At 72.9% G+C, this 111,947-nt stretch carries 111 protein-coding genes and 1 tRNA gene (2 of these 112 cut by a window edge); 71 read left to right on the top strand and 41 right to left on the bottom strand.

Going from position 1 to position 111,947, the window contains the following annotated elements; all coding sequences use genetic code 11:
• Positions 1-85, top strand: the end of a protein-coding gene (locus FB455_RS18595) for a hypothetical protein (protein WP_013477454.1). The gene continues 698 nt to the left of window position 1, outside the view; only the last 85 of its 783 coding nucleotides appear in the window; the start codon falls outside the window, past its left edge; its stop codon occupies positions 83-85.
• A gap of 4 nt (positions 86-89) precedes the next feature.
• Here FB455_RS18595 and FB455_RS18590 read toward each other — a convergent pair whose 3' ends face one another.
• Entirely contained in the window at positions 90-1,868 is a 1,779-nt protein-coding gene (locus tag FB455_RS18590) for a DUF6311 domain-containing protein (RefSeq protein WP_145754256.1), read from the bottom strand.
• Between the two features lie 208 nt (positions 1,869-2,076).
• On the opposite strand from FB455_RS18590, the gene FB455_RS18585 reads away from it, so the two are divergent.
• The gene (locus FB455_RS18585) at positions 2,077-2,781 is read left to right on the top strand and encodes a class I SAM-dependent methyltransferase (RefSeq protein WP_013289245.1); all 705 of its coding nucleotides are present in this window, start codon (positions 2,077-2,079) and stop codon (positions 2,779-2,781) included.
• A gap of 53 nt (positions 2,782-2,834) precedes the next feature.
• On the opposite strand, the gene FB455_RS18580 is transcribed toward FB455_RS18585, so the two are convergent.
• The 3 genes from FB455_RS18580 to FB455_RS18570 form a co-directional block, all read right to left on the bottom strand.
• Positions 2,835-3,368: a YbhB/YbcL family Raf kinase inhibitor-like protein gene (locus tag FB455_RS18580; RefSeq protein WP_013477456.1), complete on the bottom strand. Its 534-nt coding sequence runs from the start codon at positions 3,366-3,368 to the stop codon at positions 2,835-2,837.
• A 40-nt stretch (positions 3,369-3,408) separates the two neighbouring features.
• The gene (locus FB455_RS18575) at positions 3,409-4,098 is read right to left on the bottom strand and encodes a DNA alkylation repair protein (protein ID WP_145754254.1); all 690 of its coding nucleotides are present in this window, start codon (positions 4,096-4,098) and stop codon (positions 3,409-3,411) included.
• A gap of 247 nt (positions 4,099-4,345) precedes the next feature.
• Positions 4,346-4,435: transfer RNA gene (locus tag FB455_RS18570), tRNA-Ser, on the bottom strand.
• Positions 4,436-4,682: 247 nt separating this feature from the next.
• On the opposite strand from FB455_RS18570, the gene FB455_RS18565 reads away from it, so the two are divergent.
• The gene (locus tag FB455_RS18565; protein ID WP_357235832.1) at positions 4,683-4,931 is read left to right on the top strand and encodes a phosphotransferase; all 249 of its coding nucleotides are present in this window, start codon (positions 4,683-4,685) and stop codon (positions 4,929-4,931) included.
• A gap of 9 nt (positions 4,932-4,940) precedes the next feature.
• The gene (locus tag FB455_RS18560; RefSeq protein ID WP_091330564.1) at positions 4,941-5,915 is read left to right on the top strand and encodes an NAD(P)H-quinone oxidoreductase; all 975 of its coding nucleotides are present in this window, start codon (positions 4,941-4,943) and stop codon (positions 5,913-5,915) included.
• Positions 5,916-5,918: 3 nt separating this feature from the next.
• On the opposite strand, the gene soxR is transcribed toward FB455_RS18560, so the two are convergent.
• Positions 5,919-6,371: a redox-sensitive transcriptional activator SoxR gene (gene soxR, locus FB455_RS18555; protein ID WP_013289249.1), complete on the bottom strand. Its 453-nt coding sequence runs from the start codon at positions 6,369-6,371 to the stop codon at positions 5,919-5,921.
• A 46-nt stretch (positions 6,372-6,417) separates the two neighbouring features.
• On the opposite strand from soxR, the gene FB455_RS18550 reads away from it, so the two are divergent.
• Together FB455_RS18550 and FB455_RS18545 are read left to right on the top strand one after the other, a co-directional pair.
• Complete coding sequence (locus FB455_RS18550) at positions 6,418-7,101, top strand: transketolase (protein ID WP_013477459.1); 684 nt, start codon at positions 6,418-6,420, stop codon at positions 7,099-7,101.
• A gap of 14 nt (positions 7,102-7,115) precedes the next feature.
• On the top strand, positions 7,116-7,991 hold the full coding sequence (locus FB455_RS18545) for a transketolase family protein (RefSeq protein WP_170215099.1): 876 nt from the start codon (positions 7,116-7,118) through the stop codon (positions 7,989-7,991).
• A gap of 70 nt (positions 7,992-8,061) precedes the next feature.
• Here the strand turns inward: FB455_RS18545 and FB455_RS18540 are convergent, their stop codons facing one another.
• The 6 genes from FB455_RS18540 to FB455_RS18515 form a co-directional block, all read right to left on the bottom strand.
• Entirely contained in the window at positions 8,062-8,772 is a 711-nt protein-coding gene (locus tag FB455_RS18540) for a glycosyltransferase family 2 protein (RefSeq protein WP_013289252.1), read from the bottom strand.
• A 79-nt stretch (positions 8,773-8,851) separates the two neighbouring features.
• A complete protein-coding gene (locus tag FB455_RS18535; protein ID WP_013289253.1) occupies positions 8,852-9,439 on the bottom strand; it encodes a hypothetical protein in 588 nt (195 codons plus the stop codon).
• 58 nt (positions 9,440-9,497) lie between these two features.
• Positions 9,498-10,946 (bottom strand): sensor histidine kinase, encoded by a 1,449-nt coding sequence (locus tag FB455_RS18530; protein WP_145754252.1) that lies wholly within the window; start codon positions 10,944-10,946, stop codon positions 9,498-9,500.
• Positions 10,939-11,622 (bottom strand): response regulator transcription factor, encoded by a 684-nt coding sequence (locus tag FB455_RS18525; protein WP_030272639.1) that lies wholly within the window; start codon positions 11,620-11,622, stop codon positions 10,939-10,941. The genes FB455_RS18530 and FB455_RS18525 overlap by 8 nt, the downstream gene beginning before the upstream one ends.
• Before the next feature lie 68 nt (positions 11,623-11,690).
• A complete protein-coding gene (locus tag FB455_RS18520) occupies positions 11,691-12,203 on the bottom strand; it encodes a hypothetical protein (RefSeq protein WP_013289256.1) in 513 nt (170 codons plus the stop codon).
• A gap of 108 nt (positions 12,204-12,311) precedes the next feature.
• Positions 12,312-13,484, bottom strand: a complete 1,173-nt coding sequence (locus FB455_RS18515) for a thiolase family protein (RefSeq protein WP_013289257.1) — start codon at positions 13,482-13,484, stop codon at positions 12,312-12,314.
• Between the two features lie 99 nt (positions 13,485-13,583).
• Here FB455_RS18515 and FB455_RS18510 point away from each other — a divergent pair, with 99 nt between their 5' ends.
• Positions 13,584-14,015 (top strand): PH domain-containing protein, encoded by a 432-nt coding sequence (locus tag FB455_RS18510; RefSeq protein ID WP_186461602.1) that lies wholly within the window; start codon positions 13,584-13,586, stop codon positions 14,013-14,015.
• 3 nt (positions 14,016-14,018) lie between these two features.
• On the opposite strand, the gene FB455_RS18505 is transcribed toward FB455_RS18510, so the two are convergent.
• Together FB455_RS18505 and FB455_RS18500 are read right to left on the bottom strand one after the other, a co-directional pair.
• The gene (locus tag FB455_RS18505) at positions 14,019-14,960 is read right to left on the bottom strand and encodes a rhomboid family intramembrane serine protease (RefSeq protein ID WP_047890493.1); all 942 of its coding nucleotides are present in this window, start codon (positions 14,958-14,960) and stop codon (positions 14,019-14,021) included.
• Positions 14,961-14,985: 25 nt separating this feature from the next.
• Entirely contained in the window at positions 14,986-15,516 is a 531-nt protein-coding gene (locus FB455_RS18500; protein WP_013289260.1) for a peptidylprolyl isomerase, read from the bottom strand.
• 84 nt (positions 15,517-15,600) lie between these two features.
• On the opposite strand from FB455_RS18500, the gene FB455_RS18495 reads away from it, so the two are divergent.
• A complete protein-coding gene (locus tag FB455_RS18495) occupies positions 15,601-16,440 on the top strand; it encodes a hypothetical protein (protein WP_013289261.1) in 840 nt (279 codons plus the stop codon).
• A 72-nt stretch (positions 16,441-16,512) separates the two neighbouring features.
• On the opposite strand, the gene corA is transcribed toward FB455_RS18495, so the two are convergent.
• Positions 16,513-17,661, bottom strand: coding sequence for a magnesium/cobalt transporter CorA (gene corA, locus FB455_RS18490; protein WP_145754248.1), 1,149 nt, complete (start codon positions 17,659-17,661; stop codon positions 16,513-16,515).
• A 344-nt stretch (positions 17,662-18,005) separates the two neighbouring features.
• Positions 18,006-19,100 carry an aminotransferase-like domain-containing protein gene (locus FB455_RS18485; protein ID WP_013289263.1) on the bottom strand — a complete coding sequence of 365 codons (1,095 nt, stop codon included), beginning with the start codon at positions 19,098-19,100 and terminating at the stop codon, positions 18,006-18,008.
• Positions 19,101-19,298: 198 nt separating this feature from the next.
• Between FB455_RS18485 and FB455_RS18480 the strand changes: the two genes are divergently transcribed.
• Together FB455_RS18480 and FB455_RS18475 are read left to right on the top strand one after the other, a co-directional pair.
• Positions 19,299-20,177 (top strand): 3'(2'),5'-bisphosphate nucleotidase CysQ, encoded by an 879-nt coding sequence (locus FB455_RS18480; protein WP_013289264.1) that lies wholly within the window; start codon positions 19,299-19,301, stop codon positions 20,175-20,177.
• A gap of 101 nt (positions 20,178-20,278) precedes the next feature.
• Complete coding sequence (locus FB455_RS18475) at positions 20,279-21,934, top strand: glycoside hydrolase family 26 protein (RefSeq protein ID WP_013289265.1); 1,656 nt, start codon at positions 20,279-20,281, stop codon at positions 21,932-21,934.
• A 58-nt stretch (positions 21,935-21,992) separates the two neighbouring features.
• Here FB455_RS18475 and FB455_RS18470 read toward each other — a convergent pair whose 3' ends face one another.
• Genes FB455_RS18470 through FB455_RS18455 form a run of 4 tightly spaced genes read right to left on the bottom strand, consistent with a single transcriptional unit; the run spans position 21,993 to position 24,959 of the window.
• Positions 21,993-22,907, bottom strand: coding sequence for a glycosyltransferase family 2 protein (locus FB455_RS18470; protein ID WP_013289266.1), 915 nt, complete (start codon positions 22,905-22,907; stop codon positions 21,993-21,995).
• A complete protein-coding gene (locus FB455_RS18465) occupies positions 22,904-23,905 on the bottom strand; it encodes a sulfotransferase family protein (RefSeq protein WP_013477470.1) in 1,002 nt (333 codons plus the stop codon). Before FB455_RS18465 ends, FB455_RS18470 begins: the two co-directional genes overlap by 4 nt.
• Entirely contained in the window at positions 23,902-24,483 is a 582-nt protein-coding gene (locus FB455_RS18460; RefSeq protein WP_013289268.1) for a glycosyltransferase, read from the bottom strand. Before FB455_RS18460 ends, FB455_RS18465 begins: the two co-directional genes overlap by 4 nt.
• Positions 24,483-24,959 carry a glycosyltransferase family 28 protein gene (locus FB455_RS18455; protein WP_013289269.1) on the bottom strand — a complete coding sequence of 159 codons (477 nt, stop codon included), beginning with the start codon at positions 24,957-24,959 and terminating at the stop codon, positions 24,483-24,485. The genes FB455_RS18460 and FB455_RS18455 overlap by 1 nt, the downstream gene beginning before the upstream one ends.
• Before the next feature lie 500 nt (positions 24,960-25,459).
• Here FB455_RS18455 and FB455_RS18450 point away from each other — a divergent pair, with 500 nt between their 5' ends.
• From FB455_RS18450 to FB455_RS18410, 9 genes are all read left to right on the top strand, one after another.
• The gene (locus FB455_RS18450) at positions 25,460-27,304 is read left to right on the top strand and encodes a Wzz/FepE/Etk N-terminal domain-containing protein (protein ID WP_145754244.1); all 1,845 of its coding nucleotides are present in this window, start codon (positions 25,460-25,462) and stop codon (positions 27,302-27,304) included.
• The gene (locus tag FB455_RS18445) at positions 27,301-28,308 is read left to right on the top strand and encodes a DUF3048 domain-containing protein (protein ID WP_145754242.1); all 1,008 of its coding nucleotides are present in this window, start codon (positions 27,301-27,303) and stop codon (positions 28,306-28,308) included. The genes FB455_RS18450 and FB455_RS18445 overlap by 4 nt, the downstream gene beginning before the upstream one ends.
• Entirely contained in the window at positions 28,305-29,789 is a 1,485-nt protein-coding gene (locus FB455_RS18440) for an O-antigen ligase family protein (protein WP_013289272.1), read from the top strand. Before FB455_RS18445 ends, FB455_RS18440 begins: the two co-directional genes overlap by 4 nt.
• A complete protein-coding gene (locus FB455_RS18435; protein WP_013289273.1) occupies positions 29,789-30,994 on the top strand; it encodes a hypothetical protein in 1,206 nt (401 codons plus the stop codon). The genes FB455_RS18440 and FB455_RS18435 overlap by 1 nt, the downstream gene beginning before the upstream one ends.
• 17 nt (positions 30,995-31,011) lie before the next feature.
• Positions 31,012-31,875: a sulfotransferase family protein gene (locus FB455_RS18430; RefSeq protein ID WP_013289274.1), complete on the top strand. Its 864-nt coding sequence runs from the start codon at positions 31,012-31,014 to the stop codon at positions 31,873-31,875.
• A complete protein-coding gene (locus FB455_RS18425; RefSeq protein ID WP_013289275.1) occupies positions 31,842-33,455 on the top strand; it encodes an oligosaccharide flippase family protein in 1,614 nt (537 codons plus the stop codon). The genes FB455_RS18430 and FB455_RS18425 overlap by 34 nt, the downstream gene beginning before the upstream one ends.
• A 28-nt stretch (positions 33,456-33,483) precedes the next feature.
• Complete coding sequence (locus FB455_RS18420; protein WP_013289276.1) at positions 33,484-34,413, top strand: sulfotransferase family protein; 930 nt, start codon at positions 33,484-33,486, stop codon at positions 34,411-34,413.
• Positions 34,414-34,557: 144 nt separating this feature from the next.
• Positions 34,558-35,601, top strand: coding sequence for a glycoside hydrolase family 26 protein (locus tag FB455_RS18415; RefSeq protein ID WP_013289277.1), 1,044 nt, complete (start codon positions 34,558-34,560; stop codon positions 35,599-35,601).
• 188 nt (positions 35,602-35,789) lie between these two features.
• Positions 35,790-38,876 (top strand): malectin domain-containing carbohydrate-binding protein, encoded by a 3,087-nt coding sequence (locus tag FB455_RS18410; RefSeq protein ID WP_145754240.1) that lies wholly within the window; start codon positions 35,790-35,792, stop codon positions 38,874-38,876.
• Between the two features lie 98 nt (positions 38,877-38,974).
• Here the strand turns inward: FB455_RS18410 and FB455_RS18405 are convergent, their stop codons facing one another.
• On the bottom strand, positions 38,975-39,367 hold the full coding sequence (locus tag FB455_RS18405) for a CBS domain-containing protein (RefSeq protein ID WP_013289279.1): 393 nt from the start codon (positions 39,365-39,367) through the stop codon (positions 38,975-38,977).
• Between the two features lie 112 nt (positions 39,368-39,479).
• On the opposite strand from FB455_RS18405, the gene FB455_RS18400 reads away from it, so the two are divergent.
• From FB455_RS18400 to FB455_RS18385, 4 genes are all read left to right on the top strand, one after another.
• Complete coding sequence (locus tag FB455_RS18400; RefSeq protein ID WP_244879701.1) at positions 39,480-39,935, top strand: NUDIX domain-containing protein; 456 nt, start codon at positions 39,480-39,482, stop codon at positions 39,933-39,935.
• 70 nt (positions 39,936-40,005) lie between these two features.
• Positions 40,006-40,737, top strand: a complete 732-nt coding sequence (locus FB455_RS18395) for a phosphocholine cytidylyltransferase family protein (protein WP_013289281.1) — start codon at positions 40,006-40,008, stop codon at positions 40,735-40,737.
• Positions 40,725-41,792, top strand: coding sequence for an iron-containing alcohol dehydrogenase family protein (locus FB455_RS18390; protein ID WP_013289282.1), 1,068 nt, complete (start codon positions 40,725-40,727; stop codon positions 41,790-41,792). The genes FB455_RS18395 and FB455_RS18390 overlap by 13 nt, the downstream gene beginning before the upstream one ends.
• Positions 41,767-42,489 carry a CDP-alcohol phosphatidyltransferase family protein gene (locus tag FB455_RS18385; protein WP_013289283.1) on the top strand — a complete coding sequence of 241 codons (723 nt, stop codon included), beginning with the start codon at positions 41,767-41,769 and terminating at the stop codon, positions 42,487-42,489. Before FB455_RS18390 ends, FB455_RS18385 begins: the two co-directional genes overlap by 26 nt.
• 57 nt (positions 42,490-42,546) lie before the next feature.
• On the opposite strand, the gene FB455_RS18380 is transcribed toward FB455_RS18385, so the two are convergent.
• Positions 42,547-43,815, bottom strand: coding sequence for a glycosyltransferase family 4 protein (locus FB455_RS18380; protein ID WP_145754237.1), 1,269 nt, complete (start codon positions 43,813-43,815; stop codon positions 42,547-42,549).
• 136 nt (positions 43,816-43,951) lie between these two features.
• Here FB455_RS18380 and FB455_RS18375 point away from each other — a divergent pair, with 136 nt between their 5' ends.
• The 10 genes from FB455_RS18375 to FB455_RS18330 all read left to right on the top strand — a co-directional run bounded on the left by FB455_RS18375 (position 43,952) and on the right by FB455_RS18330 (position 54,660).
• The gene (locus FB455_RS18375) at positions 43,952-44,812 is read left to right on the top strand and encodes an Fpg/Nei family DNA glycosylase (protein WP_013289285.1); all 861 of its coding nucleotides are present in this window, start codon (positions 43,952-43,954) and stop codon (positions 44,810-44,812) included.
• 325 nt (positions 44,813-45,137) lie between these two features.
• Positions 45,138-46,643 (top strand): sugar transferase, encoded by a 1,506-nt coding sequence (locus FB455_RS18370; protein ID WP_013289286.1) that lies wholly within the window; start codon positions 45,138-45,140, stop codon positions 46,641-46,643.
• A 33-nt stretch (positions 46,644-46,676) separates the two neighbouring features.
• Positions 46,677-47,900 (top strand): histidine kinase, encoded by a 1,224-nt coding sequence (locus tag FB455_RS18365; RefSeq protein ID WP_114919144.1) that lies wholly within the window; start codon positions 46,677-46,679, stop codon positions 47,898-47,900.
• The gene (locus tag FB455_RS18360) at positions 47,897-48,664 is read left to right on the top strand and encodes a LytR/AlgR family response regulator transcription factor (protein WP_013289288.1); all 768 of its coding nucleotides are present in this window, start codon (positions 47,897-47,899) and stop codon (positions 48,662-48,664) included. Before FB455_RS18365 ends, FB455_RS18360 begins: the two co-directional genes overlap by 4 nt.
• A gap of 67 nt (positions 48,665-48,731) precedes the next feature.
• On the top strand, positions 48,732-49,394 hold the full coding sequence (locus tag FB455_RS18355) for a DUF5701 family protein (protein WP_486481547.1): 663 nt from the start codon (positions 48,732-48,734) through the stop codon (positions 49,392-49,394).
• Between the two features lie 262 nt (positions 49,395-49,656).
• A complete protein-coding gene (locus tag FB455_RS18350) occupies positions 49,657-50,007 on the top strand; it encodes a hypothetical protein (RefSeq protein WP_176739863.1) in 351 nt (116 codons plus the stop codon).
• Positions 50,007-51,647, top strand: a complete 1,641-nt coding sequence (locus FB455_RS18345) for a sodium/solute symporter (RefSeq protein WP_013289291.1) — start codon at positions 50,007-50,009, stop codon at positions 51,645-51,647. The genes FB455_RS18350 and FB455_RS18345 overlap by 1 nt, the downstream gene beginning before the upstream one ends.
• A 78-nt stretch (positions 51,648-51,725) precedes the next feature.
• On the top strand, positions 51,726-52,490 hold the full coding sequence (locus FB455_RS18340) for an ABC transporter ATP-binding protein (protein WP_013289292.1): 765 nt from the start codon (positions 51,726-51,728) through the stop codon (positions 52,488-52,490).
• Positions 52,475-54,169, top strand: a complete 1,695-nt coding sequence (locus FB455_RS18335) for an ABC transporter permease (RefSeq protein ID WP_145754229.1) — start codon at positions 52,475-52,477, stop codon at positions 54,167-54,169. The genes FB455_RS18340 and FB455_RS18335 overlap by 16 nt, the downstream gene beginning before the upstream one ends.
• Complete coding sequence (locus FB455_RS18330) at positions 54,169-54,660, top strand: SRPBCC family protein (protein ID WP_091330550.1); 492 nt, start codon at positions 54,169-54,171, stop codon at positions 54,658-54,660. The genes FB455_RS18335 and FB455_RS18330 overlap by 1 nt, the downstream gene beginning before the upstream one ends.
• Positions 54,661-54,681: 21 nt before the next feature.
• Here the strand turns inward: FB455_RS18330 and FB455_RS18325 are convergent, their stop codons facing one another.
• On the bottom strand, positions 54,682-54,939 hold the full coding sequence (locus FB455_RS18325; protein ID WP_145754226.1) for a hypothetical protein: 258 nt from the start codon (positions 54,937-54,939) through the stop codon (positions 54,682-54,684).
• Between FB455_RS18325 and FB455_RS18320 the strand changes: the two genes are divergently transcribed.
• The 12 genes from FB455_RS18320 to FB455_RS18265 all read left to right on the top strand — a co-directional run bounded on the left by FB455_RS18320 (position 54,938) and on the right by FB455_RS18265 (position 66,839).
• The gene (locus FB455_RS18320) at positions 54,938-55,525 is read left to right on the top strand and encodes a flavin reductase family protein (protein ID WP_327652528.1); all 588 of its coding nucleotides are present in this window, start codon (positions 54,938-54,940) and stop codon (positions 55,523-55,525) included. The genes FB455_RS18325 and FB455_RS18320 overlap by 2 nt on opposite strands.
• A gap of 240 nt (positions 55,526-55,765) precedes the next feature.
• On the top strand, positions 55,766-56,134 hold the full coding sequence (locus FB455_RS18315; RefSeq protein WP_013289297.1) for a DUF485 domain-containing protein: 369 nt from the start codon (positions 55,766-55,768) through the stop codon (positions 56,132-56,134).
• Positions 56,112-57,785 (top strand): solute symporter family protein, encoded by a 1,674-nt coding sequence (locus FB455_RS18310; protein WP_013477486.1) that lies wholly within the window; start codon positions 56,112-56,114, stop codon positions 57,783-57,785. Before FB455_RS18315 ends, FB455_RS18310 begins: the two co-directional genes overlap by 23 nt.
• A 67-nt stretch (positions 57,786-57,852) precedes the next feature.
• Entirely contained in the window at positions 57,853-58,830 is a 978-nt protein-coding gene (locus FB455_RS18305) for an NAD-dependent epimerase/dehydratase family protein (RefSeq protein WP_013289299.1), read from the top strand.
• A gap of 74 nt (positions 58,831-58,904) precedes the next feature.
• Complete coding sequence (locus FB455_RS18300) at positions 58,905-60,152, top strand: LCP family protein (RefSeq protein WP_013289300.1); 1,248 nt, start codon at positions 58,905-58,907, stop codon at positions 60,150-60,152.
• Positions 60,153-60,355: 203 nt separating this feature from the next.
• Positions 60,356-61,570 carry an LCP family protein gene (locus FB455_RS18295; RefSeq protein ID WP_013289301.1) on the top strand — a complete coding sequence of 405 codons (1,215 nt, stop codon included), beginning with the start codon at positions 60,356-60,358 and terminating at the stop codon, positions 61,568-61,570.
• A 239-nt stretch (positions 61,571-61,809) separates the two neighbouring features.
• Positions 61,810-62,685 carry an LCP family glycopolymer transferase gene (locus FB455_RS18290; RefSeq protein ID WP_145754220.1) on the top strand — a complete coding sequence of 292 codons (876 nt, stop codon included), beginning with the start codon at positions 61,810-61,812 and terminating at the stop codon, positions 62,683-62,685.
• 28 nt (positions 62,686-62,713) lie between these two features.
• Positions 62,714-63,049 carry a rhodanese-like domain-containing protein gene (locus FB455_RS18285; protein ID WP_013289303.1) on the top strand — a complete coding sequence of 112 codons (336 nt, stop codon included), beginning with the start codon at positions 62,714-62,716 and terminating at the stop codon, positions 63,047-63,049.
• Between the two features lie 15 nt (positions 63,050-63,064).
• Positions 63,065-63,856, top strand: coding sequence for a glycerophosphodiester phosphodiesterase family protein (locus tag FB455_RS18280; protein ID WP_145754217.1), 792 nt, complete (start codon positions 63,065-63,067; stop codon positions 63,854-63,856).
• Between the two features lie 76 nt (positions 63,857-63,932).
• Positions 63,933-65,387: a sensor histidine kinase gene (locus tag FB455_RS18275; RefSeq protein ID WP_030272676.1), complete on the top strand. Its 1,455-nt coding sequence runs from the start codon at positions 63,933-63,935 to the stop codon at positions 65,385-65,387.
• A 64-nt stretch (positions 65,388-65,451) separates the two neighbouring features.
• Positions 65,452-65,868: an ATP-binding protein gene (locus FB455_RS18270; protein ID WP_404803126.1), complete on the top strand. Its 417-nt coding sequence runs from the start codon at positions 65,452-65,454 to the stop codon at positions 65,866-65,868.
• An 86-nt stretch (positions 65,869-65,954) separates the two neighbouring features.
• Positions 65,955-66,839 (top strand): DUF5926 family protein, encoded by an 885-nt coding sequence (locus FB455_RS18265; protein ID WP_013477492.1) that lies wholly within the window; start codon positions 65,955-65,957, stop codon positions 66,837-66,839.
• Between the two features lie 10 nt (positions 66,840-66,849).
• Here the strand turns inward: FB455_RS18265 and FB455_RS18260 are convergent, their stop codons facing one another.
• A complete protein-coding gene (locus FB455_RS18260; RefSeq protein ID WP_013289308.1) occupies positions 66,850-68,064 on the bottom strand; it encodes an arginine deiminase in 1,215 nt (404 codons plus the stop codon).
• Positions 68,065-68,226: 162 nt separating this feature from the next.
• On the opposite strand from FB455_RS18260, the gene FB455_RS18255 reads away from it, so the two are divergent.
• The 4 genes from FB455_RS18255 to pheA all read left to right on the top strand — a co-directional run bounded on the left by FB455_RS18255 (position 68,227) and on the right by pheA (position 71,149).
• Positions 68,227-68,964, top strand: coding sequence for a hypothetical protein (locus FB455_RS18255; protein WP_013289309.1), 738 nt, complete (start codon positions 68,227-68,229; stop codon positions 68,962-68,964).
• Positions 68,965-69,107: 143 nt separating this feature from the next.
• Entirely contained in the window at positions 69,108-69,557 is a 450-nt protein-coding gene (locus FB455_RS18250; protein ID WP_013289310.1) for a hypothetical protein, read from the top strand.
• Positions 69,558-69,642: 85 nt separating this feature from the next.
• Positions 69,643-70,182, top strand: coding sequence for a hypothetical protein (locus tag FB455_RS18245; protein WP_013289311.1), 540 nt, complete (start codon positions 69,643-69,645; stop codon positions 70,180-70,182).
• A gap of 10 nt (positions 70,183-70,192) precedes the next feature.
• Positions 70,193-71,149, top strand: a complete 957-nt coding sequence (gene pheA, locus FB455_RS18240; protein ID WP_013289312.1) for a prephenate dehydratase — start codon at positions 70,193-70,195, stop codon at positions 71,147-71,149.
• Positions 71,150-71,191: 42 nt separating this feature from the next.
• On the opposite strand, the gene FB455_RS18235 is transcribed toward pheA, so the two are convergent.
• The 3 genes from FB455_RS18235 to FB455_RS18225 form a co-directional block, all read right to left on the bottom strand.
• Positions 71,192-71,911 (bottom strand): AIM24 family protein, encoded by a 720-nt coding sequence (locus FB455_RS18235; RefSeq protein ID WP_013289313.1) that lies wholly within the window; start codon positions 71,909-71,911, stop codon positions 71,192-71,194.
• Positions 71,912-72,006: 95 nt separating this feature from the next.
• Positions 72,007-72,351, bottom strand: coding sequence for a metallopeptidase family protein (locus FB455_RS18230; protein WP_026268384.1), 345 nt, complete (start codon positions 72,349-72,351; stop codon positions 72,007-72,009).
• Positions 72,352-72,440: 89 nt separating this feature from the next.
• The gene (locus FB455_RS18225; protein WP_013289315.1) at positions 72,441-72,869 is read right to left on the bottom strand and encodes an OsmC family protein; all 429 of its coding nucleotides are present in this window, start codon (positions 72,867-72,869) and stop codon (positions 72,441-72,443) included.
• 118 nt (positions 72,870-72,987) lie between these two features.
• On the opposite strand from FB455_RS18225, the gene FB455_RS18220 reads away from it, so the two are divergent.
• The 3 genes from FB455_RS18220 to FB455_RS18210 all read left to right on the top strand — a co-directional run bounded on the left by FB455_RS18220 (position 72,988) and on the right by FB455_RS18210 (position 75,523).
• Positions 72,988-73,722 carry a hypothetical protein gene (locus FB455_RS18220; RefSeq protein ID WP_013289316.1) on the top strand — a complete coding sequence of 245 codons (735 nt, stop codon included), beginning with the start codon at positions 72,988-72,990 and terminating at the stop codon, positions 73,720-73,722.
• 167 nt (positions 73,723-73,889) lie between these two features.
• Positions 73,890-74,711, top strand: a complete 822-nt coding sequence (locus tag FB455_RS18215) for an HAD family hydrolase (protein WP_013289317.1) — start codon at positions 73,890-73,892, stop codon at positions 74,709-74,711.
• On the top strand, positions 74,711-75,523 hold the full coding sequence (locus FB455_RS18210; protein ID WP_013289318.1) for an HAD family hydrolase: 813 nt from the start codon (positions 74,711-74,713) through the stop codon (positions 75,521-75,523). The genes FB455_RS18215 and FB455_RS18210 overlap by 1 nt, the downstream gene beginning before the upstream one ends.
• 35 nt (positions 75,524-75,558) lie before the next feature.
• Here FB455_RS18210 and FB455_RS18205 read toward each other — a convergent pair whose 3' ends face one another.
• Entirely contained in the window at positions 75,559-76,149 is a 591-nt protein-coding gene (locus FB455_RS18205) for a bacterial proteasome activator family protein (protein WP_013289319.1), read from the bottom strand.
• Between the two features lie 57 nt (positions 76,150-76,206).
• Here FB455_RS18205 and FB455_RS18200 point away from each other — a divergent pair, with 57 nt between their 5' ends.
• Both FB455_RS18200 and FB455_RS18195 read left to right on the top strand, forming a co-directional pair.
• Positions 76,207-77,034, top strand: a complete 828-nt coding sequence (locus tag FB455_RS18200) for an alpha/beta hydrolase family protein (RefSeq protein WP_013289320.1) — start codon at positions 76,207-76,209, stop codon at positions 77,032-77,034.
• Between the two features lie 49 nt (positions 77,035-77,083).
• Positions 77,084-78,304 (top strand): ABC transporter substrate-binding protein, encoded by a 1,221-nt coding sequence (locus FB455_RS18195; protein ID WP_013289321.1) that lies wholly within the window; start codon positions 77,084-77,086, stop codon positions 78,302-78,304.
• Positions 78,305-78,396: 92 nt separating this feature from the next.
• On the opposite strand, the gene ddaH is transcribed toward FB455_RS18195, so the two are convergent.
• A complete protein-coding gene (ddaH, locus tag FB455_RS18190) occupies positions 78,397-79,230 on the bottom strand; it encodes a dimethylargininase (protein ID WP_013289322.1) in 834 nt (277 codons plus the stop codon).
• Between the two features lie 59 nt (positions 79,231-79,289).
• Between ddaH and FB455_RS18185 the strand changes: the two genes are divergently transcribed.
• Both FB455_RS18185 and FB455_RS18180 read left to right on the top strand, forming a co-directional pair.
• Complete coding sequence (locus tag FB455_RS18185; RefSeq protein ID WP_013289323.1) at positions 79,290-79,748, top strand: Lrp/AsnC family transcriptional regulator; 459 nt, start codon at positions 79,290-79,292, stop codon at positions 79,746-79,748.
• Positions 79,749-79,803: 55 nt separating this feature from the next.
• The gene (locus tag FB455_RS18180; RefSeq protein ID WP_013289324.1) at positions 79,804-80,760 is read left to right on the top strand and encodes a zinc-binding dehydrogenase; all 957 of its coding nucleotides are present in this window, start codon (positions 79,804-79,806) and stop codon (positions 80,758-80,760) included.
• Between the two features lie 7 nt (positions 80,761-80,767).
• On the opposite strand, the gene FB455_RS18175 is transcribed toward FB455_RS18180, so the two are convergent.
• The 3 genes from FB455_RS18175 to mobA form a co-directional block, all read right to left on the bottom strand.
• Positions 80,768-81,871 carry a T3SS (YopN, CesT) and YbjN peptide-binding chaperone 1 gene (locus FB455_RS18175; protein ID WP_145754214.1) on the bottom strand — a complete coding sequence of 368 codons (1,104 nt, stop codon included), beginning with the start codon at positions 81,869-81,871 and terminating at the stop codon, positions 80,768-80,770.
• Positions 81,872-81,936: 65 nt separating this feature from the next.
• Complete coding sequence (locus FB455_RS18170; RefSeq protein WP_013289326.1) at positions 81,937-82,194, bottom strand: DUF6457 domain-containing protein; 258 nt, start codon at positions 82,192-82,194, stop codon at positions 81,937-81,939.
• Positions 82,191-82,910, bottom strand: coding sequence for a molybdenum cofactor guanylyltransferase (mobA, locus tag FB455_RS18165; protein WP_041799153.1), 720 nt, complete (start codon positions 82,908-82,910; stop codon positions 82,191-82,193). The genes FB455_RS18170 and mobA overlap by 4 nt, the downstream gene beginning before the upstream one ends.
• Before the next feature lie 252 nt (positions 82,911-83,162).
• On the opposite strand from mobA, the gene fdhD reads away from it, so the two are divergent.
• Positions 83,163-84,017: a formate dehydrogenase accessory sulfurtransferase FdhD gene (gene fdhD / locus FB455_RS18160; RefSeq protein WP_013289328.1), complete on the top strand. Its 855-nt coding sequence runs from the start codon at positions 83,163-83,165 to the stop codon at positions 84,015-84,017.
• A 65-nt stretch (positions 84,018-84,082) separates the two neighbouring features.
• Here the strand turns inward: fdhD and FB455_RS18155 are convergent, their stop codons facing one another.
• Complete coding sequence (locus tag FB455_RS18155; protein ID WP_013289329.1) at positions 84,083-85,285, bottom strand: DUF4192 domain-containing protein; 1,203 nt, start codon at positions 85,283-85,285, stop codon at positions 84,083-84,085.
• A gap of 152 nt (positions 85,286-85,437) precedes the next feature.
• On the opposite strand from FB455_RS18155, the gene FB455_RS18150 reads away from it, so the two are divergent.
• From FB455_RS18150 to FB455_RS18130, 5 genes are all read left to right on the top strand, one after another.
• On the top strand, positions 85,438-86,352 hold the full coding sequence (locus FB455_RS18150) for a fructosamine kinase family protein (protein ID WP_013289330.1): 915 nt from the start codon (positions 85,438-85,440) through the stop codon (positions 86,350-86,352).
• Entirely contained in the window at positions 86,349-87,362 is a 1,014-nt protein-coding gene (gene moaA / locus FB455_RS18145; protein ID WP_013289331.1) for a GTP 3',8-cyclase MoaA, read from the top strand. Before FB455_RS18150 ends, moaA begins: the two co-directional genes overlap by 4 nt.
• Positions 87,363-87,364: 2 nt before the next feature.
• Positions 87,365-87,610: a MoaD/ThiS family protein gene (locus FB455_RS18140; RefSeq protein ID WP_013289332.1), complete on the top strand. Its 246-nt coding sequence runs from the start codon at positions 87,365-87,367 to the stop codon at positions 87,608-87,610.
• A gap of 20 nt (positions 87,611-87,630) precedes the next feature.
• Positions 87,631-88,893, top strand: a complete 1,263-nt coding sequence (locus FB455_RS18135; RefSeq protein WP_374536746.1) for a metallophosphoesterase — start codon at positions 87,631-87,633, stop codon at positions 88,891-88,893.
• A gap of 94 nt (positions 88,894-88,987) precedes the next feature.
• Positions 88,988-92,173 carry a UvrD-helicase domain-containing protein gene (locus tag FB455_RS18130; RefSeq protein WP_013289334.1) on the top strand — a complete coding sequence of 1,062 codons (3,186 nt, stop codon included), beginning with the start codon at positions 88,988-88,990 and terminating at the stop codon, positions 92,171-92,173.
• 31 nt (positions 92,174-92,204) lie between these two features.
• Here FB455_RS18130 and FB455_RS18125 read toward each other — a convergent pair whose 3' ends face one another.
• Positions 92,205-92,840 (bottom strand): prepilin peptidase, encoded by a 636-nt coding sequence (locus FB455_RS18125; RefSeq protein ID WP_013289335.1) that lies wholly within the window; start codon positions 92,838-92,840, stop codon positions 92,205-92,207.
• Positions 92,841-92,851: 11 nt separating this feature from the next.
• On the bottom strand, positions 92,852-93,859 hold the full coding sequence (locus tag FB455_RS18120; protein ID WP_232236626.1) for an EamA family transporter: 1,008 nt from the start codon (positions 93,857-93,859) through the stop codon (positions 92,852-92,854).
• An 85-nt stretch (positions 93,860-93,944) separates the two neighbouring features.
• Here FB455_RS18120 and FB455_RS18115 point away from each other — a divergent pair, with 85 nt between their 5' ends.
• Together FB455_RS18115 and FB455_RS18110 are read left to right on the top strand one after the other, a co-directional pair.
• Positions 93,945-94,778 carry an LppU/SCO3897 family protein gene (locus FB455_RS18115; RefSeq protein WP_013289337.1) on the top strand — a complete coding sequence of 278 codons (834 nt, stop codon included), beginning with the start codon at positions 93,945-93,947 and terminating at the stop codon, positions 94,776-94,778.
• Between the two features lie 143 nt (positions 94,779-94,921).
• Positions 94,922-96,157, top strand: coding sequence for an ATP-binding protein (locus FB455_RS18110; RefSeq protein WP_030269512.1), 1,236 nt, complete (start codon positions 94,922-94,924; stop codon positions 96,155-96,157).
• Positions 96,158-96,214: 57 nt separating this feature from the next.
• Here the strand turns inward: FB455_RS18110 and FB455_RS18105 are convergent, their stop codons facing one another.
• Positions 96,215-96,760 carry a GNAT family N-acetyltransferase gene (locus FB455_RS18105; RefSeq protein WP_013289339.1) on the bottom strand — a complete coding sequence of 182 codons (546 nt, stop codon included), beginning with the start codon at positions 96,758-96,760 and terminating at the stop codon, positions 96,215-96,217.
• 135 nt (positions 96,761-96,895) lie between these two features.
• Between FB455_RS18105 and FB455_RS18100 the strand changes: the two genes are divergently transcribed.
• On the top strand, positions 96,896-97,441 hold the full coding sequence (locus tag FB455_RS18100) for a DoxX family protein (protein WP_013289340.1): 546 nt from the start codon (positions 96,896-96,898) through the stop codon (positions 97,439-97,441).
• A gap of 207 nt (positions 97,442-97,648) precedes the next feature.
• Positions 97,649-99,073: a glycosyltransferase 87 family protein gene (locus tag FB455_RS18095; protein ID WP_013289341.1), complete on the top strand. Its 1,425-nt coding sequence runs from the start codon at positions 97,649-97,651 to the stop codon at positions 99,071-99,073.
• Positions 99,074-99,077: 4 nt separating this feature from the next.
• Here the strand turns inward: FB455_RS18095 and FB455_RS18090 are convergent, their stop codons facing one another.
• From FB455_RS18090 to FB455_RS18070, 5 genes are all read right to left on the bottom strand, one after another.
• The gene (locus FB455_RS18090) at positions 99,078-99,503 is read right to left on the bottom strand and encodes a molybdenum cofactor biosynthesis protein MoaE (RefSeq protein ID WP_174361832.1); all 426 of its coding nucleotides are present in this window, start codon (positions 99,501-99,503) and stop codon (positions 99,078-99,080) included.
• Between the two features lie 35 nt (positions 99,504-99,538).
• Entirely contained in the window at positions 99,539-100,798 is a 1,260-nt protein-coding gene (locus FB455_RS18085) for a molybdopterin molybdotransferase MoeA (RefSeq protein WP_013289343.1), read from the bottom strand.
• A gap of 37 nt (positions 100,799-100,835) precedes the next feature.
• On the bottom strand, positions 100,836-101,306 hold the full coding sequence (locus FB455_RS18080; RefSeq protein WP_013289344.1) for a MogA/MoaB family molybdenum cofactor biosynthesis protein: 471 nt from the start codon (positions 101,304-101,306) through the stop codon (positions 100,836-100,838).
• On the bottom strand, positions 101,303-101,794 hold the full coding sequence (gene moaC / locus FB455_RS18075) for a cyclic pyranopterin monophosphate synthase MoaC (protein ID WP_013289345.1): 492 nt from the start codon (positions 101,792-101,794) through the stop codon (positions 101,303-101,305). The genes FB455_RS18080 and moaC overlap by 4 nt, the downstream gene beginning before the upstream one ends.
• A gap of 253 nt (positions 101,795-102,047) precedes the next feature.
• A complete protein-coding gene (locus FB455_RS18070; protein ID WP_486481546.1) occupies positions 102,048-105,008 on the bottom strand; it encodes an AfsR/SARP family transcriptional regulator in 2,961 nt (986 codons plus the stop codon).
• Positions 105,009-105,636: 628 nt separating this feature from the next.
• On the opposite strand from FB455_RS18070, the gene FB455_RS18065 reads away from it, so the two are divergent.
• From FB455_RS18065 to FB455_RS18045, 5 genes are all read left to right on the top strand, one after another.
• Entirely contained in the window at positions 105,637-108,165 is a 2,529-nt protein-coding gene (locus FB455_RS18065) for a putative bifunctional diguanylate cyclase/phosphodiesterase (protein WP_486481545.1), read from the top strand.
• 40 nt (positions 108,166-108,205) lie between these two features.
• Positions 108,206-109,549 (top strand): glycosyltransferase 87 family protein, encoded by a 1,344-nt coding sequence (locus FB455_RS18060; protein WP_145754208.1) that lies wholly within the window; start codon positions 108,206-108,208, stop codon positions 109,547-109,549.
• Entirely contained in the window at positions 109,546-110,178 is a 633-nt protein-coding gene (locus tag FB455_RS18055; RefSeq protein WP_145754206.1) for a phosphoribosyltransferase, read from the top strand. The genes FB455_RS18060 and FB455_RS18055 overlap by 4 nt, the downstream gene beginning before the upstream one ends.
• A 23-nt stretch (positions 110,179-110,201) precedes the next feature.
• Positions 110,202-110,594, top strand: coding sequence for a TFIIB-type zinc ribbon-containing protein (locus tag FB455_RS18050; protein ID WP_013289350.1), 393 nt, complete (start codon positions 110,202-110,204; stop codon positions 110,592-110,594).
• Between the two features lie 94 nt (positions 110,595-110,688).
• The gene (locus FB455_RS18045; protein ID WP_145754203.1) at positions 110,689-111,369 is read left to right on the top strand and encodes a maleylpyruvate isomerase N-terminal domain-containing protein; all 681 of its coding nucleotides are present in this window, start codon (positions 110,689-110,691) and stop codon (positions 111,367-111,369) included.
• 6 nt (positions 111,370-111,375) lie between these two features.
• Here FB455_RS18045 and FB455_RS18040 read toward each other — a convergent pair whose 3' ends face one another.
• Positions 111,376-111,947, bottom strand: the end of a protein-coding gene (locus tag FB455_RS18040; protein ID WP_486481544.1) for a replicative DNA helicase. It continues 3,616 nt past the right edge of the window; only the last 572 of its 4,188 coding nucleotides appear in the window; its start codon lies beyond the right edge, outside the window; the stop codon is at positions 111,376-111,378.

The raw sequence follows: 111,947 nt of genomic DNA, 5'->3' as shown, positions 1-111,947 counted from the left end.
GACTGTGCAGCGGCGCACCTGCTGCCTGGCGTTCACGCTGCCCCGGCCCAAGGTGTGCCAGGGCTGCTGCGTCCGCCAGGGCTGACCGCTCACTCGACCAGCGGCCGGACGTCCCACAACCACACCCCGCCGGTACGCCTCGGCGTGATCCCGCTCAGCTCCGTCATCGCCCGGCGCAGCGCGTCGGCCTGCGGCAGCCGGGGGTCGAGGATCACCGCGCCGGCCCGCCAGTAGCGCAGGTCGTCCACGGCGGCCACCCGGTCCTGCGGCGTGATCGGCGGGACCGCGTCGGTGCGCCGTACCGTCTCGAAGAACGTGCTGGTGGGACGCGGCGGCGCGGTGAAGAGGGCGATCCGGTCCCCGCCCGGGCGGGTGTCCGGATAGAGGAAGTAGCCGCGGGCCAGCGGCATGTCCAGCCGGGTCTCGGCGGACCAGCGCAGCGGGACCGCGTACGTGGTGTCGGGCAGCGGCAGCGTGACGATGCTCCGCCCGCCGGCGACGTAGGGACGCCAGGCGCCGGCGGTGACGAACGTCGGAGTCGGGTCGAGGCGCTTCGCGGGCAGCGGGGTGGGCAGGATCGGCAGCAGCGCCATGGCGAGCACTGTGACGGTGGCGAACCGGATCTGGTCGCGCGCGTCCGGGTGCCGTACGGCGAGCCGCCGGGCCCGGTCGGCACCGAACGCGAGCAGCACGCCGATGATCGGGGTGAGCGCGAGCGACCAGCGGGTGGGCACCACCGAGTGCAGGACCGGCAGGTTCTCCAGCGCGGCCCAGGGGCCGGGGATGCCGGTGTCCCGCCCGTCGTAGCGGATCTCCCGGCCGAGCGAGAAGAGCGCGAACACGAGCCCGACCGCTGCCAGCCCGAGCACCACGGCGTTGCGGCGCAGCCACCAGACCAGCGCGATCACCAGAATCACCAGCGGCCAGCCGAAGAACGCGTTCTCCTCGGTGGCGTTCTTCACGAGCGGTTCGCTGCCCCGGGCGTCGCCCGCCACCGACTCCCGTGACCAGGCCACGTACGCGGCGAGGTCGGTGGAGTAGCCCCGGATCAGCGTGGAGAGCCCGCTGTACGCGCCGGGGCCGAAGAACTGCACCCAGAGCGGGTACGCGAGCAGCGCCCCGGCGACCGCCGCTGCGACCCCGAGCCCGGCGGCGAACGGGCGGGCCGCCGAGCGCAGCGCGGGACGGCCGAGCGCCAGCGCGAGCACCACCACGCCGAGCCCGATGGCGGTCATCAGCAGGATCTCCAGGTTGAGGAACGCCTGCCAGACGATCACCAGGCCGAGCAGGACGCCGTTGCGCAGCCACCGGCCGGGTTCGGCCAGGCGCAGCGTCCGCCAGATGATCAGCGGCACCACGTACTGGCTGACGATGTTGGGGTGCGAGTTGGCGTGCGAGATCATCGCCGGCGCGAACGCGCAGAAGGCGGCACCCAGCCAGGCCGGACCGCGGGACTTCACGACAACTCGGGAGAGCAGGAAATACCAGGACACGCCGGTGGCGGCGAGCCCGAGAGTGAGGAAAATCAGAAAGGACCAGCGCGGGCCTGCCCAGAGCGTTATCGGGGTCAGCGGCAATGAAACGGATAATACGGACGTATTGGCCATGAGATTGACGACATCCGGCACATTCATCCGGTCCGAGGTGAACGGATAGGCGAAGTCAGTGACGACGCGAGCACCATGCGCCATCATCCATTCGAATTGCGCCTGATCTGTCCGATTGTCCCGGACGCCATTGCGCGGATCGACCCAGAGCCGGGCGGTGACCCAGAACGCGAGCAGCACGAAGCTGAGCACGGCGAGCGCGTCGATCCGCCTACCCTGCCCCGATTTGGCCACGCTCGCGCCGCTTTCCGGAGTAGTCATGACATTTCAGAGCGTAGTCAGGGTATGACGGGCACGTGCAATGTTCCGGGGAATCACGTACTATGTGCCGAGTTCGCCGACCGCCGAACAGGCACCCCTCCGGATCACAATTCGGCCCCCCTCCGTCCCCCGATTTCCCCCTCAGCCATCCAGATGGTTGACTCTGACGGTCCAGGCGCGGGTCAGTCATATCGTGAGGAATCGACGCATGGCAGAAATCACTGGGGATCAGCGCGTCCAGTCCGAGGTGCTCGAAGGCCTGGCGACGGCTGTCAACCACCGGCAGTGGTTCGTCGAGCTGGCGGTGCCCTACCTCGGTGACAACCCGATCGAGATCGGCAGCGGCCTCGGCGACTACGCCTCCGCCTGGGCCGCGTACGCACCCCGGATCACCGCCACCGAGGCCGACCCGGACCGGCTGATCCAGCTCAAGGAGCGGCTGTCCGACCACCCGGGCGTCGAGGTCCGGCAGATGCTGCTCCCGCACCACGAGCGCGGCGACTACAGCGCGGCCGTCTCCTACAACGTGCTGGAGCACATCGACGACCACGTGGGCGCGCTGCGCAGCATGCGGGACCTGGTCCGCCCCGGCGGCGCCGTGGTCATCATCGTGCCGGCGTTCCAGTTCGCCATGAGCCCCGCCGACATCGCCACCGGCCACGTCCGTCGCTACACGAAGAAGACGCTCGCCGCGGCGATGACCGAGGCGGGCCTCACCGTCGAGCGGATCCACTACGCCAACGCGCTCGGCCTGATCGGCTACTTCATGGCCACCAAGGTCTTCCGGCTGATGCCGAAGGAGGGCCCGATGGTGAAGGTCTACGACACCCTCGTGCTGCCAGTCACCAAGGCCGCCGAGCAGCGCGTCCGGCCGCCGTTCGGCCAGTCCGTCTTCGCCGTCGCCCGCGTGTAAGGAAGGGCCCCTTGTTAACAGACGTCTGTTAACAAGGGGCCCTTCCTTACACCTCACTCCTTGATCTGGTACGTCGGGCGGATGACCGCCCGGGCCAGGGTGTGGAAGGCCAGGTTGAAGCCGACGAAGGCCGGGCTGGCCCCGGCCGGAATGTCGAGGCGGTCCACGTCCACCGCGTGCACCGCGAACACGTACCGGTGCGGGCGGTCCCCGGCCGGCGGCGCCGCACCGCCGTAGCCGGTGTCGCCGTAGTCGTTGCGGACGCTGAACGCGCCACCCAGATCGGCCTCACGCACGCCGGTGGGCAGCTCGGTGACGGAGACCGGCACGTTCACCAGCACCCAGTGCCAGAAGCCGCTGCCGGTCGGGGCGTCCGGGTCGAAGCACGTGACCACGAAGCTCTTGGTCTCGGCCGGGAAGCCCGACCAGGACAGCTGGGGTGAGACGTTCTCGCCGCCGGTGCTGCCGTGCGCGTACCGCGCGTCCATCGGCTCGCCGTTGTGCACGTCGTCGCTGGTCAGGTCGAACGACGGCACCGTCGGCAGCAGCTCGTACGGGTCCGGGGCGATCGGTCGTTCCAGGGTCATCGAAACGGTCCTTCCGGGTACGCGAATGTCCTGCGCCCCTTCATACCCCGTTGTCCGCGCCACCGTGCTGTCGGCGCACCATCTCGTTGATCCAGACCGGCGCGTACGGCGACGTGCATCCCGGCGGCGTCGGATAGTCCTTGAGCACCCCGAGCCGCTCGCCGATCCCGATCGCGCGGTCCCGGTACGCAGGGTGCTCGATCCCGATCTGCGCCAGGCAGTGGTTCATCGCCCACTGGAGGCGCTCCGGCGCGCCCGCCATCTCCGCCTCGATCACGTCGAGCAGGCCGGCCAGGTCCAGCCCGTCCGGATTCCGCGCCACCCGCTCGGTGGTCAGCGCCCAGCCGGCGCTCGCCACCACCGGATCCCTGTCGGCCGGCCAGGCCAGGCGCAGTGGCTCGGCGTGCGGGCTCTTCTTCACCACGTAGTTCACGAGCCAGTCGTGCACCTTCGGCGTACGCGCCTCGCGCAGCATGGCGTCCAGCTCGTCCCGCCCGTACGCCTTCGGCCGGCAGATCAGCATCGCGAGCAGCCGGGCCGCGCTGTCGCCGGTCGCCCACAGCTCGCGGGCCAGCTCCTGCTGCGTCTTCAGCCGCTTCGCGACCGCCCGCAGCTTGCCCAGGTTGACCCCGTGATCGTCACCGTGGCGCTCGTTCACCGCACGGATCTTCGGATCGTCGAGCGCGGCCAGCTCGGCCGTCACCTCAGCCACAGTCGTCGTCTCCGCCACCAGGGCCTCCCGCCGTCGCCGCACTCCGCAGCCTACGACCGGCCCGACGCTCCCGCTGTTCCGCCGCCCCGCCGTTCCTCCTCGGCCGCCCTGCCGTGCCGTTCGCGGTTGCAGATCGACGGTCTGGTGCTCGGCGCCCCAGGAGAAGGGGCATCTCCTGTTATGACTTCTCCCCCCACGATGCCCCGCCAGCGGACAACGCCCGCCTTGGAGGATGGGCTGAGCTGCGTGAAGGGAGATCAGCTACTGGCGGAGGGTGTGGGATTCGAACCCACGAAGACATCGCTGCCTTACCGGTTTTCAAGACCAGCGCCATCGGCCACTAGGCGAACCCTCCCGGCACGCCCCCGAGGGGTGCGCGACCGGGGACCAGTCTGCCACGAACCCCGTACCGGGCAAGCCGCCGTCCCACCTCCCTTGCGCGAATGTGTGCGTGCGGGAGAGCCCGGCAGTGGTGCTGATCAGCGGAATCATGGCAGCCGGCAAGTCCACAGTGGCCGAATGGCTGGCGCGGCGACTGCCCCGTGCGGTGCACCTGCGCGGCGACGTGTTCCGCCGCATGATCGTCAGCGGACCTGCCGGCCATGATCGGCCGGATCCGGCACCGGCCGCTGGCCGTGGTGGTGCTCGCGCCGCGCCCCGAGGTGGTCGCCGCCCGCGAGCGGGACCGGTCGAAGAAGGGGTACGGCGACTGGCCGGTGGCGGACCTGGACGCCGGGCTCCGCGCCGACACCCCCCGGATCGGGCTCTGGCTGGACTCCTCCGGCCAGACCCCGGAGGAGACGGTGACGGAGATCCTCGCCCGCGCGTGGACCGACGGGCAGATCGGGTAAGACTGAGTCATGCGCGCAGTCACGATCACGGAACCCGGCGGACCCGAGGCGCTCGTCTGGACCCACGTGCCGGATCCGGAGCCCGGTCCCGGCGAGGTGATCGTGGAGGTGCGGGCGAGCGCTGTGAACCGGGCCGACCTGTTGCAGCGGCAGGGGCACTACCCGCCGCCGCCGGGCGCGTCCGCGTACCCCGGTCTGGAGTGTTCGGGGACGGTGCGTGCGCTCGGTCCCGGCGTGACCGGCTGGTCGGTGGGCCAGGAGGTCTGCGCGCTGCTCGCCGGCGGCGGCTACGCCGAGCAGGTCGCGGTGCCGGCCGGGCAGTTGCTGCCGGTGCCGGCCGGGGTGGACCTGGTCGACGCGGCTGCGCTGCCGGAGGTGGCGTGCACGGTCTGGTCGAACGTGGTGGACCTGGCCCGGCTGGCCGAGGGGGACACGCTGCTGGTGCACGGCGGCGGCAGCGGGATCGGGACGTTCGCGATCCAGCTCGGCGTGGCGCTCGGCGCGACTGTGGTGGTGACCGCCCGCCCGGCCAAGCACGACCGGCTGCGTGAGCTGGGCGCCGCGCACACGATCGACTACCGCGAGCAGGACTTCGTCGACGAGGTACGCCGGGTCACCGACGGCCGGGGCGCCGACGTGATCCTGGACATCATGGGCGCGTCCTACCTGCCCCGGAACGTGGCGGCGCTGGCGACCGGCGGACGGCTCGTGGTGATCGGCATGCAGGGCGGGCGCAAGGGCGAACTCGACCTGGGGATGCTGCTGGCGAAGCGGGCGGCGGTGCACGCGACCGCGCTACGGTCCCGCCCGGTGGGGGGGAAGGCGGCGATCGTCCGGGGCGTACGCGAGCAGGTGTGGCCCCTGGTGGAGGCGGGCCGGATCCGGCCCGTCGTGCACGCCCGGGTGGACATGGCCGACGCCGCCGCCGCGCACCGCCTGGTGGAGACCAACGACCACCTGGGCAAGGTGCTGCTGGTCCGGTGAGGGTCAGCCCTGGCCGGGGCGCGGGAGCATGAGGCGCGGGCCGGGGCCCTCGGCGGCGAGCGAGTCCTCCGGGTTGTAGAGCGTGCAGCGCTGCAAGGACAGGCAGCCGCAGCCGATGCAGCCGTCCAGGTCGTCGCGGAGCTTGCCGAGCAGCCGGATCCGCTCGTCCAGCCGGTCCCGCCAGGCGCGGGACAGCGCGGCCCAGTCGTCGGGCGTGGGGGTACGCCCCGACGGCAGCGAGTCGAGCGCCGCCCGGATCTCCTCCAGCGACACACCCACCTGCTGGGAGATCCGGATGAACGCGACCCGGCGCAGCTCGGTACGGGCGTAGCGGCGCTGGTTGCCGCCGGTGCGGGCGGCGTGGATCAGGCCGAGCCGCTCGTAGTAGCGCAGCGCCGAGGGCGCGACGCCACTGCGGTCGGCGAGCTGCCCGATGGTCAGTGTTGCTTCGTGCATCACACGGCCTTGAGTTGAAGTTCGCTTCAAGTCCGAGGCTATCGGTATGACGACGACCACCGCCACCGACCTGGGCGCGCTCCTGGACCGGGTACGCGCCGGCCGCGAGTTCGGCGCCAACGTGTACTCGACGCTCGACGTGCTCCAGGTGCTCTACGACCGGGTGCTCCGGATCACCCCGGCCACCGTTGCCGACCCGGACCGGGACCGCTTCCTGCTCTCCAAGGGCCACGCGGTCGCCGGGTACTACGCGCTTCTCGCCGCCCGCGGTTTCCTGCCGGCCGAGTGGCTGGACGACCAGGGCGGCCCGGCGAGCCGGCTCGGCGACCACCCGGACCGGACGCTGGTGCCGGGGGTCGAGATCGGTTCCGGTTCACTGGGCCACGGGCTCGGGCTGGGCGTGGGCACCGCGCTCGGGCTGCGGGCCCAGGGCCGCACCGGCCCCCGGGTGTACGTGCTGCTCGGCGACGCCGAACTGGACGAGGGCTCCAACCACGAGGCGATCGCGTACGCGGGCGCGACCGGGCTGGGCAACCTGACAGCGATCGTGCTGGACAACCGCTCGGCCACATACGGCTGGCCGGGCGGCGCGGCGAGCCGGTTCACGGTGAACGGGTGGAGCGCCGCCACAGTCGACGGGCGCGACCACGACGCCCTGCACGCCGCCCTCACCGGGCACGACGATCACCGGCCGCACGTCGTCGTCGCGGTCGTCACGGACGGGGAGTGAGCATGACCAGCACCATGCGGGACGCATTCGTCACCAGCACCGAGGAGGTGCTCGCCGATCCGCGGACGACAGTCGTGCTCGCCGACATCTCCGCCGCCGCGTTCGAGCCGGCCGCCGCCCGGTACCCGGACCGGGTGATCAACGTGGGCATCCGGGAACAGTTGATGATCGGGGTGGCCGGTGGGCTGGCGCTGACCGGGCAGCGGCCGGTCGTGCACAGCTACGCCCCGTTCCTCGTCGAGCGGGCGTACGAGCAGATCAAGCTGGACCTCGACCACCAGGACGTCGGCGCGGTGCTCGTCGGCATCGGCGGCTCGTACGACCGGGCGGCGGCGGGACGCACCCACCTCGGGCCGGCGGACGTGGCACTGCTGGACACGCTGGACGGCTGGACAGTGCACGTACCGGGGCACCCGGACGAGGTCCGGCCGCTGCTGCGCGACGTGGTGTGCGGGCAGGACTCGGCGTACCTGCGGTTGTCCGTCCGGACCAACGCGCAGGCGTACCCGCAGGCGGGTGACCTGCACGTGGTGCGCGACGCCGGGCCGGGCGCTCCGCTGCTCGTCGCGGTCGGTCCGGTGCTTGACGCGGCGGTGGCGGCGACGGCCGACCGGCCGGTCACTGTGGCCTACACCCACCGGCCGCGACCGTTCGACACGGCCGGGCTGCGGGCGCTCGCCGGGACCGAGGTGATCCTGGTCGAGCCGTACCTGGCGGGCACGTCGGCGCGGGTGGTGTCGGAGGCGCTGGCCGACCGGCCGCACCGGCTGCTCGCGCTCGGGGTGGGCCGCAAGGACCTGCGCCGCTACGGCAGCGCCGAGGACCACGAACGCTGGCACGGCCTGGACGCCGCCGGGCTGCGCCGCTCGGTCGACGCGTTCCTCACCTGAGCGGGCCGGACACGGCGGAACCCCGCGACCTCGGCTCGTGCCGGGCTCGCGGGGTTCCGTCGGTGCGGACTCAGTGCGCGGTGGCGGGACCGGCCGGGCGGCGGCGGGCGCGCTCGCGGGCCAGGATCCAGATCGCCTCGACGCCGTCCTTCCAGGTGATCTTCTTGCCCTCCTCGCGGCCCCGGGCGCGGTAGCTGATCGGCACCTCGTACGGGCGGATGCGGCGGCGCAGCAGCTTGCCGGTGACCTCCGCCTCCATGCCGAAGCCCCGGGAGCGGACCTGGAGCGAGCGGTACAGCTCCAGCGGCATCAGCTTGAAGCAGGTCTCCAGGTCGCCGATGTAGGAGTTGTAGAGCACGTTCGCGGCGAGCGTGACGCCCTTGTTGCCCATCACGTACCAGAAGCTGTACGAGCTGTGGCTCCCGAAGGTCCGATTGCCGTAGACGACAGTCGCCCGGCCGTCGAGCACCGGCTCCAGCAGGCGCGGGATGTCCTGCGGGTCGTACTCCAGGTCGGCGTCGAGGATGACCATGTACTCGCCCTCGGCACTGTCGACAGCCGTCTTGATGGCCGCGCCCTTACCGGCGTTGCGCTGGTGGGTGATCACCCGCAGTCGGGCGTCGTCCACGCGGCCGAGGATCTCACCGGTGCCGTCCCGGCTGCCGTCGTCCACGACGACGAGCTCGATCTCGCAGGGGTAGTCGACTGCCAATGCCTGCTTGAGGGCATCCGCGATACGTTCTTCCTCGTTGTAGACCGGCATGAGGATCGAGAGCTTCACGGAATCTCCACGGAGGCGATGGCAGGTCGGGGCATAGCGTAGCCTGGCACATTGCTCAGGTCACGACAGCCCAGGCACCCTATTCCTGGCGAAGTGGCACCACCACGAGCCGGGCCACGCTCTTGTCGCCGTCCTTCGCGCCGGCCACCCCGACCGTCGTACCGATCTTGATGTCGGTCGATCGGATCGTGGTCCGCCGCTCGACCACCCGCAGTTTCTCGCCGAACGTCCACGTCGCGGTGAAGCCGTCGGTGGACTTCACGGTCATCGACCTGCCGTCGATCGCGGTCACCTCGCCGCGCTGGACCGCGACGGTCTTCGTACCGCCGTCCCTGGTCCGCACCACCGCCTCGCCGTGCAGCGTGTTGCGCCGCAGCAGCACCCGGGCGCGGTGCCGCTTGTGCCCGTCCTTCGCCCGCTCGCCCTTGCCGTCCGGCCCGGCCTGCGGCGTGCCGGAGGGTGCCGGGGCGGCGACCGGATCCACGTCCAGTTCGTCGGCGTCGACGCCGAGCGCGGCGAGCGCCTGGCCGTCCACGCCCAGGGCGGCGCTCACCTCGACCGCGTCGTCCGGCGCCGCGCCGGGGCGGCTCACGCCGCACCCGGCGAGCCCGAGCGCCGCGGCGGCGAGCAGTGCGGTGGCGCCGGTGACGATTCGCTGACGTCTCATCTGTGGTCCTCTCCTCGCGGTGACGACCCGAGCGTTCCGCACCGACGCGAGGGGACGGTCAAGCCGATGTTCGAGCCGCGTAAGGATCCGCCGGCACCCGGACGGTGAAGGCGGCTCCGCCCTCCAGGGCGTGCCCCGCGGCGATGTCCCCGCCGAGCCGGCGGACCAGCCCGGCGGCGAGCGCCAGGCCCAGCCCGCTGCCCACCTTGCGCACCCCCCGGTACCGCTCGTGCAGCGCGCCCCGCTCGAACGCCACCCGCAGGTCGTCGTCGGTGAAGCCGGGTCCGCCGTCGCGGACCTCCAGCACCCCGCCGCCCGCCGGACCGTCCGTGCGGACCGCGAGCACGACCGGCGCCCCCGGAGGCACGACCCGCAGCGCGTTCTCCAGCAGCCCGTCCACCACCTGCCGGATCCGGCCCGGATCGGTGTACGCCGGCACCGGCACACCCGGCGTCTCCAGCCGGAACGGCACCCCGAGCGCCGCGCACCGGCCGGACCATGCGCGCTCCGCGTCGGCGGCGAGCCCGGCCAGGTCGACCGGCACCGGTTCCAGGGGGAAGTCGACCGCCTCCAACCGGGCCAGCGCCAGCAGGTCGCGGACCAGCCGGTCCAGGTGTTCGGCCTCGGCGAGCACGGTCCGGCCGGTCGCCGGCACGGCGTCGGCCTCGATCACGCCGTCGGCCAGCGCCTCGGCATAGCCGCGGATGGCGGTCAGCGGGGTCCGCAACTCGTGCGAGACGGAGAGCAGGAACTCGCGCTGCCGCCCCTCGCTCGTGGCGAGCGCGGCGGCCAGGCCGTTGAGCGCGTGCGCCAGGTCAGCCACCTCATCGGGCGGCTCGACCGGCACCCGGACCGCCCGGTCCCCGGCGCGCAGCCGGGCGGCGGCGGTGGCGGCGGTACGGATCGGCCGGGCCAGCCGGCGGGCGAGCAGCAGTCCGGCGGCCGCCCCGGCGGCGAGTCCGGCGAGCAGCGGCAGCCAGAGTCCGCGCAACACCTGCCGCCAGGGCGCGGCGCTCCGGGCCCGGGTCAGCACCACCCCGTCCCCGCCGGGCAGCGACCGCGCCTCGACCAGCCGGCGTTGCCCCTCGACGAGCCGGCGGCCGGAGACGTTCTCGCCGCCGGCCACCCGCGTCACCAGCGGCCGGGGCAGGCCCGGCCGGTCGGCCCGGCCGTCCCGGATCACGTACACGTCGATCTGCTGCTGGCGCAGTTGCCGGATGAGCCGGTCCCCGGCGCCGTCGCGCTGGCGTACCGGCCGCACCCGGAGCACGTCGGCGGCGAGCCGGGCCTGGGCGGCGAGCGCCTCCTGGTCCCGGCGTTCCGCGCCGCGTACCGCGAGGGGCACCGCGACGAGCGCGGTGACGAGCACCGACACCAGCGCCACCGCGCAGGTGGCGAGCACGGCGCGCGCGGTGAGCGTCCGCCCGGGGCGGCGGCCGCTGCGGGCCGGACCGGTGGGCGGCATCGCCACGGTGGGCGGCATCTGCACTGTGGGCTGCTCAGGCATCGGCGGCGTACCCGACGCCCCGATGGGTGCGGATCACGCTGTCCGGGCCGAGCTTGGCCCGCACCTGCGCCACGTGCACGTCGACGGTCCGGGTGCCGGCGTGCGCCGCGTACCCCCACACGCCCGCCAGCAGCTCCTCCCGTGTGAACACCCGGCCGGGACGCGCCATCAGGTGCGCGAGCAGGTCGAACTCGGTGGAGGTGAGCTGCACCGGCGCACCGCCGGCCGTCACGGTCCGCCGGGCCGGGTCGAGTGTGACGGCGCCGAGCGTGCGGGGCTGCTCGGCGGGCACGCCGGCGGTGCGGCGCAGCACCGCCCGCAGCCGGGCGAGCAGTTCGCGCGGGCTGAACGGCTTGGTGACGTAGTCGTCAGCGCCCAGTTCCAGCCCGACGACGCGGTCCACCTCGTCGTCGCGGGCGGTGAGGAAGATGACAGGCGTCCAGTCACCCGCCGCGCGCAGGCGGCGGCAGATCTCGGTGCCGGCCAGGCCGGGCAACGCGATGTCGAGCACGCAGGCCACCGGGCGCAGGCGCCGCGCGGCGGCCAGCCCGGCCTCGCCGTCACGTTCCAGGTGTACGCCGAACCCGTCCCGGGTCAGGTAGAGCCGGACCAGGTCGGCGATGGCCGGCTCGTCCTCCACCACGAGGACGAGCCCGGGCGGGGCGGCGGTGGTCACCGGCTCATGATGACCGACCCGCGACCGCCCGGCCGGTCAGGGAATGTTCGGATCAGGTAAGGAGGACGTCAGCGGGCCGGGGCGGGCCGCAGCACCGTCGGCCGGGCGCCCGCCGGCGACTCGCCGATGGTCGCCACCACCCGCTCGGCGGGCGTACGCAGGCGGGTCCGGAAGGCGTGGTTGAGCAACGCGTCGAGCTGCCACACCTGCTTCGGGTGGTGGGTACGCAGGACGAAACGCTCGCGTACCCCGTCGATCGCGGTGGCCGCCAGCTCCACGCTGTGCGCGCGGGCGTCGGGGCTCCACGTCACGTTGCTCAGCTCGCGCAGTTCGGTGTTGAGGTGCAGGCGCAGCCGGTGCAGCACCCGGGTCTGCCGGGTGACCACCAGCCGCCGGTGGGTGAGGAGCATCAGGTAGTCGCCGCCCACCGGGTCGTCCGGGCGGCTGCACCGGGTGACCAGGATGGTCGCGTCGCCGGAGCCGACGCATCGGCGGAACACCGGCATGTGCCGGGTGACGGTCTGGGTCGCCAGGCCGGTCTCGGCGGCGGCCGGAAGGAACGTTCGCGAGAACACGTCCATGCCCGGTCCAACGAGCCGATGACCAGGGGTGATATGGGTCACGCCCGATTTCTGGAACTTCCACACGTGCAAGTCGCACCAGCGGTGCGACACCGGCGGCCGGTCGGGTCAGAGCAGCTCGACGATCGTGGCGTTGGCCATGCCGCCGCCCTCGCACATGGTCTGGAGGCCGTAGCGGATGCCGTTGTCCCGCATGTGCTGGAGCATCGTGGTCATGATCCGCGCGCCGGACCCGCCGAGCGGGTGACCGAGCGCGATCGCCCCGCCCCGGGGGTTGAGCCGCTCCGGGTCCGCCTCGGTCTCGGCCAGCCACGCCAGCGGCACCGGGGCGAACGCCTCGTTCACCTCGTACACCCCGATCTCCTCGATGCCCAGCCCCGCGCGGCGCAGCGCCTTCGCGGTGGCCGGGATCGGCGCGGTGAGCATGGTGACCGGGTCGTCGGCGGCGACCACCGCGGTGTGCACCCGGGCCAGCGGGCGCAGGCCGTGCCGGCTGGCCCACTCGGCCGTGGTGACCGCGAGCGCGGCGGCGCCGTCGGAGATCTGCGACGCGGACCCGGCGGTGACCACGCCGTCCGCGCGGAACGGGGTGGCCAGCTCGCCGAGCTTCGCCAGCGAGGTGTCGCGGCGGATGCCCTCGTCGGCGGAGAACTTGCCGCCGTCGGCGAGCGCCACCGGCGCCAGCTCGGCCTCGAACGCGCCCGCGTCCTGCGCGGCGGCGGCCTTCTCGTGGCTGGCGAGCGCGAACTCGTCGAGCTGGGTACGCGAGAAGCGCCACCGCTGCGCGATCAGCTCGGCCCCGACGCCCTGGTTGAACGGCAGCGGGGAGTCCTCCGCGACGCCCTCGACGCCGCGGTAGCGCTCCAGGATCGCCGCGCTGAACGGCATGCCGCCGGCGACGCTGGAACCCATCGGCACCCGGGTCATCGACTCGACGCCACCGGCCACGACCAGGTCGGCCTGGCCGGAGAGGACCGTCGCGGCGGCGAAGTGCAGCGCCTGCTGGCTGGAGCCGCACTGGCGGTCGAGCGTGGTGCCCGGTACCGACTCCGGCCAGCCGGCGGCGAGCACGGCGTTGCGGGCCACGTTCCAGGACTGCTCGCCGACCTGCGACACACAGCCCCACACGACGTCGTCGACCTGGCCCGGGTCGATGCCGGTGCGCTCGGCGAGCGCGCGCAGCACGTGCGCCGAGAGGTCGACCGGGTGCACTCCGGCGAGGCTGCCCTTGCGCCGCCCGACCGGGGTCCGTACCGCGCCGACGATGACCGCGTCACTCATGTCTACTCCCCGGTAACCTCGCTTGCCCCGATCCTACGTGCTGATCCGACCGGTCGTCCTCCCCCGGCGTCCGGCAGGTGCGGCTGGCATGCTGGGCGGATGGATCCACAGTCGCCGCCGATCAGGCAGTGGCGGGTGCCGCGCGAGGTGCCGGTGCTCAAGGCGGTGGGCGCGCTCGCGCTCGTCGCCCTGGGGCTGGTGTTCGCCGGCGGTGACCCGGTCCGTCCGGCGCTCGCCGGACTGGCCGCCGCCGGTCTGCTCGCCTGGGCGCTGCGCGACGTGGTCGCGCCGGTCCGCCTCGCCGTCGACCCGGACGGGCTCACCGTGCTGCGGGGATTCGCCGGGAGGCGCCGGCTGCCGTGGGACGCCGTGGAGGCGATCCGCCTGGACCGGCGCAGCCGGCGCGGGATCACCGCCGAGACGCTGGAGATCGACGCCGGGGAGTCGCTGCACCTGTTCGGCCGCCGCGACCTGGACGCCCCGCTGGACGAGGTGGCCGCGGCACTGGACGAGGCCCGCCCCGCTCGCTGAGGCTCAGCCGAGCAGCGCGGCGGACCGGACGAGCGTCAGGCCGATCAGCGCGACCAGCACGATCGCGCAGCCCGCGACCTGGAACAGGGTGCGCCGCGACCGTGGGGCGTACGCCAGGACCAGCGCCACCAGCGCGCCGGCCACCAGACCGCCGAGGTGCCCGGCCACCGAGATGCTCGGCACGGTGAACGTGAAGATCAGGTTGATCACCAGGATCGGCACGATCGCCGAGGTGTCCCGGCCGAGCCGCCGCATGATCACGAAGACGGCGGCGAACAGGCCGAACACGGCGGTCGAGGCGCCGGCCGTGAACCGGTTCGGCTCGGTGAAGACGTACGCGGCGACGTTGCCGCCCAGCCCGGCGAGCAGGTAGAGCGCCAGGAAGCGCAGCGGCCCGAGCACCGCCTCCAGCGTCCGGCCGAGCACCCAGAGCGCCCACATGTTCAGCAGCAGGTGCAGCACGCCGTAGTGCAGGAACATGGCGGTGACCAGGCGGTACCACTCGCCGTCGGCCACCCCGCCGACGTGCCCGTCGGGGAAGCGCGCCAGGCCGAGCACCGCCCCCCACTCGGTGAGCGGCGTCCCGTTGCCCATCAGGCCGCCCAGGCCACCGCCGGCCACGGCGGTCCCGCTGCGGGCCGAGAGGATGGACAGCAGCATCATCACCACGTTCAGCGCGATCAGCGCCTTCGTGACGTTGCCCTGGCGGCCGGCGGCACCGCCACCGAAGGCGGTACGCGCCGGCCGCACGCTGCGGCGGCCCTCGGCGACGCACTCCGGGCACTGGTGGCCGACGGAGGCGTCCCGCATGCACTCGGTGCAGATCGGCCGGTCGCACCGGGTGCACCGGATGTAAGTCTCCCGGCCGGGGTGCCGGTAGCAGACCGGAGTGGTCGGCACCGGACCCCCGGTGGCGTCGCCTGGCTGGCCGGAGCGCTCAGTCATGCGAGCAAAGGTACCCGCGTGCCGCTCAGGACTGCTTGTGCTCGATCTCGACGCGCTCGATCACCACGTCCTGGATCGGCCGGTCGCTCGGGCCGGTCGGGGTGTTGGCGATCGAGTCGACCACCTTCGCGGACTGCTCGTCGGCCACCTGGCCGAAGATGGTGTGCCGGTTGTTCAGGTGTGGCGTGGGCGACACCGTGATGAAGAACTGCGAGCCGTTGGTGCCAGGCCCGGCGTTCGCCATCGCCAGCAGGTACGGCCGGTCGAAGCGCAGCTCGGGGTGGAACTCGTCGGCGAACTTGTAGCCCGGACCACCGCGGCCGGTGCCGGTCGGGTCGCCCATCTGAATCATGAAACCGCTGATCACGCGGTGCGAGACGGTGCCGTCGTAGTACGGCCCGCTGCCCGGCTGACCGGTACGCGGGTCGATGTACTCCCGGGTGCCCTCGGCCAGCTCCACGAAGTTGCGGACGGTCTTCGGTGCGTGGTTCGGGAAGAGCTCCAGCCGGATCGGGCCGGCGTTGGTGTGCAAGGTGGCGTAGACAGCCTCGGCCACGGGTACTCCTCACTCGTAGTTCAGTTCCTTGCGGATCCTCCCATGTGCCCGATCTGGCCATGCGGAGGCATTCGAAGGTGGAGGATGACGAAGGAACAACTCCCAGGAGGTGGGACCGTGTTTGGAATCGGGCGGCGAAAGACCCAGGGCCAGCTCGCGAGGGTCGAGCTGAACCAGGGCATCGGTCACCTGAGGCAGGCCGCCACGCACGCGGCGAAGGGGGCCGGCGCCACTGTCGGCCCGCGGGTCCAGGCAGCCCGGGTCGCCGTCGCGCCCACCGCGGTCCTGGTCCGGGACCGCGCGTCCAGCGGGTTCGCGTCGACCGCCGCGGCGCTCGCGCCGGTGCTGCTGGCCGTGCGCAACGCCCGGGTCGAGGCCGCAGGCAAGGCGTCGAGCGGCCGCAAGGTGATGGCCGCGAAGCAGTCCGCGATGACGAAGAAGGCGAAGAACATGAAGGCCGGAAAGAAGAAGCAGCGCAGGTCGCGGGGCATGACCGCGGGCCTGCTGGTGGCCGGCACCGTCGCCGGCCTGGCCGGTGCGATGGCCATGCGCCGTCGCCGCGAGCAGCAGGAGTGGGCCGAGTACGACCCGACCGGCACGCTCGGCGCGACGGGCACGCTCGGCACGACCGGTCACGACAAGCTGGAGCCGATGCGGGAGGACGTGGACACGATCGTGGTGGAGACCCCGGACGCGAGCGCGAAGGTGACGCAGGCCGGCCCGACCGGCGCCGGTTCCTCGGCGGTGGCCAAGGGCAGCAGCGCGTCGACCGCCACCTCCGGCAGCCAGCCGGTGATCCACCCGAACGACCAGGTCCCCTCCGTCGCCGAGGGCGCCCGGGACGCCTCCGGCCGCCCGGCCGACGACATCACCAAGGCCGTGCAGGCCGGCAAGAACGCCGCGAAGGCCGGCGGTCGCCGCTGACCTCGTGCCGTCGGATCAGCGCCGGCACGCGGGACACCCCGCGTGGCCGGCGCTTCCGCGTGTACGGGACGGCTACAGCCAGCCGTTGCGGCGGAACAGGCGGTACAGCGTGAAGGACGCCGCGAGCATCAGCGCCCAGACGCCCGGATAGCCGTACGTCCATTTCAGCTCGGGCATGTTGTCGAAGTTCATGCCGTAGATGCCGGCGATCGCCGTCCACACCGCACCGATCGCGGCCCAGGCGGCGATCTTGCGCATGTCGTTGTTCTGGTCGACGGTGACCTGGGCCAGCCGGGCCTGGAGGATCGAGTTGAGCAGGTCGTCGTAGGAGTTCACCTGCTCGACCGTGCGGCTGAGGTGGTCCTGCACGTCGCGGAAGTAGCGCCGCACCTCCTGCGGCACCGCGCGGTTGACCTGCGAGGTGAGCGTCATCAGCGGGCGCTGCAACGGCGCCACCGCCCGCTTGAACTCGACCAGCTCCCGCTTCATCTGGTAGATCCGCTGGATCCGCCCGCTGCTCTGCCGGTCGAAGACGTCCGCCTCCAGCACGTCGAGGTCGTCCTCCAGCCGGTCGGCCACCTCCAGGTAGAGGTCCACCACGCGGTCGGTGATCGCGTACGCGACCGCCCACGGGCCGTGCCGCAGCAGGTCCCGCTTCGCCTCCAGGTCGGCGCGCACCGGCGCCAGCCGGCAGGCGTCGCCGTGCCGCACGCTGATCACGAAGTGCGGCCCGATGAAGAGCATCACCTGACCGGTCTCCACCACCTCGGAGTTCTCGGTCAGCTCGGCGTGCTCGCAGTAGCGGGCGGTACGCAGCACCAGGAAGACGATCTCGCCGAAGTGTTCCAGCTTCGGGCGCTGCTGGGCCTTGACCGCGTCCTCCACCGCCAGCTCGTGCAGGCCGAAGGTGGCGGCGATCTCGGTCATCTCGGCCAGGTCCGGCTCGTGCAGACCGAGCCAGACGAAGCCGTCCCGCTCCTGCCGGGCGGCGGCCAGGGCCTCGGCGTACCGGGGGTGGCCGGGGCGGCGCTCGCCGTCGACGTACAGCCCGCAGTCGACGATGCCGCTGCGCTCCGGGCCGGTCGGCTGGGCCGTACGCGGGGAGCCGTCGGCGTTGAGGATGCGGGACATCGCGCGGACCGGGGCCGACCAGGCGCGGGGGCGCAGTGCCCGGCTGCCGTCGGTGCCGGCGGTTCGGTCGCGTGCCACCCGGTCCGTCATCTCTCGCCCCCTTCCCCTAGAGCTGCGGCTTGCAGGTTACGCCGACCGGCGGGAAGCGCAGCGCGGGCGCGGGTGCGGGGGACGGGCGGTTGCGACGGGCGTCACGCGGCGGCGCCGGGCGGGCCGGGCCGCGTCAGGGGGGTGAGGGGCGACACGGCCCACCCGGCACCCCTTGGGGGCGGGAGTGATGCTGGGCGTGCCGCCGGCCCGGCCGGTCGTCCGGCGTGCGGGCTGGTCACCGGCAGAAGGTGAGCGGCACTCGCAGCATTGTGGGGGTGCCGGCCGGTCCGGCGGGAGTGCCGAACCGGCCAGCGGGGCCTTTTTGTCAGAAACCCGACAGAAAATCAGCCGCGAACGGCGGCCATCGCCTCGGCGAGACGCCGCACACCCTCGTCGATCCGGTCCGCTGTGACCGCCGAGTACGCCAGGCGCAGCGCGTGCCGGCCGCCGTCGACCATGAAGTCGCTGCCCTTCACCACCGCCACGCCGCGCTCGGCGGCAGCCGGGGCGAGGCGGTCGACCTCGACGTCCTCGGGCAGCTCCACCCAGAGGAAGTAGCCGCCGTCCGGCTCCACGAACCGGGCCTCCGGGATGTGCCGGCGCAGCGACTCGGCCAGCACCGCCGACCGCTCACCGAGCGCCGAACGGACCGTCCGGATCGACTCCTCGATCGCGCCGGAGACGCAGAACTGGTGCACGATCGCCTGGGCCACCATGCCGGGCGAGATGTAGAGGTTGGTGGCCCGCTTCGCGATCGCCGCGATCAGCTCGGCCGGGCCGACCAGGTAGCCGACCCGTACGCCCGGGCAGACCGTCTTGGTGAAGCTGGAGGCGTGCACCACCACGCCCCGGGTGTCCATCGACAGCATCGAGGGCAGCGGCTCGCCCCGGAACCGGATGTCCGCGTACGGGTCGTCCTCGAAGATCGTGAAGTCGTACTCGGCGGCAAGGTCCAGCAGCTCACGGCGCTTCTCCAGGGAGAGGGTCACGCCGGCCGGGTTCTGGTAGTTGGGGATCACGTGCGCCAGCCGCGGCCGCACCCCGGACTCCAGCAGCTTGCGCAGCTCGGCGGTGTCCAGGCCGTCCGGCTGGATCGTCACGCCGTGCACCTCGCCGCCCATCTGCTTGAGGTTGAGCAGCGTGCGGTCGTACGTCGGACGCTCGACCACCACCGCGTCGCCCCGGCGGACCAGGTGGTCGAAGAGGAACGCGTCGGCCTGCAACGAGCCGTTGGTGATCAGCACCTGGTCGGCCTCGACACCGTGCTTCTCGGCGATCCACTTCCGCAAGGGCGGGTAGCCGACGGAGGTGCCGTACGCGGTGACCCCGGCGGGGTCGGCGTCGAAGGCGCGGACGGCGGCGGCCTTGAGCCCCTCGACATCGACGATGTCCAGCGAAGGCGCGCCACGGGCGAACGAGATCAGCTGCTCGGCGGTCATGCGCAGAGCCTAGGGCCTGGCCCGGCGGGTCCGACCGCGATACACGCGAAGTTCAACATGCGGGCGGCCGGCCGGACCACCGGTGCCTCCGGGGGATCCGAGACCGCCTCGCGACTGTCTACGATCCGACGGACGCTGGCGCCGGTCCGACCGGACGCCGAAGGATGACGGGTCGCGGCAGACCCGGGAGAACAAGGGATGGGGCTCGTGACCGAGGACGAGGCGGGACGGCTCGACGACCAGCGGTTCGCGCAGTGGCTGGCGACCGAGGCCGGCAGGGCGCTCACCGCGCTGCGGGACCGGCAGGGCTTCGCCGACCCGAAGGCGCTCAAGGACGCCGGCGACCGGGCGTCGCACGAGCTGATGACGGCGGCGCTGGCCCGGCTGCGGCCGGCCGACGCGGTGCTCTCCGAGGAGGAGGCCGACTCGCGCCGCGCGTGGGCGGACGGCGAGCGCGCGCCCCGGCACGAGGCGGACCGGGTCTGGATCATCGACCCGCTGGACGGCACGCGTGAGTTCTCCGAGGAGGGGCGGGACGACTGGGCGGTGCACGTGGCGCTCTGGCAGCGCTCCGCCGCCCCGGACGGCGCCCTGGTCGCCGGCGCGGTGGGCATGCCGGCCCGGACCACGGTGGACGGTACGCCGCTCGTGCTCGGCACCACCTGCCCGCAGCCGAAGGCGTCCGACGGGCCGATCCGGATCGCGGTGAGCCGCAGCCGCCCGCCGGCGTTCGTGGGCGAGCTGGTCGAGATGCTCGGCGCCACCGCCGTGCCGATGGGCTCGGCCGGTGTGAAGGTCTGCGCGGTGGTGACCGGCGAGGTCGACGCGTACGTCCACGCGGGCGGTCAGTACGAGTGGGACAGTGCCGCCCCGGTCGCCGTGGCGCTCGGTGCGGGCATGCACGCGTCCCGGATCGACGGTTCGCCGCTGCGCTACAACCGGGCCGACCCGCGGCTGCCCGATCTGCTGGTCTGCCGGCCCGAACTGGCCGACCAGTTGCTCGACGCGATCGCCCGGACCGGGGTCGAGATGCCCGCTTCGACCGTCACCGGTGACCAGGGTGAGGCGTTCGGCTGAGTGTCACGGTACGTACGGCCAGGTGGATGAGGGTTATCGTCGGGCAGGTATGCGTGGCGATCTGAGCCCCGACCACGGGCCGCCGACAGCCAGGGAGGGTCATGCCGGCCGACCGAGAGCCGCACAATGCCTTCGGGCAGCCGACCGGCCTGTGGCCGGGTCAGGACATTCCGCGTCAGGTGGGCGGCCCTTCGCTGCCCTGGCCGGAGGCCGAGAGCGCGCCACCGCCACCACCGGCCCGGCCGGGCGGTGACCTGCCCTGGCCCGAGCGTGACCGGCCCGACGCCGGTCACCACGACGGGCCCGGGCACGACCCGGCCGGCTGGGACGCCGCTCCCGGCACGACGAACGGCTGGGCGCCGCAGCAGGACGGCCCCTGGCCGCAGCACGGGCCGGCGGGCCACAACGACGCCGCCTGGCCGCAGGGTGAGCCGCACGACGACGCCTGGGCCACTCAGGCCGGTCCGGCGGACGGCCACACCGGCTGGGCGCCGCACGACGAGCCCGGCCGGGGACCGGCGGGCGACTTCGGGCCGGGCGGCCCGGCGGGCGAGGCGGGCTGGGGTGCGGGCACCACGGCGACCGCCACCCTGACCGGACCGCCCCCGGTGGACGTTCCGCACGGACCGGCCACCGGCGGGCCGGGCCGGCCGCCCGCGCCGCCGCTCGCCCCGGCCCCCGTGCCGTCGTCCGGCGGCTCCCGTCGTCGCTGGCGGGTCGCCCTCGCGGCGGCACTGGTCCTGGCCGTGGCCGGCAGCGGGGTCGCGGTGGCCACGCTGCGACCCGACGCGGCGGAACGGCAGGCCGGCGGGACGCCAGGCTCGGTCGGGCCGGCCACCTCGATGGGCCCCGGCACGCCCGGCACCCCGGGTGCGTCGCCGAGCGCCGACCAGGGTCTCGGCGGCAAGCCCTCGGCGCGTCCGTCGGCCTCCGCGGACGCCGGGCCGGCCTTCAGCGGTACGCGACTGACGCTGCCCGGCGCCTCGATCGGTGTGCAGAGCGGGGAGACGTTCGGCCAGGCGCTGGCCCGGTCCGACCAGACCTTCGGCAAGCTGCGGATGGCCCGGATCTTCTTCCCCGGCCTGCCGCCGGCGTGGTCCGGCAGCCGGGCCGACGTGGTGGACCGGACCGTCGTGGTGTCCTTCAAGGCGTCGCCGCAGGAAGTCAACACCGGCAAGTTCGACTCCCGCCTGACCTCCTGGTTCTCCTCGATCCCGCGCGAGCACAACGTCTACTGGTCGTACTTCCACGAGCCGGAGGACGACGTCGAGCGCGGCGCGTTCAGCACGACGGCGTACCGGACGGCGTGGAAGCGGATCGCCGGCCTGGCCGACCGGACGGGCAACCCGAAGCTGATCAACACGCTGATCCTGATGTGCTGGACGCTCGACTCGAAGTCCGGGCGCAGCTTCGACGCGTTCTACCCGGGTGGCGACGTGATCGAGGCGCTCGGCTGGGACTGCTACAACTGGGGCAAGAAGTGGAAGCGGTACGCCTCGCCGCAGGAGATCTACGGCCCCATGATCAGCAAGTCGAAGGCGCTGGGCAAGCCGTGGGGCGTCGCGGAGACCGGCAGCGACCTGGTGCCCGGTGACGGGGGCACCGGCCGGGCGGCCTGGATCCGGTCGATGACCAGCTTCCTCAACGGTCAGCGGCCGGAGTTCGTGGCGTACTACAACCAGACCGTCAGCCAGGGCGACTTCCGGCTGCTCGACCAGCCGAGCATCCAGGCGTGGAAGTCCTTCTGCACGGCCTGATCACAGCGGAACGGGAACGGGCGGGCGACCGAGGTCGCCCGCCCGTCTCGCGTACGGCTCAGATGCCCCGGCCGCGCTTGTGCAGCGTGCGCAGCACCCGGTCGGCCTGCACGGCCCGGCTCGCCACCGCCAGCGCCAGGTAGGCGCGCGGCTCCTTCGGGTTGCGGGCCAGCGTGCGCCGGGCCCAGCGGACCGCGTCGCGCCGGTTGCCCATCGCGGCCTGCGCGAAGGCGATCTGACCGGCCACCCGCGCCTCGCCGTGCGGCACCGTGGCGAACTCCGGGTAGCGGCGCAGCAGCCACTGCAACGCGGTCGAGATGGTCTCCCAGCGCTGCGCGAAGTAGGACCGCTTGTGCCACCGGACCAGCACGTACGGGCTCTCCACGTTCACCAGCGGGGCGTAGCGGGCGGCGCGGAGCAGGAATTCGTAGTCCTCCGCGTAGCTGCCCGGGATCTGCTCGTCCACCAGGCCGATCGCGTCGAGCAGCGCGGCCCGGCGGATCAGGAACGTGGACGGGTGCAGCTCGGTGAGCCGGTCGCGCAGCAGCGCCTCCAGCGAGATCCGGGCGCGGTCCAGCGAACGGTCCACCGTACGGTCGTCGTAGCTGACCCGGATACCGCAGCTCACCAGCGCGCCGTCCGGGTGCGCGTCGAGCGCCCCGAACTGGGCGGCCAGCTTGCCGGGCAGCCACTCGTCGTCGTCGTCGCAGAACGCCACCCAGTCGCCGGTGGCGGCCTCGATGCCGGTGTTGCGCGCGCCGGCCAGCCCTGCGGTACGGGTATTCGTGATCACCCGGATCCGGCGGTCACCCCGGTCGGTCTCCAGCGACCGGTCCGGCTCGGACTGGTCGTAGACGACGATCGCCTCGATCAGGCCCGGGTGGGCCTGGCTGAGGATGGCGTCGAGCGCCGCACGCAGCAGCTCCGGACGGTCCCGCGTCGGTACGACGACCGAGATGCTCGGCCCACTCATGCTCTCTCCACGGACTCGTCGGATCCCCGCTGGCCCAGATAGCCGTAGCGGACCCGCAGGGGAAGCGTGGCCAGGCTGACCACGGCACGGCTGCGGCGCGGCAGGCGGTCCCGCCACGCCTCGTCCCGGCGCACCGTCAACGGCCCGCCGCTGAACCGCAGCGGGTTGCCGGCGACGCTGTGCGCACGGAACGGCGCGGCCGGCTCGGGCGCCGCCCCGGTCTCGTCGGCTCCGGACAGGATGCGCAGCGCCGCCGGGTCGTCCGGCAGGCCGGCGAAGTCCCGCACCCGGCGTACGGTGCCGGCCGGGTCGGCGGTGAAGTCCTCGTAGCGCAGCCGCAGCACCTTCGCCCGGGAGGCGAGCAGGTGGAACGCGGCGTTCTGCGCGGTCCACAGCTTGCTCACCTCGAACGGCGAGAAGGTCGGCATGAAGTCCTCGCCGTCGACGACCTCGGGGCGGCGCACCTGCTTGCCCCACGAGTACGCCACCGCCCGGCTGTCCCGGACCAGGTGCAGTACCCGCAGGTCCAGCCCTTCGGCCCAGCGCAGGGCGAAGGCGAGCGAGGCGTGCTTGCTGGAGTCCACCACCACCCGGGCGCCGGTCACCGACAGCGCGGCCCGGTAGATCCGGGTGTACAGGTCGGCGTAGCGGCGCACGTCGGCCAGCTGCTCCGGCGGGAGCGCCTCCTTGGCGAGCCGGGGGATGTGCCGGGTCCGGTCGACGCGGTCCTTGAGCGCCAGCACGTCGTCCCGGTCGACAGCGGCCCAGCCGCCGAACGCCTGGTCGCCGACCTGCCGCCAGAACGGGCAGGCGGTGAACCGCTCACCGCAGCCGCACCGCTCGTCGGCGCCGAGCGCCCGCTCCCACAGGTGCACCACCTCGCCGACGGCACACACGTCGGCGCTCTGCGCCAGCAGCAGCTCCAGCAGCGTGGAGCCGCTGCGGCCGAGGCCGCCGACGAAGAGGACCCGCGGCGTCGCCGGATCCGGGGCGCTCATCCGCGACGCCCGACGGCTCGTTGTCGTACCCGCCGGGCCACCAGCTCGTCGATCACCGCGCCGACCCGGGCGACCGCCTCGGCGCGCGGGTCCGGGCGGTTCGGGTCGGCGGCCAGCACGAACCGGTTCGGGTCGGCCAGGCCCTCGTCGAGCGCGGCGAGCAGCTCGGCCTCGGACTCGCACAGCCGCACCATGCCGGCCGCGCCGAGACGGCGGGAGAACAGCTGCTGGTGGTTGTCGACGTGCTCGTCGTGCGACGGGTCGCGGGGCACCACGATCGGCAGGTGGCCGTTGCGGCGCGCCTCGGTGATGGTGGCCGGGCCGCCGTGGCTGACCACGAGCGTCGCCTCGGCCATCGCCCGCTGGAGTTCCTCGTGGCCGAGGAACGGGGTGGCCTCGGGCAGGGCCGGGGTGCGGCTGTGGCCGTACTGGAGGACCAGCCGGACCTCGGGCCGGGCCGCGTGCCAGCGCTCCAGCCAGCCGACCAGCCGGTCGAAGCGGTGCACGTCGGTGCCGACCACGACCAGCACGTACGGTGCCGCGGAACGCCGGTCCCGCTGCTGCGGAATGTGCGCCATCAGAGCAGATTCCCCACGACGGTGGCCTCCGGGTACATCCGGCGCTGCTCGTCCCACTGCACGAGCATCGCGGAGAGGAAGGGGCGGCAGAGCCGGGCGGTGAGCGTCGCGCTGTCGATCCGGTCGTACACCTCGATGTAGACCGTCGGGATCTTGCGCATCCGGGCCGCCACCACGAACGGCAGGGCGACCCCGGCGCCGGTGGTGACCACGGCGTCGACCTGGCGCCGGCGGATCACCTTCAGCGCGAGGAACGCGTTGCGTACCAGGTTCTTGACGTTGCGTGTGGTGGGGTGGTGCGCCCAGACCACGTCCTCACCGGCGAGCAGCGAGCGCGCGTCCGGGGTGTCGAAGGTTACCCATGCGCGGCGCCGATCCCGGTACCACGGTTCCAGGGCCAGGAGCTGGGCCAGGTGCCCGCCACTGGAACCCACCAGCAGGACCTGCCCCGAGTCCTCGGTTGACCCGCTCACCACAAAAGTCCTCCCGTACGCGGATGACGCGTCCGGATTTTTGTGAATGCCCCTCGGACGCGTCCTGACAACCTACTGGCGCGCCCATGGGCAACTGAAGGGGCCATTGGACGGATCCTGGCTCGCCGGTCGGCTCACCTCTCGATTCCCGTCACCGGGATGCCCACCGGCCGGCCACCGTCCAGGTCAGCCCGGTTCGCCCCGCGCCGCCGGGGCGGGCCACCGGAAGAAAGTGAGATGTGTCAGGATTCCGTCACCGCTCCGCACGAGAGCCGTCGGCGACGCCGGCTTATCCGGGGACAGGTCGGGCCCGACACCGGGAAACCCGCCGAATGGTCAGCGCCGATCGGCCATTTCTACGCGGGCTGCCCACACCCGGGCAGGCTTACCGGAACGTGAGCAGACTTTCCCTCGTCGTTCGGATCGGGGACACTCAAGGCCACGGTCAGGTCCAGCTGTGCCGTGGACTGCCCGGCTCGGTCGAAAGGGAGCGACAGACTCTGATGCCCTCACCCCGTTTGGCCGAGAGCGACGCCGACGGTCTTGCCCTGATGGCCTACCTGGGCTGGCTGCGCCGCCGCTGGTGGATCCTGCTGCTCGCCGCGGCCCTCGGTCTCGGTGGTGGGCTGGCGCTGAACCAGATCCAGGAGGCGCGCTACACCTCGACCACCTCGCTGCTGGTGCGCCCGCTCGGCTCGGGCGCGGAGAGCAACCCCAACGCCAAGGTCAACCTCGACACCGAGGCCCAGGTGGTCCGCTCGCTGGTGGTGGCCGAGCGGGCCAAGGCGCTGATGAAGGTCGACACCGGTGCCGACCAGCTGGTCAAGTCGGTGACCGTCAAGGTGCCGCCGAACAGCCAGATCCTCCAGGTGGCGTACGAGGCGAACAGCCCCGAGGGCGCCCAGTCGGGCTCGCACGCGTTCGCCCAGGCGTATCTGGACCTGCGCAAGGCCACCGCGCAGAAGGCGCTGGAGAACGAGACGACCGCGCTCAAGCAGCAGATCGCCGAGCTGCAGAAGCAGCTCAGTGCCGTCGCCGGGCGGATTGCGGCGTCGCCGTCGAACTCGCCCGAGCGGGAGCGGGCCGAGGCCGAACGGAGCCTTCTCACCAGCCAGATCACCGGCCTGAACAACCGGCTCAGCCCGCTGGTCTCGGCCGGCTCCGACCCCGGCGAGATCATCTCCGACGCCCGTCTCCCCGACTCGCCCAGCTCACCGAACCGCACGCTCAACCTCGCCAGCGGCATGGGCGCGGGCCTGCTGCTCGGCATCGTGCTGGCGCTGGTGCTGGACCGGCTCGACACCCGGATCCGGCGCGGTCGCGACATCTCCGACCGGGTCGGCCTGCCGCTGCTGCTGGAACTGCCGGTGCGCGCGCCCTCGCTGGCCGTCCTGCCGGCCACCCACCGGGTCTCCCGCGAGCTGGGCCGGCTGCGCAACGTGCTGCTGTCCGCCGTGCCCGAACCGGCGCAGGGCGGGCGCGGTCGCCAGTTGCTGATCTGCGACGCCTCGGCCGGCACCGCCGCCGGATTCGTCGCCGCCAACCTCGCCGCCGCGTACGCCCGTACCGGCCAGCAGGTCGCGCTGATCACCACCAAGCCCGACTCGACGGTGGGCGCCATCACCGGCGTGGCCGAGGGCCGGCACAACCTGGCCTCGGTACTGCGCCGCGACGTACCCCCGCTCAAGGCGCTCGCGCCGGTGCCGGGGCTGGGCCAGCTCCGGGTGCTGGTGCCGGGCGACCTGGACGCGGAGGTCGAGCTGCCGGTCGCCGGTCTGCTGGAGATCATGCACGAGCTGTCCGCGCGCTTCGACCACGTGATCATCGAGGCCGCGCAGCCCACGTTCGCCGTGGAGGCCCAGGCCCTGGGCCGGTACGTCGACGCCGTGATCATGGTGGCCGAGGCGGGCAAGACCCGCAGCGGTGAGATCACCGCCGCCCTGCAGCAGTTCGAGCAGGTGAACGCGCCGGTGATCGGTGCCGTGCTGGCCCCGCGCCTGCCCGCCCCGGTGGCCGGCGCCGCCCGGCCGGCGTCCTCGGGCGGTGCGAGCAGCACGTCGGGCACGCCGAGCACCCCGGTGGCACCGGCCAACCGGCCCAAGCCCCGGCCGAGCCCCGGCCCGTCCGCCGAGTCGACGATGGTGCTGCCGCGCATGCAGTCGTCCCGCCCCGCCCCGGCGAAGCCGGCACCGGGCAAGGCCACCCCACCGCCGAACCCCGGCAACCCAGGCAACCAGGGCATGCCGGGTAAGCCGGTGCCGCTCAACGGCACCGGCGGCACGTACCGCTCCCGGGGTGACGGCGACGGCCGCAGCTACGCGCTCGACTCCGGCGAGGACCTGGGGTGAACCGCCGGCAGATGCTCCGCGCCGCCATCGCCCCCGCCGTCGTCCTCGGCGTCGGGACCGGGTGCAGCGAGCCCGAGCCCAAGCCGGGCAAGGTCCAGGTGGTGGACCCGGGCGACGTCACCGCCTCGCCGTCATCGGCCAGTGCCTCGCCGACCCTGCCCACCGGCCCGCTGACCGGCGCGCCGGTGAGCACCCCGGCCGCCGCCACCCGCCGGGCGGTCGCTGTGCCGCTGCGGGTGAGCCCCGCGACCACCCCGGCCGGCCTGGACGCCGCCGACCTGGTCTACGCCGAGTTCGCCGAGTCCGACACGCTGCACCTGACCGCCGTGTTCCACTCCAAGGACGCCACCAAGATCGGCCCGGTCACCGAGATCCGGCCGGTCGACATCCGGTCGCTCGCGGTGCTGCGCCCGTTCGTCGGCTACGACGGCGGCCCCACCGGCTTCCTCACCCAGTTCGAGAACTCCGACCTCGACGGCGTGACGCCCGACGACGACAGCAAGGTCTTCTCCGGCGACTACACGTCGACCGCCGCGCTGCTCAAGGCCGCCCCGAAGGGCGGCCAGCCGCCCACCCCGCCGATCGACCACGCCGGCGAGGGCGACGCGCTCGCCGCCCGCGACCTCGCGCCGGCCACCGAACTCACCGTCACCGTCTCCGGCGGCCCGCCGATGGTCTGGCGGTACGACCAGGCCAAGTCCGTCTGGGTCGGCAAGGTCGGCAAGGTCACCGTGACCGCCGCCTCCGTCATCGTGCTGACGATGGAGTACCGCACGCTGGACGTCCGCAACCCGTCCCCGCGCTCGCTGCCCTCGGCGAACGTCTTCGGTGAGGGCGCGGTGCTGGCGGTGTCCGGGCCGAACAGCGCGAAGGGCCGGTGGCGCAAGCCCGGCCTGGGCATGGTCTGCACGCTCGCCGACACCGGCGGCGATCTCCTGCACCCCCAGCCCGGCAACGCGTGGGTGATCTACGCGCCGACCACCGCCAAGGTCACCGTGAAATGAGCACCGCCACCCCGCCCCGCACCGCGCGCGGGACGGTTCCGGTCGGAGCGGTGTCGCCGCCGGACGGGAACCGCCTGCGGCCGGTGACGGTACGGCCGGAGAGCTGGTCGTGGCGGCTGCCGACGGCGTGGCCGCTGATCTCGGTCTTCCTGCTGTACCCGCTGTGGTGGGTGCTCGGCGTGTCGAGCTTCGTCTTCGTCATCTTCGCGGTGCCGATGGTGGTGCAGATGCGCAAGCGGGGCCCGATCCGGGTGCCGCCCGGCTTCGGGATCTGGATGGTCCTGCTGCTCTGGGTGTTCCTGTCCGTGCTCACCCTCGACCTCACCGCGCCGAACACGCTGCCACCCGGCGGCAGCGGCAAGTACATCGGCTGGGGCATCCGGCTCGCCAACTACGTCGCCATGACCGTGACGATGCTCTACGTCTACAACCTGCGGGAGCGGGAGCTGTCCCAGCGCCGGATGGTCCGCCTGTTCGGGTTCATGGGCGTGGTCGTGGTGCTCGGCGGCTGGATCGGCTCGCTCTTCCCGAACCTCACGTTCGTCGCGCCGCTGCGATTCGTCCTGCCCCAGTCGATCGCCGGTCACCCGTACGTCACCTCGCTCATGGAGATCAAGTTCGCCCAGGTGCAGCAGGTGATCGAGGGGGAGGCCAGCTCGCCCCGCCCGTCCGCGCCGTTCACCTACACGAACTCGTGGGGCCAGAACACCGCGATCCTGCTGGTCTGGCTGATCGTCGGCTGGGTCGTGCTGGGCAAGCCGATGCGCCGTACCGCGGGCGTGGCGATCGCCCTGGCCGCGATCTTCCCGATCGTCTACTCGCTGAACCGGGGCCTCTGGATCGGTCTCGGCATCGCCGCCGCCTACGTCGCGCTGCGGCTCGCGCTGCGCGGCCGGATGGTGGTGCTCGGCGGGCTCGCCCTGGCGGTCGGGCTGATCGGGGTGCTGATCGTCGCCACACCGCTCGGCCGCACCTTCGACGAACGCCTCCAGAACGGCCACAGCGACGACATCCGGACCACGCTGTCCCAGGGCGCGGTCGCCGCGGCCAACCACTCGCCGATCCTCGGGTACGGCGGCAACCGGGCGCTGATCGGCAGCAACCGGTCCATCGCCATCGGCAAGTCCGAGGACTGCAAGCAGTGCGGCAACCGGGAACTGGGCAGCAACGGCCAGGTCTGGGCGCTGCTCGTCGGGCAGGGCTGGGTCGGCGCGATCTGCTACAACGCCTTCTTCATCTACTGCATCTGGCGCTACCGCCGCGACCACAGCGCGATCGGCATCGCCGGCACGCTCATCCTCATCCTCATGCTCTTCTTCCAGTTCACCTACGGTGCGATGGAAGCGACACTCGCCTACGCCCTGATCACTGTCGCCCTGCTGGCCCGCAACGACCGGATACGCCGGTCGCTCGCGCCGGCGCCACCCCAGGGCACGATCGCCGGGCTACGGGCCCGACTGGAAAAGACCGGTGACAGCTGATGGTGTTCCGCGTACCCCCGGACGGCGACGGCCGTGCCGCGTACCTCGGTGAACTGGCCGGGCTGATCTGGCCCGCGCCGGCCGAGCCCAGCCTGCGCCGCGGCGGCGCCGGCTGGGTGGTGGTGCCCTCGGCGTCCCGCCCCCGGCTGCTCGTGCCGACCGGCTCGGGCCGGGCGGCGGCGAGCGCGGTCCGGCACTCCACCGAGGCGGTCGGCCGCAAGGCCAAGCTGGTCCGGCAAGGGCTGTCCACGGCGTTCCGGCTCGGGCTGGGCCCGCTGGTGTTCCGCGACCGGCTGGTGGTCGACGGCGGCGGGCTGGACGCGCACCTGACCGAGGTGCTCGGCGAGCCGGCGCTGGTGAGCCTGCACATCGGGCCGGCCCGGGCGAACCGCAAGCCGGTGCTGCAACTGCTCGCCCCGGACGGCCGGGCCCTCGGGTACGCCAAGCTCGGCGTCGACCCGCTGACCCGCGCGCTGGTGCACGCCGAGGCGGACGCGCTGCGCCGCCTCGCCGAGGTGCCGCTCGGCCCGGTGGTCCTGGCCGGGGTACGCCATCACGGCGACTGGCACGGCCACGCGCTGCTCGTGCAGGAGGCGCTGCCGGTACGGCTGCCCCGGGCCACCCCGGCCGCCGCGGAGGCGGCCGAACGCGACGCGATGGTGGCGGTCGCCGGCTGTCTCGGCGTACGCCGGCAGTCGTGGGCGGCCAGCGGGCACGCGGCCCGGCTCACCGAGGCGGTGGACGCGCTCGGGCCCCGGCCGGAGGCCGGGCGGCTGCGCGCGGCGCTGAAGTCCGTCGCGGACGCCGACCCGGTGGTGGCCTTCGGCGCCTGGCACGGGGACTGGAACGGCGGCAACAGCGCCGTGCTGGCCGACGGCCGGGTGCTGGTCTGGGACTGGGAGCGGTTCGAGGCGGACGTGCCGGCCGGGTACGACGCGCTGCACCTGGCGGTGCAGGGCGCGATGAGCCACGACGGGGTGGAACCGGTCGAGGCGGCCCGAGCGCTGATCGCCGGCGCCGGGGCCACCCTGGCGCCGTTCGACCAGACCGGCGGGGGCGCCGATCTGGTCGCCGTGCTCTACCTGGTGGAGCTCGCGGCGCGCTACCTGCGGGACCGGCAGGCGGAGGCGGGTGCGCGACTGGGGCACGTCGACACCTGGCTGCTGCCCGCCGTCGAGGAACACCTGGCCCGCCGGGCCGGGTGAGAGTGAGGAGTGGGGACGTGACGCTGGCCAAGGAGCAGGCGCTCCGCGCGGTGAAGTCGGTGAGCCGGACGGTCGGCCGGCTGACCGCCGGTTCGCGGATGGTGCCGGGATTCCTGATCGTGGGGGCGCAGCGCTGCGGCACCACCTCGCTGTTCAAGACGCTGTCGCAGCATCCCGGTGTGCTGCCGCCCGCCTACCACAAGGGCGTGCACTACTTCGACATGGACTACCACCGGGGGATGAGCTGGTACCTCGGGCACTTCCCCACCACCGGCAAGGCCGAGGCGGTGAAGGCCCAGATCGGGGTACGCGGGATCACCGGCGAGTCCAGCCCGTACTACATGTTCCACCCGCTGGCCGGGCAGCGGATCGCCCGTGACCTGCCCTCGGTGAAGCTGCTGGTGCTGCTGCGTGACCCGGTGGAGCGCGCCTACTCGGCGCACTCGCACGAGCTGGCCCGCGGCTACGAGACCGAGACGGACTTCGAGCGGGCGCTCGCGCTGGAGGAGTCCCGTACGGCGGGCGAGCGGGAGCGGATGATCAGCTCCGCCTCGTACGCCAGCGAGCACCTCCAGCACAACGCGTACCTGGCCCGCGGCCGCTACATCGAGCAGCTGGAGCGCCTGGAGGCGCTGGTCGGCCGGGACCGCATGCACGTCATCGACAGCGACGACTTCTTCGCCGACCCGCGCCCTTCCTTCGACGCGGTCTGTGACTTCCTCGGGCTGCCCCGCTGGGCGGACATCGCGTTCGGCAAGCACAACTCGCGCTCCCGTTCGCCCATGTCGGCGGAGCTGCGGACCCGGCTGGAGGACCACTTCGCGCCGTACGACGAGCGGCTGGCGACGTGGTGGGGACGCGTGCCGTCGTGGCGGCGGTGACGCGGGCGGACGCCGGCGGCACCCCGACGCTCACCGCACCGCCCCCCGGGCCGGGCGCGGGGCTGGGCGGCGCGGCCCGGCAGGGCTTCGCCAACCTGGTCGGGGTCGGGCTGGCCGCGGTCGCAGGCTTCGGCCTGAACATCGTCATCGCCCGCGGCTGGTCGGTCCGCGAGGCGGGCATGTTCTTCGCCGCCACCAGCGCGTTCATGATCGCCGCGTCGGCGGCCCGGCTCGGCACCGACGTCGGCACCGTCTACTTCGTCAGCCGCCAGCGCACGCTCGACCGCCGCGACCAGATCCGGGGCACCATCCTGGTCGGGTTGCTGCCGGTGCTCGTGGTCGGCACGCTGCTCGGGCTGGCCGGCTGGCTGGCCGCACCGGCGCTGGCCCGGGCCACCATGCCGGAGGCCGGGCCGGAGGCGGTGACCGCGCTGCGCATCCTGCTGGCGTTCGTGCCGCTGGCCGCGCTGAACGACTACGCGCTCGCCGCCTGCCGCGGCTTCGGCCAGATGCGCCCGCTGCTGACTGTTGAGCGGCTCGGCCGCACGCTGGTGCAGTTCCTGGGTGTGGCGGTGGCCGCCTGGCTCGGCATGTCCGCCACCGTCGCGCTGCCGCTGGCCTGGGTCGTGCCGTACCTGATCGCCGCGGTGGTCGCGCTGTTCTGGCTGAGCCGGCTGGTCGGCCGGGCCGGGCGGCAGGTGACCCGGCCGGTGCCGGCGCGCGAGCTGGCCGGGCCGTTCTGGCGGTTCACCGGGCCCCGCGCCGTCAGCAGCCTGGCCGCGATCGTGGTGCAGCGGCTGGACATCGTGCTGCTCAGCGCGCTGCGCGGCCCGGCGGACGCGGCGATCTACACGGCCGCGACCCGGTTCCTGGCGCTGGGTCAGCTCTCCAGCGTCGCGCTGTCCAGCTCGGTGCAGCACCGGCTGGCCGCCGCGTTCGCCCGCGACGACCGGGCCGAGGCGCGCCAGCTCTACCAGGCCGCCACCGGCTGGCTCGTGCTGCTCTCCTGGCCCGCGTACCTGATCTTCGCGGCGTTCGCCACGCCGATGCTGGCACTGTTCGGATCCGGGTACGGCGACGGCCGCCGGGTCGTGGTGCTGCTGGCGCTGACCATGCTGCTGGCCACCGGCTGCGGCATGGTCGACATGGTGCTCAACATGGCCGGGCGCACCGCGTGGACGTTCTACAACGCGATGACCGGCACCGTGCTCAACGTGGTCGGCAACCTGGTGCTCATCCCGCGGTACGGCATCCTCGGCGCGGCCCTGGCCTGGACCGTCTCCATCCTGGTCACCAACCTGGTGCCGCTGACCCAGCTCTGGTGGTCGATGCGGCTGCACCCGTTCGGCGCCGGTACCCGGGCCGCGATGGCGCTGGCGGTGGTCACGCTGGGTCTGCCGCTCGGCCTGGCGACGCTGCTCGGCGCCGGTCCGCTGGTACTCGCGCTGGTGACGGTCGCCGGGCTGGTCGCGTACGCGACGGGCGTCTGGCGCTGGCGGCGCACCCTGCACCTCGACGCGCTGCGCGCCCTCCGCCGCGGCCGTAACCGGGCCGGGGCGGACCCGGCCGCCCAGTCCTGACCGATCCTGCGCACCGATGGGACCTTCGATGACAAGCGACTCCCCCGCCCCGCACTCCGGCCTGTCCACCGTGAAGGCCGCGAAGCTCGCCGCGGTCGGTCTCCTGGCGGACCGCAAGGAACGCCGCGAGCTGGAACGGCCGGTCGAGGGGGGCGGCCGCCGGCTCACCCTGAAGGTGGAGCGTCCGATCTTCATCCTGGGCGCCCCGCGTTCCGGCACCACGTTCCTCGGCAGTTGCGTCGGCGCGCTGCCGGACGTGTCGTACCACTTCGAACCGCGCCTGACCAAGGCGGTCGCCCGCTGTGTCTACGAGGGAAGCTGGACGCCGCAGCGGGCCGCCCGCTACTTCCGCGGCTACTACGGCGCGCTGCTCGCCGCGTCCGGGCACGGCGGCCTGCGCTTCGCCGAGAAGGACCCGGAGAACTGTTTCATCGTGCCGTTCCTGACCGAGGTCTTCCCGGACGCGGTCTTCCTGCACGTCTACCGGGACGGGCGGGACGTGGCGGTGTCGCACGCCGAGCAGCCCTGGCTGAACGCCGCGTCCACCGGCACCGGTCGCAGCGGCCGGGGCGGTACGCCGTGGGGCGCCGCGCCCCGGTTCTGGGTGGAGCCGGAGCGGCGCGAGGAGTTCACGCAGGTCTCCGACCTGGGCCGGTCGGCCTGGATGTGGCGGCGGTTCACCAGCAGCGCGCTCACGCAGCTCGCCGAGCTGCCCGCGGAACGGGTGCGGCACCTGCGGTACGAGGACGTCGTCACCCGCCCGGCCGAGGCGGCCGAGGTCGTGGCCGACTTCCTGGAGGTCGGTGACCCGGCCGGGCGGGAGGCGCTGCACGCCCGCTTCGCCAAGGCGCGGCCGGGCTCGGTGGGCCGGTGGCGGCAGCGACTGACCGAAAAGGATCTGGCCGACGTGATGGCTCAGGCCGGGCCGCTGCTGACGCAACTCGGCTACCCCGCCTGAGCGCCGCGTCACAGGTAGAGTGCCAGGGGTCGCCCGCCCGGCCCGGCGTGCCTCTCCGCCCACGCGGATCCGTCAGGGCCCCCATACCGTGGCCGGCGACCGTCCTGGGGAGAGGTTGCGGTGGTACGACGGTTACGACTGACGATGGCTGCCGTGCTGGGCCTGGCATTCCTGGCCCCGGCCGTGGCGGCCTGTGACATCGGCTCGGAGCGATCCGACGAGACGGCGACGGCGGTGCCGCCCCCGCCGACTGTGACACCGCGGACCGCTCCGGTCCGCACCACCGGGTGGGGGCCGGAGCCGCCGGAGAAGGGGGCCTGGCTCGGCACCTGGGTCAAGCCGCAGTACCACAACGCCAGCGGGCGGGCCGCGGCGTTCGACGCGTTCAACCAGGCGGCCGGCGGCAACCTCGCCATCGCGCACATGTTCCACGAGTGGAACGAGCCGTTCCCGAGCGCCACCGAGAAGTTGTTCCAGTCCCGGGGCAAGCTCCAGATGATCTCGTGGCAGGGCACCGACACCCGGTCCACAGTCAGCGGCGTCTACGACGCGCTGATCCGGGAACGCGCGAAGGACGTCAAGGAGTTCGGCGTTCCGGTGCTGCTGCGTTACCGGTGGGAGATGGACCGGCCGAACCTGGCCGCGAGCATGCACTCGCCGGAGGACTACGTCGCCGCCTGGAAGCACGTCCGCGGCATCTTCGCCGAGATGGGCGTCACCAACGCCGGGTGGGTGTGGTGCCCGCACGCGGACGGGTTCGCCGAGCCGCAGCGCCGGGCCGCCGCCTACTACCCGGGCGACGACCAGGTCGACTGGCTCTGCGCGGACGTCTATCCCAGTCCGGAGTGGAACAGCTTCTCCAACCGGATGGACCACTTCATGGCGTTCGCCAAGAAGCACCCGCGACCGGTCATCATCGGCGAGTACGGCCTGACCCAGGACGGGCGGCCGGGCCAGCGGGCCGAATGGATGCGCGAGGTCGGGCCGTACCTGAAGAAGCACCCGCAGATCAAGGCGGCGGTCTACTTCGCGGCCCGGCAGACGGAGAAGCCCATCTACGACAGCACCTTCGGCAACGACCCGGAGAGCGAGCAGGTATTCCGGGAGATGGCGACCGATCCGTACTTCCAGCCGCCGATGCCCGACCTGAGTGTTTCCTCAGGAACACCCTCCGTGTCCACCAGGTGATCGTCGTTCGTCTTTTCGTGTGACCCGGTGCGTTTCCTCGGTCAAAAAGGCCCAACCCGGGTGGACGGGCGACGGCCGAATGCGAGAAGGTATTGCTCTCACGTCTGCGGTCGGTCGGGTGACGCCCCGCCTCATGTCGGCACCGACCACGATCGCAGCGCCTCCGACGTTTCCCCCCGGAGTAGCCTGTGGCTTCCTCGATCCTGAGACACCGCTCGGTGTCCGCCTTCGGCGCTGCCGTGCTCGGCATCGCCACCTTGTTCACACCGGTACCGGCGCTCGCCGCGCCGGCCGCGGCGCCCGCGCCCGACCACAGCACGATGGTCGGCGAGGTGCCCTCGGAGAAGACGCCGAACATCAACGACGGCAACGTCGTGGCCATCCACGACGCCGGCAGCAAGGTGATCGTCGGCGGCTCGTTCACCAACGCGCAGAACCGGGGTTCCTCACCCACCCCGGTCGAACGCCGCGGACTGCTCGCCTTCGACAAGGCGACCGGCAAGATCGACAACGCGTTCGCGCCGGTGCTCGACGGTGACGTCACCGCCGTCATCGCCGGCCCGACCCCGGGCACGGTGTACGTCGCCGGCAAGTTCAACAAGGTCGGCGACAAGAACTTCCGCAAGCTGACCCTGCTGAACGTCGCGGACGGCACCCCCGTCGACGGGTTCAAGGGCCCGGCGTTCAACGGCACCGTGAACGACATCGCGCTCGTCGACGGCCACCTGCTGGTGGGCGGCATCTTCACCACTGTGACCGCGACGACCAACCGCAACGGGCTGGCCTCGCTGAACCCGACCACCGGCGCGGTGGACGACTACCTCACCGTGTCGCTCACCGAGCACCACAACTGGACGCCGACCAACAACGGCGCCTCGGCCGGTGTCGGTACGGAGAAGCTCGCCGTCTCCCCCGACGGCAAGCACCTCGTGGTGATCGGCAACTTCAAGAAGGCCGACGACGTCGTGCACGACCAGATCGTGCGGATCAACCTGGGCGAGAGCTCGACGACCGTCGCCGACTGGAACACCGACGGCTACTCCGCGGCCTGCAAGTACGCCGCGTTCGACTCGTGGGTGCGCGACATCCAGTTCTCCCCGGACAGCAAGTACTTCGTCGTGGTCACCACCGGCGCGTCGTACCCGGGCACGCTCTGCGACTCCGCGGCCCGCTGGGAGACCGCCGCCAGCGGCGACGGCCAGAAGCCGACCTGGACGAACTTCAGCGGCGGCGACACCTTCCTCTCGGTCGGCATCAGCGAGAAGGCCGTCTACGTCGGCGGTCACTTCCGCTGGTCGAACAACCCGCTCGCCCGCGACAAGGCCGGACCGGGCGCGGTGCCGCGGGCCAGCATCGCGGCGCTCGACCCGGTGAGCGGCCTGCCGCTGTCCTGGAACCCGGGCCGCCACCCGCGCGGCTACGGCGTCACCGAGATGCTGGTGACCCAGGAGGGCCTCTGGCTCGGCAGCGACCAGGAGTACATCGGCAACTTCGACTACCAGCGCAAGCGGCTCGCCTTCTTCCCGCTGGACGGCGGCAACGCCCCGCACTCGACCAGCACCAAGGGTCTGCCGGGCAACGTCTACCAGGCCGGTCGCGCGGCGCAGACCGAGGTGCTCTACCGGGTCAACGCCGGTGGTCCCGCCATCCCGGCCACCGACGGCGGGCCGGACTGGGCCGCCGACAGCGCCACCGAGCCCAGCCCGTACCACAACACGGGCAACCAGGTCACCAGCTACACCACGAACGCGACGTTCGACCCCACCGTGCCGGCGAGCACGCCGGCCACGCTGTTCAACACCGAGCGGTGGGACGAGGCGACCGCGCCGGACATGCAGTGGGACATCCCGGTCGCGGCCGGCACCCGGGTCGACGTCCGGATCTACATGGCCAACCGCTGGTCCGGCACGAGCAAGCCGGGCGCCCGCAAGTTCGACGTCAGCATCGACGGCGTGCTAAAGCTGAACGACTTCGACCCGGTCGTCACCGCCGGCGGGACCGACCGCGGCACCATGCAGTCCATCTCGGTGGTCAGCGACGGCGTGGTCGACATCGACTTCGGCCGGGTGCTCCAGAACCCGCTTCTGCACGGCATCGAGATCGTCAAGACCGCGCCCACGCCGGACGCCTCCGACGTGCTCTACCGGATCAACGCGGGCGGCGACCAGCTGGCCGCGCCGAGCGGCCCGGCCTGGGCCGCGGACACCGCCGCCGCGCCGAGCACCTACCACAACGCCGGCAACCAGGTGACCAGCTACACCACGAACGCCTCCCTCGACGGCACGGTGCCGTCGGGCACCCCGGTGGAGCTGTTCAACGCGGAGCGGTGGGACGAGTCGCCCGCGCCGGACATGCAGTGGGACTTCCCGGTCCCGGCCGGCACGCCGGTGCAGGTGCGGCTCTACCTGGCGAACCGCTGGGCCGGCACCGCCACCGCCGGCAAGCGCAAGTTCAACGTGACGATCGACGGCGTGGTCAAGCTGAGCAACTTCGACCCGATCGCCGCGATCGGCGCCACCAACCGGGGCACCATGCGCGCGTTCCCGATCACCAGCGACGGCAACATCGACATCGACTTCGGTCGCGTCCTGGAGAACCCGCTGGTGCAGGGCATCGAGATCGTCAAGCTGCCCCCGGTGCCGCCGGCCACCACCGTCGACAGCATCACCAAGCGCACGTACGACGGTGCGACCTCGGTCGGCAACGCGATGTCGGTGCCGAACGCGGACAACACCGGCTGGTCGGGCGTCAAGGGCGCCTTCTGGGTCGGCGGTGACCTGTTCTACGGCGTCGGCGGCGACCTCTACAAGCGCTCGTTCGACGGCAGCGAGTTCGGCACCCCGAAGAAGCTGGACCCGTACCACGACGCCAAGTGGGACCTGGTCGTCACCGGCTCCGCGCCGGAGGGCTCCACGTACGCCGGCATGACCGGCAACTTCTCCGCCGAACTGCCGAACGTGACGGCCATGTTCTACAAGGGCGGCCGGATCTACTACTCGCTGGCCGGTCAGAGCACGCTGTTCTGGCGCGGGTTCGCGCCGGACACCGGCACCGTCGGCGCCGAGCGCAACACGGTCACCGGCACCACGGCCTTCGCCGACGCGGGCGGCCTGTTCCTGGACGGCGACACGCTCTACGTCGTCTCCCGGAGCACCGGCACCCTGTCCTCGATGGCGTGGTCCGACGGCGTGCCGACCGGCTCCGCCACGGTGCGCAGCGGTCCGAGCGTCGACGACGTGGACTGGCGCGGCACCTCGGTCTTCGTCGGCCCCTGACGGGCGGGCACGACCGGAACGGAACAGATACGACGATGGCCCGGCCGATATCGGCCGGGCCATCGCCCTTTCCCCGGCGCCGATCGCGCCGGGCCGGATCAGGTACGGGTCGGCGCGTGCTCGCCCGCCCAGACCCGCATCAGGTCCCGTACCGAGATCACTCCCGCCACCTCCCGCCCGTCGAGCACGACCAGGTGACGGAACCCGCCGCGGGCCATCGCCGCGGCTGCCTCCTCGACCGTCCAGTCCGGGCCGGCGTAGACGACGTCCCAGGTCAGGTGTGCCCCGGTGCGCTCGACATCCGGGTCGAGCCCGGCGCCGATCGCCTTCAGCACATCGCGTTCGGTCATGATCCCCACTCCCTCGGAGTCCGGGTCGATCACGACCGCCGACCCGACACCGCGGGCCGACATCATCCGGGCCGCCTGCCGGAGCGTGTGCTCCGGCCCGACCACCAGTACCTCGCTGGACATCGCTTCCCGTACCTGCATCACACATCACCCCTGTGGGACGGCGACTGAGTACGGACATGGTGGGCCATCGATGCGTACCGGGACAAGAACGGGCATCGCCGGAGACGGCCCGGATGGCTACTGTCGGAGGGTGCCCACCGAGCCCCTCCGCTGCGCCGGCGCGCTGATCGTCGACGACGACGGCCGCATCTTCATCCAACGCCGATCCCCCGAGCGACGCCTCTTCCCGAACTGCTGGGACATCGTCGGCGGCCACCTCGAACCGGGCGAGGAGATCGACGACGCGCTGCGCCGGGAGGTCACCGAGGAGACCGGCTGGACCCTGTCGCACGTGCTCGGCCTGGTCGGCGAATACCGGTACACCGCCGACGACGGGCTGACCCGGGTGGAGACCGACTTCCTGGTCCGGGTGGACGGCGACCTGAGCCGGCCCCGGCTGGAAGCCGGCAAGCACACCGAGTTCCGCTGGCTTGCGGAGTCGGAGATCGCGCTGCTCGACGAGCACCGGAACGTCAACGACGGAATGATCCGGCGGATCGCGGAGGACGGCTTCGCGGCGCTGCGCTCGATCGGGCTGACGGGCTGAACCACTGCCGGTCGGTGCCCGGCGATATCCTCGCCGGGTGGAATCGGGTCGAGAAGAGGAGCGTGTCGGCATGATCGGGATGGTGCTCGCCGCAGGTGCGGGGCGCCGGCTGCGGCCGTACACCGACACCCTGCCCAAGGCCCTGGTGCCGGTCGACGGGGAGACCACCATCCTCGACATCGCGCTGCGCAACCTCGCCGAGGTGGGGCTGAACGAAGTCGTGATCGTGGTCGGCTACGCGGCCGACGCGGTGCGGCAGCGCCAGGCCGCCCTGGAGGAGAAGTACGGCGTCACGATCACCCTGGTCCACAACGACAAGGCCGAGGAGTGGAACAACGCGTACTCGCTCTGGCTGGCGCGGGAGCACTTCTCCCGTGGGGTGCTGCTCGTAAACGGCGACACCGTGCACCCGGTGAGCGTGGAGAAGACGCTGCTGGCCGAGCGCGGCCCGGGCATCCTGCTCGCCGTGGACACGCTCAAGCCGCTGGCCGAGGAGGAGATGAAGACCACCTTCGACGCCGCCGGCCAGCTCACCCGGATCACCAAGCTGATGGACCCGGGCGAGGCGTACGGCGAGTACATCGGCGCGACGCTCATCGAGCCGCAGGTGGCCGAGCCGCTCGCGGACGCGCTGGAGGCGACCTGGCGGCGCGACCCGAACCTCTACTACGAGGACGGCTACCAGGAGTTCGCCGAGCGCGGCGGCGAGGTGCGGGCGGCCCCGATCGGCGACGTCTCCTGGGTCGAGGTCGACAACCACGCCGATCTGGCCCGGGCGCGGGAGATCGCGTGCCGCTACTAGCCCGCAGCGTCCTCACCCCGCTGCACATCGACGTGCGGCGGGGCGCGGTGGCCGATCTGGCGGCGATCCTCTCCGACGGGCGGATCTCGGCCGGTGGCGACGTCGCCGTGGTGGTCGGGCCGGGGCAGGGCGAACGGATCGCCGAGCTGATCCGGCCGTCGCTGCGCTCGGCCGACGTGTTCACGGTGGCCGGGGGGACGCTCGACGCCGCCGACGACCTGGGGGCGAAGCTGCGCACCCGGTCGTACGACGCGGTGGTCGGCATCGGCGGCGGCAAGACCATCGACGTGGCCAAGTACGCGGCGACCCGGCGCGGGCTGCCGATGGTGTCGGTGGCGACGAGCCTCGCCAACGACGGCATCGCCTCTCCGGTGGCGAGCCTGATCACGGAGGGCCTGAAGGGCTCCTACGGTGTGCACATCCCGATCGCGGTGATCGTGGACCTGGACTTCGTGGAGGCCGGGCCGGAGCGGCACAACCGGGCCGGCGTCGGCGACGTGGTGAGCAACATCAGCGCACTGGCGGACTGGGAACTGGCCCGGCGGGTACGCGGTGAGCGGGTCGACGGGCTGGCCGCCTCGCTGTCGCGCGCCGGCGCCGAGGCGGTGCTCAACCACCCGGGCGACATGAGCGACGACGGCTTCGTCACGGTGCTCGCCGACGCGCTGATCTCCAGTGGTCTGGCGATGGCGATCGAGGGCACCAGCCGGCCGTGCAGCGGCGGCTGCCACGAGATCATGCACGCGATCGACGCGCTGTTCCCCGGCACCGCCTCGCACGGCGAGCTGGCCGGGCTCGGCGCGCTGTTCTGCACGTTCCTGCGCGGCGACGAGCGCCGGTTCGCCGAGATGGCGGCCTGCCTGACCCGGCACGGGCTGCCCCGGCTGCCGGCCGAGGTCGAGCTGACCGACGACCAGTTCGTCGAGGCGGTGCAGTTCGCGCCGGCCACCCGGCCGGACCGCTACACCATCCTCGAACACCTCGCGATGTCCGCTACCGAGACGCGGGAGCGGCTGGCAGACTACGCCGGTGCCCTCCGCGACCACATTGGCTGAGCCCCGTCCCACCGTCGCCGACTTCCACCGGGTCAACCGGGGAGGCGGCCTGTTCAGCGAGTCGATCAGCCAGTGGATCGGGGCGGCCTTCGCGCTGGCCGCGCAGCGCCTCGGGTTGCGCCCGACCGCGCTGACGCTCGCCAACCTGGTGCTGGGGCTGGCCGCCTCGGTCACAGTGGTGGCGCTCGCCGACGACGTGGCCGCCGGCACCGTACCGGCCTGGGTGGTCGGGCTGGTCGCCCTGGTCGCCTGGCAGATCGCGTACGCGCTGGACTGCGCCGACGGGCAGCTCGCGCGGGTGACCGGTCAGGGCAGCGCGGCCGGCGCCCGGATCGACGTGCTCTGCGACGTGGCCGCCCAGATCGCGCTGGTGGCCGCCATCGGCGCGACAGCCGTGGCGCAGCGCCCGTCCACGCCGGTCTGGCTGGTGGCGGTGTTCGCGGGCACCTGGATGGTCAACCTGGTGACCTCGGTGATGCAGTCGGGGCCGAACGCGGCGAGCATGGTGACCTCGACCTCGCTCCCGGTACGCCTGGTCAAGCTGGTCCGCGACTACGGCGCGGTGATCTTCCTGGCCGGCCTGGTGCTGGCCTTCGCCCCCGCGCTGGCGCTCTGGCTGATGGTCGCGTTCACCGTGGTCAACGGCGGATTCCTGCTGGCAAGCATCGCCTTCTCCGCCCGCGCCTCCCTGCGGTAAGGAAGGGCCCCTTCTTAACGCCTCGTGCATTGAAAGGGGCCCTTCCTAACACCTCGGTCAGCGCGCGGGACGACCTCCGGCCAGGCCGGCGTAGATGTCGATCAGGCGCTTCGTGATCACGTCGGGGTGGAAGGTGCGCTCGTAGCGGGACCGGGCCGGACCGGCGAGCATGCGTGCCTCGGCGGCGGCCAGCGGCAGCGCGGCGGCGAGCACGTCCACCTCGGGCGCCACCACCCAGCCGGCCTCGCCGCGCTGCACCCCTGACGGCAACGCGACCCGCCCGTCGCCCGGTGCCGCGGTGGCCACCTCGGCCGGGCCGGTGCCGGCGGGCTCACGCGGGCCGTCTGCACCCACCAGGTACGGGATGCCGCCGAGCGCGGTGCCGAGCACCGGCCGACCGGCCGCCAGCGCCTCGATGATCACCGTGGGCAGCACGTCGTGCCAGGTGGAGGTGGCCAGCACCACGGAGCTGTCGGCCAGCGCCGCGCGTACCCCGGAGCGGTCGAGCTGGCCCAGGTAGAGCACGTCGGGCCGTTCGTCGGCGGCTGCCTCGGCCAGCGGACGCAGCTCGCCGTCACCGGCGATGCGCAGCGGGCCGAGCGCACCCACCGGGCGCCGCCGCCACGCCGCGAGCAGCAGATCGAGGCCCTTCTCGGGGCTGAGCCGGCCCATGAAGAGGAAGCCGTTCCCGGACGGCGCCGGGGCACCCGGGTCGGGCACCGCGTTCGGCTTGACCACGATCCGCTCGTCCGGGATGCCGTAGTCGCGCAGATGATCAGCGACCGCCGTGGTGAGCGCGATGTACCGGTCCACCGACTTCCAGGTGGGGCGGTGCACGGCGAGCGTGGTCGCCATCAGCGCGCTCTGCGCCCGGGAGTTGCGGTAGCAGCGGTGCACGATCGCCGGTACGCCCAGCGTCCGCCCCCGGCAGTCCTGGCAGATCACGCCGTCGCGGAAGTAGAGGCCCGAGGAGCAGACCTGCCGGTAGTTGTGCACCGTCTGCACCACCGGCACGCCGCGCTTGTGCGCGGTCCGCACCACCCAGGGCGAGAGCAGAGGGTACGGGTTGTGCAGGTGCAACACGTCCGGCCGGTGCTCGGTGAGCAGGCGGTCGAGGTCGTGCTGGGCCTTCGGCGCCCAGATCGGCGAGATCGGCAGCAGCGCCTTGGCCGGCTTGGACATCGACGGGATCTCGTCCGAGCTGCGCAGGAACGGCAGCACCTCCACGCCGGCGGCGGTGAGCTGGGCGATCTCCGCGTCGACGATGGTGTTCTCGCCGGAGGGCTGGGCTTCCCGGTACCGGTTGTGCGCCACCACGATTCTCACAGAGCTCGCCTTTCGTTCGCGACTGTGCCGATCTCTGCTCGCGGCTGCGGGGCTCGCAAGCTCACTCCTCGCGCTCGCGCATGGGACTCGCCAGCTCATTCCTCGCGCTCACGGGAAAGAAGGCTACCGTTGTACCGTGCCCGAACTTCCGGAGGTGGAAGCGCTCGCCGGTTACCTGCGCGAGCGTGCGGTGGGCCGCCGCGTCGAGCGGTTCGAGGTCGCCGCGATCAGCGCCCTGAAGACGTACGATCCGCCGCCGAGCGCGGTCGCCGGCCGTGCGGTCACCGGCGCCGGCCGGTACGGCAAGTTCCTGGACGTGCGGTTCGACGAGGGTCTGCACCTGGTGGTCCACCTGGCCCGGGCGGGCTGGCTGCACTACCGGGAGGCGTTCCCAGCGACGACCCCGCTGCGGCCCGGCAAGGGCCCGATCGCGGTGCGGGTACGCCTCGACGACGGCTCCGGCTTCGACCTGACCGAGGCCGGCACCCAGAAGAAGCTGGCCGCCTACCTGGTCACCGACCCGGCGCAGGTACCGGGCGTGGCGAAGCTCGGGCCGGACGCGCTGGAGGCGGACCTGCCGACCTTCGCCGAGCGGCTGCGCAGCCGCCGGGGTCAGGTGAAGGGCGTGCTGACCGACCAGTCGGTGCTCGCCGGGGTGGGGAACGCGTACTCGGACGAGATCCTGCACGCGGCGCGGCTCTCGCCGTTCGCGATCACCGACCGGCTCACCGACGACCAGCTCGCCGGTCTGCACGCGGCGACGCGGACGGTCCTCGGCGACGCGGTACGCCGGTCGATGGGGCAGCGGGCCGCGGAGCTGAAGGGCGAGAAGCGTTCGGGCCTCAAGGTGCACGCCCGCAAGGGGCTGCCGTGTCCGGTCTGCGGCGACACCGTACGGGAGGTCTCGTTCGCCGATTCGAGCCTTCAGTACTGCCCCACCTGTCAGACCGGTGGCAAGCCGCTGGCTGACCGAAGGTTGTCCCGCCTCGTACGGTGAGTAATGGCATTCGCCGGTTACCGAGTGGAATCGACCCGGGATCGCCGATGCTCCCGGTCCGCCCCTCTACCCGAGCCGTCATCCATCGGTATAGTGGCTCGGTCCCCGGCTTCACAACTGATTCGGAGCCGGCCAGATCTCACCGAGCACCAGCGGAACGGCTTCCTCGCGGGGGCCGGTCCGGGCCGGGCCCGCGTGGGAGACTGGGACGGTGAGCGACCCGGGCCCTCACGCCGAGTGAGGACGCGGGTCATGCGGGAGGACATGGGTTGAGGTGACGACAAGCCTCCAGCGCCCGGTAACCGACAGAGGCCGGAGCAAGAGCGTGCGGCACGTCGACAGCTTTGAGATCCAGCCGCCGACTCCGCCGTCGCACAACGGCGTACCCCGGTCGGCGTGGGCCCGAGCCCGGCGCCGGGTGTCCCGGTGGCACCGGCCCTACATCGCATTCCTGCTGCTGCTCGACTTCGGCGCGGCCGCCCTGGCCAGCTTCCTGGCCGTGCAGATCTTCGAGCAGGCCGCCTCCGGCTTCCGGAACGCGCCCGAGGCGTGGTTCTACACCGTGGCGTTCGCGCTCCTGCCGCTCGGCTGGGTGCTCATCCTCTGGGGCAACCGGGCCTACGACCGGCGCTACCTGGGCCTCGGCCCGGACGAGTTCAAGCGGGTGATCCGCGGCGGCGTCGCGGTCGCCGCGACGGTCTCGTTCCTCGCCTTCGCCACGAAGACCACCCTGTCCCGCTGGACGGTCGGCTTCGCGCTGCTCGGCGCCCTGCTGCTGATCCTGCTCGGCCGCATGATCGCCCGGGCCTGCCTGCACGCGCTGCGCCGCCGCGCCGGCCACGCCGGGCACCGGATGGTGCTCGTCGGCACGCTTCCGGAGTGCCTGGAGGTCTACACCACTGTCACCCGGAACCCGTCCGTCGGCCTCGTGCCGGTGGCCATCCACCTCACCGACGGGTACGCCGCCGCGCGCGGCCTGGAGACCCCGGTGCCGGTGTACGCGGGCCGGGACGTCCTGGCCCTGGTGCGTGAGGTCGGCGGCGACACGATCGCGGTCTGCGGCTCGGCCAGCGCCGAGCCGGGCGAGCTGCGCCGGCTGGCCTGGCAGTTGGAGGGCTCCGGCGTCGATCTGGTGGTCGCGCCCCAGCTCACCGACATCGCCGGTCCCCGGGTGCACATCCGCCCGATCGAGGGCCTGCCGCTGCTGCACGTCGAGGAGCCGACCCTGTCCGGGCCGGCGCTGCTGGTCAAGAACCTGATGGACCGGGTCGCCGCCGGGCTGGGCCTGCTGCTGCTGGCCCCGCTCTTCCTCGCCATCGCCGTGGCCATCCGGATCTCCGACCCCGGGCCGGTCTTCTTCCGTCAGCCCCGGGTGGGGCACGAGGGGCGGACGTTCCGGGTCTGGAAGTTCCGGACCATGTACGTCGACGCCGAGGAGCGGCTGGCCGGCCTGGTCGACCAGAACGAGACCGACGGCATGCTGTTCAAGATGAAGCAGGACCCCCGGGTCTTCCCGGTGGGCCGCTTCCTGCGTGCCACGTCGCTGGACGAGCTGCCCCAGCTGATCAACGTGCTCTGGGGCGAGATGTCGCTCGTCGGCCCGCGCCCGCTGCCCGCCGACGACGGCGACTTCCTCGGCGACGTCCGGCGCCGGCTGCTGGTCCGGCCGGGCATGACCGGTCTGTGGCAGGTCTCCGGCCGCTCCGACCTGTCCTGGGACGAGGCGGTCCGGCTCGACCTCTACTACGTCGACAACTGGTCGCTGGCGTACGACCTGAGCATCCTGTGGCGGACCGTGGGCGTGGTGCTGGCCCGCAAGGGCGCGTACTAGCGCTACCGGGCCGGCACCCGGCAGGATCGCTGCGTGGGTGGCAACCTCTCCGCCGTCTTCGCCGTCGTCTCGCTGGTCACCGCGCTGGCCGCGGCGCTCTGGGCGGTGCTGCGGCTGCGCGGCCGGCGGGGCATCGCCACCGCCACGCAGCGGGCCACGTACGAGGTGCTGCACACCGCGGGGCTCGCCGCCGAGCCGCTGCGCGCCGGCCTGACCGCGGCGGACGCGGCGAAGGCCGTACGCCATCTGCGGGCCCTCGTGGGCGCGGCCGGGCTGGCGCTGACGGACCGGGACACGTTGCTCGCGGTCGACGGGCAGGGCGCGCACCACGGCGACCAGCTGGTCGCGGCGGCCCGGCGGGCGGCCGACAGCGGGCGCTCCACAGTGCTGGGCGAGTCGGAGCTGCGTTGCGACCTGGTCGACTGCCCGGTACGCGGCGCGGTGGTGGCGCCGCTGCGCGCGGACGGGCGGGTGGTCGGGGCGCTGGTGGCGGTGGCCGACGAGCGCCCGGCCCCGGGTCTGGTGCAGGCGACGCTGGAGACCGCGCACTGGGCGGGTGACCAGCTCGCGCTGGCCGAGCTGGAGTCGTCGCGGGAGCGGCTGGCGCGGGCCGAGGTACGCGCGCTGCGCGCTCAGATCAGCCCGCACTTCATCTACAACGCGCTCACCGCGATCGGCTCGTTCGTGCGCACCGACCCGGAGCGGGCGCGAGAGCTGATCCTGGAGTTCGCCGAGTTCACCCGCTACTCGTTCCGGGCGCACGGCGAGTTCACCACGCTGGCCGAGGAGCTGCGTTCGATCGACCGCTACCTGACCATCGAGCGGGCGCGCTTCGGCGAGCGGCTCCAGGTGCGCCTCCAGATCGCGCCGGAGGTGCTGCCGGTGACGCTGCCGTTCCTCTGCCTCCAGCCGCTCGTGGAGAACGCGGTCCGGCACGGGTTGTCCCGCAAGCCGGGCACCGGCATGGTGAGCATCGAGGCCCGGGACGCGGGCGCGGAGTGTCACATCACGGTGGAGGACGACGGGGTGGGGATGGATCCGACGACGCTTACCGCCGGCATCGCCGAGGTGTCGGGCGCGGCCGGCGACCCGGCCGACGACCCGGGGCAGCACGTCGGCCTCTCGAACGTCGACGAACGGCTCCGGTCGGTCTTCGGGGACGGCTTCGGCCTGGTGGTGGAGACCGGCCTGGGTTCGGGTACGAAAGTCAGCATGCGCGTGCCGAAGTTCCACCCCGGCGTCCGGGCGTCGTCGTGACCGTCACCGGCACCGGTTTCCTCCGGGTGCTGGCGGTGGACGACGAGCCGCCCGCGCTCGACGAGCTGGCGTACCACCTGCGCGCCGACCCCCGGGTGGCCCGGCTGCACACGGCCGGGGACGCGACCGAGGCGCTGCGCGTGCTGCGCGACGACGACGTGGACGTGGTGTTCCTCGACATCCGGATGCCGGGGCTGGACGGCATGGAGCTGGCCCGGGTGCTGCGCCGGTTCGCCCGGCCGCCGGCGATCGTGTTCGTCACCGCGTACGACGACGGCGCGGTGGACGCGTTCGACCTGGGCGCCACCGACTACGTACGCAAGCCGGTACGCGCCGAGCGGCTGGCCGAGTCGCTGCGCCGGGTGATCGGTTCCCGGGTGGTGCCGTCGCATCCGGCCGCGCTGGCCCGGGCGGAGGAGGATCCGACCATCCCGATCGAGCTGGCCGGCACCACGCGGATGCTGCCCCGCTCGGCGGTGCGGTGGGTGGAGGCGCAGGGCGACTACGCGCGGCTGCACACGGCGGAGGGTTCGCACCTGGTCCGGGTCTCACTGGCGACGCTGGCCGAGCGCTGGGCGGACGCCGGGTTCGTCCGGATCCACCGGTCGTATCTGGTGCAGCTGCGGCTCATCGCCGAGCTGCGGCTGGTCAACTCCGGCTATGTGGTGGTGATCGACGGATCCGAGCTGCCGGTGAGCCGCCGGCACACCCGGGAGCTGAAGGACAAGCTGGTACGCGCCGCGAAACAGGACTGGAGCCGCTGAGGGACGGGGGCGTCGGGAGCACTGACGTACAATGTACGGCAGACCGTACGACAGGGTGGGGGACCGCATGTCCGACGACCGCTTCGACGCCGCTACCGAATTCGACCGCCAGCTCGACCGCCTCGTGCAGCTCGGCTACCCGGCGCTGGCCGGGCAGACCGAGGAGGAGTTCCGGGCGCTGCTCACCCCGCTGCGCGACGCGGCGGTCACCGGTGCCGCCGGACTGGCCGGGCCCACCGACGCACGGGTGCCGTTCCTGCTGGTGACCACGCGGGAGCTGGTGCCGGTGCCGGAACGCACCGCGCTCACCACGCTGGCCGGCAAGCGCAAGACCGGCGTCCTCGACCGCAACTTCCCCGCCGACGACCTGCCCACCTTCCACCCGATCAAGGAGCTGGAGGTGCCGTCCGGTCCCGCGTACCTGCTCTTCGACGTGGACCGGGGCGAGGAGTACCGCAACGTGCCGCCGTCGGCAGCGCTGGAGGACATGACCGCGAAGGACCGGCTGCCGATCACCATCGACGAGGGGCTGGCGTTCGTCACGTTGCACCCGCAGGCGCTGGCGAGCAACAGGTGCTTCTCGCTCGTGGGGTCGCGCTGCGGCGACCGGCGGGTGCCGGCGCTGTGGATCAGCCAGGGCGCGCCGAAGCTCGGGTGGTGCTGGTTCGGCAACCCGCACACCTGGCTCGGCTCGGCGACCGCTAACCCGGTACGGGTGGGGCTGAGCTGACGCTGTCCACAACGACTCCACGCCATCCACCGGGTTATCCACAACCGTGAAGCGTTATCCACAGGTTGTGCACAGGGCTCGGAACCGTGCTCTTGACATTCCCGCTGAGCGGGCGAGACTGCCGGGGGTGACCGGAGCCGCGGAACAGCATCCTTCGGGGCGGCCCGCCGAGGCCGCCCCGGTTCCCGGCCCGCGCGCGTCCGCACCGCTCCGCGAGCCGGGCAGCGGGCCGGCGCCGGCCGCCGCGCCGAAGCGGACCCGGATCGTGCTGGCCGAGGTCTCCCGGACCGGCGACCCGGCCGACCGCACCCGTTCCGAGCTGACCCAGCAGACCCCGGTCGGCGAGACGCTCGTACAGGGGCTGATGCGCGCCCAGCTCTCCCTCGCGCTGCGGCTCAGCCTGCTGGTGCTGATCGGGCTCGGCGGCCTGCCCTGGCTGTTCGCCATCGCGCCCACTGTCGGCCGGGTCACGGTGCTCGGGGTCAACCTGCCGTGGCTGCTGCTCGGCGTCGTGTCCTTCCCGTTCCTGATCGTCGTCGGCTGGGCGTACGTGCGCCTGGCCGAACGCAACGAGCAGGACTTCGTCGACCTGATTCGACGGCCGGAACACTGATGTCCAACGGCTACGTGGTCCCGGCGATCGTCGCCGTCACCCTGGTCACCGTCGGCATCGGCTTCTACGGGCTGCGGCTGGCCCGCACCACCTCGGACTTCCTGGTCGCGTCCCGGTCGGTCAGCCCGACCTGGAACGCCGCCGCGATCGGCGGGGAGTACCTGTCGGCGGCGAGCTTCCTCGGCGTCGCCGGGCTGATCCTCAAGTACGGCGTGGACGTGCTCTGGTACCCGGTCGGCTTCGCCGCCGGATACCTGGCGCTGCTGCTGTTCGTGGCCGCGCCGCTGCGCCGCTCCGGCGCGTTCACGCTGCCCGACTTCTGCGAGGTGCGGCTCGGTTCCCGCCGGCTGCGCACGCTCGCCACCGTCTTCGTGATCTTCATCGGCTGGCTGTACCTGGTGCCGCAGTTGCAGGGCGCCGGGCTGACGCTGGCCACGCTCACCGGCTCGCCGTACCCGCTCGGCGCGCTGCTCGTCGCCGTGGTGGTGACCGCGAACGTGGCGCTGGGCGGCATGCGGGCGATCACCTTCGTGCAGGCGTTCCAGTACTGGCTCAAGCTCACCGCGCTCGCCGTACCCGCCATCTTCCTGGCGTTGCAGTGGCAGGCCGACGCCCGCCCGGCGGTGACCCCGCCCGACGGACCGACGTTCCGGACCGCGACCACAGTCGTGGTCGAGCACCGCGCGACGCTCACCCTGCCCGACGGCGACATCCGGGAGGTACGCCCCGGCGACCGCCTGGAGTTCGCCGCCGGTGACCCGGTGCCGGAGGTGTCCGGCGCGGCGACCGGCGCCACCGAATGGCTGCTGCCGGACACCGCCGGCGAGGACGACCGAGGGCTGTTCGCCACGTACTCGCTGATCCTGGCCACGTTCCTCGGCACCATGGGCCTGCCGCACGTGCTGGTCCGCTTCTACACCAACCCCGACGGCGCCGCCGCCCGCCGCACCACGCTCGTGGTGCTGGCGCTCGTCGGCGTCTTCTACCTGCTGCCCACCGTGTACGGCGTGCTGGGCCGCATCTACACCCCGCAACTGCTGGTGAGCGGCCAGACCGACGCGGTGGTGGTGCTGCTGCCCGGTGCCGCGCTCGGCGACGGCACCACCGGCCGGCTGCTCGCCGCGCTCGTCGCGGCCGGCGCGTTCGCGGCGTTCCTGTCCACCTCGTCCGGCCTGCTCACCAGCGTGGCCGGGGTGATCTCCACGGACGTGCTGGGGCGCGGCTCGGTACGCGGCTTCCGGCTCGCCACGGTGATCGCCGGCGGGGTGCCGGCGGTGCTCTCGCTGAACGTCTCCGGGCTGGACGTGTCACAGGTGGTGGGGCTGGCGTTCGCGGTGGCCGCGTCGAGCTTCTGCCCGCTGCTGGTGCTCGGCATCTGGTGGCGCGGCCTGACCGACCTGGGCGCCGCCGCCGGTGTGCTGGTCGGCGGCGGCGCGGCCGTCGGTGCGGTGCTGCTCACCGTGCTCGGCCCGCCGCTGACCGGGTGGCCGGCGACGCTCACCACGCAGCCGGCCGCGTGGACGGTGCCGCTGGCGTTCACCGTCATGGTGGTGGTGTCGATGGCGAGCCGGCGTCGGCTTCCCCGCGACGTCGGCGCCACCATGCTCCGCCTGCACACCCCGGAGTCGCTGCGCCTGTAGGCGCTACTCCCCAGGTAGGAGCAGAAGATCACCCTGCCGCCCGAGCAGCCGCTGGCCGGAGCCCGATACGGTCGGACCATGACCGATCAGCACCCCGCGCTCTCCCTTCGTGGTCTGGCCAAGCGCTTCGACACCAAGGTCGCGGTGGCGGGCGTCGACCTCGCCGTGCCGACCGGCTCGTTCTACGGCCTGCTCGGCCCGAACGGAGCGGGCAAGACCACCACCCTCTCCATGGCCGTCGGCCTGCTGCGGCCCGACGCCGGTGAGGCGAGGGTGCTCGGGTACGACGTCTGGGCCGACCCGGTCCGAGCCAAGAGCCTGCTCGGTGTGATGCCCGACGGCGTACGCCTCTTCGACCGGCTGAGCGGGGCGGAGCTGCTGGCGTACCACGGTCTGCTGCGCGGCATGGACCCGGCGGTGGTCGACCAGCGGGCGGCGGAGCTGCTCGACGTGCTGGCGCTCTCCGACGCCGGCCGCACGCTGGTGGTCGACTACTCGGCGGGCATGAAGAAGAAGATCGGGCTGGCCTGCGCGCTGCTGCACGGTCCGCGCCTGCTGGTGCTGGACGAGCCGTTCGAGGCCGTCGACCCGGTCTCGGCGGCGCTGATCCGCGACATCCTGCACCGGTACGTCGGCGGCGGCGGAACGGTGATCTTCTCCAGCCACGTGATGGAGGTGGTCGAGCGGCTCTGCTCCCACGTGGCGATCCTGGCCGAGGGCCGGATCAAGCGGGTGGGCACGCTGGCCGAGGTGCGCGGCGACCGGTCGTTGGAGGACGTCTTCGTGGAGGTGGTCGGCGGCCGGACCGCGACCGGCGAGGAGCTGTCGTGGCTGTCCCGGTGACCGTCCCCGAGCGTCCGGCCCGGCGCGTGTCGCCCTGGCACTTCGTCCGGCTCAAGCTGCGGGTGCTCGGCAACAACTTCCGGGGTCAGACCTGGCGGGTCGCGCTGTTCGTCCTCGGCCTGCTGTTCGGGCTCTGGTTCGCCGCCGTCGGGTTCTTCCTGCTCGCCGCGCCGGGGCTGGCCAGCGAGTCCCGGTACGCGCTGATGATCGCCGCCTTCGGCGGTGGCGTTCTGACGCTGGGCTGGCTGCTCCTGCCGCTCGTCTTCTTCGGCGTGGACGAGACGCTCGACCCGGCCCGGTTCGCGCTGCTGCCGCTGTCCCGCCGCACCCTGATCACCGGTCTGCTCGCCGCCGCCCTGGTCAGCGTGCCGGCCCTGGCGACGGCGATCACGGCGGCCGGGCTGGTGGTCACCGCCGGCGCGCTCGGTGGATGGGCGGCCGCCCTGGTCGGCGCGCTCGGCGTGGTCGTCGGGCTGCTCGTCTGCCTGGCCGGTGCCCGCGCGCTGACCAGTGCGTTCGCGACGATGCTGCGCTCCCGCCGGGTACGCGACCTGGCCGCCGTGCTGCTCGCGGTGCTGGCCGCGCTGCTCGGGCCGTTGCAGTTGCTGGTGCTCGCGGCGGTACGGCAGACCGACTGGGACCGGCTGGACGGTGTGGCCCGGGTGGTCGGCTGGACGCCGTTCGGCGCACCGTGGACCGCCGGCGTGGACGTGGCCCAGGGGCGGACCGGTGCGGCGGTGGTGAAGCTGCTGATCGCGGTCGCGACGCTCGGCGTACTCCTGTTCTGGTGGTCGCGGTCGCTGGAGTCGGCGATGGTGGGCACCGCGAGCAGCGGCCCCGCGCGGACGCCGCGCGCTGTGGCCGGCGGCGCGGTCGCGCAGCTCTTCCCCCGCGCGGTGGGCTGGGCCCGGCGGGACCGGTTCGGCGCGATCGTCGCCCGGGAGTGCCGCTACTGGTGGCGGGACGCCCGCCGCCGGGCCAACCTGATCACCGTCGCAGTGGTCGGCGTGTTCGTGCCGCTGATGGTCAACCTGGGCGGCCCCGCGTTCCTGTCCGAGGGCGGCGCCGCGTTCGACCAGGCCACAGCCGATTCCTCACCGGCGATGGTCAGCCTCACCATGGTCTTCGTGGGGGCGCTCGCGTCGTTGACGCTCGCCAACCAGTTCGGCTTCGACGGCAGCTCGTTCGCGGCGAACGTGGTCGCCGGTGTGCCGGGGCGGGTGGAGCTGCGGGCCCGGATGGCCGCGTTCTCGATCTACGTGGTGCCGATGCTCCTCGTGATCGCGGTGGCGCTGGCCGTCGTCCTCGGTCGGCCCGAATGGCTCGGCGTGATGGGTGGCGCGTTGTTCGCCGCGTACGGCTGCGGGCTCGCGATCAACGCGTTCGTCTCAGTGCTCGGCGCGTACTCGCTGCCCGAGTCGAGCAACCCGTTCGCCCTGAACAGCGGCGCGGGATTCACCAAGGGTCTGCTCACCCTGGTCTCCATGGTCGGCTCCGCGGTGGTGGCGGTGCCGTTCGTGGTGGCCGCCGCGCTGCTCGGCGACGTGTGGCTCTGGCTGGCACTGCCGGTCGGGCTGGCGTACGGCGGGGGCGCGGCACTGCTCGGCGCGTACATGGCCGGGGACACACTCGATCACCGGCAGCCGGAGCTGCTGGCGAATGTCACCCCGAGGCGCTGATGCCTGTCGTCGAAGCGGTCGTCACCGTCCCGGTCCCTCCGGAGCTGGCGTTCGCCGTCTCCCAGACCACCGCCCCGGTGCGGTACCGCTGGGATCCGTTCGTCCGCGAGCAGCACTTCGTCGACGGCGCGACGCGGCCCGGGCGCGGCGTGCAGACATTCACCCGCTCCCGGCACGGCCTGGTGATGGTCAGCGAGTACGTGTCCTGGTCACCGCCGACGAACGTCGGCATGAAGATGGTGCGCGGACCGTGGTTCTTCGAGCGGTTCGGCGGCGGCTGGCGCTTCGCGCCCGGCCCGGATCCCGGCACCACGATCGCGACGTGGCGGTACAACTTCCGCTGCCGGCCCGCGTTCCTGCGCCCGGTCGCCGAGCGGATCGGGGAGTGGTTGCTCGGGCGCGACATCCGGCGCCGGATCGCCGGGTACGCGGCCGGCTGCGCCGACCCGGAGGTGCTGGCCGCCGCCCGCCGGTTGCTCGGCGACGACTGATCCGCGCGTCTCGGGCTGCCGTCAGGCGATGCGGCGCATCGCCGCGTAGACGTGGTGGCCGTCGCCGACGCTGAGCACGTTCACCAGGTCCCAGCCGTAGTTCGACAGGTGCTCGACCGCCGCCATGAGCGGCGGGAACCCGCTGCTGCCCCACTTGTGCCGGGCGATGACCATCAGGTGCCGGTACGGGTAGGCACGGAGATCGACCTGACCACCGAGAACGGCGTCGGCGCTGACCATCCGGTCCTGGGCGAGCTTCTGCGGTGGGACGAGAGCCATGCCCGGCAGGGTAGGGCGTTCCGTCGAGCCTCGCCCGGTGGCGGGCGGCACAATGTTTCACGTGAATCCAGAGCCGGGCGCGCAGATCCACTCCACCGATCCGTTCGCGGCGCCGGCCGCGCAACGCTCGCCGGTACGCCGGCTGCGCGGGCGGCTGGCCGCCCCGGTGACGCTCTGGACCGCGCCCGGTCCGGCCGGGCTGACCGTCTCCTCCACGCTCGTGGCCGAGGGCGAACCGGACCGGCTGCTCGGCCTGGTCGACCCGGAGTCGGACCTGTGGGCGGCGATCGAGGAGGCGGGACGGTTCGCGGTGGCCCCGCTGGGTCCGCAGCACCGGCAGCTCGCCGACCGCTTCGCCGGGCTGTTCCCGTCGCCCGGCGGCCTGTTCGCGCTGGACGCCTGGACCGAGACGCCGTACGGGCCGGTGCCCGCCGACGCCGGCGGGTGGGCGGGCTGCCGCCTGGACACCGCCCGCGAGTACGGCTGGGGCCTGCTGGTCGAGGCCACTATCGAATCGGTGGACCTGCCCCGGGACACACCCCCGTTGCTGCACTACCGGGGCCGCTACCACGACCTCCTCGGCTGACCCCTCTACTCCGTCGATCATGAGGTTGGCCGCGTTCCGCGTCCGATTTGTCGCCGTCAACCTCATGACCGACCGGGTGGGGGGTGACCGGTTAGCGGAGTGACGTGGGTCACTGGGCGCAGTGGGGGTGCCGTTCGGCGCAGCCGTTCGCCGCCCGGCGGCGGAGCCTTCCCGGGCCGGGAGCGCGCTCTCTACCGTGCGCGAAACTCCCCCACGCCTTGCGAAGGTGGTGATCCACAGATGTCCACGGACACACCCGCGTCCGCACCCGCCGAGTCGGCGGCGGAACGGTACCTCGCCGTCCAGCGGTCGGACGAGTTCGCCGGGTTGCGGCGCACGCTGCGCGGCTTCGTCTTCCCGATGACCGTCGCGTTCTTCCTGTGGTACGCGCTCTACGTCATCCTCTCCGCGTACGCGCGGGGATTCATGGGCACGAAGCTGATCGGCAACATCAACGTCGCCCTGGTCTTCGGCCTGCTCCAGTTCGTCTCCACGTTCCTCATCGCCTGGTTCTACTCGCGGTTCGCCAGCCGCCGGATCGATCCGGTCGCCGACCGGATCCGCGACGAGATGGGGGAGGTGACCCATGAACACGGTCCTCGCGGCTGAGGCGGGCAGCACCACCGCCCGGAACCTCACCATCACGCTGTTCCTGGTCTTCGTGGCGATCACGCTGGCGATCACCGTCTGGGCCAGCCGGCAGACCAAGACCGCCACCGACTTCTACGCCGGCGGCCGGTCGTTCTCCGGCTTCCAGAACGGCATGGCGATCGGCGGCGACTACATGTCGGCGGCGTCCTTCCTGGGCATCGCCGGAATCATCGCGCTCTACGGCTACGACGGCTTCCTCTACTCGATCGGCTTCCTGGTCGCCTGGCTGGTGGCACTGCTGCTCGTGGCCGAGCTGCTGCGCAACTCCGGCCGGTACACGATGGCGGACGTCCTGGCGTTCCGGATGCGGCAGCGGCCGGTCCGGACCGCGGCGGCGGTCTCCACCATCACGGTGTCGATCTTCTACCTGCTGGCCCAGATGGTCGGCGCCGGCGCGCTCGTCGCCCTGCTGCTCGGCATCAAGCCGGGCACCACGTTCCTCGGCATGGACGCCGACACCGCCAAGGTCGCCACCATCATCATGGTCGGCGCCCTGATGATCATCTACGTGACCGTCGGCGGCATGAAGGGCACCACGTACGTCCAGATCGTCAAGGCGTTCCTGCTGATGGGCGGCGCGCTGGCGATGACGCTGCTGGTGCTCGCCAAGTACAAGTTCAACCTGTCCTCGCTGCTCGGCGACGCGGCCAGCGCCTCGGGCAAGGGAGCGGCGTTCCTCGAACCCGGGTTGCGCTACGGCGTGGAGACACCCGGCGACGCGCTGAAGACGTTCTACAGCAAGATGGACCTGCTCTCGCTGGGCATCGCGCTGGTCCTCGGCACGGCCGGCCTGCCGCACATCCTGATCCGCTTCTACACCGTGCCGACCGCGCGGGCGGCCCGGAAGAGCGTGCTCTGGGCGATCGGCATCATCGGCACGTTCTACCTGCTCACCCTGGCGCTCGGCTTCGGCGCGGCGGCGATCGTCGGCGGGTCGGAGATCACCGCACAGGACAAGGCGGGCAACACCGCGGCGCCACAGCTCGCCGAGAAGCTGGGGGAGCAGTTCCTCGGCGGGGACCTGGGCGGCGCGACACTGCTGGCGATCATCGCAGCGGTCGCGTTCGCCACGATCCTCGCGGTGGTCGCCGGGCTCACCCTGGCGTCGTCGTCCAGCCTGGCGCACGACTTCTACGCCAACGTGGTGAAGAACGGGCAGGCGTCGGAACGGCAGGAGGTGACCGTCGCCCGCATCTCCGCGCTGGTGATCGGCGCGGTCTCGATCGTCCTGTCGATCTACGCGCAGAACCTGAACGTGGCGTTCCTGGTCGCGCTGGCGTTCGCGGTCGCCGCGTCGGGCAACCTGCCGGCGATCCTCTACAGCCTGTTCTGGAAGCGGTTCAACACCTCGGGCGCGGTCTGGGCCATCTACGGCGGCCTGCTCGCCGCCGTGGTGCTCGTCTTCTTCTCGCCGGTCGTCTCCGGCGCGCCGACGGCGATGTTCCCCGACCACGACTGGCAGTGGTTCCCGCTGTCGAACCCGGGCATCATCTCGATCCCGTTCGGCTTCCTGTGCGGCTGGCTCGGCACGATCCTGTCCAAGGAGAGCGACGAGGAGAAGTACGCGGAGCTGGAGGTGCGCTCGCTCACCGGAGCCGGCGCGCACTGATCACCACGGTCGAGCGGGGCCCCTGCCTTACGCGGGGGCCCCGCCTCGCGTGTATAGGCTGACCGCCATGAAGGTCGCTCCCCGCTTCGGTACCGGACACCGCATCCTCGTCACCGGCGGCGCCGGTTTCGTCCCGTCCCACCTGGTCGACCGGCTCGTCGAGCGCGGCTGCACCGTGGTAGTGCTGGACAACTTCGTCACCGGGTCCAAGGACAACGTGGCCCACCTGCTGGACAAGCCGACCTTCACGCTCGTCGAGGCGGACATCTCCGACGGCCTGCCGCAGCACCCGGCGATGGCCGAGCGGTTCGACGCGATCCTGCACATGGCGTCCCCGGCCAGCCCCACCGACTTCGAGAAGCTGCCGGTGGAGATCCTCCGGGTCGGCTCGGTGGCCACGCTGGCTCTGCTGGAGCGGGCCACCGACGACGGCGCGCGGTTCCTGATGGCCTCCACCTCCGAGGCGTACGGCGACCCGAAGGAGCACCCGCAGCGGGAGACGTACTGGGGCAACGTCAACCCGATCGGCATCCGGAGCGTCTACGACGAGGCGAAGCGCTTCTCCGAGGCGGCCACCATGGCCTACCACCGGAGCCGGGGCACCGACACCGCGATCGTGCGGATCTTCAACACGTACGGCCCGCGGATGCGCCCGGACGACGGCCGGGCCATCCCGACGTTCATCTCCCAGGCGCTGCGCGGCGAGCCGATCACTGTGCACGGCACCGGCAACCAGACCCGTTCGATCTGTTACGTCGACGACCTGGTGCGCGGCATCCTGCTGCTGCTCGACTCGACCGAGACCGGGCCGATCAACTGCGGCACCGAGCACGAGATGTCGATGCGGCAACTGGCCGAGACGATCGTGTCACTCACCGGAAGCACGTCCGAGGTGAGCTACATCACTCGCGCCTCCGACGACCCGGAGATGCGCCGCCCGGACCTGACCCTCGCCCGCGAACTGCTCGGATACGAGCCGAGCGTCACGCCCGAAGACGGCCTCCGACGCACGATCGAGTACTTCCGCGGGCGTCTCGGGTACTGAACCCGCCGGGGACGCGGCTGACATCGGGGCGCGTACGAGGGCGTCGGTGGCCGGGCCGACCTACCCTCGGTTACATGTCAGCGACCTCGTCTGCCGGCGCCCCGCTCCCCCGACACCTGAACCGGGGCGCGGGCCGCGCCGCGGTTCCCGGCTCCGGCCGCGGCGCCACCGGGCGCGCCCGCCCCTCGGAAGCCACGTGGTACCCCGCACACGACGAGGCGCCCCGCTCCGGCGGTCCCGGCGGCCCGGCCGGGCCGACCGGTCCCGGTGGTCCGGGCGGCGGCGGTCCGGGTGGGTCCGGCCGGCGTGGTCCCCGGCCGCGCTGGGGGCGCATCGGTCTGGTGGCGGGTGTCGCGGTGCTGGTGCTGGCGCTGCTCGGCGGCCTCGGCGCCTGGTTCTACGCCCGCAACCTTGACGACGACCTGGCGCGCACCGATCCGTTCGCCGGGATCACCGGCGGGCGGCCGGCCAAGCAGGTCGAGGGCGCGTTCAACATCCTGCTCGTGGGAAGCGACTCGCGGGATCCGGACGCCCCGGTCGACGGCTCCGGCAAGTGGCGCGCGGACACCGTGATCGTCATGCACATCCCCGCCGACCACAAGAGCGCATACCTGGTCTCGGTGCCGCGTGACCTGTACGTGCCGATCCCGGAGAGCGCCGGCGCGTCCTGCGACTCCGGCTCGCGCAACAAGATCAACGCGGCGTTCGCGTTCGGCGGCCTGCCGCTCGCGGTGAAGACCGTGGAGTGCTTCACCGACGTACGGATCGACCACGTGATGGCCATCGACTTCGGCGGTTTCAAGGAGGTCACCGACGCCCTGGGCGGGGTCGACCTCAAGGTGGAGCGGACCATCACCTCGATCCACAAGCCGTACCGGACGTTCACCAAGGGTGTGAACCACATGAACGGCGCCGAGGCGCTGGACTGGGTCCGGCAGCGCAAGCAGTTCCCGGACGGCGACTTCGCCCGGATGCGGCACCAGCAGGAGTTCCTGAAGGCGCTGATGGACAAGGCGGCCAGCACCGGGACGCTCACCAACCCGAAGAAGCTGAACGACTTCCTCAAGGCGGTGACCGCCGCCGTCACGGTCGACCAGGGATTCTCGTTGACCGACATGGCAGTGCAGTTCCGCAGCCTGCGGGGCGAGAACCTGACGTTCGTCACCAGCCCGCACCTGGGCGGCCAGACCATCGACGGCCAGTCGGTGGTGGTCTCCGACCGGGAGAAGGCGCTGGCGATGTACAAGGCCATCGCCGCGGACCGGATGGCCGAGTGGATGCAGGCCAACCAGAAGGGTTCGGGCGACAACGCGGGCGGCTGACGCCGGCACGACATGCCCGGTCTCGCGCGTTAGGACCTCGCCACCACGGAGGCCAACCGCCGACCGGCTCCTTACCCCTGCCCGTTCGGCCACAACCCGAAGATGTCGGCCGGTATTGACGGGAATTGCGACCCTACGAGGTCGCGAGAACGGGAACAGATACGTAAAGTGGTCCCGCCCCCGATCACCGAGCTGGAGCACGCATGTCGGTCCAGACCAGCCGTCGCCCGCAGTCACCGGCACCCGGATCATCCGGGCGGGTCCCTCCGGTCATCCCCACACAGCCCGGTTCCGGCGGTCGCGGTCCCGGCGGTGGCAAGAAGAAGCGCACCAAGCGCAAGGACCCGCTCTGGGCGAAGCTCACGCTGGTGCTGGGCGCGGTGCTGATGGTGACCAGCGGCGTCGCGATCGTCGGCAGCAAGGCGGTCATCGGTCAGGCCACCAACAACATCGCCCAGCGCAACCTGCTCGGTGAGGCCGGCAAGTCCGACGCCGAGGGCGGCAGCAGCCTCGAAGGCCCGATCGACATGCTGCTGCTCGGCGTGGACGCACGGGCCCGCTGGGCCGCCGACGACGTCCGGTCGGACACGATCATCATCCTGCACATCCCGGCCAGCCACGACCAGGCGTACCTGATCTCGATTCCCCGGGACACCGAGGCGCGTATCCCGGCCTTCGAGAAGAGCGGCTACAAGGGCGGCACCGACAAGATCAACGCGGCCTTCTTCCACGGCGCCCAGAACGGCGGCGGCTGGGAGGGCGGCGCCCAGTTGATGGCCAAGACGATCAAGTCGATGACCGGCATCGGCTTCGACGGCGCCGCGATCATCAACTTCGGCGGCTTCAAGAGCGTGATCGACGCGCTCGGCTCGGTGCGGATCTGCGTCAGCCACGAGGTCAAGTCGCACCACATGTCGTACGTCGACGGCAAGCCGATGTGGAACGCCGACGCGAAGAAGACCGGCAAGCCGTACAAGGCAGTGGTGCACAAGAAGGGCTGCCGGGAGATGGAGGGCTGGGAGGCGCTCGACTACTCCCGCCAGCGCTACGGCCTGCCGAACAGCGACTACGACCGGCAGCAGAACCAGCAGCAGCTGATCAAGGCGATGGCCAAGAAGGCCACCGAGGGCGGCATGCTCACCAACCCGATCAAGCTGAACTCTCTGATGAAGGCGGCCGGCAAGGCGTTCGTCCTGGACACCGGCGGCGTGCCGATCGCCGACTTCATCTTCACGCTCAAGAACCTCAACGGGAACGACCTGGTCACCCTGCGGACCAACGGCGGCACCTTCGCCGGCAACGGCAACGGCCGGGAGACGTTCAACGAGGCGACGATGGACATGTTCCAGGCGGTCAAGAACGACAAGCTGGCCGACTTCGTGGTGAACAACCCGGACGTCCTCTCCACCCGTAAATGACCCGCTGACCTGCGCGAAAGCGATACCGGTCGGCCGATCCCCCCGTAGCCTGACGTGAGCGGGTCTCATGTCGCGGCTACGGGGGGATCGTCACGTCCAGGCCAGCACGGAACCGACGCGGGCGGGGTGGACCCGCCCGCCGGGCCCGGTTCCTGCTCGGCACCGGACTCGTCCTGGTCCTGCTCGCCACGCTCGGCGTCGCCGGACTGCACTGGCTCACCTCGCGCTACGACCGCACCGTGGCCAAGGAGCAACTGCTCGACCCGGCCGCCCGCAACAAGCGGACAGACCTGGACGGCGCGCTCAACTACCTGCTGATCGGCTCCGACCACCGGCCCGGCGCGAACCCGGAGGACCAGCGCTCCGACAGCATCCTGATCGTGCACGTACCGGCCGGGATGCGGCAGGCGTACCTGATCTCCGTGCCGCGCGACCTGCTGGTGGCGCTCCCCGCGGCACCAGGCTTCCCCGGCGGCCAGGACAAGGTCAACGCCGCGTACGAGCACGGCGGCGGCGGTGAGGGCGGCGCGCGCCTGCTCAGCACCACCCTGAACCGGCTCACCGGGATCCGCTTCGACGGCGCCGCACTCGTCGACTTCTCCGGCTTCAAGGAGGTGATCGACCAGCTCGGCGGCATCCGGATGTGCGTGGACACGCCGGTGCGCTCGATCCACACCCGGTACCAGTTCGAGGCCGGCTGCCAGCAGATGGACGGCGCGCGGACGCTCGACTACGTGCGGCAGCGCTACGACCTGCCCGGTGGCGACTACGACCGGCAGCGGCACCAGCAGCAGATGCTGCGGGCGGTGCTCGACCGGGCGGGCGAGACGCGGCTGCGCAGCGACCCGGTCAAGCTGGACCGCGTGCTGCGCGCGGCCGGCGGGGCGCTGACCGTGGACACCAACGGCGTACCCCTGGACGAGCTGTTGTTCGCGCTGCGCGGCCTGCCCGCGGACGCCCTGCGCGGGGTCCAGGTGCCCTCCTACCCGCAGACCATCGACGGCGTCTCGTACGTGGTGCTGGACAACGGCGGCGGCGGGCTGTTCACCGCGCTGCGCGACACGCGCGTACCGGAATGGGCCGGCGCCAACCCGCGCTGGGTCAACCGGCTGTGAGCGCCGTGGGCGACTAGGCTTGGTTACCGTGTTCGGAGCCTCACTACCCAGCGTGCCCGCGTCGGCCGTGCCCGACGACGTCTACCTGCTCGACGTCCGCGAGGACGACGAGTGGGCCGCCGGCCACGCGCCGGCCGCCCACCACCTGCCGATGACCGAGCTGCCCGCCCGGATCGCCGAGATCCCGCAGGACCGCGACGTGGCGGTGATCTGCCGCTCGGGCGGCCGGTCCGCCCAGGTGGTCGGCTACCTCATGCGCAACGGCTGGGACCAGGTGCGCAACGTCGACGGCGGGATGGGCGACTGGGCCGCCGCCGGCCGTCCGGTGGTCACCGACGACGGGCAGCCGGGCCGGGTCGCCTGAGTCGGTGACGCGGCCATGACCGTCCCCCTGGTCTTCGCCCATCGCGGCGCCTCGTACGACCTGCCGGAACACACGCTCGCCGCCTACCTGCGCGCTCTCGACGAGGGCGCGGACGGGCTGGAGTGCGACGTCCGGCTGACCCGTGACGGGCATCTGGTCTGCGTGCACGACCGCCGGCTGGACCGCACCAGCAACGGCCGCGGGCTGGTCAGCGCGCGGACACTCGTCGAACTGGAGGCGCTGGACTTCGGCTCCTGGCACCGGGCCGCGACGCTCGCCGAGGACGACGCGCCGCTGGACGAGTCGCACACCCGGCTGCTCACGCTGGAGCGGCTGCTCGACGCGGTGCTGGCCGCCGGGCGGCCGGTCCGGCTGCTGATCGAGACCAAGCATCCGTCCCGCTACCGGGGCGAGGTCGAGCGCCGCCTGGTCGAGATGCTGCGCCGGTACGGGCTGGCCGAGCCCCGCCCGGACCATCCCGTCCAGGTGACGGTGATGTCGTTCTCGCCGCTCGCCGTACGCCGGGTCCGGGAACTCGCCCCGGCGCTGCCCACCGTGCTGCTGCTGGAGATGCTGCCGCGCCTGCTGCCGCTGGGCCGGCTGCCGTTCGGCAGCCGGATCGCCGGCCCGGGTGTGGACCTCGTCCGGGCCCGCCCGCGGCTGGTGCCCGCGCTGCGCGCCGCCGGCAACTCGGTGTACGTCTGGACCGTCAACGAGCCGGAGGACCTGGAACTCGTGCTCGAAGCCGGCGTGGACGGGGTGATCACGGACCGGCCGGCCCACGCGCTGGCCCGGTTGGGCCGGTGAGTCCCGTCGATCGGTACCGGGGACGGTCGACCGGCCGGGGGTGTCACGGACGCGGGCGGCGCGGCACACTCGGGACATGCCGGAGCGAACCGACTACCCCGCCTTCATCGCCGGCCACACCGCAGTGATCAACATGATCAACTCGGGCGAGTCAGGTCTCGCCGTGCTCACCCGCCTGCTCCGCGAGGTCGAACCGGCGGTCGGCGCCGCCGGTCTGGTCTTCGTGGAGTTCACCCCGGCCGGGGGACGGGTGATCGCGGCGACCGGCAGCGCCGAGTTCGTCCTCGGCCGCCCGCTGCCCGCCACCGACCCCGCCACCGTCTGCCTGCTCGCCGGCCCGCCGGTGCGGGAGGTCCGGGTCGACGCGATCCCGGGCGCGCTCGCCGTCGAGGTCGCCGGCCGGGGCCTCTGCCGGATGATCGTGGCACGTGCCGAGGTCGGCGGGCTGACAGTCGGCAGCCTGCACGCGCTCTACCCGCTGGGCGAGCCGCTGCAACCCTCGCAACGTGCCGTCATCGGCTACATCGCCGCGTGCATCGCCCACATGTACGGCGACCAGACCGGCCTGCCCGTACACGGGGACGGCCCGGTCGTGGCGGCGCTCGCCGACGGCCTCGCGGTGGTGGACCGGGACGGACGTGTCCGGCTCTGGAACCCGGCCGCGGTCGAGGTGACGGGCCGGCCGGCGGACGAGGCGTTGAGCCGGCCGCTGCCGTTCCCGCTGCCGCCACCCGGCCAGGTGCTCGACCACCGGCTGCCGGACGGCCGCTGGCTGCGGATCACCTCCGGCGAACTGCCCGGCCCGAACGCGCTGCGCGTGGTCAGCTTCCGCGACACCACCGACCAGCAGCGGCGCGACCACGACCGGGACCTGTTCGTCGCGGTGACCAGCCACGAGCTGCGGACGCCGGTCACCGTCATCAAGGGGTACGCGGACACGCTCACCGACCACTGGGACTCGCTGAGCGACGGCGACCGCAGGCAGGCCGCCCGGATCATCGGCCAGCGCGCCAACGAACTGGCCCGCCTGGTCGACCGGCTGCTGACCGCCGCCACCGAGAACCGTCCCGGTGGCGAACCGGCCGCGCCGTTCGACCTGGTCGACGCGTTGCGCGCGGCGGTGGTGGACCTGCCGGCGGACGTCCGGCACCGGGTCGTGCTCGACCTGCCCGCCGACCTGCCCAAGGCGCTCGGCGACCGGCACAGCCTCGCCACGGTGCTCACCGAACTGGGCACCAACGCCGGGAAGTACTCGCTGCCGGACACGCCGATCGAGATCACCGCGGAGGCGAACGAGCGGACCGTCTCGTTCCGGGTGGCCGACCGGGGCATCGGCATCCGGCCGGAACACGTGGAGCGGGCCTTCGACCGGTTCTGGCAGGGGGAGTCCGGCGACCGCCGCCGGTATCCCGGCGCCGGGCTCGGTCTCTATCTCGTCCGCCAGATCGTTGAACAGCAGAATGGATGGGTATCCCTCCGGCCCAGAGCCGGTGGCGGTACGGTCGCAGAGGTGCGGCTGCCCCGGGGTTGACCGGGGCGCTCACGGGCGGGGAAGGAACGACGTGTCGACTGGTCCGGCCGAACGGTCGTGGTGCGTGGTGGTGCCCCACGACCCCACCGGCGCGCGCCTGGCCCGGCACCGGCTCGCCGACGAGCTGACCGGTGTCGTACCCCCGGTCCTGGTGGCCGACCTGGTCGCGGTCCTCGCCGAACTGGTCGGCAACGCGGTCCGGCACGCCGACGCGCTGCCCGGCGGCGTCGTGCGGGTCGCCTGGCGGCTGCGCCCGACCGAGCAGGGGCCGAGCGTCGAACTCCGGGTCACCGACGGAGGATCAGGCGCCGGCCCGTGCATGCGTACCGCCTCGCCGGACGCGGCGGACGGGCGAGGGCTGCACATCGTCGCCGGGCTCGCCAGCGGCTGGGGCGTGGAGCGCGACGGCCTGGGCCAGAGCGTGTGGGCGCGGTTCGACCCGGTCCCGACGCAGCGGACCGACCTGGTCGCGGCCGGCTGACCGACGCGGCGGGCGGGTCCGGCCCCCACCGCCGAGACCCGGCATCTAGGCTGTCTCGCCATGAGCGAGCGGAGCGGAGCGGGCGCATGAGCAAGCGTCGGAAGAACCAGCGGGCCGGCGAGGCCACCCCGAAGCGGGAGAAGGTGCGCGACGTCTTCGTGCCCCGGCCGTTCGAGGGCCTGGCGGACGAGCCGGAGTGGATCGCCCTGCGCGAGCTGGTCCCGGCCGCGTCCGCGCCGCTGCGGCTGACCCCGGAACTGATCGAGGAGTACGGCGACCGGCCGGTCACGCTGGCCACCGTGCTGCCGATGGCCGCCCCGGCGATGACCAAGCCCGACGGGCGGGTCTTCATCGGCCTGCAACGGCACCAGCAGTCCGGCGACGTCTCCCGTGACCTGGCCGACGCGCTGATCTCCGCGCTGCGCACCGAGCCGGGCGGCCAGGTGAGCGTGCCGCCGCTGCCCGGGCCGGGCCCCCGCCTCCAGGACATCCTGGTGGACGGCCCGCTGGAGATCACCATGCACGACGGGTTCGACTTCTGGCTCGACCCGGGCGCCGCCGACGACCCGAACGTCCAGGCGTCCCTGGAGCGGGCCAACTCGGCGATCTACCCGACCGTCAAGCTGGCCGCCGCGCCGGCCGCGTACTGGTGTCAGGTGCCGGAGAAGGCCCACGTGCGCCTGGTCCTGCCGGAGGACGAGGACGCCGCGCTGGACGCGCTGTCCCGGCTCGCCGCGGCGGGCGCGCTGACGCTCGGCGACGACACGAAGTTCGCGGGCATGTTCCGGGCGCACGGGCGCCTCGCGCCGGTCTGGGACCTGCCGGAGGACACCCCGGCCGCCGAGTGGGAGGCGCCGGTGGCGGAGTTCGCCAAGCGCTACGCCGAGGCGGTCGCGGAGCGGGAACCGCTCGACGCGGCCGGCCGCCGGGCCCGCCAGGGCCTGCTCGGCCGGCAGCTGACGCTGCGCTGACGTCTCCGGGTCAGGCGGCCCCGCCCTTCTCCCGCACCAGCGGGCAGGACATGCAGCGCGGGCCGCCCCGCCCGGAGCCCAGCTCCGACCCGGCGATGGCGATCACCTCGATGCCGGCCCGTTCCAGTTGCGCGTTGGTCTCCACGTTGCGCTCGTAGCCGACGCACAGCCGGGGCGCGATCGCGAGCGTGTTGTTGCCGTCGTCCCACTGCTCGCGTTCGGCGGTGACCGGGTCGAGGCCGGTGTCGATCACCCGGAGCTGGTCGAGGTCCATCGCGTCGGCGGCGGCCCGCAGGAACGGCGCCGGCCCGTCGACCCGCAGGTCGTCGCCGTCCGCGCCGGCGATGACCGTGTACGCGGACATCTGGTCGGCGACGTTCGCGTACATCAGCACGGCGTCGACGTCGACCATGGTGCAGATCGTGTCCAGGTGCATGGTGGCGCGTTCCTGCGCGATCGGCACCACCAGGATGGTGTGCGCCAGCCCGGCCGCGAACACCTGCCGGGCCAGCCGTTCCGCGCCGGCCGGGGTGGTGCGTTCGCCGACGCCGACGGCGAGCACGCCCGGCGCGAGCAGCAGCACGTCGCCGCCCTCCAGGTGCTCCAGCCGGGGGTGGTAGACGAACTCGGTGCCGACGAAGCGCGGGTGGTAGCGGTAGATCGCGTCGGTGAGCGTGGTCTCCCGCCGCCGGGCCGGCATGGCCAGGCTGGTCACACCGACCCGGTCGCCGATCCAGACCGACGAGTCGCGGGTGAACAGCAGGTTGGGCAGCGGATCGATGACGAAGTCGTGCCGGTCCATGAGCGTCCAGACCAGACCGCCGGGGCGGTCGGCGCCGATCCGCAGTTCCTCGTGGGCGAGCCCGGCGGTGAGCACGTCGGCCAGTCCGGCCGGGTCGAGGTACGCCAGATGGTCGGCGACCCGGCGCCGCAGCGTGTGGCCGAGCCGGCGGGACCGCAGCACCCGGTCGGTCAGCTCGGCCCGGGCGTCCGCCACGGCGAGCGTCTCGACCAGCAGGTCGGCCAGGTAGAGCACCTCGACCCCGCGGGACCGCAGCGCCGCCGCGAACGCGTCGTGCTCCTCCTGCGCGCGTCCCACCCATGGGATAGCGTCGAAGAGGAGACTGTCGTTGTTCCGCGGGGTGAGGCGGGCCAGTTCCGGTCCCGGGCGGTGCAGCAGCACCGTCCCGAGGCGGGCGACTTCGCTGTCCACATAGTGGGTCACTCCCGCAGCCTAGGGCAGGCTTGCGCACCATCCGGAAAAGAAGTGTGGATGAATATGGCATTCATCCGCACTCACTCCGGCGGTCCAACTTGCCGAGCCCCCGGGTGTGCAACGTAGGGTAGTGGAGACATAACTTCGAGAGACCTTTTGCCGGAGGTCGCGATGACTGTCTTTCCCGCTCGTCGAGCCGTACCGAGCAGGGCACTGCCGCCCCGCACGGTGCCGCACTCCCGGGTCGAGCCCACCTCGGTGCTCGAGCCGGCCCGACCGACTCCATTGGAGTGGGCCCGGCGTCGCCGGGCGGAGCGGGGGGCCCGCCGGTTGGAAGCGGCAGGGGCCCGCGCCCTGGGCCAGCTCGACCATCTCGGTCCCGCGTGGCACGTCATCGAGTGGCCCCGGACGGACCCGGCGGACATGCTGCTCGACCGCGGTCGCGACGACCGGGCCGGGTTCCTGGCCATCGGTCCGAGCGGTCTGTTCGCTGTCACCATCGCCGACCACGGCCGGGCCCGCGTGCTCGTGGCCGGAGACGTGGTCCAGATCAACGGCAAGCGCCCGCCGTACGTGGCGGAGGCGCGCCGGGACGCCAAGCGGGCCAGCAAGGCCCTCTCCGACGCGGTCGGCCTGCCGATCCCGGTGACCCCGGTGCTGACGTTCGTCGGCTCCGGGGTGATCAGCGTCTACGGCCTGCCGAAGGACTGCCTCATGGCCACCCACCGCGAGCTGGACCGCCTGCTCGTGGCCGGTGGGAACCGGATCAGCCCGGCCACCGCCGAGAAGCTCTCCCGCGTCGCGCAGGCGCCGGCGACGTGGTTCAACGGCACGTACCGTCCAACCGCCGACTACCGGTGGTATGACGAGGGCCGAACGGCCGCTGACAAGCAGGCCGCCCGCCGGTAACGTCTCCGGCGACGCCACGCGGCCCACGGCACCGCCCCGACTGGTTCCGTCGGTCCGCGCCGTCGCCGGCCGCCCGGCAGCCGATGCTTCCGCCGCACCGACCGGCTAGCGTGGACAGACCGTCGGTGTACATAGGAGGCGCGGTGGCCCACGTCGAACTCTCACTCTCGGAAGTGTTCGCGCCCGCGGCATCCACCGAGCAGGAGTCCGACAACTTCGGGCAGTGGTCCGGCATGGTCTCCCGGGCCGCCGAGCCGTGCCTGCTGATCGACGCCGGCACCACTGTCGTGGCGATCTCCTCGTCCGGCTGCGACCTGCTCTGCCTGGGCGCCCCGGAGGACGTGATCGGTCTGCCGCTGCTGGAGGGCGGCCTGCGCCTGGTCGACTTCACGGCGAGCCCGAGCGAGCTGACCGAGCAGGAGACCGACAAGATCCCGCCGCTGCTCGCGCTGCACTCCGGGCGGCTCGCCCGCGGCCTGCTGCGGGTTCAGGGGCCCGGCTCCGACGCCGGCCGGACGGTCGACGCCATCTCCACGCCGGTGCTCACCGACGGCGCGGTGGCCGGCTCGCTCACCTTCCTCTCCGCGGTCTGACCCGCGACGACACCCGGCGCCCTTCACCCCGGGCCGGTCATCCTCCTACGATGGGCTCGGCCCCACCACACGACGACATCCCTCGATGCCCGAGGACGCCCCCGTGCCCCGCACCCCACGCCCCCGACGCCGCCACCGTCCGCTGGCGCTGCTGACGCTGCTCGCCCTCGCCGCCTGCGGCACCCCGCCCGAGCTGCGTGCGCCACCCGCCGCCGCCACGCCCGTCCCGGTCCCGTCGGCGTCCGCCACGCCCAGCCCGAGCGCGACATCGGCCCCACCGACGCCCGTCCTCCCGCCCACGCTCTCCCCGTCCGTACCGGCGTCCGCGGCGCCCTGCCGGGGGCGGCCCTCCGGCGACCGGATCGTCGCGCTGCTGCGCGGATCCGCCGGCGTACTGCCCCGCGACGTCCGGGTCACCGTGGCGACCGGTCCGCTCTGCGCCGAGGGCTGGCAGTACACCGTGCTGACGGTCACCGGGCACGAGGAGTTGCAGGTGGTCACGCGCGGCGAGAGCGGCACGCCGAGGCTGGTCACCGCCGGCACGGACGTGTGCGGCGTCGAGGTACGGACCGTGGCGCCGGTCGGCATCCGTACCCTGGCCTGCGACGGCACGCCGGGTGCGTAGGCTGGTCGGCATGCCGGGAACACCGCCGACCCGCTTCGTCTACCTGGGCCCCGAGGGCACCTTCGCCGAGCAGGCCCTGCGAACGGTGCCCGCCGCCGAGCGCGGGGACCGCACACCCGCCCGCAGCGTCGGCGAGGCGCTCGACGCGGTACGCGCCGGGGAGGCGGACGCGGCGCTGGTGCCGCTGGAGAACTCCATCGGCGGCGCGGTCGGGGTGACGCTCGACGAACTGGTCGAGGGCGACCCGCTGGTGATCACCCGCGAGGTGGTCCTGCCGGTGGAGTTCGTGCTGGCCGCCCGCACCGGCACCACGCTGTCCGACGTCCGCTCCGTCGCGGCCCACCCGCAGGCGTCCACCCAGTGCCGGGGGTGGCTGCGGGAGCACCTGCCCGACGCCACAGTGGTCGACGTGCTCTCCAACGGCGCCGCGGCGGCCGGTGCGGCGAGCGGCGAGTACGACGCCGCCATCTGCGCCCCGATCGGCGCGACCCGGCACCGGCTCGCGGTGCTGGCTGACAAGATCGCCGACCACCCGGACGCGGTCACCCGCTTCGCGCTGGTGTCCCGCCCCGGTCCGCCCCCGCCGCCCACCGGCGACGACCTGACCTCGCTCGCGGTGTGCCTCGCGCACGACCGGGTGGGTGCGCTGCTGGCGGTGCTGATGGAGCTGGCGGTGCGCGGCGTGAACATGACCCGGATCGAGTCCCGCCCGACCGGCGAGGCGCTCGGCCGCTACGTGTTCTTCCTGGACTGCGCCGGACACGTCGCCGACGTACGCCTCGGCGAGGCGTTGCAGGGGCTGCGCCGGGTCTGCGCCGACGTGCGGTTCCTGGGGTCGTACCCCCGGCACCGCTGGAGCACGGCGGCGGGTGACCAGCAGACGCCGGTGCCGGCCGGGCTCACCGACGCCGACTACGCCGACGCGGCGGCCTGGGTGTCCCGGCTGCGGGCCGGCGAGCTGAGCTGACCGGCCCGGGGCGACCTCGGCGGACGCCCCGGGCACCGGCCGTCACTGAAGCAGGCCGCCGAGCACGCCGCCCTGCTGCTGGGAGCCGCTGCCGGCCACCGGAGGTTCCTCCGAGGGCTGGACCACGACGAAGCCCTGGCCAGCGAAGCTCATCGTGAACGCCTCACCGGTGCTGCGGCCGAGCAACGTGCCCAGGCCGAGCTGCTCGGCGCGGTGGTAGCCGGTCTGGAGGTTCGCCGACCAGCAGACCGCCGCCTGCGGGTCGACGTACGTCGGCGCGTCCACGTTGAGCACCACCGGGGTGCCCTTGGTGGTGACGGCGATCCGGCCGTGGCCGGTGAAGACGCAGTTGAACAGGCCGGACGAGGACGCGAAACCGGCGCCGCCGACCATCTTGATATCGTACTGGAGCGTCGAGTCGAACGCCAGCACGCTGGAGCCGTTGATGGACAGCGCGTCGCCCGGCTCCAGGTCGATGACGTGCACGTCCTTGGCGAAGTCGGCGAGGAAGACGTCGCCGCGGCCGGAGAGCTTCATCAGCGGCACTCCCTCACCGGTGAGCCGCTGCTTGATGAACTTGCCGATGCCGCCGGAACCGAGGGCCTGGAACTGCACCTGCCCCTGGTAGGCGACCATCGACCCGACCCGGGCCATCGCCTCGCCGTTCAGCTCGATCTTCAGCATCTTGGAGTTCTGCAACCGCATGCCGGGCTGCTGGGACTCCTTCTCAAGGTTCTCCGCGGAGAACAGCGCGCTGCGCATGGGTTTTCCTCCTGCATCAGGATCTGCCTGACCCGCAGGTTAGGGGACCGGCGCAACCGCCGGAATCAGCCGGGCGGGGACGCGCCGGAGGCCGGTCAGCCCCAGCCCAGGGCGTGCAGGCGCTCGTCGTCGATGCCGAAGTGGTGGGCGATCTCGTGCACCACTGTCACCGCCACCTCGTCGACGACGTCGTCGTCGGTGTCGCAGATCGCCAGGATCGGGTTGCGGTAGATCAGGATGCGGTCGGGCAGCACGCCGGAGTAGTCCCAGCCGCGAGAGGTGAGCGCGTGCCCCTCGTACAGGCCGAGCAGGTCCTCACCCGGCGGCGGGTCGTCCTCCACCAGGATGACCACGTTGCTCATCAACCCGAGCAGTTCCTCGGGCACCTCGTCGAGCGCCTCACCGACCAGTTCCTCGAACCGGTCCCGGCTCATCTCCACGGCCACGCGGCCCGGTCACTCCCTCCGGATCGGGCACACCGCACGGCGAGGGCGTCCCGCAGGACACCCCCGCCGTGCCGTACGCGATGTCAGGCCAGACGGGCGTTCAGCGTGATCTGCGCGCCCGGCGACAGCAGCCGGGAGATCGGGCAGTTCTCCTTGGCCGCCTCGGCGAGCTTGGTGAACTCGGCCTGGTCGATGCCCGGAACCTGGCCCACGGTCTCCAGGTCGATGCGGGTCACGGTCATGCCGGCGTCGGTCTTGTCGAAGTGCACCTTGGCGGTGGTCTCCACCGCCGTCTCCTGGGCGCCGGCGTCGGCGAGCTGCTTGGAGAGAGCCATCGAGAAGCAGCCGGCGTGCGCGGCGCCGATCAGCTCCTCGGGGTTGGTGCCCTCGCCCTCCTCGAAGCGCGACTTGAAGGAGTAGTTGCCGGACAGGCCGCCCTTGCCGGTGCGGACGGTGCCGGACCCCTCGGTGAGGTTGCCCTGCCAGCGAGCGGATGCGGTACGGATAGGCATGGCACCGACGCTAACCGAAAGCGGGCCGCCCCGCACCGGACCCCGGGGTCGTGATCCCGGCCGGCGGAAGCGGGCTGTGCCATGATTCGACGCAGGCCCGCGCACGGGAAGGGTGGCCATGTCGCAGGATCTCCCCGTTCCCCGGCAGGACAAGCGAATCCCCATGCAGGACAACAGGTCCGACGACACCACGATCGTCGAGTGGGGCGACACCGAGCCGGAGTCGTCCGGCCGGGCCGCGCGCTCGCTCGCCGCGCTGGGCCGGGACCGCCGTCTGCCGCCCGTGCTCACCGGGCTCGGCGCGGTGGCCGCGATCGCCTCGCTGATCGGCGAGTGGCTGGCGATCACGGTGCCGGCCGAGACCCGGGGCGACGACGCACCCGCCCGGCTGACCAGCGGCATCTCCGAGATCGGCGGGTTCGGTACGGCGTACCTGGTGGGCCTGCTCGGGCTGTCGGTCGCGGTGGGGCTGGCGCTGCGCGGCGCCCCGGCGGTGCGGCAGCACGCCCGGCTGGCCGGGCTGGGTCTCGCGGCGGGCGTGCTCGGGGTGCTCGTCGCGACCGCCTCCTCCCTCGAACAGCTGGCCCGGCGCATCCTGTTCTTCGTCGGCGAGCAGCGCCTTCAGGTCGAGCACGGACGCGGCCTGGTCAGCGCGTTCGTCGCTGTCGCACTGCTGGCGGCCGCGCTGCACCTGGCCGGCCGGGCGGCCGGCGGGACGCCCACCGACGGGGAGCCGGACGACGACCGGCCCGAGCGCCGCCGCCGGGCGGACGAGGACGACGTGCCCCCGGCCCCGGCGGATCTGACGGTGCAGCCCACGGTGCCGTTCGCGGGCCCCGAACGGGCGTACTGAACCAGGTCCGGCAGCACCTCCGGCGGCCACCGGAGCTTCGCCGCCGATTCGCCGGAAAGCCGTGGTTGCCGCCCGTTCCGCGAGATACGGTTGCTGCCCGCCGTCCCATGGTCGCGGCACCGAGGACCTGGTCGGCCGGCGTGACGGCGGCGGGCGAAGGAGGAACCATGACCCGCCCGGGACTGCCCAAGCTGATCGCCACCGACCTCGACGGCACGCTCGTCCGCAGCGACGAGACCGTCTCCGCGTACACCCATCGGGTGCTGGACCGGGTGCGGTCCGCCGGGATCCCGGTGGTCGGCGCGACCGGCCGCGGACCGCGCCTGACCGAACTCACCCGTAACGACATCCGGGCCGCCGACTTCCTGGTGATGGCCGGCGGCGGCCGGGTGGTGGACCAGAGCGACCCGGAAGGGCCCCTGGTGCTGCGGGACGAGCGGCTGCCCGGCGAGGTGCTGGCCCGCATCCTCACCGACCTGGAAGCGGCGGTCGGCCCGCTCACCGTGATGGTCGAGGCGTCGGACGAGCACGACGCACCGCTGTGGGGCGACTACCACCCGAGCTGGCCCTACCCGGACCGGTTCGAGGCGCGCAGCCGGGTCGAATGCCTGTCCTGCGACGTGATCAAGGCGTTCGCCCGGACCGCCGACCACCACGTGGACGAGCTGCTGACGGCCGCGCGGGCGATCGTGCCGCCGGACGTGGCCACGCTCACCCAGGCCGGGCTCGGCTTCATCGAGATCTGCCCGCCCCGCACCGACAAGGCCAGCGGGCTCAGCGTCATCGCCGAGCGGCTCGGTGTGGACCCGGCCGACGTGCTGGTCTTCGGCGACCAGCCGAACGACCTGCCGATGTTCGACTGGGCGGGATGGGCACGGGTGGCGGTGGCGAACGCCCACCCGGAGGTGCGCGCCGCGGCGGACGAGATCACCCTGCGCAACGACGACGACGGGGTCGCGGTCTACCTGGACCGGCTACTCTCCCGGTGATGGAAGATCCACCTCGGCTCGTCGCCTCCGACATCGACGGCACGCTGCTGCGCGACGACCGGACGCTCAGCCCGCGTACCGCCGCGGTGCTGGCCCGCATCGCCGCCGCCGGCACCCCGGTGGTCCTGGTCACCGGCCGTCCGATCCGCTGGCTCCCGATGGTGTACGAGCAGCTCGCCGCGCCGCTGCCGGCCATCTGCGCCAACGGCGCGGTGGTGTACGACCCGGCCACCGACCAGGTGCTGCGGGCCGACCCGCTCGCCCCGGAACTGCTGGCCGAGGTGGCCCGGAGGCTGCGCGCCGAGGTGCCCGGCGTGAGCCTCGCCGTGGAGATCGTGGACAGCCGCCAGATGCGGCACGAGGTGCACTACCCGCTGCGCTGGGACGCCGACCTCGACGCCATCCGGGCCGTCGAGTCGCCGGAGGAACTGCTGGCCGCGCCCGCGGTGAAGTTGCTGGCCCGGGCCGGTGAGCAGGATCCGGACGTCTTCGTGCGGGTGGTGGCGGGCGCCCTGGAAGGGCTGGCCGAGGCGACCCACTCGTCGTACAGCGGGCTGATCGAGATCTCGGCCGCCGGTGTGACCAAGGCGGCGGGCCTGGCCTGGTACGCGGAGCGGCTGGGCGTCGACGAGCGGGACGTGGTGGCCTTCGGCGACATGCCCAACGACGTGCCGATGCTGGCCTGGGCCGGACGGGCGGTGGCCGTCGCCAACGCCCATCCGGCCGTACGGGAGATCGCACACGAGGTCACCGGGCCGAACACCGAGGACGGCGTGGCCGCGTACCTGGAGAAGGTCTTCGAGCTGGACTGACCGGCCGGGGCGCATGACACGCCCCGGCCGACGGGTCACAGGTACTGGCCGGGCGCGTGGCCCTCGCCGCCGCCGGGCATCCCGGGCATGCCCGGCATCACGCCGCCCGGGCCGCTGGGCAGCGCCTGGCGGCCGGAACGCATCTGCTCCAGCTGGACGCGGGCGGCCATCTGCTGGGCCACCAGTGCGGCCTGGATGCCGTGGAACAGCCCTTCCAGCCAGCCCACCAGCTGGGCGTGCGCGATCCGCAGCTCGCTCTCGCTCGGCGCCTGCTGCTCGGTGAACGGCAGCGAGATCCGCTCCAGCTCCTCGCGCAGCTCGGGGGCGAGGCCCTCCTTCAACTCGACGATCGAGCGCTCGTGGATCTCCCGCATCCGGTGCCGGCTCGCGTCGTCGAGCGGCGCCGCCTTCACCTCCTCCAGCAGCTGCTTGATCATGCTGCCGATCCGCATCACCTTGGCCGGCTGCTCGACCAGACGGGTCGGGTCCTCGCCCTTGCCCTCGTCGGTCTGCACCGTGCCGACCGGGCGGCCGTCCGGCCCGACCACCACCACGGTGCCGGGGATGCCATCGTTGCCCTGTTCGTCGTCGTGTCCGGCGGAGTGCGCTTCGGTCATGGCACCCATCTTTACCCACGCCGACCATGTGCACGCGGCCGGTCCGGGGGACGCTACGGTCGCCGCATGCTCTCCGACCCGCGCGAGGTGCTGACCCGCCCGTCCCCGCCCCCGGATGCCACGGTCTCCTACGGCGACCATCCGGACCAGTGCGCCGACCTGCGCCTCCCGGCCGGCGACGGGCCGCCCCGGCCGCTGGTGGTCGTGGTGCACGGCGGCTTCTGGCGGGCGGAGTACGACAGGGCCCACACCGGCCCGATGGCGGCGGCGCTCGCCGCGCTCGGCCACCCGGTCGCGCAGATCGAGTACCGCCGGACCGGCCGGCCGGACGGAGGCTGGCCGCACACGCTGACCGACGTCCGCGCCGGGATCGCCGCGCTGCCGGAACTCGCCGCCGCCGCGCTGCCCGGCCGGGTGGCGCCCGTGCCGCCGATCCTGGTCGGTCACTCCGCGGGCGGGCACCTGGCCCTGTACGTGGCCGCGCACGCCCCGGAGACGGTCGGCGGGGTGCTCGCGCTGGCGCCGGTGGCCGACCTCGCGCAGGCGTACCGGCTGGACCTGGACGAGGGTGCGGTGGCCGCGCTGCTCGGCGGCGGCCCGGACGACGTGCCGGACCGGTACGCCGCAGCGGATCCATCGGCATTGGTGCCCATCCGAACACGCACAGTAGTCATCCACGGTGATCAAGATGTCCAGGTCCCGATCGCGATCAGCCGATCCTGGGTGGCGGCAGATCGGGCCACCGGAGGCTCCGCCACGCTCGTTGAGCTGCCCGAATGCGAGCATTTCGGGCTGATCGCACCGGGCTCCACCGCATGGCCCCAGGTGGTGGAGGCGTTGCGGTCGCTTCACGATGATCTTCCGGGCATTGACGCAGCGTCGTCGACCAGGTAGAACGCCGAAGGGGTGTGCACCATGGCCGCCCCGTCGGGAAGGAAATTCGGTGGCACAGATGAACCGCAGGCGGGCGCTGCAACTGCTGGCCGCGCTGGGTACCACCGGACTGGCGGCGGGTTGCGGATCCGGGGACGACACCGGGGACGAGGCCGGATCCGGCAGCCCGATCAAAGTCGGGCTGATCGTGCCCGGCAGCGGGGCGAACAAGGCCATCGGTGACGAGATCACCAACGGTTTCCAGCTCTTCCTCAGCATGCGCGGCCAGCAGATCGCCGGTCACCCGGTCACGGTCGTGACCGCCGAGGAGGGCGACACCGCCGCCACCGGAAAGGCCGCCGTCGACCGGCTGCTCAAGGAGGGCGTGCTCGCGCTCACCGGCGTGGTCAGCCCCACCGTGATGACCGGCATCAAGGACGCGGTCGAGGAGGCCCGGGTGCCCCTGCTGGGCTCCAACGCCTCCCCGTCGACGCTCCAGGGCGTCGTCTACATCTGGCGCACGTCGTACGTGCTGACCGAGCCCGGTGAGGCGCTCGGCGAGTACCTGCGCCAGAAGCTGGACGCGTCGAGCCGGATCGCCATCTTCGGCACCCGCGGCCCGGGCAGCCAGGACGTCATCGAAGGGCTGCGGCGCGCGTACGAGCGGGGCCGCCGGCTCACCGAGGATCCGATCTTCACCGACGACGACCCCAACCCCTCCCGGTCGCTCTACTCCGGGCCGATCCGCAAGGCGCTCGGGCGCAACCCGGACGCGGTCTTCTGCCACTACTCCGGCGCGCAGGCCGTGCAGTTCGTCAAGCAGCTCTACGCCCAGGGCTACCGGGGACCGATCTACGCCCCCGGTTTCCTCACCGAGGGCACCGCGCTCGACCAGCTCGACGACGGGGAGAAGGGCCGCGAGCGCAAGCTGATCCAGACGTACGGCATCGAGACCGCGCTCAACTACTCGGCCGACCTCAACAACACCGCGAACCGGATCTTCGCCTCCGCGTACCGGAAGACGTTCAACTCGGCGCCCACCACGTACGCGATGGCCTCCTACGACGCCGCGCTGGTGCTGGACAAGGCGATCCGGCTGGCCGGGGGGAACCCCTCGCCGCAGCAGGTCAACCTGGCGCTCGGCAAGGTCGGCCAGGTGGACAGCCCGCGCGGCACCTGGCAGTTCAACCAGACGCGTACCCCGCAGCAGAAGTGGTACCTGCGCCGGGTGCAGACCGACGGCCGGCTGCTCTCCAACGTCGTGATCAACGAGCTGGCGACGCTGGGCTGACAAAGCCCTCGTACACACGCGAAGGGCGGTCTCCCCACCGGGAGGCCGCCCTTCGCGCCGAGGCGTGGCGTGGCGTGGCGTCGAGCCTCGGCTCAGTGCCGCAGCTCGGCGATGCAGCACTTCACGCTGCCACCGCCCTTCTTCAGCTCGGCCAGCTCCACCGGGACCGGGTGGTAGCCGGCCGCCTTCAGCTTGCCGGCGAGCCGGATCGCCTCGTTGTTCAGCACCACGTTGAGCCCGTCGCTGACCAGGTTCAGGCCGAACGCCAGCGCGTCCTCGTCGTCCGCGACGATCGCGTCCGGGAACAGCTGGGCCAGCACCTTCTGGCTCGCAGCCGAGAAGGCCCCCGGGTAGTAGACGACGTTCTCGTCGTCGATCGAGGCCAGCGCGACGTCCAGGTGGTAGAAGCGCGGGTCGACCAGGTGCAGCGAGACCACCGGCCGCCCGAGCGCCTCCTGCGCCTCGGCGTGCGCGGCCGGCTCCGTCCGGAAGCCGTACCCGGCCAGGATCAGGCCGCCGTGCGCCTCCGGCAGGTACGCGAAGTCGCCCTCACCCTCGTTCGTCTCGCTCGGCGCGATGAACCGCCAGCCCTGCTGCTCGTAGAACGCCCGGTGCGCGGCGGCCTCGGCGGACCGCTGCTCGTGCTTGAACCGGGCGCCGTAGACGCTGCCGTCGACCACGAAGGCACCGTTGGCCGCGTAGACCATGTCCGGCAGACCCGCCTCGGGGGTGAGCAGGTGCACCTCGTGGCCCAGCCCGACGAGCGTCTCGCGCAGCCGGTCCCACTGCTTGACCGCCAGGTCGGCGTCGACCGGCGTGGTCACGTCCATCCACGGGTTGATCGCGTACTCGACCGTGAAGTGCTCGGGCGAGCACATGAGATATGTCCGCTTTCGCGAGACTCGCTGCTGGTTCACGGTCACCAAGAGTAGGTACGGTACAACTTTGGTAACAGCCACAAGCATTGCTTCCCGGGAGCAGAACGTTGCAGATAGACGCGGTTGACCAGCGAATCATTGCGTTACTCGTCGCGGATGCTCGCGCCTCGTACGCGGACATCGGCAGCCGGGTGTCACTCTCCGCCCCCGCCGTCAAGCGACGCGTCGACCGCCTCCGATCCGCCGGGGTGATCCGGGGATTCACCGCCGTCGTCGACCCGGCCGCGGTCGGCTGGACCACCGAGGCGTTCGTCGAGCTGTTCTGCGCCGGCCGGACCACGCCGGCGCAGATCGGCGCCGCCGCCCGCCGGCACCCCGAGGTGGTCGGCGCGTACACCGTCTCCGGCGAGGCGGACGCGCTCGTGCACCTGCGCGCCGCGGACATCTCCCACCTGGAGGAGGCGCTGGAACGGCTGCGCGCCGAATCGTTCGTCACCTCGTCCCGCAGCACCATCGTGCTCTCCCGGCTGGTCGAGTCCCCCGGCGTCGGACCGTCCACGCCTTGACCTCAACCTCGCTTCATGTCGTGCACTGGTGACCGGCCTGAAGCGAGGGGGCGGTATGCGTGCGGTGTGGCTGCGGGAGTTCGGCGGACCGGAGGTGCTCGTGCCGGGGACGGCGCCCGACCCGGCACCCGGACCGGGCCAGGTGCTCGTCGACGTGGCACACGCGAACATCACGTTCGTCGAGACGATGTTCCGGGCCAGCGGCTTCGGGCCGTTCGGCACCGAACTGCCGGTGATCCCCGGTAACGGGGTCGGCGGCACGATCACCGCGCTGGGACCGGACGCCGACCCGGCGCTCGCCGGCCGCGTCGTGGTCACCACCACCGGCGGCACCGGCGGGTACGCCGAGCGCGTCGTGGTCGACCAGGGTGCGCCTGTCCCCGTACCCCCGGGGTTGCCGCTGGACGCGGCGGTGGCGCTGATGGCCGACGGCCGGACCGCCCTGATGCTGGCCCGGGCGGCCGGGCTGCGGCGCGGTGACCGCGTCCTGGTGGAGGCGGCGGCCGGCGGGGTCGGATCGCTGCTGGTCCAACTCGCCGCACGGGCCGGCGCCACGGTGGTGGCCGCCGTCGGCGGCTCCCGCAAGGTGGCCGTGCTCCGTGCCGCCGGGCTCGACGTCGTGGTCGACTACCGGCGGGCGGGCTGGACCGACCGGGTCCGGGACTCGGTGGGCGCCGTCGACGTGGTGTTCGACGGCGTCGGCGGGCCGCTCGCCCGGGAGGCGTTCGACCTGCTGGCCCCCGGGGGACGGATGCTCAGCTTCGGGCTGGCCGGCGGCACCTGGGCGGACATCCCGGCCGAGTCGGCAGCCGCACGCGGGGTGACGCTGCTGAGCCCCCGGCCCGGCCCGGACGAGCTGCGCGCCCTCACCGAGGCGGCACTCGCCGAGGGCGCGGCCGGGCGGCTGCGGCCGCTGATCGGGCAGCGCTTCCCGCTGGAACGGGCCGCCGCCGCGCACGCCGCGATCGAGGCCCGGGAAACCCTGGGCAAGACCCTGCTCGACGTACGCTGAGCAGCGCTCAGAGGTACATGCCGGTGCGGTGCTCCTCGGCCCGGGCCGGCTTGTCGCCCTCGCCGAAGAAGCGCTTGCCGCCGAACTCGCCGTGCAGGCGGTCGTCCAGCTCGTCGGCGAGACCGGTCATCACCTGCACCGCGAGCATCAGATGGGTGGGCTGGAAGTTGCGGCCGAACACCGGGATCGAGGCCCACACCGTGTCGTCGGCGCAGTAGAGCCGGCCGATCGGCATCCGGTTGGTCAGCTCGGAGAGCTTCACGTAGAGACGCTCGGTCGGCTCGACCTCGGTCAGCACCGGCGAGAAGACGTCCACGAGCGGCGGGTTGTCGCGCACCCGCACGAAGACCATGGCCGAGCCGGCCCGGATGTTGATGTCACCGTCGGAGTCGACCTGAAGCTGGTCGGACGCCGACTTCAGCATTGTCGACACGACGGTGCGGACCCGCTCCTCCAGGGCCAGCACGTCGTTCTCGCCGGACTGCGCGGCCGCCGCCGCGGCCAGCGCCTCGTCCAGGTCGGCCTCGACGTCGCGGTCCGGGCCGAACTCGCTGCGCGCGGTACCGAGCGGCTCCACGGGAAGCGCCTCGCCCTCGGCGTCGTGCACCAGGTAGACGAGGAAGGCCGGATGCGGGGCGCCGTAGACGTCCCGCAGCGTCCGGGACAGCACGGCGGCCAGCCGGGTCGCCTCGTCGGTGCCGCAGTCCAGCCCGAACTGCTCCCCGGAACCCGGCACCACACCCGGCGGCGACCAGCCGAGCGCCACCATGTCGGCCACCGCGGCCCGGTCCAGCCGGTAGCCCTGCGGCAGCGTGGCGTTTCCGACCGCGCGGGCCGAGAGACGGCCCGCCTCGCCCGCGTCCACGCTCACCGAGTAGACGGCGTCGCCGGTGCCCGAGGCGGTCGGGTCGAGCGTGACCTCCAGGTGCCCGCCGGAGGGCAGCCCGCGCAGCCGGTCGGCGAGCGACCGGGCGAACTCCCGCCAGGCCTCGGTGACCTTGGCCCGCAGATCAGCGGTGGTCGGCTCGTCGAGCAGGATCGACTCGTGGTGCTGCTCCGGCGCGCCGCCGGCAGGCTCGTCGACCGGCTCCGAGGGGTGGTCTGCCGTCATGATCGCCTCCGTCCGTTCCCGCCACCCTACCCAGGCGCGAAGGGGACCGAATCCCGCGCGAGGCGCTAATCCTCAGGCGTGGAACCACCCAGGTCCACCGGCCAGGAACCGGCCAGCGCACTGAGCCGCTCGGCCGCCGCGGCCGGGTCCGCGCCGCGCCCCACCGCCAGCCCCAGCAGGTACGCGGTGACCGGCGCACCCGGCCGGACCACCTGGTGGGCCACGTCCCGGGCTACGTCGAGCACTGTCGGCACGGGCACCCCCGCCGGGTCCAGGTCCAGTTCCGCGCAGACCGCCGTGACCCAGTCGTCCAGCACCGTCATCTCGTCCACTCCTCCGCCCGGCGTACGTCCTCGTCAGTGTCGCAGTCGAACCACGGCGGCGGCCCCGAGCCGGACCAGGACACCTCGCGTACGGCGACGTCGGCCAGCAGCCCGCGTACCGGCGCGCCGTCGAGCGAGCCGCCCCGCGTCGCGGCGAGCCGGTCGAGGGCGGACCGCAGGGCCGGTACCTGCCAGAGGGCGCACAGGTGCTGGCGGCGGCCGTTCCCGTCCACGTAGCAGGCGAGCGCGGCGGACCGACCGTCCAGCGTCTCCCGCCAGGCGGCGGGCGCGTCTTCCGGCCCGACGGCGGCAGGTGCGTCTTCCGGCCCGGCGGCTGCGGCGTCGAGCGCGGGCGGCGGGTCGTCGCGGAAGTGACAGGCGGCGAGCGCGCGTCGCAGCTCGGCCACCGCTGCGGTGGTGAGCAGCGGCAGGTCGGCGGCGAGCACTGCGACTGTCGTCGTACCGGGGTCGAGCAACGCCAACCCGGCTGCCGTAGCGGCCACCGGACCGCCCCCGGGCGGCTCTTCCCGGGCCGTCCGGACTCCCGTGGGCAGCGGGCCGGACGAGCCGACCACGATCCGCTGGTCCGCGTCGGCCACCGCGTCCAGCACCCGGTGCAGCATCGGCCGGCCGCCTACTGCCCGGGCCGGCTTGTCCACCCCGCCCATCCGTCGGGCCGCGCCACCGGCGAGCAGGATCGCCGCGTACCCCGTCACTGCCTCACAGTAGCCACAGCCACGACCGCCGGTCCGGCTCGGGCCGGCGCCCAGCGTTGTCGGCGGTTTTCCGACGTTGATCGACTGCTTTCCGCCGAAGTGGTGGCATCCAGGGCCCTCCGATACCGCCACTTCGCCGAACTGGTGTCGATCATCGGGCCTGGGGCCGGCCGGGCCGGCCGGGGTGGGTGGGTGGGGGCGGAAGACCTGGGGCGACGTGCGGGCGGCGGGGCGCCCGGGGAGGATGGCGGCATGGGACGGGCGACGGATCGGCGTGGTGTGCTGCGGATCGACCTCGACGCGGCCGGGGACGGCCGGGGGCGGATCGGCCGGCAGGACAACCTGGCCGTGGAGGAGCCGCTGGAGATCCGCGTCGGCGCGGCCGGTCCGGGACGACGCCGGCCGCTGGCGGTGACGATGCGTACGCCCGGCGACGATCTGGACCTGGCGATCGGCTTCCTGCTCACCGAAGGGCTGATCCGATCGGCGGAGGACGTGCACACCGCGCAGCTCTGCGCCGGCGCGGAGACCCCGAACACCTACAACGTGGTCGACGTGGTGCTCTCGCCCGGCGTGCCGGAGCCCGTCACCGACCCGTCGCGCAACTTCTACACCACCAGCTCGTGCGGCGTGTGCGGCAAGGCGAGCATCGAGTCGGTACGCACCCGCTCGCAGTTCGCGGTGCGGGACGACCCGCTGGTGGTCACCGCCGAACTGCTGGCCGGGCTGCCGGACCGGCTGCGCGCCGCGCAGCGCGCCTTCGACCGCACCGGCGGCCTGCACGCCGCCGGCCTCTTCACCCCCGACGGGGAGCTGGTCGTGCTGCGCGAGGACGTCGGGCGGCACAACGCGGTGGACAAGGTGCTCGGCTGGGCCACCCGGGAAGGGCGGCTGCCGCTGGCCGGGCACGTCCTGCTGGTCTCCGGACGGGCCAGCTTCGAACTCACCCAGAAGGCGTGGATGGCGGGCGTGCCGCTGCTCGCGGCGGTGTCCGCGCCGAGCACGCTCGCGGTCGAGCTGGCCGAGGAGGCCGGGATGACGCTGGTCGGCTTCCTGCGCGGGCCGACCATGAACGTCTACGCCGGGGCGGCGCGCATCGGCGAGTGACCGCTCACCGGCGTGGCGGCCGTCGGCGGCCCGGTAGGCGGGTGACCGCCCGGCAGGGTGACCGCTCATCGGCGTGGCCTGCGTCGGCGGCGCCGCAGCACCGCGCCGTCGTCGGAACCGGGCCACCCGTCCAGTGCCGACGGGGCGACTCCCCGCCGGAGCGCCTCGTCGAGCAGCACCGCGAGCGAGTAGCCGGGGTGGGCGGACAACACCCGTTCCAGGGCGACAGCGGCAAGTGCCCCGTGCCCCGATCGCCACGCGGCGAACGCCAGCAGACAGCCCGGCGCGGCGATCAGGTCCGGCTCGGCGCGTCGCAGCACGTCCGTCCAGAGGCTGATGTCCTCGTCCCGGCCGTCGGTGCGGGACCAGGCGCGATCGCGTACCGCGACGTGGCTGAGGAGCACTGTCAGCCAGGCCACCTCGTCGTCGTCCAGCCGCTCACCGCGCCGCTGCCGGCGGAAGGCGGCTCGCACCGCGGCCGTGCCCGCCGTCCGCACGGCCCGCGGCTCCCCACCTGATCCGGCACGACCTGCCGGCACCTGGGACTTGCCGCCCGACCCGGGCCCGCCAACCGGGACCGACGACTCCCCCTCCGGCCCAGCACCGTCCGCCGGAACCGGCGGCTCCGCACCCGCCCTCGAACTGTCGGCTGGCAAGCCTCCGGCCGGGCTCCCTGCCGACGGCGTGGACGGCCGTCCGGTGAGCGCGGCCAGGCGGAGGCGTGCCCGACCGGTGGCCCGGCGCATGGCGAGCCGGACCGGCCCGTCGAGCGGGGACACCTGCGCCGCGAGCGCGGCCCGGTCGGGCAGCGCGACCTGACCGGCGAACACAGCCGCCGCGCTGACCTGGCTGGCGGCCGGGTCGTACGGGGTGCCCTCGGGCGGGCAGCAGGACGGCTCGACGCAGAGGTACGAGAACCAGCGGCCCTCGGTGACCCGCAGCGCGTCGAGCACCACCAGCCCGGCGGCGGTCAGCGCGTCGCCGATCGCGTCGACGACGCCCGTCACCCGGGCGGCCGGACCGTAGCCGACGACTGTGGCGGCGTCGGCGTCCTGCCGGGCCACCACCTGCGCCAGGTGCCGGGCCGCCGGACCGGGGTCGGCGCCCGGTGCGGGCAGGTCGCCACGGGCGGCGAAGACGACGCGGCGGCCGCGTACCGCGACCACCACCACGCTGTCGGCGGGATGGAAGCCGAGCAGGTAGGGCACGGCCGCGACCATGTCGGCCGGCGAGCGGACGGAGAGGCGCGCTGGCTCGGTGGAGTTCATGCCGGGAGCGTGGGCGGTCGCGCGTCACCGCGTCCGCCCCTGTGGACGACACGCGGTCCGTCCACAGATACGGAGCGTATCGGTCCAGGTCAGCGGCGATCGGCGGTGCCGCCCGGCACACGGATGTCCGGGGTAACCGCTACCTTGCGCACATGGACCTGGCGTACCTGCGGGCACACCCGGAGCACCTGCCGACCTTCCTGACCCACCAGCGGATCCGGGAGACCCCGGTCTCCGGCGGTGACATCTGCGCCGCCTCCCGGCTGACGCTCGACGACGGGCACTCGGTGTTCGCCAAGACCTGGCCGGAACGGGCGGCGCGTCCGCTGCCGGAGGGCTTCTTCGCCGCCGAGGCGGCCGGGCTGCGCTGGCTGCGCGAGGCCGGCCCGGTGCCCGTACCGGATGTGCTCGTCGCGTTGCCCGACCTGCTGGCGCTCGACTGGGTGGAGCCCGGCGAACCGACGCCGGAGGCCGCGGAGGCGTTCGGCCGCGATCTCGCCGGGCTGCACCGCGCCGGGGCGCCCGCGTTCGGCGCGGACTGGCCGGGGTTCATCGGCGCGCTGCCGCAGGACAACACGCCCGACCCCGGTCCCTGGCCGGACTGGTTCGCCCGGCGCCGCCTGCTGCCCTACCTGCGCATGTCGGTCGACGGCGGCGCGCTCGACGGTGCCGGGGCGGCGCTCGTCGAGCAGGTCGTCGAGCGGATCGGCGAGTTCGGCGGTGACGAGCAGCCGGCCCGGCTGCACGGCGATCTCTGGCCCGGCAACCTGCTCTGGGGCGCCGACGGCCGGGTCTGGCTGGTCGACCCGGCCGCGCACGGCGGCCACCGCGAGACCGACCTGGCCCAGCTCGCGCTGTTCGGCGGTCCGCCGCACCTGGACCGGATCACGGCCGCCTACCGGGAGGCGTGGCCGCTCGCCGACGGGTGGCGGGAACGTGTACCGCTGCACCAGTTGCATCTGCTGCTCGTGCACACCGCGATCTTCGGCGCGGCGTACGCGGACGCGGTCCTCTCCACCGCCCGTGCCGCCCTCCGGGGGCCCGACCGCGCTACGGTCGAGGGATGAGCGCCCCCCGGACGGCCGACGGCGTCCTCGCCGACCGGTACGGCCGTGTCGCCCGGGACCTACGGGTCTCGCTCACCGACAAGTGCAACCTGCGCTGCACCTACTGCATGCCGGCGGAGGGCCTGCCCTGGCTGGCCAATCCGCAGCTGCTCACCGACGACGAGATCATCCGGCTGGTGGGTGTCGCGGTCTCCCGGCTCGGCATCACCGAGGTGCGCTTCACCGGCGGCGAGCCGCTGATCAGGCCGGGCCTGCCGGGCATCGTGGCCGCGGTCGCCGCGCTCACGCCCCGGCCGCGCATCTCGCTGACCACGAACGGCATCGGTCTGGCCCGCATGGCGCCGGCGCTGCGTGCCGCCGGGCTGGATCGCGTCAACGTCTCCCTCGACACGCTGGACCGGGACCGGTTCACCGCGCTGACCCGCCGCGACCGGCTCGCCGACGTGCTCGCCGGGCTGGCCGGGGCCGCGGAAGCCGGGCTGACCCCAGTGAAGATCAACTCGGTGCTCATGCGCGGCACGAACGACGACGAGGCGCCCGCGCTGCTCCGGTTCGCGCTCGCGCACGGCTACGAGCTGCGGTTCATCGAGCAGATGCCGCTCGACGCCCAGCACGGCTGGGACCGCTCGACCATGGTCACCGCCGACGAGATCCTGGCCTCCCTGCACGCCGCGTTCGCGCTGACGCCGGACCCGTCCGAGCGCGGTGCGGCACCGGCCGAGACGTGGCTGGTGGACGGCGGGCCGGCCCGGGTCGGGGTGATCGCCAGCGTGACCCGGCCGTTCTGCGGCGACTGCGACCGCACCCGGCTCACCGCCGACGGCCAGGTGCGCAACTGCCTGTTCGCCACCGAGGAGTCGGACCTGCGCGGCGCGTTGCGCGACGGCGCGGACGACGAGGAGCTGGCTCGCCGCTGGCGCGCCGCGATGTGGGTCAAGCGGGCCGGGCACGGCATCGACGATCCGACGTTCCTCCAGCCCGCGCGCTCGATGTCGGCGATCGGAGGCTGAGGGTGGAGCTCACAGTCCGCTACTTCGCCGGGGCCCGCGCGGCCGCGGGACGATCCGAGGAGACCGCATCCGCCGGCCGGTCCCTGGACGAACTCCTCGATGACCTGGCCGCCCGGCACGGCGAACGCCTCGCGGTGGTGCTGAAGGCGGCGAGTTTCCTGGTCGACGGCGTGGCCTGTCATGATCGACGGGCACTGTTGCCGGCCGGGGTGACGGTGGACGTGCTGCCGCCCTTCGCGGGCGGCTGAGGGGGGCACACGTGCTGGCCATGGCGACATTCCTGGGCTTCGTCGTGCTCGTGATCGGCCTGATCCACTTCTACCTGTGGAGGCGGCTGGTCCGGGACACCACGCGCCCCGGGCGGTGGCGCCGGGCCGGTGGCGTGACGATCGCGGCGCTGGCGGTGCTCGTGCCGGTGACCATGGCCGGCACGCGCAACGGCTGGTACTGGCTGGCCTGGCCCGGCTACCTCTGGGTCGCGCTCATGTTCTACCTGCTGGTGCTGCTGCTTGTGCTGGAGGTGCCGACCGCTGTGGTCCGGCTCGTGCTGCGTCGGCGGGCCCGCTCGGCGGTCGCCGCCGGCCCGGAGCCCGAGCCCGCGCTCGTGGGCGCGGCGACGGCGGACGGTCCGACGCCGCCGCCGGTCGACCCCACCGACGCGCCGCCGGCCGGCACCCACGCGCCGGACCACGACCCCTCCCGGCGGCTGCTGCTCGCGCGCGGGGCGGCGATCTTCGCCGGGCTCACCGCCGCCGGTGTCACCGGGTACGGCGTCCGCACCGCGATGGGTCCGCCGCAGCTCGACCGGGTGCAGATCCCGCTGGCCAAGCTGCCCCGCAGCATGGACGGACTGCGTATCGCCACCGTCTCCGACATCCACATCGGGCCGTTGCGCGGCCGGGCGCACACCGAGCGGATCGTCGCGATGATCAATCGGATGGACGCCGACCTGGTCGCCGTGGTCGGTGACCTGGTCGACGGCACGGTGGCCGAACTGGGCGAGGCCGCCGAGCCGCTGCGCGACCTGCGGTCCCGGTACGGGAGCTTCTTCGTCACCGGCAACCACGAGTACTACTCGGGCGTCGAGGAGTGGGTCCGCGAGGTCGACCGGCTCGGCCTGCGCGTGCTCCAGAACGAGCGGCAGGAGATCCAGGCCCGGGGCGGCGTGCTGGACCTCGCCGGGGTGAACGACGTGAGCGCCGCCGGCACCGGGGTGGCCGCGCCCGCCGACTACGCCGCCGCTCTCGGCGACCGCGACCCGAGCCGGCCGGTGGTGTTGCTGGCGCACCAGCCGGTGGCCGCGCAGGAGGCGGCGAAGTTCGGCGTCGACCTCCAGCTCTCCGGGCACACGCACGGCGGCCAGATGGTGCCGTTCAACCTGGCGGTGAAGCTCGAACAGCCGGTGGTCTCCGGTCTCGGCGAGGTCGACGGCACGAAGGTCTACGTCACGAACGGCGCCGGCTTCTGGGGCCCGCCGGTGCGGGTGGGCGCGCCTCCCCAGGTGACGCTCGTCGAGCTGCGCGCTCAATAGCGTGCATGGGCCGCCGAGTCCAGCACCGCATTGCTCAGGTCACCCGTACGCGTGGCGACGGGCGGGCGGGGGACCGGACGTGACAGGATGCGGCGTGCCTCCGTTCAGCGCCGCACCCCCCGGTGGCCTCCCGCCGTACGTCGCGGATCTGCACATCCACTCGAAGTACTCCCGCGCGTGCAGCCGCGACCTGACCCTGCCGAACCTGGCCTGGTGGGCCCGGCGCAAGGGCATCGGCGTGCTCGGCACCGGCGACTTCACCCATCCCGCCTGGTACGACCACCTGCGCGAGACGCTGCACCCGGCCGAGCAGGGCCTGTACCGGCTCTCACCCGAGGCGGAACGGGACGTCGCCCGGCGGCTGCCGCCCCGGCTGGCCAGTGAGGCGGAGGCCGACCCGGTCCGGTACATGCTGAGCGTGGAGATCTCCACGATCTACAAGCGCGACGACCGGACGCGCAAGGTGCACCACCTGATCTACCTGCCGGACCTGGACGCGGTGGCCCGGTTCAACACCGCGCTGGGCCGGATCGGCAACCTCGGCTCGGACGGCCGGCCGATCCTCGGGCTGGACTCCCGCGACCTGCTGGAGATCACGCTGGAGGCAAGCCCGGACGGCTACCTGGTGCCCGCGCACATCTGGACGCCCTGGTTCTCCGCGCTCGGCTCGAAGTCCGGCTTCGACGCGATCGCCGACTGCTACGCCGACCTGGCCGAGCACATCTTCGCGGTGGAAACCGGCCTGTCGTCCGACCCGGAGATGAACTGGCGGGTCGGCAGCCTGGACCGCTACCAGTTGGTGTCGAACTCGGACGCGCACTCGCCGCCCGCGCTGGCCCGGGAGGCCACGGTCCTCACCGCCGCCCGCGACTACTTCGCCATCCGCGAGGCGTTGCGGACCGGCGACGGGCTCGCGGGCACCGTCGAGTTCTTCCCGGAGGAGGGCAAGTACCACGCCGACGGGCACCGGCTGTGCGGCGTGAACTGGTCCCCGGAGCGGACCCGCGAGGCGGGCGGACGCTGCCCGGAGTGCGGCAAGCCGCTGACTGTGGGCGTACTCAGCCGGGTCGAGGAGCTGGCGGACCGCGCGGCGGGGCACCGGCCGGCGCACGCCCGCGAGGTGACCCATCTGGTGCCGCTGGCCGAGATCCTGGGCGAGCTGAACCGGGTCGGCGCGCGGTCGAAGAAGGTCGAGGGCAAGCTCAACGAGCTGATCGCCGCGCTCGGACCGGAGCTGGAGATCCTCACGCGTACCCCGATCGAGGAGATCGGCCGCGTCGGCGGCGAGCTGCTCGCGGAGGGCATCGGCCGGCTGCGCCGCGGCGACGTGCGCCGGGTGCCGGGCTACGACGGGGAGTACGGCGTGATCACGCTGTTCGACCCGGCGGAACTGGGCGCCGGGGGTGCCCGGGCCGGGCAGGAGACGCTGTTCGACGTACCGGTGCCCGCGCAGCGGCGGCCGGCGGAGTCGGCGCCGAAACCGAAGGCCAAGCGCCCGGCGGCGGCCCGGCCGGAACCGAAGCGGACGCCGACGCCAGCGCCCCCGATCGCGCCGCCGCCGTCTCCGCACGAGCCGTTCGAGCCGATGCTCGCCGGGATGGAGGAGGTCGGCACCGGCCTGCTGGACCGGCTGGACGCGATGCAGCGGGTGGCCGCGTCGGCGCCGGGTGGCCCGCTGCTGATCGTGGCCGGTCCGGGCACCGGCAAGACCCGCACGCTCACCCACCGGATCGCGTACCTGTGCGCGGAGCTGAACGTCTTCCCCGATCAGTGCCTGGCGATCACGTTCACCCGGCGGGCGGCCGAGGAGCTGCGGCACCGGCTGGACGGGCTGCTCGGCCCGGTCGCCGAGGACGTCACGGTGGGTACGTTCCACTCGCTCGGCCTGACCGTGCTGCGGGAGAACGCGACGGCGGCCGGGCTGCCGGCGGACTTCCGGATCGCCGACGAGGCGGACCGGGCGGCGGCGCGCGCCGAGGCCGGTGACGACGACGAGCGGTACGTGGCACTGCTGCGCAAGCGGGACCTGGTCGACCTGGACGAGCTGCTGACGCTGCCGGTGGCCCTGCTGAAGGGTGACCGGAAGCTGGTCCGCGAGTACCGCGAGCGGTGGAAGTGGATCTTCGTCGACGAGTACCAGGACGTCGACGCGGTGCAGTACGAGCTGCTGCGGCTGCTCAGCCCGCCGGACGGCAACCTGTGCGCGATCGGTGACCCGGACCAGGCGATCTACTCGTTCCGGGGCGCCGACGTGGGCTACTTCCTGCGGTTCTCGCAGGACTTCACCGACGCGCGGCTGGTCCGGCTGAACCGCAACTACCGCTCCTCCGCGCCGATCCTGGCCGCCGCGGTGCAGGCCATCGCGCCGTCGTCGCTGGTGCGCGGCCGGCGTCTCGACCCGGCCCGGCTCGACCCGGAGGCGCCGCTGGTCGGCCGGTACGCGGCGAGTTCCGCCTACGACGAGGCCGACTTCGTGGTCCGTACCGTGGACGAGCTGGTCGGCGGCCTGTCCCACCGCTCGCTCGACTCGGGTCGGATCGACGGGCGGACCACCTCGCTGTCCTTCTCCGACATCGCGGTGCTCTACCGGACCGACGCGCAGGCCGCACCGATCGTGGACGCGCTGGCCCGGGCGAACATCCCGGTGCAGAAGCGCTCGCACGACCGGCTGCGCGACCGTCCCGGCGTGCCCGCAATCGCCCGCGAGCTGCGCCACGCCGGTCTGGACGGTTCGCTCGCGGCCCGGGTACGGCAGGCCGGGCAGATCCTGGCCGAGCGCTTCGCCGTGCCCACGCTCGACGGTTCCGGCGCGGTACGCCCCGAGGACGTCCGCACGGCGGTGGACCTGCTCACCCCGCTGGCCCGGCGCTGCGGCGACGACCTCGACCTGTTCCTCAACCAGCTCGCCACCGGCGCGGAGGTGGACGCGCTCGACCCGCGCGCCGAGGCGGTCACGCTGCTCACGCTGCACGCCGCGAAGGGTCTGGAGTTCCCGGTGGTGTTCCTGGTCGGCGCCGAGGACGGGCTGCTGCCGCTGCGCTGGCCCGGATCCGAGCCGGACGACGACGCGGTGGCCGAGGAGCGCCGGCTGTTCTTCGTCGGGCTGACCCGGGCACAGGACCGGCTCTACGTGAGCCACGCGGGCCGCCGCGCCCGGCACGGCGCGGAACGCGACACCCGCCCGTCGCCGTTCCTCGACGTGATCGACCCGGCGCTGTTCGAGCGTCTGGACGCGACCGAGCCCCGCCGTCCGAAGGACCACCAGCTCCGTCTGATCTGACCGCCCGCGGCACCCGCGCCGAGCGCGCAGGTCAGCCGAGGACGGCGGCGAGCCACGCACCGCCGAGCAGCGCCGGGCCGAACGGCACCGGCGTGTCCCGGCGTACCCGGCCGGCGGCGAGCAGGACCAGCACCGTTACTCCGGCGAGCACGTGCGGCAGGAGCAGCCCGAGCCGCAGCGCCGGCCAGCCGAGCCAGCCCAGCGGCAGCCCGAGCGCGGCGGCGAGCTTCACGTCGCCGAAGCCGAGCCGGGCGCGGGGCAGCAGCGCCAGCAGCGCGTACCCGATGAAGGAGAGCGTGGCCCCGGCCACCGCGACGGCCAGGTGGCGCGGTTCGCCGGTCGCCGCTGTGGCAGCGGCCGGTCCGAGCCCGCCGCCGAGCGCGACCAGGCCGACGAGCGGGTCGGGCAGCCGCAGCGCGGTCAGGTCGGTGACCACGAGGACCAACCCGGTGGCGGCGACCGGCAGCAGCGCGGGCAGCGCCGGATCGGCGCCCCGAGCGGCGGCGAGCCCGCCGAACACCACGGCGCCGACGAGGGCGAGCACACTCCGGTTCGGAGTTCGGACCCGGCCGCCGGTGTCGGGAACGAAGGACCGCCCGACCGGGACCGCCGCCCACCCGGCCGCCGCACCCAGCAGCGCGACCCCCGTCACCAGCAGCGCCGACACGGGCCGGGACGCTACCGCCCGGCCGGCTCCCCGGCCGTCCCGTCGACGGCTGGTGGCGGGGACCGGCGGGGTCGCTCGGTGCTCACCACCACCGCCACGCCGACCACGATGACCGCACCGCCCATCAGCACCTGCGAGGTGATCGGTTCCGCGACGAACAACGCGCCGAGTGCCACCGCGACCACCGGGTTCACGTACGCGTACGTGGAGACCAGCGAGATCGGCGCGTGGGCGAGCAGCCAGACGTACGCGGTGAAGGCGACCAGCGAACCGGCCACCATCAGGTAGGCCATCGCCGCCCAGGACCGTCCGGTCACGTCCGCGAAGGAGAAGCCGCGCAGCTCACCTCGGGCCACGCCGACGAGCGCGAGCACCGCAGCGCCGGCGACCATCTCGTAGACGGTGGCCACGAACGGGTCGGCGGGCATCCGGATCTTCCCGGACAGGTACGAGCCGACCGACCAGCTCGCCGCCGCGGCGACCACTGTCAGCGCGCCTGCCACCGGCACGCCGTCCACCCCGTCGCGGGGCAGCACGAGCAGGACCAGACCGGCGAAGCCGAGTGCCACTCCGAGGAACGTCCACGGTCGCGGCCGGTCCCCACCTGCCGTCCGCAGCAGGACCACGAGCAGCGGCACGGTGGCGACGAGCAGCGCCGCCACCCCGGACGGTACGGCGGTCCCGGCCGGGCCGGACTCGGCGAGCACCACCAGGCCGTTGCCGCCGGCGAGCAGCAGCACACCGACGAGCGCGGCGGAGCCGACGCGGCGTGCGGGCACCCGCAACGCGCCGGGTCCACGTCGCAGGCGCAGCACGACGGCGAGCACCACCGCGGCGGCGGCGAACCGCATCGCCGCGGAGATCAGTGGCGGCAGGGACTCGACAGCGACCCGGATGCCCAGGTAGGTCGAGCCCCAGAGCAGGTAGACCAGCACGAGTGCGGTCCAGATCAGCGCGGTGCGGGCCGGCGGCGTCGCGGAATCGACAACGTTCGTCGCACTCGTAGGGCGTGAGCTCATCGTGGGACCACGCTACGGTGACCACGGCGTCGGCGTCCCCAGTTGGTGGCCGGCCTCTCAGCACTGGCGTACGCAGGAGGCGTTCATGTCGAACTTCGGTCCACCGGGCGGCGGCTCTCTCGAGCCCTGGGGACGGCCCGACGACGGCTACGCCCCGCAGCCCGATCCTCGCTACGCCCCGCCGGGCGACCCGCGTTACGCCCCGCAGCCCGACCCGCAGTACGGCCCGCCGACCCAGCAGTACGGCCCCGCCGACCGGTACGGCCCGCCCGCCCAGCAGTACGGTTCCGGCGACCGCTACGGCCCGCCGGCTGATCAGTACGGGCCGCCGACGCAGCGCTTCGAGCCGGGCCCGGCCTGGTCACCCGGGCCGCCGCAGCAGGGCCACCCGGGTGACCCCTATGCCGGGCCGCCGTACGGCGGCGGGCAGCCGCCGTACGCCGAGCCGACGCCGCCGAAGCGCGGGAAGGGCCCGCTGCTGGTGGTGGTGATCGTGCTGGCCGTGCTGCTGCTGGGCGGCGCCGGGGCGTACTGGATGCTGGGCCGGGACGAGCAGAGCCCGACCGGCGGCACGACAGCTGCCACCGCGCCGGCCGCGGATCCGACCGGCGAGGCCGCGCCGCCGAGCGAACCGGCCGACACGACGCCCACGACGGCGGCCCCGGCTTCGTCGACCGATCCGCGTTTCGTCAAGGCGGGCCAGTGCGTCGCCAACGAAGGTGGCGGCGGCCAGCCGAAGCTGGTGATCGCCGACTGCGCCCCGAAGACGTACGAGGTGCTGCGCCGCATCGACGGCGCGACGAGCGGCAAGAAGGACGCGGAGGCGAAGTGCGGGAAGGTGGCCGGTTACACCGACTGGTACTTCTTCGACAGTGAGCTGGACACGCTCGACTTCGTGCTCTGCCTGAAGCGCCGCTGACCCTGTCCGCCTGTCGGTAACCAAAACTAGGGCTATCTAGCGTGGATGCTAGACAGCCCTAGTTTTGTATCGAGGCCGACACGCGGTAGCCGCCTCTACGCGCATCTAGCCTGGTCGCTAGAGAACCCGATACTGTGCGATTCGTGGATCCGGTCCGCAACCCGTACGCACCGGGCGCCGGCCAGCGCCCGCCCGAACTCGCCGGGCGGGGGCGGGAACTGGACGTCTTCGACGTGGTGCTGGAACGGATCGCCCGCGGTCGCCCCGAACGCAGCCTGATGCTCACCGGCCTGCGGGGAGTCGGCAAGACGGTCCTGCTCAACACGCTGCGCTCCGAGGCGATCAACCACCTCTGGGGCACCGGCAAGATCGAGGCCCGGCCGGACCAGTCGCTGCGCCGCCCGATCGCCGCCGCGCTGCACATGGCCGTCCGCGAACTGGCGCCCCGGCACCGCGCCCCGGACCGGATCGACGCGTTCCTCGGCGTCCTCAAGGCGTTCGCGCAACGCTCCACCCCCACCGGGCGGGCCGGCGCGGCACCCAAACTGCGCGACCGCTGGCAGCCCGGCATCGACGTACCGGCGAGCAGCGGGCGCGCCGACTCCGGCGACATCGAGATCGACCTGGTCGAACTGCTCAGCGACGCGGCGGCGGTCGCCACCGACGTCGGCACCGGCATCGCGATCTTCATCGACGAGATGCAGGACGTCGGCGCCGAGGACGTCTCCGCGCTCTGCGCCGCCTGCCACGAGCTGTCCCAGCTCGGCGCGCCGCTCATCGTCGTGGGCGCGGGCCTGCCGCACCTGCCGGCCGTGCTCAGCGCCGCCAAGTCGTACTCCGAGCGGCTCTACCGCTACCAGCGCATCGACCGGCTCGACCGGATCGCCGCCGACCAGGCGCTCTGCGCGCCGGCCGAGCGGGAGGAGGTCGAATACGAGCAGAAGGCGCTCGACCTGCTCTACGAGAAGTCCGGTGGTTATCCCTACTTCGTCCAGGCGTACGGGAAGGCCACCTGGGACCACGCACCCCGCTCCCCGATCACCGCGGCGGACGTCCGGGTCGCCGCGCCCGAGGCGGAGGCCGAACTGGCGGTGGGGTTCTTCGGCTCCCGGTTCGAGCGGGCCACGCCTGCCGAACGCGAGTACATGCGCGCGATGGCCACGCTGGCGCTGGTGGACGGCGAGGAGGGCGGCCGGGACGACATGGACGCGGCGGTGCCGACCGCCGAGATCGCCCGCGCGCTCGGCCGCAAACCGGCCAGCCTCTCCCCGGCGCGTGATGCGCTGATCAAGAAGGGGCTGATCTACTCCGGCGAGCGGGGGACTGTGGCGTTCACAGTGCCGCACTTCGGCCGCTACCTGCGTACCCAGCCCGCCTGACGGCTCAGGCCGCTCGGGCCGCGCGGTCTCAGGCCGCTCGGCCGCGATCCGGACCGCTCAGACCCGCGACCACGGTGGCGGGAAGACCACCTCGCCGGACGGCGGTGACGGCTCTCCGCTCGCCGACGGCGGCAGCACCAGCGCCTGCCACGGCTCCCCCAGCCCGGACCAGGGACTGGTCAGGCCCAGCCGGTCCGCCGGGCCGAACCCGAACCGCCGGTAGTAGGCCGGGTCGCCCAGCACCACCACCAGCCGCTCGCCCAGCTCGGTCGCGGCGTCCAGTGCCGCCTGCACCGCCGCCGTGCCGTGCCCCAGCCGCTGCCGGTGCCGCGCCACCGCCACCGGACCCAGGGCCAGCGCCGGCCAGGTGCCGCGTTCGGTGCGTACGCCGACGCGCGTGAGCAGCGCGTACGCCACCACCTCGCCGCCGTACTCGGCGACCATGGCCAGCTCCGGGATCCACGCCGGGCTGTGCCGCAGCTCCTCGACCAGGCCGACCTCCGGTGGGGTGGCCACGTCGGGGCGGGCGAAGGCGGCGGCCAGCACCCGGGCCACCGGCGCCTCGTCGGCGGGGCCCTCGGGGCGCAGTCGCAGCGTCGTCACCCGCGCGACCTTACCGAACGCACCCGGTCCATCCGCGACGGTCGCTGAAATCGATACCGTTCGGACGTCCACGTCGGCCGATACCTTTCGTGTGTTGCGGGGATGACGACGCCCCCGACGGGGTAAGACTGAGCCATGAAGCCCGTGCGCTCCCTCGCCCGAGTCATGTTGAGCGGCATCTTCGTGGTCAGCGGCGCCCGCAACCTGCGCAACCCGGAACGCCTGGTGCAGGCCGCGGAACCGGTCACCGGGAAGGTCGCCCCGCTGATCCAGAACGTGCACCCCCGCATCCCCACCGACACGGTCTCGCTGATCCGGGCCAACGCCGCCACCCAGCTGGTCGGCGGCCTGATGCTCGCCACCGGCCGGTTCACCCGTCCGGCCGCGCTGGTGCTCGCGGGCACGCTCATCCCGACCACCGCCGCCGGCCACGCCTTCTGGAACAACGACGACCCGGCCGCGCGCAACAACAACCAGATCCACTTCCTGAAGAACCTCGGCCTGCTCGGTGGCCTCCTCCTCGCCGCCGCCGACACCGAGGGCAAGCCGGGGCTGCGCTGGCGCGCCGGCCACCGGATCGACCACTCTCGCCGGTCGGTCAAGCGCGCGGTCCGCACGGCGCGCCGCGAGACGAAGATCGCCGTACGCTCCGCGGCGACCGCCCGCCGCATGCCCGGCTGACCAGGCACTCTGTACGGCCTACCACCCCCCGCAAGGCCACCAATCACCTGAACCGTCCGAGACCCGTTAACGCGGTGGAAATGTCAAAAACACGTGTGGGATCGGACACGGTCGCGTAACGCGGGAGGCAGCAACGTGAGGCGCCGTTCTAGGCTCCGTTCTGGACCTGGACGGGTACGACGACCTTGGTACGGGGGTGGCCACGCCATGCCGACGACAGTCGGTAGACGGACCAACCGCCTCGCCCCGACCTCCCGCGTCGACCGCCGGATCGTGGTGCGTCTCGGCGTCGTCGCCGCCGTGTCGTACGCCGCGTGGCTCGCCATCGGCGCCTTCGGACGGCCGTACAACTTCTTCGACATGAAGATCTACCACGGCGCGGTGCTGTGGTGGGCCGGCGGCAACGAGCTGTACGACTTCGTCGCGCCCTCGACCACGCTGGGCTTCACCTACCCCCCGTTCGCCGCCCTGGTCATGCTGCCGATGTCGTGGCTGCCGGTCGACGGCGCCGGTTTCGTCAACGCGCTCGCCAGCATCGGCGCGCTCGCCGTCGTCCTCGCGGCGCTGCTACGCCCCATCGTGGACCGGCTCGGCTGGCCGCTCTGGTTCACAGTCGGCATCGCCACCCCGCTCGCAGTCGCCATCGAGCCGTCCCGGGAGACGCTCGGCTACGGGCAGGTCAACCTGCTGCTGTTCGCGCTGATCATGGCGGACATGGTGGGCCTGCGCTGGCGGGCCAAGCGGGGCACCCACTACGAGACGGCCGATTCGCCGCTGGCCCGGTTCGTCTACAGCGGCGCCTGGGCCGGTGTGGGCATCGGGCTCGCCACAGCGGTCAAGCTCACCCCGGCGCTGTTCGTGGCCTATCTGATGCTCACCCGGCAGTGGCGGGCCGCGCTCACCGCTGTCGGCACCGCCATCGGCGTGACCATCGCTACGTTCGGTGTGCTCGGTGAGGAGTCCCGCGCGTACTTCGCCGACGTGCTCTGGCAGACCGAGCGGGTCGGCGCGGCGGACATGACCGCCAACCAGTCCCTCGCCGGTCTGCTGGCGCGCCTCTACGACTCGATCGAGACGCCCGGCCTGCTCTGGCTGGCGTTCTCGGTGCTCATCCTGGCGCTGGGCCTGTCCCGGGCGATGAGCGCCCGCGCCGACGGCGACGAGCTGACCGCGTTCACGCTGGTCGGGCTCACCGCCAACGTGATCAGCCCGATCTCCTGGTCGCACCACCTGATCTGGGTCATCCCGGCGATCATCGTGCTGGCCGACGCCGCGGTACGCCGCCGCGAAGCCAGCCGCGGCCTGCCCCCGCGCGGCACTGGCGGTCCCTCGGCCAACGGTGTGCCGGCACTGCGCCCGCCGATCTGGTACCCGACGCTGACCGGGCTCCGCCACGGCGTCGGCGCGCTCGGGCTCTACCTGCTGTTCCTGATCTCACCGATCTGGCCGTACGAGCACCAGCTCCCCGAGGTGTCCCACTACCAGGACGGCCTGTTCGGCGCGCTGATGGAGAACTCCCTGGCCATCGCGCTGATCGTGCTCGTCGCGGCGCTGCCGTGGCGTCCCGGCGCCGAGCCGGCGTTCTACCACGAGCGGCTGGGCCGCACCGCCGCGCTCGCCGCCCGGCGCTGAGCCCTCAGGGGCAGTTCACCCATTCCTCGCTGCCGTCGTCGAAGACCTGCCGCTTCCAGATCGGCAGCCGCGCCTTCACCTCGTCGACCAGCCGGGCGCAGGCGGCGAACGCGGCCGCTCGGTGCGCCGTGCTGACCGCCGCCACCAGTGCCACGTCACCGATCTCCAGCGGGCCGATCCGGTGCGACACCGCCACCGCGTACACCTGCGGGTCGGCCGCCACCTCGGCCGCCACCTCGCGCAGCACCGCCTCGGCGGTGGGGTGGCCCTCGTACTCCAGCCGGGTGACCGCCCGCCCGTGGTCGTGGTCGCGGACCACGCCCTGGAAGGACACCACCGCGCCGGCACGGCGGTCGGCGACCGCCGCCTCGTGCGCGGCCAGGTCGAGCGGCCGGTCGGTCACCGCGCCGAGCACCACGCCTGCTTCCACTGTCACGACGTCTCCCGTCGGCTCGTTCGTCGCGCTCACCCGAATCGCTCCCCGGGGGTCAGTGGCAGCGGCACCAGCGGCACCCGGTCGCCGGCCGCGCCGCTGGTGCCGGGCCGGATCATCGCGAACCCGTCCGCGCCGGCCAGCCCACGCAGCATCGCCGAGCCGACGTGCCGCACCGGGTACGCGGTGCCGGCGACGCGGTCCCAGCGGGCCAGCGCCAGATGGGTGTAGTCGCCGCGCCCGGGAATCGGCTCGGCCAGTGTCACGTGCGGCAGTACCGGCATCTGCCGGCCGGTGAGACCGGCGAGCAGGGGCGCGACGAGCGACACGAGCGCCACCACGGCCGACTGCGGGTTGCCGGGCAGACCGGCCACGAACCGCACCCGCCCGTCGCCGTCCACCAGCCGGGCGAGCAGCATCGGGAAACCCGGGCGCACCGCCACGGTGTTCACCACGTAGTCGGCGCCGAGCGCCTCCAGCGTCGGGTGCAGATGGTCGACCGGACCGTGCATGGTGCCGCCGGTGGTGCAGACCAGGTCGGCGTTGGCGAGCGCGCCCCGCAGCGCCGCCACGTGCGCGGGCAGCGTGTCGGCGACCGGGCCGACCACGTCGGCCGCGCGCACCTGGCAGCCGTAGCGGCGCAGCCAGGCCGGCACCGACGGACCGAGCGCGTCACGGACCCGCCCGGCGCCGGGCGGACCGGAGGTGAGCAGTTCGTCGCCGAAGACCAGGAGCGCGGCCCGGGGTGGGCGGCGGACCCGCAGCGTGTCGTGCCCGCAGGAGGCGGCCAGGCCGATCACCGCCGGGTCCACGGGCGTGCCGGCGGGCAGCAGTACCTCCCCGAGGTGCGCCTCCTCGCCCGGCTCCCGCCACTCCGGCGCCGGGCGGGGCGTGCCGGACACCAGGCCGTCCGCGGTACGCGTCGACTCCTCGATCCGCAGGATCGCCGTCGTGCCCTCGGGAACCATCGCGCCGGTGGCGATCTCCACCGTGCTGCCGTCGGCCTCCAGCGGAGGCGTGGTCTGCCCGGCGAGCACCCGCCCGACCACCCGCCACGGCCCCGCGCCGCGCACCGCCCAGCCGTCCACGCTGGAGGTGGGGAACGCCGGCAGGTCGGTGCGCGTGGTCAGCGGCTCGGCCAGGGTGTGCCCGTCGGCCTCGGCCAGCGGACGGGCGACCGCGGGGAGCGCGGCGGACAGGCCCACCGCGTACACCCGGGAGCGGGCCTCCTCCCACCCGGCCGGTGGTGGCGTGCCGGCCTCGGCCGCGGCGGCTTCGGTTTCCGTGCTCATCCGGCGAGCCTAACGCCGGGGCACGTGCCGCGCGGGTTCAGTGGTCGCCGCCGCGAAGCTGGTCGACGGCGTGCCGCAGGATCGGGCCGAGCACCGCCAGACCGTCCCGGGCGCCACCGCGTGAGCCGGGCAGGTTGACCACGAGCATCCGGCCGGTCACCCCGGCCAGCCCGCGGGACAACGCAGCCGTCGGCACGGTGTCGCGGCTGTGCGCGCGAATCGCCTCGGCGATGCCGGGGATCTCGTAGTCGAGCAGCGCGCGCGTCACGTCGGGCGTGCGGTCGGTCGGGGTGATGCCGGTGCCACCGCTGGTCAGCACCACGTCGACGCCGTCTGCGCGGGCGGCACGCAGGGCGTCGCCGACCGGTTCGCCGTCGGGCACCACCACCGGAGCGTCGACCTCGCAGCCCAGCTCGCGCAGCCCGGTCACGAGCAGCGGACCGCTGGTGTCCTCGTACACCCCGGCGGCAGCCCGGTTGGACGCCACGATCACCCGGGCCCGGATCACGGCCGGTCCTCCGGCCGGACCCACTCGCCGGTCTTGCCGCCCTCCTTGCGGAGCACCCGGACGGCGTCCACCGACGCGGCCGGGTCGACCGCCTTCACCATGTCGACCAGGGCGAGCCCGGCGACCGCCACGGCGGTCAGCGCCTCCATCTCCACGCCCGTTCGGTCGGCGGTCTTCGCGGTGGCGGTGATCTCCACCGTGTCGGCGGTGAGGTCGAGGTCGACTGTGACGCCGTGCAACGCGATCGGGTGGCAGAGCGGGATCAGGTCGGGCGTGCGCTTGGCGCCCATGATGCCGGCGAGCCGGCCGACGGCGAGCGCGTCGCCCTTGGGCAGGCCGTCGCGGCGCAGCAACTCCACCACCTCGGCGGTGGTGCGGAGGCGGCCGGCGGCGACCGCGAGCCGGCCCGAGACCGGCTTGGCGGAGACGTCGACCATCCGGGCCGCACCGGCCGGGTCGACGTGGGTGAGCTGCGCGGGTTCGGTCACGGCCCGACCCTATCCGCCGGGTACGACGACGCGGGTGCTCCGGCCTGCCCGGGTGCCGCGGCCTGCGGCGGGGAGGAGCGTCGTGTCGGGTGCTGGTGCACGACGCCCCTCCCTCACCTGCCCACCGCCGATTCGCTGGGGGGAACTGACGGTGGGGGCCTCGTTCGGCCGGGTCCGCTCTGGCGCTGAACCCTCCCCGTGGCCGATGCCGGGGACGCTAACGAACGCCGCGATAAGAAATCGATAAGCCGGTTCAGGTCGGCGTCTCGACGAGCTGCCGGCGCAGGTCGTGGCGCTCGGGCGCACCCATCCGCTCGAAGATCGCCAACGCGCGCTGCCGGTACCGTCGCGCCTGCGCCGGCTCCTTCTCCGCAAGATGTCCGGCCAGGCCGTCCAGGGCGCGGGCCTGCTCGTACGGATGGCCGATCCGGGTGGCGATGGCGAGTGCCTCCTCGAAGACGGCCACCGCTTCGTCGGCTCGCCCCGTGGCTCCCAGGGTGACGGCCAGCTCGTTGCGTGCCTGGGCCTGGACGTGCCGCTCGCCGGATGCGGCGGCGGCCTCGATGGCGGCCTCGTGGTGCCGCAGCGCGTCGTCGTAGCGGCCGAGTTGCCGGTAGGTGCCGGCGAGGTCGCTGAGCGTCTCGGCACGGCCGAAGCCGTTGCCGGTGCGATCCCGGAGCGCGAGCGAGGCTCGGAGCAGGCGCTCCGCCGCCGCGTTCTGTCCCAGGCGGCATCTGAGGCCACCGAGATGCCCCAGTGCGTTCGACATGTGGAACGGATCCTGCTTGATCCGGGCGGCGAAGAGGTGCAGCCGATGAACCGCCGTCGACTCGTCGTAACGACCGAGGTAGCGCAGTGTCAGGCCGAGGTTCGGCAGGACCGGTAGGGTGTCCAGCGCACAGCTGCGCAGCGTCATGCGGTTGGCTTCGAGCGACTGGTGGAGCCGCCCGGTCAGCCAGTGCACGGCGCCGAGGTTGAACCGTGCCCGCTGGGCGCCCGATTCGTCACCGAGCCCGGTGAGGATCGACACGACCTCGTGCAGGTGTGCCGAGGCGTCCTGGTAGGCGCCGGTGCGTACGCACGCCGAGGCGAGATAGTTGTGCATGAGGGCCACGGCGTGCCGGTCCCCGCACCGCTGGGCGGCGGCGAGACCCACCGCGTGCGTGGCCGATATGTCGTCGAAGTAACCGCGTATGTAGAAGAACCGCCAACCGGCGCGAGCCAGACGCCACGCCATCGGTTCATGGCCCTGGTCAGCCGCCTGACGGACGAAGGCGTCCAGGTTCGACCGCTGTTCCTCCAGCCAGTCCAGGTCGCGGTCGACGCGTCCGGCGAGCAGATCCGGTCGAAGCGGTTCTCCGAGCCGCAGGTGCTGCGCGAGCACCCGGCCGTCCTCGATCGACGCGGACGCCCGCACCACCGAGTGCAACACGTGATCCAGCAGGTTCCGGATCGCCGGTCGCCCGGTCGTCGGCTCGTCCTCCTGCCGGGCCAGTTCGGCGGCGTAACGCCTCATCAGGTCGTGCAGGCGGTACCGGCCGGCCGAGGTCTCCTGCACGAGGTGGCGGTCCACCAGTTCGTCGAGGACGTCCGCCGCGTCCCGCAGGGGCAGGTCGGTGAGGGCGGCGACCATGGCGGTGTCGAGGTGGTTCCCGGCCGCCAGCCCGAAGGATCGGAAGGCTTTCCGGCACGCCTCGTCGAGCGGCTCGTACGACTCGGCGAACGCCTCCACCACGCTTCGCGCCTCGGCGCGGAGACCGGGGAGGAAGATCGACCTGTGGCTCAACCTGTCGACGAGGTCGGCGATCCGCCAGTCGGGCCGATGTGCCAGCCGGGTGCCGGCCAGTCCGACAGCGAGAGGGAGGCAGCCGCAGATGGCGACCAGTTGTCGCGCGGCCTCCGGCTCGGCCGCCACCCGGCCGCTCCCGATGAGGGTGGCGAGCAGTTCGAGCGCCTCGGCCTCGGCGAGGACGGCGAGGGACACCGGCGGTCGTTCGGTGAGTGCCAGCAGGCGCCGCCGGCTGGTGACGAGGACGACGGCCGATCCGGAGACGGGTAGCAGCGGCTCGACCTGCCGGCTGTCGGCGGCGTTGTCGAGCACCACCAGCACCGAACGCGCGGCCAGTTCGCGCCGCCACATCTCCTGCCGGCCGGGCAGTTCCAGCGGTATCCGGCCGGCCGGCACACCCAGTTGGTGAAGCAGCGTGTCCAGGGCCACCGTGGGCCGCATCCGTGTTCGCGTGCTGTGTCCCCGCAGGTCGACGAAAAGTTGCCCGTCGGGGAAGCGCTCGGCCGACCGGGAGGCCACATGCAGGGCGAGGGTCGTCTTGCCGCAGCCCGCCATGCCGTCGATCACCCGGATCGTCGGACCCTGCCCGGATGCCTCCCGCACTTCGCACAACAATCGATCGACCATTTCCTCCCGGCCGACGAAATCCATCACCGTCCGCGGCAACCAATTGCGCTTATGAGCACCACTCCGGATCGTCTCCACCTCGCGCGCCGATTCCGGAATCCGGCGTCGCGCCCGGGTGGCCGCCACACGAAGTCGTTCCATCTCCGCGCTGGGTGGCACCCCGAGCTGATCGGACAACGCCTCGCGAGTGGCGCGGTAGACGGCCAGGGCGCCCCCTGCGTCGCCGGTCTGGATGAGCGCGCGCATCAGGAGACACTGCGCCCGCTCGCGCAGCGGCTGATGCGAGACGTGGTCACGCAGTAACGACACCGCTGATTCGGGGCGCCCGAGGTTGAGATATGCCTCTGTCAACAGTTCCAGCGCCGCCTGCCGTTCCTGACTCACGGCCTCGCGCTGAACGGTGAGTGCCGGCCCCAGCGCCAACCCTGCGAGCAGTGGGGCCGCCGCGCCGACCACCTCGACGAGCACCGGGACGGCCTGCGCCGACCGCCCCTCCCGCATCAACTCCCGGGCGCGGCGCGAGCGCACGTTCAGTCGATGCAGATCGATCAGCTTCTCGTCGATGAGAAGTCGATAGCCGCCCGGTTCACGGACGATCCTCGCTTCGTCGTCCGCACCCGAGCCGAGACTCCGCCGCAGATTGGCGGCGTAGGTCCGGACGTTTGCGATCGCCGACCGTGGTGGAGCGTCCGGCCACAGCTCGTCCACCAGGTCATGAACCGTGACCAGCCGGTTGGCCCGCGCGACGAGTAGCGCGAACACCAACTGCTGCTTGGGCGTTCCAAGCGGAAGGTCCACGGCGCCGAGTCGCGCCGCCAAGCCCCCGAGAACCCGGATTTCCATGCTGCTGTTCCAGCCTCAGTGGGCACCCGCCCACCACGAAGCGACAGCGTAATCGATTCGTCACAGAGGCGTCGCCCCGGGCTCAGGCGCTGGTCGCCGCCGTCGTCCGACACGTCTGCCGAAGTCACCCGAAGCACGGTTGTAATGTTTCGCCGCCGCAGCGACGCTACACACGGACCGAGTGGTATCGCGCTATTCGATGCGCTCAGCGACGGCCCGGGTACCTAAAGGAGACAGTCGGCTTCGCTCCGCAAGCAGGCCATGGACAGAACGTCATTTAACCCGCAATAGTTACTTATATTGCGCATACCGACATTAATTCTTTCAGACCAACTCGAATATCCCCTAATCTGCCTTCAGTCAGCAAGGCGCGGATACGCGCAAAGAAGGCACAGGGCGCCGGCGGCAATGAGCGGCAGCGGATCGAAGTAACGACTTCAGTCCGTGACCATTCCGCCCCGAAGCGATATCCGAGGAGGGCAGCACAATGCGCAGCACCGAATGGGGATGAGTTTCCCGGACCCGGGTGAAGCGGTAGGCTGCCGCTCATCGCATACCGACGGTGAGCGGCGGGTGACTCGGGTTGAGCCGAACCACGGAAAGCCGAACGGCTGTCGACCCACACCTGCGCGGGATCGTCTACACGTTGGTCGCGGGGGCGACGATCGTCGCCCTCACCGCGATCTACTCCGCCCGTACACAACACCCTGACTCCGTACGTGACTTCGTCACCGTCACAGCTCTCGTCGTGACGGTGACCCTGGCCACCGTCATCAAGACCCGTCTGCGGATCCGCTCCACCACCTTTTACTTCGCCTGGGTCGAGACCGCGATCGTCATCGGCCTCGCCGTCGCTCCGCCCTCGTGGGTCGTCCTGGCCACCGGGATCGGCGTGGCGTGCGGATCAGTCACCCGCCTGGCCCCCATCAAGGTGGCATTCGCCATCGCGAAGCACACACTGGTGGCCGGCGGAGCCACTGTCGCCACCCTGCTGCTGGGAAGCGCCTGGCCGCCTCGGGAGCCACTCGGCATCGTCGTCCTGCTGGGGTTCGTCTACCTGGTGGCTGCGGTCCTCGATGACGTCCTCGCGATCCCGGTCATCGCGCTCGCCTCCCGCACACCGATCCTCCAGCAGTTCCGCGACGACCTCGACCTGCGGATCGCCGGTTTCGGCCTGCGTTTCCTGGTGGCCGCCAGCACCGTGCTCATCCTGCGGGTCGACCCCCGCCTGCTGCTCGCCGTACCGGCGCTGGTGCTCAGCCTGCACCTGGCCTACTCCAGCCGCATCCGCACCCGCACCGAGCAGCAGGCATGGCAGCGCCTGGCCCGCGCCACCGACGCCCTCAACGTGGTCGACCTCGACCAGGTGCTCACCACAGCGGTCACCGAGGCCAGCGAACTCTTCTCCGCCGACGAGGTCGAGATCGAGCTACGCGACGGCGAACGCACCGTCCGGGGCAACGGCACGGACATCGCGTACGACGGAACAGCCCCCCGGCCCAGCGCCGTCGACGGTCAGGTCATGCCGGTCCCGCTGGAGGGCCACGACCGCACCGACGACGTAGGCGTGCTGCGGCTGCGGTTCGCCGGCCCGGTCGAACTCTCCGAACGCGAGCAGTACACCCTGCGTACCTTCGCCTCCGCCCTCTGCACCGCGGTCCGCAACGCCCAGGCGTACGCCGAACTCGCCCGCATCGCCGAGGACCACGCCTACGCCGCCACCCACGACGCCCTCACCAGCCTGTCCAACCGGCGGCACCTGCTCGACGAGGGCAGCGCCCAGCTCACCAGCCGGCACGCCGACGGCGTCACCGCCCTGGTGCTGATCGACCTCAACCACTTCAAGGAAGTCAACGACACCCTCGGGCACGGCGCCGGCGACCAGGTGCTGATCCAGGTCGCCGAACGCCTCCGCGGCGCGGCCCGCCCCGACGACCTGGTCGCCCGGCTCGGCGGCGACGAGTTCGCCGTACTCCTGCGCGGCCTGCCCGCGCCGGCCGTCGCCGCCCACCGCGCCGAGGCCCTGCTCGCGGCGCTGCACGACCCGCTCGACCTCGACGGCATGCGGATCAGCGTGGAGGCCAGCGGCGGCATCGCCGTCGCCCCCGCCACCGGCGGCATGGCCGAACTGCTGCGCCGCGCCGACGTGGCCATGTACCAGGCCAAACGCGCCGGCCAACGGGTCGCCACCTACGCACCGGCCCGCGACACCGCCGACCTGAGCCGGCTCACCCTCGGCGGCGAACTGCCCCGCGCCGTCGCCGACCACGAGTTCACCGTCAACTTCCAGCCCATCGTCGACCTGGGCAGCGGCGAGGTGATCGGCGCGGAGGCACTCGCCCGCTGGCACCACCCCACCCACGGGCTCATCGACCCGCTGCGCTTCCTCGAAGCGGTGGAACGCTCCGGGCTGCTCCCCGCGTTCGCCGAGGCGATCCTCGACCAGGCCCTCATCGCCGCCGGCTCCTGGCGCGACGCCGGCTTCGACCTGCCCGTCTCGGTGAACGTGTCCCCGCGCAGCCTGCTCGACGCCCGCTTCCCCGGCGCCGTGCTGGCCCGGCTACGCGCCCACGACCTCCCGCCGGACCGGCTCGTGCTGGAACTGACCGAGACGCTCACGCTCAGCCAGCTCGACGTCGTCGACCGCGTCCTCAGCCGGCTGCGTGACTCCGGCGTCCGGCTCGCGCTCGACGACTTCGGCACCGGATACTCGTCGCTCTCCCTGCTCTCCCGCATCCCCGTACACGAATTGAAGATCGACCGCAGTTTCGTCGGCGCCATGGAGACCGCGCCCGAAGCCGCCGCCGTGATCCGCTCCACCCTCGACCTCGGCCGCAGCCTCGACCTCACCGTGGTCGCCGAGGGCGTGGAGAGCGAACCGCAACGCCGCGCGCTCTGGGAACTCGGCTGCGCCGCCGGGCAGGGCCACCTGTTCGCCCGGCCACTGCCCGCAGCCGCGCTCCTCGCCGCCCTCCAGCGCGGCCACGGCGGCCGGACCGGCGCGCTCGCACCCGCGCTGCACGACGCCGGCGCCGTCATCCGCCTCCCCGGCCGCCGCACCGGCCGCACCCGCCCGTCATCCCCCGCCGCCACCGACGCCCGGCAACCCTGACCCGGCCGGGCCACCCCGCCGGTCTGCCACACTGGCCCGCGTGACCGCCCAAGCCGACCCGGCAACCCCCGTCTCCCGCCGCTGGTCGGCACTCGACACCGCCGCCGGCGGCCTCGCCCTCGACCTGGGCCTCTACGCCGCCGCCACCGTCTTCGCCGCGATCACCGCCGCCACCTCCACCCTCCCGCCGCACCGCGCCTGGGGCGCCGTCGCCACCATCGGGTACGCGCTCGCCACGCTCGCCGCGACCACCCAGCTGCTCGCCCGCCGCCGCGACCCCGGCACCCCCCTGGCCGGCCTGCCCGCACGCTGGACCGTCGCCGGTCTCACCTGGGCCGCCACCGCGCTGCTGCCGATCGTCACGCAGAGCGTCGAACGCGCCGGCGGACGCACCGACCGGGCCCAGGAGGAGGTGATCGTCGTCGAACACGCCGGAGCCCGCCTCGCCGAGCACGGCACCCCCTACCTCGGACCCGACGCCATCGCCGCCCTGCCCCCCGGCGAGCAACTCCTCGGCTACACCCCCTACCAGCCCGGTATGGCGCTGTTCGGGCTGCCCCGTGCCGCCGTCGACGCCTGGTGGACCGACTCCCGCGTCTGGTTCGCCGTGGTCACCGCGCTCACCCTCGTCGCCCTCGTCGCCACGCTGCGCGCAAGTGGCGGCCCGGGCGCACCCCGCCGCGACGCCGCCGTCCTGCGCGCCGTCCAGGCCGCCACAGTCCTGCCCGTCTGCGCGCTCACCCTCGCCACCGGCGGCGACGACCTCCCCGTACTCGCGCTCTGCCTGCTCGCCCTCGCGCTCGCCGCCGCCGGCCGACCCGGCCGGGCCGGCCTCGCGGTCGGCGCCGCCGGTGCCCTGAAGCTCTTCGCCTGGCCGGTCGCCGTCGTGCTGATCTGCTGGGCCGCCACCCGCCGGTCCGCGACCCGCACCGCCCTCGGCGCCATCGGCCTACCCGTCCTCGCCCTGATCCCGGTACTCCTCGTCGACCGCGACGCCCTCGTCGAGAACGTGCTGCGCTTCCCGCTCGGCCACGGCCTCGTCACCAGCCCCGCCCAGTCGCCGTTCCCCGGGCACCTCATCGCCGAGACACTCCCGGCCGGCCGCGCCGTCGCCGCCGCGCTGCTCGTCGCCGCCGGAGGAGCCATCGCCGTCCGGCTGCTGCGCCGTCCGCCCCGCACCGCCGCCGCCACGGCCATCATCTGCGGGTACGGACTGCTCGCCGCGATCCTGCTGATGCCCTCCACCCGCTTCGGGTACCTGCTCTACCCGGCAGCCCTGCTCGTCCTCGCCCCCGCGCTGGCGCTCACCCGACCGGACGACAGGGCGGCATTCCCGGCAACCGCCCCGCGCCATCCGGCCGGAAGGCGTACACCTGAGGGATGACCACCTACCGCGACCGGGCCGAGGCGGGACGCGAACTCGCCGAACGACTCACCGACCTCGCCGGCCGGCCCGGCGTCATCGTGCTCGGCCTGGTACGCGGCGGTGTACCCGTCGCCCGGGTGGTCGCCGACCGGCTCGGCGCACCACTGGACGTCCTCGTCGTCCGCAAGCTCGGCGTGCCCTGGGCACCCGAGGTCGCGTACGGCGCGCTCGGCCCCGGCGGCGTGCAGGTCCTCAACGAGATGGTCGCCGGCCGGATCAGCGAGAACGACAGGGCCCAGGTCCGCCGCCGCGAACAGGCCGAACTGGAACGCCGCGAACAGCGCTACCGCGGCGGCCGCCCACCGCTCGACCTCACCGGGCGCACCGCCGTCATCGTGGACGACGGCCTCGCCACCGGCGCCACCGCCCGCGCCGCCGTCCAGGTCGCCCGCCACCTCGGCGCCGTCCGCGTCCTGGTCGCCGTCCCGGTCGGATCCGAGCAGGCGTACGACATGCTCGCCGCCGACGCCGACACGGTCGTGAGCTGCCAACTCCCGCCCGACTTCGCCGCCGTCGGGGCGTACTACGAGGACTTCCACGAGGTCTCCGACGACGAGGTCACGCAGGCGCTGACCGCCACTGCGTGAAAACACCCGGTACCGTCGTTGTCATGCAGATGACCTGTCCCAAGTGCCGCGGAGAAATGCGCCAGTACGAGCGCAGCGGAGTAGTCATCGACCAGTGCGGCGAATGCCGGGGCATCTTCCTCGACCGCGGCGAGCTGGAAAAGCTGTTCGATGCCGAGGCCAACTGGAACCGGCAGCACGGCGGCGCCCCGCAGCAGCCCGCGCCGTCCGGTGCCGGCTACCCGCCACCTCCGCCGCCCCCGCCCGCCGCCGCGCCGCACCAGCCCGGCTACGGCGCCGTCCCCCCGCCCCCTCCGCCGCCGCCCGGCCACGGCTACGCGCAGCCCGCGTACGGCCACGGTCAGCAGCACCACGGCTACCACGGCCACTACCGGCGCAAGAAGAAGCACGGCTTCCTCGGCGAACTGTTCGACTGACCGCCGGCAACGCGCACGCCGGGCCGATGCACCGCATCGACCCGGCGCGCTCGTCGGCGTGCCGCGCCTACCGCACCGTGGCAGGCTGCTCGGCATGAGCCCGATCCGGCAGCACGAGGCGCTGGCCCAGGCGTACGACGGCATCACCGCCGTCGTCACCCCGCTCGACGACGCCGGCCTGCAACGGCCCACCCGGTGCCGCGGCTGGGTCGTCGCCGACCTGCTCTTCCACGTGCTCTGCGACGCCCAGCGCGCACTCGTCGCCCTGGCCAGCCCCGCACCCGGACCGGCCGACGTGGACGACGTCAGCTACTGGCGCGCGTTCACCCCCGGCGACGACGACGTGAGCGCCGGGCACGCCTGGTGGGCACGCCGCTCCGCCGCCGCCTTCGACAGGCCCACAGGCGTGGTCCGCCTCTGGGCCGACACCGCGCCCGCCGCCGTCCGCGCGGCCACCGCGGCCGACCCCGACGGGTACGTGACGACACAGGGGCACGTGCTGCGCGTACCCCATCTGCTCGCCACCCTGACCACCGAGGCGGTCATCCATCACCTGGACCTGGTGGTGGACCTGCCGGACGCGCCGCGGCCGGCGGCGGACCCGACGCGGGTAGCGGTGACCACGATGGACGGCCTGCTCAGCGACGACGCGGTCCGGCCGGCCGGCTGGGACGACCACGACTACCTGCTGAAGGCCGCCGGGCGGGTGCCGCTCACCGACCGGGACCGGCTGGAACTGGGCGAGGCCGCCGGCTGGTTCCCGCTGCTCGGCTGACGTCGCTCAGACGATGGCCATGTCGACGAAGCGCGACAGGTGCAGCTGGGCCGCTACAGTGACCGTGTCGGTAGGACCATTTCTGTGCTTTGCAACAATAAAGTCCGCTTCGCCCGCTCGCGGCGACTCCTTGTCGTAGTAGTCGTCGCGGTGCAGAAGAATGACAACGTCCGCATCCTGCTCGATCGAGTTGTGCGCGGCGATCCCGTTGGCGATGAAGTTGTGCGTGCCGAGCACCGTGGCGTCGTAAACGTCCTTCTCGCCGACTGACTCGATCGAGACGATCTCGTCCCAGAAGATGTCGTTCGTGGCGTGCAGGTCGAGATCCGCAGAGTCCAGCACCGCGGCCACCTTGGCGAGACGGCACCGGCTGGGTGCACGCTTCCACATCGCGCTGCCGGAGAACTGGGTTCCGACCGCCGCCGCGAACTCCCGGTGGCTCATTTTGCGCTCCGCCAGGACCTCCCGAACCCGTGACCACACCTCCCTGGGAACGGTGTCCACGTTCGGGTTACTGATGACGGATTCGAGAATCACCAGCAGCGCCGCGCAGCTGTTGGCGCGCTCACCGTGCACAC

This window comes from Micromonospora sp. CNZ296 (genome assembly GCF_007827635.1).
The sequence above is the reverse complement of the archived record's forward strand: the minus strand, read 5'-3'. Positions and strand labels throughout refer to the sequence as shown.

What these genes read in the sequence shown, in the direction of transcription:
- FB455_RS18590 (WP_145754256.1), bottom strand. Translation starts at nt 1,868, where the DNA reads ATGACTACTCCGGAAAGCGGCGCGAGCGTGGCCAAATCGGGGCAGGGT.
- FB455_RS18585 (WP_013289245.1), top strand. Translation starts at nt 2,077, where the DNA reads ATGGCAGAAATCACTGGGGATCAGCGCGTCCAGTCCGAGGTGCTCGAA.
- FB455_RS18580 (WP_013477456.1), bottom strand. Translation starts at nt 3,368, where the DNA reads ATGACCCTGGAACGACCGATCGCCCCGGACCCGTACGAGCTGCTGCCG.
- FB455_RS18565 (WP_357235832.1), top strand. Translation starts at nt 4,683, where the DNA reads ATGATCGGCCGGATCCGGCACCGGCCGCTGGCCGTGGTGGTGCTCGCG.
- FB455_RS18560 (WP_091330564.1), top strand. Translation starts at nt 4,941, where the DNA reads ATGCGCGCAGTCACGATCACGGAACCCGGCGGACCCGAGGCGCTCGTC.
- soxR (WP_013289249.1), bottom strand. Translation starts at nt 6,371, where the DNA reads ATGCACGAAGCAACACTGACCATCGGGCAGCTCGCCGACCGCAGTGGC.
- FB455_RS18550 (WP_013477459.1), top strand. Translation starts at nt 6,418, where the DNA reads ATGACGACGACCACCGCCACCGACCTGGGCGCGCTCCTGGACCGGGTA.
- FB455_RS18545 (WP_170215099.1), top strand. Translation starts at nt 7,116, where the DNA reads ATGCGGGACGCATTCGTCACCAGCACCGAGGAGGTGCTCGCCGATCCG.
- FB455_RS18535 (WP_013289253.1), bottom strand. Translation starts at nt 9,439, where the DNA reads ATGAGACGTCAGCGAATCGTCACCGGCGCCACCGCACTGCTCGCCGCC.
- FB455_RS18530 (WP_145754252.1), bottom strand. Translation starts at nt 10,946, where the DNA reads ATGCCTGAGCAGCCCACAGTGCAGATGCCGCCCACCGTGGCGATGCCG.
- FB455_RS18520 (WP_013289256.1), bottom strand. Translation starts at nt 12,203, where the DNA reads ATGGACGTGTTCTCGCGAACGTTCCTTCCGGCCGCCGCCGAGACCGGC.
- FB455_RS18515 (WP_013289257.1), bottom strand. Translation starts at nt 13,484, where the DNA reads ATGAGTGACGCGGTCATCGTCGGCGCGGTACGGACCCCGGTCGGGCGG.
- FB455_RS18510 (WP_186461602.1), top strand. Translation starts at nt 13,584, where the DNA reads ATGGATCCACAGTCGCCGCCGATCAGGCAGTGGCGGGTGCCGCGCGAG.
- FB455_RS18505 (WP_047890493.1), bottom strand. Translation starts at nt 14,960, where the DNA reads ATGACTGAGCGCTCCGGCCAGCCAGGCGACGCCACCGGGGGTCCGGTG.
- FB455_RS18495 (WP_013289261.1), top strand. Translation starts at nt 15,601, where the DNA reads ATGACGAAGGAACAACTCCCAGGAGGTGGGACCGTGTTTGGAATCGGG.
- corA (WP_145754248.1), bottom strand. Translation starts at nt 17,661, where the DNA reads ATGACGGACCGGGTGGCACGCGACCGAACCGCCGGCACCGACGGCAGC.
- FB455_RS18485 (WP_013289263.1), bottom strand. Translation starts at nt 19,100, where the DNA reads ATGACCGCCGAGCAGCTGATCTCGTTCGCCCGTGGCGCGCCTTCGCTG.
- FB455_RS18480 (WP_013289264.1), top strand. Translation starts at nt 19,299, where the DNA reads ATGGGGCTCGTGACCGAGGACGAGGCGGGACGGCTCGACGACCAGCGG.
- FB455_RS18475 (WP_013289265.1), top strand. Translation starts at nt 20,279, where the DNA reads ATGCCGGCCGACCGAGAGCCGCACAATGCCTTCGGGCAGCCGACCGGC.
- FB455_RS18470 (WP_013289266.1), bottom strand. Translation starts at nt 22,907, where the DNA reads ATGAGTGGGCCGAGCATCTCGGTCGTCGTACCGACGCGGGACCGTCCG.
- FB455_RS18465 (WP_013477470.1), bottom strand. Translation starts at nt 23,905, where the DNA reads ATGAGCGCCCCGGATCCGGCGACGCCGCGGGTCCTCTTCGTCGGCGGC.
- FB455_RS18460 (WP_013289268.1), bottom strand. Translation starts at nt 24,483, where the DNA reads ATGGCGCACATTCCGCAGCAGCGGGACCGGCGTTCCGCGGCACCGTAC.
- FB455_RS18450 (WP_145754244.1), top strand. Translation starts at nt 25,460, where the DNA reads ATGCCCTCACCCCGTTTGGCCGAGAGCGACGCCGACGGTCTTGCCCTG.
- FB455_RS18440 (WP_013289272.1), top strand. Translation starts at nt 28,305, where the DNA reads ATGAGCACCGCCACCCCGCCCCGCACCGCGCGCGGGACGGTTCCGGTC.
- FB455_RS18435 (WP_013289273.1), top strand. Translation starts at nt 29,789, where the DNA reads ATGGTGTTCCGCGTACCCCCGGACGGCGACGGCCGTGCCGCGTACCTC.
- FB455_RS18420 (WP_013289276.1), top strand. Translation starts at nt 33,484, where the DNA reads ATGACAAGCGACTCCCCCGCCCCGCACTCCGGCCTGTCCACCGTGAAG.
- FB455_RS18415 (WP_013289277.1), top strand. Translation starts at nt 34,558, where the DNA reads ATGGCTGCCGTGCTGGGCCTGGCATTCCTGGCCCCGGCCGTGGCGGCC.
- FB455_RS18405 (WP_013289279.1), bottom strand. Translation starts at nt 39,367, where the DNA reads ATGCAGGTACGGGAAGCGATGTCCAGCGAGGTACTGGTGGTCGGGCCG.
- FB455_RS18395 (WP_013289281.1), top strand. Translation starts at nt 40,006, where the DNA reads ATGATCGGGATGGTGCTCGCCGCAGGTGCGGGGCGCCGGCTGCGGCCG.
- FB455_RS18355 (WP_486481547.1), top strand. Translation starts at nt 48,732, where the DNA reads ATGTCCGACGACCGCTTCGACGCCGCTACCGAATTCGACCGCCAGCTC.
- FB455_RS18345 (WP_013289291.1), top strand. Translation starts at nt 50,007, where the DNA reads ATGTCCAACGGCTACGTGGTCCCGGCGATCGTCGCCGTCACCCTGGTC.
- FB455_RS18340 (WP_013289292.1), top strand. Translation starts at nt 51,726, where the DNA reads ATGACCGATCAGCACCCCGCGCTCTCCCTTCGTGGTCTGGCCAAGCGC.
- FB455_RS18330 (WP_091330550.1), top strand. Translation starts at nt 54,169, where the DNA reads ATGCCTGTCGTCGAAGCGGTCGTCACCGTCCCGGTCCCTCCGGAGCTG.
- FB455_RS18320 (WP_327652528.1), top strand. Translation starts at nt 54,938, where the DNA reads ATGCCCGGCAGGGTAGGGCGTTCCGTCGAGCCTCGCCCGGTGGCGGGC.
- FB455_RS18325 (WP_145754226.1), bottom strand. Translation starts at nt 54,939, where the DNA reads ATGGCTCTCGTCCCACCGCAGAAGCTCGCCCAGGACCGGATGGTCAGC.
- FB455_RS18315 (WP_013289297.1), top strand. Translation starts at nt 55,766, where the DNA reads ATGTCCACGGACACACCCGCGTCCGCACCCGCCGAGTCGGCGGCGGAA.
- FB455_RS18310 (WP_013477486.1), top strand. Translation starts at nt 56,112, where the DNA reads ATGAACACGGTCCTCGCGGCTGAGGCGGGCAGCACCACCGCCCGGAAC.
- FB455_RS18305 (WP_013289299.1), top strand. Translation starts at nt 57,853, where the DNA reads ATGAAGGTCGCTCCCCGCTTCGGTACCGGACACCGCATCCTCGTCACC.
- FB455_RS18300 (WP_013289300.1), top strand. Translation starts at nt 58,905, where the DNA reads ATGTCAGCGACCTCGTCTGCCGGCGCCCCGCTCCCCCGACACCTGAAC.
- FB455_RS18295 (WP_013289301.1), top strand. Translation starts at nt 60,356, where the DNA reads ATGTCGGTCCAGACCAGCCGTCGCCCGCAGTCACCGGCACCCGGATCA.
- FB455_RS18280 (WP_145754217.1), top strand. Translation starts at nt 63,065, where the DNA reads ATGACCGTCCCCCTGGTCTTCGCCCATCGCGGCGCCTCGTACGACCTG.
- FB455_RS18275 (WP_030272676.1), top strand. Translation starts at nt 63,933, where the DNA reads ATGCCGGAGCGAACCGACTACCCCGCCTTCATCGCCGGCCACACCGCA.
- FB455_RS18265 (WP_013477492.1), top strand. Translation starts at nt 65,955, where the DNA reads ATGAGCAAGCGTCGGAAGAACCAGCGGGCCGGCGAGGCCACCCCGAAG.
- FB455_RS18255 (WP_013289309.1), top strand. Translation starts at nt 68,227, where the DNA reads ATGACTGTCTTTCCCGCTCGTCGAGCCGTACCGAGCAGGGCACTGCCG.
- FB455_RS18245 (WP_013289311.1), top strand. Translation starts at nt 69,643, where the DNA reads ATGCCCGAGGACGCCCCCGTGCCCCGCACCCCACGCCCCCGACGCCGC.
- pheA (WP_013289312.1), top strand. Translation starts at nt 70,193, where the DNA reads ATGCCGGGAACACCGCCGACCCGCTTCGTCTACCTGGGCCCCGAGGGC.
- FB455_RS18235 (WP_013289313.1), bottom strand. Translation starts at nt 71,911, where the DNA reads ATGCGCAGCGCGCTGTTCTCCGCGGAGAACCTTGAGAAGGAGTCCCAG.
- FB455_RS18225 (WP_013289315.1), bottom strand. Translation starts at nt 72,869, where the DNA reads ATGCCTATCCGTACCGCATCCGCTCGCTGGCAGGGCAACCTCACCGAG.
- FB455_RS18220 (WP_013289316.1), top strand. Translation starts at nt 72,988, where the DNA reads ATGTCGCAGGATCTCCCCGTTCCCCGGCAGGACAAGCGAATCCCCATG.
- FB455_RS18215 (WP_013289317.1), top strand. Translation starts at nt 73,890, where the DNA reads ATGACCCGCCCGGGACTGCCCAAGCTGATCGCCACCGACCTCGACGGC.
- FB455_RS18210 (WP_013289318.1), top strand. Translation starts at nt 74,711, where the DNA reads ATGGAAGATCCACCTCGGCTCGTCGCCTCCGACATCGACGGCACGCTG.
- FB455_RS18205 (WP_013289319.1), bottom strand. Translation starts at nt 76,149, where the DNA reads ATGGGTGCCATGACCGAAGCGCACTCCGCCGGACACGACGACGAACAG.
- FB455_RS18200 (WP_013289320.1), top strand. Translation starts at nt 76,207, where the DNA reads ATGCTCTCCGACCCGCGCGAGGTGCTGACCCGCCCGTCCCCGCCCCCG.
- FB455_RS18180 (WP_013289324.1), top strand. Translation starts at nt 79,804, where the DNA reads ATGCGTGCGGTGTGGCTGCGGGAGTTCGGCGGACCGGAGGTGCTCGTG.
- FB455_RS18175 (WP_145754214.1), bottom strand. Translation starts at nt 81,871, where the DNA reads ATGACGGCAGACCACCCCTCGGAGCCGGTCGACGAGCCTGCCGGCGGC.
- FB455_RS18170 (WP_013289326.1), bottom strand. Translation starts at nt 82,194, where the DNA reads ATGACGGTGCTGGACGACTGGGTCACGGCGGTCTGCGCGGAACTGGAC.
- fdhD (WP_013289328.1), top strand. Translation starts at nt 83,163, where the DNA reads ATGGGACGGGCGACGGATCGGCGTGGTGTGCTGCGGATCGACCTCGAC.
- FB455_RS18155 (WP_013289329.1), bottom strand. Translation starts at nt 85,285, where the DNA reads ATGAACTCCACCGAGCCAGCGCGCCTCTCCGTCCGCTCGCCGGCCGAC.
- FB455_RS18150 (WP_013289330.1), top strand. Translation starts at nt 85,438, where the DNA reads ATGGACCTGGCGTACCTGCGGGCACACCCGGAGCACCTGCCGACCTTC.
- moaA (WP_013289331.1), top strand. Translation starts at nt 86,349, where the DNA reads ATGAGCGCCCCCCGGACGGCCGACGGCGTCCTCGCCGACCGGTACGGC.
- FB455_RS18135 (WP_374536746.1), top strand. Translation starts at nt 87,631, where the DNA reads ATGGCGACATTCCTGGGCTTCGTCGTGCTCGTGATCGGCCTGATCCAC.
- FB455_RS18120 (WP_232236626.1), bottom strand. Translation starts at nt 93,859, where the DNA reads ATGAGCTCACGCCCTACGAGTGCGACGAACGTTGTCGATTCCGCGACG.
- FB455_RS18115 (WP_013289337.1), top strand. Translation starts at nt 93,945, where the DNA reads ATGTCGAACTTCGGTCCACCGGGCGGCGGCTCTCTCGAGCCCTGGGGA.
- FB455_RS18100 (WP_013289340.1), top strand. Translation starts at nt 96,896, where the DNA reads ATGAAGCCCGTGCGCTCCCTCGCCCGAGTCATGTTGAGCGGCATCTTC.
- FB455_RS18095 (WP_013289341.1), top strand. Translation starts at nt 97,649, where the DNA reads ATGCCGACGACAGTCGGTAGACGGACCAACCGCCTCGCCCCGACCTCC.
- FB455_RS18085 (WP_013289343.1), bottom strand. Translation starts at nt 100,798, where the DNA reads ATGAGCACGGAAACCGAAGCCGCCGCGGCCGAGGCCGGCACGCCACCA.
- FB455_RS18055 (WP_145754206.1), top strand. Translation starts at nt 109,546, where the DNA reads ATGACCACCTACCGCGACCGGGCCGAGGCGGGACGCGAACTCGCCGAA.
- FB455_RS18050 (WP_013289350.1), top strand. Translation starts at nt 110,202, where the DNA reads ATGCAGATGACCTGTCCCAAGTGCCGCGGAGAAATGCGCCAGTACGAG.
- FB455_RS18045 (WP_145754203.1), top strand. Translation starts at nt 110,689, where the DNA reads ATGAGCCCGATCCGGCAGCACGAGGCGCTGGCCCAGGCGTACGACGGC.